This is a genomic window from Methanoregula sp. (genome assembly GCA_041645435.1).
In the GTDB taxonomy this organism is placed as follows: Archaea; Halobacteriota; Methanomicrobia; order Methanomicrobiales; family Methanospirillaceae; genus Methanoregula.
In genome coordinates this window covers 57,672-171,815 of record JBAZQB010000004.1, presented here as the reverse complement: position 1 = coordinate 171,815, position 114,144 = coordinate 57,672, and the positions used below count along the sequence as shown (strand labels likewise).

The following is a 114,144-nucleotide window of genomic DNA, read 5'->3' as shown; positions in this document are numbered from 1 at the left end:
ATCTGTGCCGGCGGTGCACCGATCATGGCAGATGCAATCGAGGAAGTAGCTGAGATGACCGGCATTGTCAATGCACTCGTGCTCAACATCGGGACGCTCAACAAGCTCCAGGTCGAATCAATGCTCGCGGCCGGCAGGAAGGCAAATGAGAGGAAGATCCCCATCATCCTCGATCCGGTCGGGGCAGGGGCAACCCGTTTCCGGACAGATACCGCCCGGCGCCTGCTCAGCGAACTGGAGATAACAATTCTCAAGGGAAATGCCGGGGAGATCGGCATACTTGCCGGCGCAGAAGGTAAGGTGCGGGGCGTGGATTCTGCAGGACTTGCCGGGGATCCTGTCGCGATTGCAAAGGATTTTGCCCAGTCTGCCGGCATCACCGTGGTTGTTAGCGGGGCCAGTGACATCGTAACCGATGGCAAACGTGTCCTGCTCGTAGAGAACGGTCACCCGATGATGGGCGGTATATCGGGTACCGGATGCATGGCGGCTTCGGTGACAGGAGCATTTGCTGCGGAATCCAAAGACCCCGTCTTAGCCGCAGCAGCAGCACTCGCCGCATTCGGCATTGCCGGGGAGCGGGCAGCAGCCGGGGCACGGGGGCCGTACTCGTTCAAGGTTGCCCTCTTCGATGAACTCTCAGGACTTAAACCCGCAGCACTCCAGTCTGAAGCAAAGATCAGATCCGTTTGAAAGTCTGTCTATGAACTATGAGCTGTACGTAATCACCGATGAGAATATCGGGCTGGGGCGGACCCATGCAGAGATTGCAGAGCGTGCAGTTGCCGGGGGAGCCGATGTCATCCAGCTCCGGGACAAATCCTGCAGCAGCAGCGAGCTCTTACGGACAGGGAGAACCCTTCGCGGGATTGCCCGCAGGACTTCAACACTCTTCATCGTAAACGATCGTCTTGACGTGGCAATCGCCTGCGGTGCGGATGGCGTGCATCTCGGGCAGGGGGATATGCGTACCGATGTTGCCCGGCAGATCGCCCCCCCCGGGTTCATCATCGGCGTGTCGGTCAGTACTGCTGGCGAGGCAATCAAGGCTGTGCTGCAGGGAGCTGATTACGTGGCGCTCAGTCCTACGTTTTCCACCGGATCCAAACAGGATGCCGGTCCCGGACACGGGCTTGGTATGTTGCGGGATATCCGGCGGCAGGTGTCAGTTCCCGTTATTGCCATCGGGGGGATAACCCGGGAAAATGTGGGGGAGGTCATAGTGGCAGGAGCAGACGGTGTTGCAGTAATCTCTGCTGTTGTCGGGGCTGCGGATATTACAGCGGCCGCCCGGGATCTTAAAACCCTGATCACCCGGAGTAAAGCAGGAAGACGAAAATGAGCGATCATCAACAGTTGCGTTTTGTCCTTCACGAGCATTTCGCGAGCCATCACCATTTCGATTTCCGGCTTGAGCGGGACGGGGTGCTGAAGAGCTGGGCTGTGCCCAAAGGGCTGCCGGAAAAACCCGGTGAACGACGACTGGCAATTCAGGTGGAAGATCATCCTCTGGATTACGTTGCTTTCCAGGGTACTATCCCGGAAGGGCAGTATGGTGCCGGCAAAGTAACAATAAAGGATACCGGGATGTATGAAACATTGATCTGGAACAATGAACGAATCGAAGTTCTCTTGCAGGGCAGGATCATTTCCGGCAAATATGTGCTGATCCGGTTCAAAAAAGCGGGTGACAATCAATGGCTGGTACTCAGGGCAAAAGACGCATAGGAGTTGGCATTGCAGTGCAGAGCAACCGCAACGTCCGGTTGAACTTACATAACGGGTTAATATGTCCGTACTTTTGCTGCAATAACGAAGATTTTCAGACATTTCTAAACTAATGAATGCTGCTTAAAATTCCCACCGATGCCCCCAACACGAGCAGCGTTGAAAGGATCCACCCTGCCATAATCACGCCCACACCTTTTGCCCCCCGCCAATGAAACAGCCAGGCAAGAAGCACACACCCGTAGAGCCCGATACCGGGTATCCAGATGAACGGGATAAGGGTAAATAACCCGTATCGCTGGAACAACGAGGATTTTTTGGCAATCGTCTGGACGGAGTCAAGGTGTTTACGGAGCCACGCGGATCGCTCGGCAAATGTGTCACAGATGGTGAACAGTCCGAAGATCGTCGAAATTCCAAAGGAGATCATGATCAGCATGATGGGAATGGGAGGAATCCCCAGCCCCACCCCGACAACTACTGCCATCGGCTGGAGAATGAGTACAGATCCCACCAGACCGAGCATGTGCCACAGGGAGATCTGGTAATGTAACCCGATGGCAACCGGAATAATGACGATGCCGATGAAGAGGTAAAGTGCAGTTTTTAACAGGTCCTGCATCCGGACATGCTGGACATTTTCATTCCATTCCACAGGTAACCGTTGCACTGAATTCTATTAATATTCCCGTAATCAGGGCCAATATCTCAAGGTTTGAATGGAGTGACAAAAAAATAATCTCCACCTGATCGAAAAGTACCGTGGGCATTAAAAAGCCGGGCAGGATAATAACATATAATATACCAGTCGAGCAAAGTTCAACCTTGTATCAGTATACCTGAGATGAAGTACCCATGAAAACAATATCCCCGCAAAAAACCCTGTGGCTTTCGGTTACCTTCCTCATCACCATAATAATCGTCCTGATATCGATCTTCTGTATAAAAAACGGCTATTTTGATATTTTTCCCTATTTCTATATCCTGCCAATCGTGCTTCTTGCATACCTGTATCCCCGCTATGCAGTGTATTTCACCATAGTTCTTGGCTGGGTATTCTTGGGCCTTATCTACCTGTATGGCCCGGTGGATATCCGTCTCTATGCGGCGAGCAGTGCATTTTTTTACATTTTCGTATCGGTAGGTGTTGTCATATCAGCCTTTTCCGGACAGCTTTTGCAGGAAAAGAAATACCGGGAAATCTTTGAAAATTCCCAGGCAGGGATGTTCACGTATGATATGGAACTCCAGAAGATCCGCGCGATAAACGTGCAGTCGGCAGAGATCCTTGGCTATACCCTTGAAGAGCTCAAAAACCAGCCCTTCTCTTCCCTTTGGTTCGATAGCGCGCAGGAAGCAAAATTCTCAAAAAAATTACTGCAGGATGAAAAAATCTCGAATATGGAGATCGCCCTGCGCAAAAAAGACAGGACGGTCATCTGGGTCCTGGCCACGGCATCCATGACCAAAGACGGACTGGTCATCTGCTCGGTAGTAGATATCACTGAAGGCAAGCGGATCAAAGATGAACTCATTGAGTCAGAACTTCGTTACCGGACGCTCTTTGACGGGGCGAGCGATGCGATCTTCCTCCATGATATCGACGGAAGGATATTTGAGACAAATACTATCGCTTCACGCCTCCTGGGGTATTCGGTAAAGGAGTTCATGAAGATGCGCCTGCAGGATATCGATACCCATCCCGAGAAACTCCTGACACCCGAAATTGTACAGAAGTTCCAGTCCCGGGGGCATATTCTGTTTGAGACCGTGCAGAAAAAAAAGGACGGGACGACAGTACCGGTTGAGGTCAGCAGCCGGATCACCGAGTACTTCGGCATGTCTGCTGTCATGAGTACGGTGCGGGATATCTCGGAACGAAGCGATAAATAATCCCATGACCGGGAAAACGTCTCTTTTTTTTTTTAGTCCCGGCAGAACTCTTTGTTCCCGATTACGTAACTAATGAAAAAAGAGGGGAGAATTGTATCCCCCCCTACATGCAAAGCCGCCGGAGGGAATTGTAGCCCAGAGTTCAATTCTTTTAGGAAAAATCGTGAAATAGTCTACTTTATTTAAATAGCAGACTGGAAAATCTCGCTATTGTCATTATAAGGTCTTTAAAAATATTTCCTTTACTTTCGAACAGGCACTATTTTGTCTGTTAAATTTCATAAAAAGGTTATTCGCCCTGGCTCGGGACTTTTTTTTGCATGTTTTTCCCAACACAAAATGGGGGCTATGTATTGCGCGATTCTTGTTTTCACTCCTTTCCTGTATATCCAATCATGTATGTTATCATCATCGGGATGATTATGGATTCTGATTGTTTTTCCTTTAAATTTTTGAATTAACTCGTCGTAGAGTATACCATTAAAATGAATAGAACTTTTTTCTCCGTATCTAATTTTTATCCGATCATCAGCAGTCCATTCATATCCAAACTCAACCTCATCACCTAGCGTTTTGAGTTGTTTCATCACAATACCTCACTCTATGAACTTCAAATTACGTTATTGACGATATAAACCTCTCTATACACTAGACTCTTTTTTTGTCTAATTGACACTATTTTGCCTGTTTTTCAATTATGGGGTCTAAGTAATTTTCAAAAGTATCATCCTCAACATGAAACATATCAAGTTCTGTCTGTCCTTTTTTCCGAGTATTGGGAATTTGAGAAAATAGGTTGTATGTGAGTTGGCCGAATCTCTGATCGGGATTGTGCAGCCATATTTCCTTCAACTTATCTATTATTACCTGAATCCGTTCCGAGTCGCGCATGAACATCCTTCATAGTTCTCTGTATTTGTGAACATCTTCTTCATAAAAGCATTAATTATCAATCAACTTCGAAGATTGGTTAATGATCGATTTTCAAGAAAACGTTAAAAAATCTCCTATATCGTTTTTTGTTTTATTATTGATCGGGATTGCTGTTTTCTTAGTAATTTGTTATGTCATGGCGTTGTTCATCAGTTTTAATCCAACAATAAGTGTCGTTTCATCATTTTTCAATAAAACAAATATCTCAACAACACAGGATTTTTTTATTAATACACAAGTTAATGTTTCTCAAGATCAAGTAAATACCACCGTAAACAACTCCTTTTTTAATAATTCCAGTTTTAATTTGATTTCTCCAATCATTGCATTATTAGGTTCATTTGGTGTATTTGCTTACTTGTTTTATTCAATAAAGGAGGGTACTCTATCAAAAACTGAGAATAAAAAATTGCTCTATGGGTTTCTAGGTGGTATGGGCATTATCATTTTACTCATAGCAATTGTTTTTACTTCCTTCTTTCAAGGAAAATTTCCATCTGAAAAATATTTCGAAATCATCGGCTTATTTGTTCTTTTTCTGTTTATGGCTGTAATTGCCTATTTTTTCATGCTCATATTTGATGCAATAGAAGAAAATTATGATAATCGTATGGCGATTGTTGACTTCTTGGAAATTAAAAATTCAAAAGAAGTAATTTGGCAACCGATTGATAATTTTGCTCGATGTATTGTGTATGTTCATAATTTTCTTTCTTACAATGTGTTTGTATTAATCTGTCTTATCCCGGTCGTTGGGATTCTAACAGGATTAAATTTACTCTCGATAATTTTTATCGAAATAATGATCTTTACACTTTTCAGTGGATTTTGTAGATTGGTTAGTTTATGTGATAACACTTCAAATATTACTCTTAATCATCGGCTTTATTCAAAACAATTTTCTTTTTCATCCAAACATCTATCAAATATTTTCTTTTTACCGAGTTTCGATGCTAATTATTTTAAAATATTGACAAAAAAAGGCTACATTACAATTTTGAAAAATGAGGTAATTACCATTCATGATAACGAGATAGTCGTTTTTAAAGGAAAAGAAAAATTATCTCCATTAAATATCTGGATTAAAAGAATTGTTCGTTTTGTTTTGTCATCGATTCTCGCGTTTTTTTTCTTTCTAATATTTTTTTTCGCAACGGTGGGGGTCGCGTTTTTGGTTCAACCCAAAGACTTACTACTAATTTTACAAACGACAATGCCTGCATTATTGTTAACAATTGAAGGAAACAGTACGATATTCGCATTTTGTTTTATTGGTTGGTTCTGTGAAGAAATTGACGAATGTCTGGATGTATTAGTTGATCGATTAATAATCGTACCTCGCGCACTCGAATTCTATTAATGTTCACATAAAAACCGTTTTAAGAAAATTTTCATTCAAAATATTAGATGACATATCTCTACATTGGTTTGATATTGGGATCAATCCATTAGTCAATATGGTACAATGAGTAATTTGAATGAATAATCGGGAAAATCATTTATCATCCATGTTTTAATGTCTATATAATCGGGAAAATGATGACTCAAGTATTGGAATTTCGAGATAGGGCGAATCTTGAACATATTCGAGAAAATTTGTTTAAAGATACTGAATATGGTCGAGCTGCAGTAATGATAGGTGCGGGATTCAGTCGAAATGCAGAAAAATTTTCCTCCCAAATTCCGAACTTCCCATTAGCCTCTGATTTGGGTGAAATTCTCTATTCAAAATTACATCCAGATTATGATATTTCTAAAAAGACCCCAGAAGATATCCTTCAGTTCGGGAATAACTTTGATGAATACGCAAGCGAGTATTCAGATAAGTTTGGAAAGGGTGAATTGTATAGTGTATTGATAAAGTCAATTCCTGATGAAAAATATTTACCCGGTGAAATTCATGAATTATTACTTTCTCTCCCATGGTCTGATATTTTTACAACAAATTACGATACGTTGTTAGAACGTACCTTACCCAAAATATACTATAAAAAATACGATATAATCAAGACAGTAACGCAGATCCCTTTAAAATCGAAGCCAAGAATTGTGAAATTACACGGAGACATTCCATGCAATTCGTTTGTTATCACGAAGGAGGATTATGATAATTATGAAAATGAATTTGCAGCATTTCAGAATCTTGTTCAACAATCAATCCTTGAAAATGTATTTTGTCTCATAGGTTTTGGAGGAAATGATAAAAACTTCATAAAATGGAAAGACTGGGTTAATAAAAATTTAAAGAGTCACTCCCCCCCGATTTATTTATGCGGTATTTTAGATTTAAATGAAACTGAACGAGCAGATTTTGAAAAGAAAAAAATAAAAATTGTAGATTTGGGCCCATTATTTCCGAGAGACAAATTTAGTGATGATAATAATCGTCGTAAAACAGCAATAGAATGGTTTTTAAAGTGTTTAACGATAGCCAAACCAAATAACAAATTAAATTGGCCCGAACAGACTTCTCACGAGGTATCACCAATAAAAAATCCTCTTGCACCCCCCTTATATCCGCTTCCCCCAAATCTTTCAAAATCTGCGAATCTTCTGTATCGCCATTTGACCCATAGTAGTAGCAGTACACTCAAGACGGATATCGAAAACAATCTAAAAATATGGACGATCGAAAGAGAAACTTACTCTGGATGGATAGTCGCTCCAAAAAAGAATAGAACTGATATCTGGGAAAATACATCTGTTTCGATCAAACCTATATTAGACAATATAAATTCGTTCAAATTTCCGACTAACATTCATCTTCTCTTCGAATTAGTTTGGAGATTTGAGATTTGCCTTTGTCCGTTATTTAGTAATGTTGCAGATTGCATCGAATCTGAAATAAAGAAAGTGAATCCGTTTTCAAATTTAATTACAATAAATGAATCAATTATCAATCAGGAAAAAGAAGAATATCAGAGTTATGACTGGAATGTAATAAGTTCGCAATGGGTCGATTTGGCATATTTTTTAACCCGACACTATCGTGAAAGTAACAATTTGGAAAAATTTCAAATTTGGATTGATTTGCTGGAAAAAATCAATGTCCTTAGCTCTATTTGGAAGAATAAATGGCATTATGAGAAATGCATGTTTTTCATGTTCCAACTTGATCAGGAAAATCTAAAAAAACAATTAACCTCCTGGTCAATTGATGATGATCATCCTGAATATCAAATGAAAAAGGCAGGTCTCTATTCTGAATTGGGTGAACTTGAAAATGCTAATACTCTCGCTGAACATGCGCTTAAAACAATTCGTCTCCATCTTCATTCGAATCGTGATGATTTTTACCTTCTTTCATTGGAAGGTTGGTGTTTATTTCTTCTCCAATCGATCAATAGGAATTACCACATTCAACAAAAGGGAAGTGGCGATTATAGAGGAAGATGGGAACAGCTTGCCAGATATAATTGCGATCCTTGGATTGAACTAGAAAAATTTAGAGCTAGTGTGAGTGTCCCGAAACCTCGAAAACAGCCTGCGTTTGAAAAAAAGCATGCTTTTGATCCAGGAATTATAACTACGACACATCACATGGGTTCGGAACCGGATATTGTAAAAATTTTACCGGCCTTTGCATTTTTAAAAATGATTGAAAATGTTGGACTGCCTATCATTTCTGGAAGAGTTTTTAGATTTAATGAAGAAATCACATATGCTGCAGAATGGATCGAGATATATGATCCTGTTTGGGCAATAACTGTAATTCTAAGGTCTGATAACGAGAAGGTAATTAATAACAAGTTCCAGCGTTTATCGATTTTACGAATAGATGAAAAACTATTTGATAGTTATTACACTCTTGCAATAACATCATTGAGACAGTCCTTAATATCCTATTATCAAAATGGACATAATCGGAATTTTGACAATACCTTCTCATTCAGACAAATAAAAATCCAAATGGAATTGTTATCTCGACTCAGCATTCGATTGTCCGATGATCGTTTGGGGGATTTATTGGATATTACAATAAAAATTTATGAGGCGCAAAAAAATACACCAAAATTTAACTTTTATGAAGGAATTGGTAATTTATTTAAAAGAATCACCTATCCCGTATCCCACAATAAATTATTAGAGAGAATGGACACTCTTCTGAACCTGCCAATTCCGACTGTAAACCAGTTTACGGTGCCTATTTTAGAGCATTTTCCTGAACCATTTGAATATATTTATTTTGAGAGTAATTTTAAAATTCCTGATGGATATGACCGGCGTTCGTGGGATTCTGCAATTTCGAACTTAATTCAAGTTTCCAGAATCGGTTCCCCCGATGCAAGAAGACGGTCTCTATTGAGACTCATACGATTATTCAAAATTAAAGGGTTAAATGATGCTGAAATTGAAGCCTTTAAAGAAGCATTATGGCAAAAAACTGATCCCAATTCACATTTGCCAATTAATATTGGCTATCTGAATTTTGTCCTTCTTGGACTACCTGAACTAAGCTCTGGAGATGTTAAGAACAAATACCGGAATTGGCTTATCTCTCAACCGATCCCCCAAGCAATTTCGGGAAAAATTGGTCAAGATGGAAAAATGCATTATACGATGAAAGGTGGTGGTGGGCAATTAACACATTTCATTTATGAGTGGCTTTATTCATCTAAACGTCTGCAAATTGGGAACGATGATGGAGATCAAAATGATATCGAATGGTCTGAATCTGAAATTCTAATATTATTTAATAATATCAGTAAAATTTGGGAAGAGCAAAAAAACTGGCTTTCAGATACTAAAGAAAGAAATGGTTACTTCTATCCTCATTTGCGTGAACAATTCAATGACCTCTTGTTGCTATTTGAACAAATTATTATATTCAAATTAGATCGTATCACCGATCAAAATGAAGTAGTGCGAATACTAAAAACATTAGATGATTTTTCTAAATATGATCTATGCATTAATTCATCAATACCTGGGACATTATTGGTTAGACCAGACGAATCCCTCAAAATAATTAACCGGCTTCGCATTGGATTGTTTTCATCAAATCCGGAACTCACTAAAAAATCAATCGATGGGATGTACAATTACGCATTATTGGCACATAATGGAAAAGTGCCGGTGATGGATGAAAAAATAATTTCAGATTTTGTTTATTCAATTGTTCTCAGAAAAGAGCCCGGTTTATCCCATGCGCTAGAGATTGCCAGTCAATTAATCAGGTATTGTCCTGATTTGTTTAATGAACAACATATTTACGATCTTCTTTTATCGATAGAAAATAGCCTCACACCGATTAAGACTGACGTAAAAGAAATTGAATTTCAGATACGAGAAGATGAAATTCAGATATCTGATATTGAGCTCGAAGCAATTCAAAATAATACATTAGAACTTGTATCTAGCCTTCAACAATACTACATAAAAAAGGGGAAGCCCATTCCTGAATCGTTAAAAAGATTTTCTATAAAATCCCATTAATTCACTAGGGGGTATACGAATTCGAACCGGATTCCTTATCTGGAACCGAAAATCCATTTTTTATTATAACTCTCTCCCGCATTTCCCGCAATAGTTGAACGTCGGAGAATTAATCTCCCCACAATGTTTGCAAAGTCTGGGTGCAAGTGGCCGTTCCTTTGGCAAAGGCTTGATGTCTACCCCTTGCATCTTAATCACGATCTCGTCAATATCCTTTGGGGATAAATGGGCATAAGTCTGAAACATGTCGGTCTTCAGATTCCCCCACATCATCAGTTTGATGACATCCTCTTTGATTCCCTTCTTAACGAGATGGGTGATCCGTGTGTGCCGAAAAATATGAAGGGTGATCTTTCTCTTAATGCCGGCATTTCTGCCAATGATCCGTATCTGGCGCAGCATATGATAGTGGGACAGAGGATTTCCCTCTGAATCCACAAATACAAAATTGTTCCCAGATGCTTTTCCGGGATAGACTCGTTTCCAGGCAACGAGGTGTTTTTTACTCGTAACAAGCCGGACATACCGCGTGATATCGGTTTTCACGTCAGTCCGAATAGCCAGGCCATATTGATCAATAGTGACTTGATTCCATGTCAGAGTGCCGATTTCCTTTGCCCGAAAACCCCCTTCATACAGCATACAGATGACCGCGCGATACAAGGGAGTCCCGGCGTTTTTTATCAATAATCGGATCTCCTTCATTGTCAGGAGCTCGTCGGGAGATTTCGTGACCCGCTTGACTGAAGGTTGCTTAATTCTCGTAAGTCCTTCAGGAGTAATTGAAGGATGGGCGATTTTTTTCTCAACCAGCCATCTGAAAAACCGTTTAATCAGGACAATGTGATCATGCAGAGTGTTTTGTTTGTATTTTCCCCCTCTCCGATTTTTTGCAACTCTGACCTGTGATATGGCATGAGTCAGATTTGCATATGTTGTCTCTCGAAAAGCCGGTAAAAATTTTCTCCAGAATACAAGGCCGTAAATCAGTTTGTTTCTCCTGCTTAACGAAATACCACGAAGAGAAAACAACTCATCGACAAATTCCCGGATTAATGCAGTATCTTCATCAGTCAGTTGATCACGCTCCATGGCTTTCCGGATCGACGCCTCGCCATACTCAAACTTGACATAATGAAAGTCTGACATGCTAGTCTAGAGCGCTGAAAAATTAATTAATCTTGCTAGTTGATTGTGTTTGATTCTAGTGGAATTTTACGTCGTGAATCTTCCCGGAAGTTAAAAGCCGCACCTTCTCAAAATCGCTTGTAATATCGTTAAATTTGAAAAATAGTCTCAATTTGCGATTATACCATTATCATCTAAATTATTAATATATTACAATCAATTACATCAATCTGAGTTCAAATTTAACTTATTTTTAGAAAAGAACGAAGAAATGAAGAGATTTTTGTTTTAAGCCGCCGGAGGGAATTGAACCCTCGACCTGCTGATTACGAATCAGCCGCTATGCCGCTAAGCCACGGCGGCGCAGTATCTCATAATGTCGACCGTTACGCTAATAAAAGATGTGTTTGATGGTATGGTTCAGGAATACCCGCTCAATGTCGTGACGCTCTGTGGCCCCTGTTGTTCTTTGGGAGCGATGGTGCCGAACTTTCCTTCGTAATCTGCCATGGTTTTGGTGAGTACGGCGAGCAGGTTCTTGGCATGGGTCGGGGTGATCGAGACGATCGCCTTTGCCCGGGCCTGGTTCACCTGGGGGAGCTGGTGAAGGAAGAGAAACGTGAATTCATCTTCCTTGTAGGCAATCTGGATCATATTGCTGTATACCGGATCGAGCGTCTGCGGGATATTGACTGAAATTTCCTGTCCTGTCATGCTTACCAGATATGCCCTCAGCGGCTATCAAACATTGGTTTCAAATGCAATTCCTGCCGGAACCTTCTCAAAAGGGATGTTATTTGGTGGACAAAAAGATTTCAAAAAGGTTAATCCACCCGGTTCCCTACGTTAACCAGAGGAATCATCCTGGCAGAGCAGAGGCAGCATGTAACGGTCTCGGAACTGGTGCGGGTGCACGCGTGTCCGGTCCGGTTTTATTACGAACGGAACGAGCCGGTCGCCGAATCAGACCGGTACGCGGTCTGCAAACAGCTCTCGTATCATCTGGGAACACCCCTCGATGCGGAGGCAATCTGGCAGGAGATCATCGCCGTTTCCCCGGCACTCGACCCGACCCTTAAGGAGTTCCTGGCACTCTGCATTACCGCCTGCAATAAAAGCGAATGGAAACCTGCGGTCCAGACCGATGTGAAGGTGGTTTCGGATAAGCATGGGATTGTCGGCATGATCGACCGCATTGCTGCTGACGGAACCTTCTCGATCGTCCGGGCTGCAGGAGCGATGCCGTTCGGGACCTATTCCGCAGACCGGCTCCGGATTGCCGGTATCGCGTTCTGTCTCGAAGAGATGACCGGATCAGAAGTGAAAGGCGGGTCTGTGGAATATATCCCGGACGGGGTGTCACGCTACCACGAGGTCCAGCCCCGGGACCGGCGGCAGGTGATTGCCGCCATGCACAAGATCAAATCTATCCGGAACGGTGAGATGCCCCAGCACCCGCTGAACGCACCCTGCAACCGGTGCAAATACAAGGAACGGTGCGAGAGCAGTGTCGGGAAGCGGTTGTCCGAGTTGCTCTAGGGACAAGAACCTTTTTGCCCTTTGGCTTCCTTCTCATCAACGTGGATATATATATTCTGAGACATGGCCGGGCGGAGAAACGTGCACCCTCTGTCCATGGTGACGAAGCCAGGGCGCTTACCGGTGAGGGCCGCACTGAAATTCTCGGTGTTGCGGAGTTTCTTGCATCCCGCGATGTCGTATTCGGCTGCATAGCAACAAGCCCGTATGCCCGGGCAATCGAAAGCGCACAGATCGTAGCTAAAGCACTCGGCAAGCGCGGGATTCTCACGCAGTGGGAGGAGCTGACACCGGGTTCCAGTATTGAAGCGCTGGAATCGCGCGTAACGGGCCGGCCCGAAGAGGAGTCGCTGCTTATCATCGGGCATGAACCCCTCTTAGGTTCGTTCACCGGTTATATGATCACGGGGGGAGGCGATGCCCGGATCGCTTTTGGCAAAGGCGGGCTTGCGAAGATCCGGAATGCACGGTTTGACCCGGTGAGTGGCGAACTGCAATGGCTGCTGACGGTGAGGCAGATAATGAGTATGAAGTAGGGGATTGTTCGAGGAAATATTACCCTTGTTCGATGATCTGAAGGATTTGTTGATGGGCGGGATTTCGAACAGTAAGATATCTGGAAGGTGGACATGGTCGAGAGTATGTTTTATTGACTCGAATCTTGACCTTCGCACATCGATCAGGGATTATAGATATCCTTCATTTTGCCACCCATCACTTCTGATATCACGTCACTAAAGAGCGGCGCGTGAGCTCATGTGCGGGTCTTGATTTTTTTGTAATATTTCCCGTAGTTAAAATCAGAACGTTTATCAGACAATTTCTCAATGATTGGAATATGCCAAGAAGCATACTTTTTATTTTATGTTTAATCTCTCTTGTTACGTCCGTGTCCGGTTATGGGCTCTATGTCGATTGCACAGATCGTGTGATCGCAGGGACACCTATAAAATGCTCTATCGATTCTGATTTGCCGGTAGGTACTATATTCTTTGTCGAATTGTATTCACCAACAGTCCAACAGATTGCCACACAACAAGTCACCATTATGGAGGATAAGACAACTCAGTACAAGATTTTCGATACAACCGGGCTTGCGAGCGGAAACTATTCAGTCAATGCTAGGTTGAGAATAGATGGAACCATTTTCCGGAACGATTCCCAATTTGGGAATACTGTAATCATAACAGGCGTTCAGATCCCACCGACCACAACGACCCAAACAATCACAATAACAAAATCGCCGTTATTATCAGCTACAATAACACCCACTGCAACACCAATAATCACAATTACCCGAACAGTCACACCAACGGCAACCCCCATTCAAACAGTGATAATTTCCACAATTCCCACAAAGTCTGTTGAGGAACTTCTCAATGAGCAAAACAAGAAAATAGATGAACAAAACCGGCTTATTGCCGAACAAAACAAAAAAATTGAATCGCAGAATGATTTACTTAATCAAATCCTTTCAAAAATCAAGAGTGTTTTTGGCTGGAACTGAATATAGTTTCTTTTCTTTTTCATTTATCTCGTAAATTTTAAACCCCACAAAGATAATATCACACTGTTCTGAAAAAAGTAGATTAAGGGATCAGACGTGAGTTTTCAGGTTTTTTAAAATATTTTCTTCTAATATTTGTGACAGAGGTAATCGGTTCCAATGTAATATCCGGGATTACATCTCTTACACTGACCGTTTAAACAAACGCTATCTCCAGTACAGTATGTTGTGGTACTTCCACAGGGTTGATGACATTTTGAATCATCGCCTAAAATTAATCCAGGATCGCATCTCTTACACTGACCATCTAAACAAACGCTATCCCCAGTACAGTAGGTTGTGGTACTTCCACAGGGTTGATGACATTTTGAATCATCGCCTAAAATTAATCCGGGATCGCATCCATTAGTCTGTGGAGAACGCCCTGAAAATATTGCAAAACCAATAATTATGATAACTACGAGAATTCCAATAATTATAAAGGTGAAATTATTATTTGAATTTCCTGATTTTTCAATTTCAGATTCAGATTGATTTACTTTTGTGAGATTCGGAGAATTTACCGTAGGATTTAATATTGGATGATAATTAGGTGTACCACATTTTTCACAAAATTTACTCGTGGGATCTTCGATTATTGCACCGCATTTTTCGCAGAACATGGCCATTATATGACACTATTTCCCTTTTGTTTAATAATATGTCCTTCTATATGAGAAAAAGAAAAAAATCACATTTTTTATCTCTATGTCGTTTTTCTATCAATCCCTTTTCTTCTGCATAGCATTGCTGCGTCTCAACAATTCTCAGTCGGTCTCTTTCCAGATTTCTAAAAATCTGAACGCTCCCACCATCCAGATTCGAACAAGGGGGACCCCCCTCCCCCACTCTTACGAAAGACAGGCACCCACCCCCAAATCTGATGGGGGGAGGGTCTCCCATTTTGATCAAAGGTGACCCTCCCCTCCAAAAAAAGAGGGGAGGTACCCGACCACCCCTCCACTTGAAAATATTTTGAGGGGACCCTCTCCACTTAGGCAAAGAAGGGACCCTACCCCCCTTTTTCTGCATAAACGCAACCATATCTTCGCGTGGAATCATGCCGGAGAGCATTTTTCCGGTTGATCAGCGAGAGAGGGGGGGTTCCCCATTTTGATCAAAGGTGACCCTCCCCTCCAAAAAAAGAGGAGAGGGTGCCTACCCCCCTTCCACTTGAAAATATTTTGAGGTGACCCTCCCCACTTAGGCAAAGAGGGGACCCTACCCCCCCTCCGGTTGCCCGGGCAGCCGGGTGTATTGCGTGAATCCGGTTACTCCCGCTCTTTCCCGCACACCGAACATTTCCCGCGGTGCACATTAATCGTGCCACCACAAGCCGGGCAGGTCCAGCGTTCCCGCTCGGTTTTCACGAACTCGCGGATGCCGTGCGTCTTTATCGCTTCAAGGTTTTCGATCATGCTCATGCCGTACTTCGTCCGGTAGCGCTTGTCGAGCTGACTGAGCCGCTTGCATGGATATTCACCACAGCGAGGGGAACAGAATTTGTCCCTTACTTTTTCACAGGCAAAGATGGTGCAGCGCTGGTTGCACTTCCGGTCAGGAGCATAACACCCGCTGCAATGGTTCTTCTCCCGGAGATACGCCATGCAGATCGCACAGTTCATACCGCATGGCGCAATCAGCGTTGTCCTGAAGGGATTTTTCACCGCCATGGAGGAGGATTTTGTCACGATCCTGCTAAAACCTGTCGGGTTGCGGTGTGAAGTAAGATAGCCCGTTCACTTTCACGGTTCACATGCCCCCGCCTTTTATGCTTTTTTTTGTAATGGTCTGGATCGCAAACGGAAGTGTTACTCATGACATCAAAGCGAATCGAGACCGGAACCCCCGAAGGCGATGCACTGGGATTTACCGAACACCTCTTCTCCGGCTGGCTGGAACTGCGGGAGGAGAACCGGCTCTGCCTCCACTATGTTATCTCGCGGGAGAAGAACGAGGGCAATACCCAAAGCCTCATACGGAGGTGGCTGAACGAGGGGTACGATGTCAGCGTAGTGATGCCCCGGCCCATCATGCAGCATATCCTCCGGAAATTCCGGTTCGTCCCATCCTCTGAGTGCTTCCCGGACCAGTACGAGGACAGTGTCGAGGTCTGGCACTGCAAGGGACAGCAGTATTCACCAGTATCCAGCCGTCAGGATGCAGTGGAGGCGTGATGGAGTATGGGGGGCCTGTTTGACTGATTCTCCTCTGATTTGATGGGGGTTAAGACCCCCATACCCCCAAAATACGATTACTCCGCCGCCCCCGAAGGGGCGCCCCCGCGGCGGATCAGTGGCTTAACAAGAATACAAAAAAAATGAATGCAAAAACCTCCTTGCCCCGCCGTGCCTCGGAGAGGCCCTGAGGCGGGGGAGACTCGTTGATTTCAATCATTTCAGTTGTAGTTCATGATTCAGAGGCGAGCCTATGCGATGCAAAGAATACGTGAAAATGAATTTCGACTGAGCCCCCAATTATTCTCAAAAAACCGTCACTGCCCCAGCAGCGTCTTCGACACGATATACTCGCCCCGGGCTTCACGGGTCGTCCCGACAACCAGCCATCGCTCATTGCCGTGCTGCTCCAGGACACCGCACGCTTCAATGATCTCTCCTGAAAGGGCCTGCCCGCTGTAGGTATGCGTGAACGAGAGCACCTGACTCACCGATTCATGCTCAATCTCATAGATGGCCGGGTTGTCAAACGAGAGGGAAGCATCGGTCACTTTCGCTTCGATTGTCTGCTTGCCGATCACCGTGCCTTTCCCGAGATGAGCGCTCTTCAGTTCATCGTATGACCGGGTGTACAGGATATCAAAGTACGTCCCTTCGATCTGGCCCCGGTTCCACTTGCGCTGTTCGTGGAGTACAAACTGGTCATACGGGATCTCCGGTTTGCGCTTGTCGTAGACCTTTTTCCACATCTCTGCCGAGAGTCCTTCGACTTTTCCGTCAAGGATTCCCTGCCGGACCAGCGCCTGTGCGGTAAACCAGTGACGCCCGTATACCACCATGTCGATATCGGAGGCCCCGTTTTCCAGCCCGCAGAGAAGCGAGCCCGTGCAACCGACGGTCCCGGCAGGAAGCCCGAAGAGTGCGACAAGTTTCTGCACCCGGGGATGCCGGCGGGCGATCTGCGGCAGTTCCTCATCCGGCTTCCACACCCGCTTTACATCGCTGTAGGGGATGCGCTGGAGGAGATCGGCATACTGCGGTTTGTGCCGGGCAATGAACGCATACGCGTCTTCAAAATCGTATTTTTTATACCGGGTGCCGGAAGCATGCAGGCGCTCGCCGTCAGCATCCGGGACATACCGGAGCACGCAGCCGATCTTTTCTGCATTGTCATACGTAGAGACCGCATAAATCCAGCCATCCTTGTCTTCAATAAAATCGCGTAACCGGATGGGCTTCATGCAGGCAGTCTCACAGGGTTACGAGGAACCGGGCGATCGTGTCAACCCCGGCACCTGCGCGGAGGATCGTGCGTTTAGGAAGGTCAACTACCGTGCTGGGGGTGCCGGGCAGTTTTCCGCCATCGATAAGCAGCTCATAGGGCACCGTACACTCCTCAGGAACCTGCGGATCTTTTGCACCGTGAAGGTTTGCGCTCGTTGCGGTGATGGGGGAATCGAACCGTTCGATCAGCTGCTGGGCGAGCGGGTGTGCCGGGATACGGATGCCAATCATTCCCGTCCCTCCTGTCAGGACATCAGGAACACAGTTCCGGGAAGCCAGCACTACCGTTACCGGGCCCGGCAGGAACGTCTGGATAAACGTCTCCATCCACGGTTCAACATGAGCCACCGTAGCGAGCATATCAAAATCTGAGACTGCGATCGATACCGGCATGCCATGCGGGCGGTGTTTTGCCTCGTAGAGACGATAAATCGCTTCATCAGAGAATGCATCGGCACCGAGCCCGTAGACTGTCTCTGTCGGATAGACCACAAGGCCGTCATGCATGAGGACAGAAACCGCTTTTTCGATAATATCCATTAAAACTCCCGTCCACGGACGCGGTTGATATCAAAAACCGCTTTGCTGCTGATGTGCATCACGGCAAAAACACCCGCCTGGATCGGGTCCGTAACCACGAGATCTGCGTGTTCCGGCACCGTGCCGACCATCTTGAGTGCGATGACCGGGATCCCTGCCTCACGGACCCGGTCCACTGCTTTTGAGATGTCGCCACCCATGATCGAACCGGCAAGCACGAGGATAGACGCACGGGGCAGGCGGGCAACCGCATCTACCGCGAGCGCAAGGGTCCGCTCCCCGACAAGCGGTATGGTATCTACGGATATCCGTTCGCCCCGGATATTATGCCGGTCAGCCTCGTTCACGGCACCCATTGCAACCTGAGCCACCTGTGCACCGCCTCCGATAATGATCACCCGCGAGCCGAAAATATGACCGAACGGCTTGTAGGCTTTCACATCCCTGACAGAAGTGATGGCATTGAGATCTTCCAGGAGCAGGTCGTGGTCATCGGCATCAGTGGAATCATATTCAAAATAGAGTTCAGCCATACCCGTGTAGGGTCCGGATTCGAACACTTCCTGGCTGATCATCACGATATTTGCGTCATGGGCGGCAACAACGGTTGCAATGTCGCGTAAGACCCCCCTGCGGTTCTCCGCGATGATCCTCATGGCCAGGCGTTCGGGTTCTGTCTCCATTTTTGACCTATGCGATAACCGGGAATCGAACCCGGGCTAGAAGCTTGGGAAGCTCCTGTCCTACCGCTAGACTATTATCGCGCACTTGGTATGCTCTCTAATATTGCGCGAATCGGGAAATAAATATATCCCGATAGGAACTGCCGAATCAGTTATTTTTAAGAAACGGGGGGCTGCATACGTATATGTAATATGTTTCCGCCAGCTTTTCCCGGCTGGCATGAGAGATAATACACCGATAAGGACCGTCATCAGGTCATGCGGTTTTACTCTCACGAAGGAAACAACTTCCATGGAGAATGATAATGAATACCAAAAAAATCGTGTTAACCCTCATCATAGCTGCTTGCTGTCTTCTTGTTGTGCAGCCGATCCTGGCTGAGAGCAGTGATGAACAGACTACCATCTACCAGACCTCATTCGCTTCCGATCCCGGCTGGAAAACCAACAACCCGTCCACCAATTACTGGGATCCAACCATGGGGATGTACCACTTCTCCATTGAACCCAGTACAGGGAGTTACTCCTATATCCCCGTCGTATTCGAATCGGGGTCCTTCACCCTGGAGTATGATGTCATACTGAACAGAATTGATGAGGGTGCGACCTTCCGAATGGGATTGTCCGGTGCGGAGATGGACCCGTCGAAGGGTCCCAATGTCATCGCGATGTTTACCAATGCCAAATACGGAAAGATCATGTGGCTTCACGTAGTGACGACCGGAAACAAGCTGGTGGAGATCAACAGTCAGCACGAGGCTGCGGAGATGGGGACGGATGCCTACAAAGGCCCCACGGCAAAATACGACGTCAACAAAACCTACCATGTGACAATCAACTATGAAGACAATACCGAAATCCTGACAATGAAAGTGAGAGAATTACAGTCCGGAAACGACATCTGGAGCTATTTTATTCAGGGTAACGAGAATTTAAGGGATCTGAACCGGATATACCTCGGGTCAAAAGGCGATTATGGCCAGATGAATATCTATGCACAGGGATATATCGATAATGTGCGTCTCAAAGTCCCTTCTGCGATGCCAGGGGTATCAGAGACTCCCGCGGATACCACCCCCACATCAACCCCTGCACCGGTCACACCAACCAAGAAACCCACGCCAAAGGTAACGGTCCCGACACCTTACCCGACACAAACGCCCCAGTCCCCGTCATCAGGAATTCTGCCGGTAGTTGCAGTTGGTATCTGCGGGGCACTCTGTTACTTTGGTGTGATGAAAAAGAACTGAGATAGAACTCATTGGGATAAGATAATCCTTTTTTCTGGTAATTGTTCATCCGTGCAACCCCTTACTTCAGGGTTTTTAAAAAAGGAATATTGAATGGCTGTTCATGTATGATTCCTGAAAAGGTGAGGACTCCTTTTAAGGATCTCCGGGATGACAGGTGGCCTGACTCGACCCCGTTTAGTCATTGGAGCACGGACCGTCGACGGGTAGCCCCGGGACGGGGTATGGGGATGTGCATGGGGCATTCATCGTTCGTACGGATGTGTGGCATTGCGAAGAGGACTTTTGCGGATACGTTATGGCAAATTTTCCGTGGGATTCCAGTACATGGCAGGCATTTCGAAATGTGCGGTATAATCCGTGTCCTGCAATGAACCGGCAGCGCTCCCACTTTCAGCAAGGTGAATATTCCCGCTTTCAACCGGGCCGGGTATATCACACCCGGCAGCACTGGCAGGGTGAATCACCAATACTGCTGAAAATGCGATGAGCGCGATTCCAAGAAAAATTTTGCCGGTGTCCATTTAGATCTCCTTCTTTTATTCTGCATGGGTCGGTGACACGCCGAATGAGTGTCGTGTATCACCTGATCATGATGTCTGGGGTTGAGCTTATATATTCCCCAAATTGTAACGGTTCAAGTATCTAACCTCCGGGTTATTGCTATGAACCGTAAGGAGAGATGCGGGGGAGAGAATTTAAACCGCCATACCCTTATCTTCCGGTTACCTAATGGTTATGAAAGAAAAGAGAGAGCACCTGGTGGAACGCTATGAACCCTGCGGACAAGTCCCCGACAATAATTGTTCATGAAGAGTCTGATTCTCTGGAGGAACTCTCCGATTACCTGGATGTCCTGTCGAGCAGTGCACGGCTCAGGATTGTAAAATTTTTAGAGAAAAAACCCCATGATGCCCGTGCAATTTCAAACGAGATCGAGACCAGTTACGAAAATACCAAAAAACATCTGGATAAGCTTCTGAGCATCGGGGTGATAAAAAAGGAGGCTGGTCTGGGCGCCCCGACATCCAAAGGCATTCATCCCGTCTGGGAGTATTCTGTTGTCCCGGGGGGGCTCGAAGCGATAATCCGGAATCTGGGGTTGTTCTCCAATACCCGGGTACAGATCGTAGGAGGAGAGATCTCCCGCAGGCTTGAGGTGGTGAAAGGCACCATCTCCAAAGAAGTGCTCGGCAACTGCCCCGCTGCCATCATCCTTGGCGGGCCCGATGATGGCAAGGTGTTCATATTAAAATCAGATACCATTGCAATTGGCAGGATCGATCCTGATAACAAGACTTCTTTCGATCCCGGAAAGGACATCGTCCTTGCGGATGATTATACCGCGGTTACCCGGGTATCAAAACCCCATGGACAATTTCATCGTAAGAAGGGTATATGGTATATCGAGGACTGCGGCAGTACCGGCGGAACCCAGCTGAACAATAAGAAACTCGAAAGCCATGCACTCGTCCCGGTCCGTGACGGGGACTTAGTTGAGCTTGCGAAAGGAATTTCCGGGGTAAAACTGGTCCTGATCATCCCTCCCGGTGCATGATCCCGACAGTAACGGTTTTTTTATAACAATGGAAAAAAGAAGAATAGTAGACTTGTCTGATAATCTGCAGGTAATCCGTTTAACAAGCTTATGACCCGTATTTTCCCCGCAACCCAGCTGATTGTCGTATTTTTTCTTGTCCTCTGTACAGCGTGTATCGCTACGGCAACGGCTGCCGGACATACCGTTGCACCGTCTGGTGCCGAATTTGTCAGCATACAGGAGGCAATTGACTGGGCTTCTTTTGGCGATACCATCACGGTTGAGAGCGGGACCTATGCGGAAAGTGTCCGTCTCGACAAGAAGATTTTCCTTGTTGGCATCGACAGCGGCAATGGTGCGCCGGTTATTGATCCTAGGGATAATGGCAATGCGGTGGAGATCCTCTCTGAGGGATGCACTGTCGAAGGGTTTGTCATCAGGAACAGTAACGCATTAAATGGTATCCGGATCTCTTCTGACCTGAATACGATCAGGAATAATGTCATAAAGAACAATGCGCAGGGGATAACACTGGTATCAGCCCGGAAAAACACCATCTCGAGAAATAGTATCATCAACAACCAGCTTACCGGCATTGTACTTGAGAGTTCGAACGATAACCTGATTGAAGATAATACGATCAGCGCAAATACCCATGGCATCAGTCTTGATGAACGTTCCCTCTCCAACCAGATCTCATTTAACACATTTATCAATACCCAGAATGTGCTATCAAAGAGTACTACGACGATCTGGAGCACAACAACTCCGGTGACGTATACCTATCTCGGAAAGAGAGAGGAGGGCCGGATGGGGAACTACTGGAGCAATTACCACGGCAGGGATGAGAATGGGGATGGGATTGGGGACTCCCCGTATGTAATAGCTGCCGGGGGAACCCTGAAAGGGATTCAGGAGTCGTCCCAGGATATCATCGATGCATTCCCCCTCATGGATCCAAAAGAGTATTACAAGGGGATCATGCCGGTTCCGGTCAATACCCATGCTCTGACCCCGTTACCGGTTAAGACGACACCTGTGGTCCCGGTTGCAACTGCCATTACCCCACCCCCGACACCGGTAACCGATCTTTTAAGGAGGATTCCTGGGGGAACCACTACACTGGCACTGGGGATTTTTTTCCTTGCCGTTCTTGCTGGCGCGATCTATCTCGTGTACAAAAAACAAAAAGCACACGTACCAAAAGATCCCCCCCATGAACCGGCAGCCCTCCCGGCAAAGGCAACCATAATCTCGCGCAGGTCCCGTTCTCCCATAACCACACCGGTCATGACAACATCCGTTCCAGAAGAGACCGGACCTGAAATGCATTACCCGGCTACTTCCGACCAGAAATACTACTTCCCCCGGGAACTGGAGAACAAATATACGGATATCACGTTTGTCGGCAGGGGGGGCATCGCGTGGGTTTTTTCCGCGGTCCGAAAGACGGACGGGCTGAAAGTGGCAGTCAAGATCCCGATCAGTTTCGACGAGATGACGGGAAGATCGTTCTTAAACGAGATCAAGGCATGGGAAACATTGCGCCATGCGAATATTGTTGAAGTATTCGGGGTAAATATCCTGCCCGTGCCCTACGTGGAGATGGAGTTCGTGCCCGGCTCATTAGAGGAACTCAAAAAGCCGCTGCCCGTCTGGAAAGCAGTGCATATCATCAGGGGAATCACTGAAGGCATGAGGTATGCCCACGAACACGGGTTTATCCACCGCGACATCAAGCCGCACAACATTCTCGTAGATGATGATTGTGTACCGAAGATCACGGACTGGGGAATGAGCAAGGTGCTTGCGGCAGATGTAAAAAAATCCAGCATTGCCGGATTCTCGCTCTCGTATGCCGCCCCGGAACAGGTCTCTCCTTCGGAGTTCGGCCGGACTGATGAACGGACCGATATCTACCAGTTGGGGGTGGTCTTTTACGAAATGGTCACCGGCTCCATCCCGTTTGGCGGCGAAAGTATTGTCGAAGTGGGAAATGCGATCCTGCGTGAGAAGCCAATCGCCCCTTCAGAGTACACTGCCGATGCCGCAGCGGTTGAAAAGATTATTCTCAAATGCCTGGAAAAACATCCCGCTGACCGGTACCAGTCAGCGGCAGACCTGCTCGATGCTCTTTCCCGTTATCTTGACGAGGATGAAGAGTGAATGCATGAATGGATTTTATCTGGTTATACTATGCATTTTTTAAGGTGATTGTATGAGTGAAGGCCAAAAATACTATGAACCTGCACAGTGTGCGTCGTGTGAGGGATTCGGATGCACAGTCTGCAATAAAACCGGTACCGTGCTGGTCACTGCCCCCAAGCGGCCATGTCAGCATTGCGAGGGTGCCGGATGTATTTATTGCGGGTTTACCGGCTGGGCAGAACCCAAGAGCAAGTACGATTGAATTAAAATCTTATATCAGGAAAACTTTTCATCTATCCTTCGGGGAATAACACATTCTTCAAACCGTTTTGCAAAGTAACGATCGGTCATACCCGCAATAAAGTCGCGCACGAGTTCGGCATCCGTTGCAGTCTCCAGGTACCGTGGACTGGTCCAGCCGGTTTTTATGAAATCGGTAACAATTTTTGTGTCCTTCCGCCCTGATTCCAGGTCATCCAGATAGGTTTGAAACAGGGTCGCATACATCCGTTCTATTTTCGGCCGTTCGGCAGTAAGTTTTTCATTATTGTAGATGTGTGTCCGGCTGAACTGGCGGAGCCCGATCAGGGCTTTTTCGACCTCGCGGCTGTATGCGATGTATCCGCTGTTTTCACTGTCGCTGTTCTCCAGCAGGTCATAGATCAGCGTATTGATGATCTCGCGGTTGGAACTCCCCAAAACGTCAGTACTTTCTTCCGGTAAGGGTACAGAAGCATTGATCAGTCCAATCTCCCGTGCATCCTGGATATCCCGCCCGATATAGGCAATCGTATCAGCAAACTTGACCACGCAGCCTTCAAGGGTCATGGATGCCCCGCTTCGGATCCCATCGGCATTGTCCTGCACTTTCTTGTCAAACGCTGCCCAGCTCACGCAGGGAACGGGGGTGATATGGAGATCATCTGCCTCGCCATTGTGGCAGAGAATGCCATCCAGCACCTGCATGCTCAGATCACAATCCTCGATACGATCAAGGAACTGCACGCTCTGCACGTTGTGGAAAAATTTCCCGATATTGTACTGCTCGCAGAGCGCTGAAAGACAGGTCTCGCCAAAGTGGCCGTACGGAATATGACCGATGTCATGCCCGAGCGCGATGGCCTCAATGAGATCTTCGTTGAGACGCAGGCAGCGCCCGATCGTCCGGGCAATTTTTGAGACGAGCTGGACATGTATGAGACGGTGGGTGATGTGATCGTTTTCAACCAGGTAAAAGACCTGTGTTTTGTCAATATATCTCGAATATGCCCTTGTATGGATGATGCGATCGCCATCACGGGAGTAGGGGGAGCGGATATCTTCAGCCGTCCGGTTGTGACGGCGGATTGCATCGGCGCTGGTAGCTGCAAGGGGGGAGAGAAGAGATTCATGTTTCCCTGCCATCGTCCGGATGGCAGAATCAAGCCCCTTGTCCAGGGACCGCACCATATCCCGTTTTTTCATCCTGCACGTCTATCTGTGCCGGGATGTAATAATCCTGACGTACGTGATGGTACAAATTGTCGATGGGTTGAAACCTGTGCAGGACTTGCTGTATCTGGGGAAATGGCGTGCATTGTTTGAGGGATGGGATGATAGGGTAATTTGGAGAAACGGACATGAACAATTAAGTTCACACCCAAACCATGAAAATCGTTTTTATGATTCTCCCCCGCCTCAGGGCCTCACCGAGGCACGGCGGGGCAATGAGGTTTTAGTATTTTTTGTCATTGAACCGCCGCGGGGCGCCCTTCGGGGCGGCGGAGTTTATCGTATCTGGGGGTATGGGGGTTTCAACCCCCATTATAATTCCTGAAGGGGATAATTTAATATGAAAATACCCCCGGCAATTTTCATCTTGTATGCTTGTGGCACACCAGCATCATGTCTGTTTTCATGGGAAATACTCCCTGAAGGGAAAAAAACAAATCCAGTTACCCACCATTAAGCAGAATTTCGATATCCTTTGTGGATACTCTTTTCACCGGATAATGAACGAAAGTGCAAAAAATAATGCCCGTTGTGTCCTGCTGCTGCGCAGGGCTGGATTGCGAACGGTACTCCGGGCGGGTCGCTGCCGGTCGAGGCCGCGTTGCTATTCGAGAGGATCTGTCATGCGGACCCTCTCCCCGAGTAGAGGCTTAAGGAGACGGAAGAGAAACGGACCCTGGGAGTACATCAGGTCAAACGTGTGCCGGCGACCTCCCGCGTCTATCAAGAGAGTGTCTTGTGTGGAGTTTCGGGTCTCGCAGGTGATATCCACTCCTGCAATACCGGATATCGGGAGGAGGATGGAACCTGGAGCATTGGCAGTGATGGCATCGATGGGCATGGACAGGTACCGCTGCCACGGCCCGACTGCCCAGTCCTTAGCCTGGAAATGGGCGATCTCGTCGGGTGTCTCTTCAATGTTGCAGGACTCCAGCGTCATCTCGTCATCGGCATCGGACATTGCCTCATCGTTGTCCGGGTTCCACGTGCAGAAGATGAGGCGTTGTGGGGTGACAAGCAGGGTATAGTGGATCACCGAGATGAGGCCCTGCTCCAGGAACGGAACGATGCCGATAATTTGCTCCGGGCCGTCAGGAATGGCGGCTCCCTGCAATACGGGAGGTTGCTGCGGGGCTGGCGCAGGGCTGGCAGCAGGAGAGTTTGTCGGGACCATCCCGGCAACCGGGCTGCCGCAGTGACCACAGAACCGGGTATCTGGTACCAGGGGTTCACCGCACTCAGTACAGAATTTCTGGCCGTATGTCATTACAGATCGGTGAGCGGGCGGGTTATAAAAAGATGCAGTTTTTTTCCTGCCGTGCCCGGGGGAATGCCTTGTTCTGTCACAGGAGTCATGGGTAATTTCCACATCTTTATTGTCTAAGGGTGACAACTGGTACGAGTACACCATCAGAATTTATTCAAGGGATATCATGGCAAAGAACAATACCCAATCAAAAAATGCGGACGAGGAGTGCAAAAGCGAGTGCTCCAGCTGCGCGACTGCATCCAGCTGCTCATCGACAAAGAAGACAATGGCCGGCCTCCCGCCAAAAGCTGCAATTGATGTCAAACACGTCATCATGGTGCTGAGCGGTAAAGGGGGCGTGGGAAAATCCACCGTTTCGGTTAATCTTGCATATGCCCTCTCAAACCATGGTAAGAAAGTGGGTCTTCTCGATCTCGATATGCATGGCCCCAATGTCCCCAAGATGCTGGGCATCGAAGATCACAAACTTGCGATGATGGACGATAAAATAGAGCCGGTTCGTGTCACCGGCATGTTATCTGTTCTTTCAATGGCGTTCCTGTTACCCGATACAAGCACCCCGATCATCTGGCGCGGGCCGATGAAGATGGCGGCAATCCAGCAGTTCCTGGGTGAAGTGAACTGGGGGCCGCTTGACTACCTGGTCGTCGATCTCCCGCCAGGCACCGGTGACGAAGCGCTCACGATCGCCCAGCTTGCACCGAACGTCCGGGGAGCAGTCATTGTGACAACCCCTCAGGATGTCGCCACGATGGATGCAAGAAAATCAGCGAAATTTATCGAGAAACTGGGGCTTCCGGTCATCGGGATTATCGAGAATATGAGCGGCATGCTCTGCCCCCACTGCGGTGAGGAGATCGATCTCTTCGGCAAGGGTGGCGGCAAAAAGATTGCCGAAGAACTCAGGGTGCCGTTCCTTGGGGCAATACCGATCGATATCGAGATGCGCAAGGCAGGCGATGAGGGGCGACCGTTTATCATCAGGCGTGGCAGCAGCGACAGCCCGACATGGACTGCCGTTGATAAAGTAATGGAATCGCTCATCGGCGTTGTCGAGGGATAAACGATGGACTACCTGCGGATTCTTACCGGGAAGGAAAAGCCACTTCCGATCTACACGGGGATCATCGCCTGCCTGGAGAACCCGCTGGCATTTCCCGACCTGATCGAACCGGTCTACCGGGAAGCGATGAACATGGACGATGATACACTCGACCGCTTCCGGTTCTCCTTAATACGGCTCCAGCTGTACTCAGATATTCACCGGAATGAGGACCTGGAAAAAGCCATGCACATCAAGTATGTTGCGCAGGTGCTCGAAAAAGTGGTCTATGGCACCCTGATCATGGAGCGCGAAGACCTCACCGCTGAGTGATTTTTTCCCCGACCACAACACTCTTATCGGGGTGCACATGCACTGGTGATACCTATATGTGCACACCCGCGAAACACTAGTTACACTACTAATCTGTAGCAACGGTTTTAGTTCCCAGTGCATAAGAATATCAATAATTTTACCTTGGGAGAATAGCAATGACATCACGCATGCAATCCCCGCACACGACCTGTCCGGGGTGCCAGGAAGAGGTTTTCCTTGACGAACTCGTAGGGGGCAAATGCCCGCTCTGCGGCTGCTCGTTAGAGGAATTCGATGAGGCATTCGGGGAGTATGAAGGCATCCTCGATCGCTCGGATCTCTCGTGGCTGATCTTCAACTACTTTGTCTTCAAAAAATTCGTTGACTTAGGAGTGCCACCCCACCAGATCATGGAGTTTGTCGCAGTCTACGAGCAGAACGCGGAGAAGCCCCCGGAAGACTGGAACAGGACCGCCTTTACCCTTGAGATTCCCATGAGCCGGTGGGACCGGATCCGGCCCAAATATTGTGCAAGCTGTAAAAAACTCTTCTTTAAAGGCGGGAAGAAACAGATCAAAGGCGACATGCGCAAGGCAGCAATCGCAGTTGAGTACGTCTGCGACAAGTGCTGAACGCACTTTTTCTTTTTTTATAAAATCAAATGGCAAGTAATTTATTGAATTGACTTTTACGCTTTGTATGAAATGTGGCGGGTATTGGCATTTCCTCATTCTCGTCCTATTGATATTATTCTTGACATGCCCCGCGTATGCCAACATGATAATAAAACCAACAGTGTCACGTTTTTTCTTTGAAAAAGACGGAATGCCCTATAATCAATCGGTAACATTCACTGTCACCTGCTATCATTTTCTCCCAACTGCGGTTCAGATTGATCAACCCTCAGGTCCGACAGATGGTAACACGCTCAGGGAGAAGACCCTGTCATTTTCCGGGACCTGTCTTTATTATGGATGTCCTGTCGAAGATCTGACGAATTATGTGAAATTTAATACGAATGCTTGCGATTTAGAAGGTCGGACAATGGGACAACCGTTTGTCTTCAGGAATTTTTCGAATATCCCGGCAATGTATTGTATTGATCCATTGTATCAGTACGATGTCCGCAAGAGGGACCTCTCCAATTACACCTATTACAAATTCACCCCGGAATATCAAGACTGTATGAAAAGAATTCAACCCTTAAAAGACCAGTGCCGTCAGTACACTTATGCCTATACATGCGGTCTGAATACATCTCGTGAATGCGGGGGGTATACGATCGTGGGAGATGAAGATGTCAATTATGATGATGCGGATGCATATATACAATGCATCGCTCCCTTTGATAAAGAAAAGGAGACTTGTGAGCACTATCTTTCACCGGTCGATCCCTCCTCAATGATGTTCACAAAATACAATTACACGCCTTCACGCTATTGTGAGTCCCGATTTACGATTCCCTCCTATATCGAGACTCCCGCTGAAACCCCAAACCTGACCCGGCAAAAACAATATCCATCGCTCACCCCCTACATCACCCAAACAGTGACTCCCTCACAATCCCACACTCCTGAAATTACTCCTTCATCAACCGTTCCCCTTTACACTCCGACAAGTCCCGTCGCCTCCCTCTACTGCAGCATCGTACAGTTCCTTGGCGGGAGGTGCGAGTGATGAGAAAATCCAGTTTATTTTTATTAATCAGCCTATGTGCAACGGCAGTTCTCCTTTCCCCGGCTCTTGGAAATCCGCTGGAACCTATGGCAATGACCAAAGTCTATATCGACCAGACTAATATACCCGTCAATGGAACAGTAACATTTTCAATGAATTGTTACGGGCGGTATACTCAGCTTCCTTGGACAAAGAATACAACTGAAAAGACGGATTCCTCAAATGACCTCGAAATGGTCTCAACATTTTCCGCTACATGTCCTGAATATGGCTGCGTCGTTTATCAGTATGTCCCATCCTCATTTTATGTAAATATCTCCTATTGTGATCTGGAAGGGATTTATGTAAAAAAACCCTTCAGTATCAAAAATTTTTCCCGGTCCCCATTGCCGAACTGTCAATACAAACCGCAATACGATGATGTTGATAGGAAATATTACTATCAGACATTACCGGGTTACGACTCCTGCAAGTTCCGGTATGAAGAATGTGATCAGTTCCTCATGAAACTGGATGAAAATAAATCACACACCGACCCGGCTTTTACACCTGAATATGATCGGTGTTGGGATGCAGTCTCTTCAAGAGGTAAAGCATGTCAGCAAGCTCACAGAATTAAACTTAACGAGACTGATCTGATACGAGATCCTAATGGGGACATTGTCTATCATTTTTGCGAACTCCGGTTCAGTATCCCATCAGATAATGTGACTCCTATAGAAGTAACGTCAGTTCCGACGACGATGAATGCCGTATCCCATAGTCCGGTTACCTCGCTCTACTGTAGCATCCTGAACTTCTTCGGAGCCAAGTGCTGACATGCTGTATGAGACCTACTTTTTACTGGCGCTCGTCACGACTTGGGTCATCGAAATCTCCATCCTTATAGCGCTCATCCGCTTCGTCTTCCGGGATAAGACCTTACCACTGGCAAGGATCACAGGTGTCGGGGCGCTCTGCACTGCCCTCACCCTCCCCTATCTCTGGTTTATCCTGCCACCGTACGTGGACGCGGCATATTACATACTGATCGGGGAGACGCTGGTCTTCCTCGTGGAAGCAGCCATCCTCAACCGGGTTCTGGGGCTGGAGCTGAAGCGTGCGTTGGTCTGTTCGTTCATCATGAACGCAGCCTCATTCCTGTTGGGGTTGTACCTTCTCTAAAACAGGAGGAATACCGGCATGTTTTTTAATGCTGGTACTGGAAATCCAGAATGCTACCCATTTGAACATCCACCCATGCGACTGCAGGTTGTGCAGAACGGTTCGCCCGGATGACATCATCATCAAACGTAACTTTCCAAGCAAGGGGGATAGTGCCGGGCCGGGGCGTAATTTCGGAATACTGCGGGTCCTTCCACCGGATTTCTGCTGATATGATACGGAGTCCGTTCACCGATTCCGGGTACGTTTCTTTTGCCTGTTTGAGAACTGCAAAGGTGGCTTCACGTTTCAGTACAAGCTGTTCAGACATTGTGGAAAAGGCAATGTCCGGAGCGTTCCAGTGCCGTTCGTAAGCCGTAATTTCACCGTTCACAGCATCGATACCGACGAAAAACCCTTCAATATCGCAGGGAATTGCGTTTACGATCCGGTTGTAGGTAAAGAGGTACTGGCCGGCAATGGGATCCGAGGGGGAACCTAAGGAGGAATACCGGCTTTCGCTCATGTTGATCGCAACCGGGCCGTTCTGGTTGGAGATATAGCGATCCGCATTTTTCTGTGCGGTCGATATATCGAGTACGGGTTCTGCCGGCCTCCCCAGATTCTGGATTGCCAGGGTAAACGATGATATCTGCCCTGTTTCGGCATCCAGAGAACCAGTCACGAGGGGAGTTGACTTTTTTACCAGCGCAAAATTCCAGGTCCTGCCAGAATCAGTGCTGGCAATATACCGCACCCTGACGGAGTCAGGCTGGATTGCGGGGAAGGCTTTTCTTGCGAGATCCTGTGCTTTCGCTGGGGGGATACGGGCATTTTCCTGACCGGGGGTGTAGGGATCACCACTCACCGCATCTTCAAAAACCATGACACCGGTTGCCTGCGATAAATCCGCAGGCTGGATCGCGAACTCGTAGAGCAGGTGACCGGCATACCGGTCCGTGAGATTTGCACTGATCAGCCGGTAGGTTTCGGCAGGATAGTCGAGCCGGAGGAATGATACCGCGTTGTCCAGAAGGAGCATATCCGGTGAGCGGAGAACGGAAATTCCCGCCCCCATAGCATAACCCGGTGTAACAGCAACGGTTACGTCCACTACAGGTGCCGGGGTTTGTCCCGTTATAACAGGCGTGGGAGTAACCGGGCTTTTTATTGGGGTCGGGGATGAAGGGCCCGAGAGCATTCCGCTGAGCAGGAGACAGGCGGCGATCAAAACGACAAACACTATGCCAACAGCCACCAGTTTTTTATAAATACGGCGTTGCTTCTTTGCATTCATCTGCTGCCGGTAACGTGCCGGAAGATACGTTGCATCGGGGTCATCGGGACGGGTGCTCACTGCGGGTGCCTCGTATGAAATACTGTTAGTATATATTCTGCAACAGGTAAAAAAAGACAACCGGTTGGCAAGCTCTGAATACCAGAAGAGATGGCCGCGTTTTTTGCAGTAACAATGAGCAGCTGTTCAGCCTGCAGGTTCCACCGGCGGATTCCTGAAAAATATAGCTATGACAATGAACGGGAGGAAATACAGGAGATCCAGGTACCGGGCCCCGGAAAATACCATGATGATCCCTATCCCTGCAACAGCCGGCGGAACTAAGCACTTATGGAAAAGAAACTGAGCATCACGGTCTGTAAGCCCGGGGTCTAACAGTTCCGGTCTCGATCTCGCGTAATACCATAAATATGCGAGAATCACCCCAAGCATCAGGTAATTAGCCTGGAAGAAAAAATCGGCAAAGGGAAAATTCTGGCTCAAACCGGTGAATGCAGAGGTGAACGGGAGCATGACGATGGCCATCAGTGCCAGCATGTGGACATGGAGAAAATGATAATCATAGGTCTTCATGCGGTGGAACATCTGGAAGAACAGCATCCAGAACATTGCGAGAAGGATAAATATTCCCACAAAATCGATGACAGTCAGGATCGATTTACCAAAAAAATTTCCAAATGTCAGCATATCGGTAATGGCACCTGGATCCGGCATCAGGATATTTCGTGCAAGCAGGGTCATCGTGAATGCAAAGATGCCATTGGTGATACGCTCAAGGTTGACCTTGCTGATCGGCTCATATATTGCCATAGTACTTTTATTCCTTAACGAATTGTGACTGGTACTGGCATTATCTCTTTCGTTTTGACGCAGAGATCTGTGAAACCTGGTTAAAATTATCCCTTCCGAAATTATGATGGGTATAGATCTAAATAAAATGAATTAAAAAAAATTTGCATTGCAGAAACCTTTTTTCACGTAATATATTGCCCCCGAGAGTATTCATGACAGTCGAGCCACAGGGACCCATGGATATGAGATATCCATAGTAGCGTCAGAGTTTTCTAAATGATTTCGACAGAGCAAAAGTTTTACACCGACGAAGCAACGAGCAAAAAAAATTAATACGTCCTGCCAACCAGCGTTGCCTTGCCCGGCTTGCCGCAGACAATGCAGGCGCCTTCCGTTGCGGAGACGTATTGCGACCGGACATTGGTTCCGAGAATACTTGCGCTGGTCTTCTCTTCAATAACATCGCCGCATCCCTTGTTCTGGCACCACGACACAACTGCCACTTTTCCCTCGTTGAGCGCTGCGTCCAGTGCATCCATTGAGGCAACGGTGCAGAGATGGGATTTCGTGTGCTCCTCGGCACGTGACCGGATGGCTTGGGTTATCTCACCCAGCACGCGGGTCACGCCTTCATTCACGGTAGCAAGCTCGATCTGGGTCTTCTCGCCGGTCCGTTTCACTGCCATGACCTTGCCGGCATCGAGATCTCTCGGCCCGAGCTCAAGCCGGAGCGGGACACCACGGAGCTCCCACCAGTAATATTTCGCACCGGGGCGCATGTCCCGGGTATCGATCTTTACCCGGAAACCGGCAGCGATCAGATCGTTTTTCAGTTTTTCTGCTGCTGCGAGCACGTCCTCATGGCGTTTTCCGATGGTGATCGGGACGATGACTGCCTGTACCGGTGCAGCAACGGGGGGGAGGATGAGCCCCTTGTCATCGCCATGCATGCTGATGAGGGCGGCTATGCTGCGCTCCGAGATGCCGTAGCAGGTCTGGCTGCCAAATTTCTGCTCGCCGTTCTTGTCTTCGAAGGTGATCGAGAATGTCTTTGAGAAGTGCTCGCCGAGATGATGGACGGTGCCGATCTGGAGGGTCTTGCCATTGGGCATGATCGCGTCGACTGCCATTGTGTAGTCCGCGCCGGGGAACTTGTCCCAGTCGGGGCGTTTTGAGATGATGATCGGGATGCAGAGGCCATCGTAGAACTCGCAGGTAAGCCCGAGCTCGTATTCTACCTGCGCTTCTGCCTCGTCCCACGTCGCATGCACGGTGTGCGACTCCATAAACGAGGTGATCTCGCGGAGACGGATCAGCGGGCGGGTCTGCTTGGTCTCGTACCGGAACGTGTTGACGATCTGGTAGTATTTCATCGGGAGATCGGCATGTGATCGGAGCCAGAGGGCATACATCGGGTAGATGGCAGTCTCGCTGGTCGGACGGAGCGCGAGCTTGACCTCGAGCGGTGTCGTGCCCCCGTGGGTAACCCAGTAGACCTCGTCTTCAAATCCCTTGATATGCTCGGCCTCTTTCATGAACTCCTGTTCCGGAATGAGCAGGGGAAAGAGGGTCTCTTCATGATCCCGGTCGAGCAGGTTGCGCAGCTGTGCGTACACATGCTTGCGGATCGCAAACCCGTACGGGTACCAGACATAGAGTCCCTTGACCGGGTAGCGGACATCCATAATTTCGGCCCGCCATAGAATATCGTTATACCATGCAGAAAAGTCCCCTTTTTGCGGCAGGGTGCCGGTGTCGTCGTCCATGATGCTGATCCTGTTTTAAGCTACTAATTGTATGATTACCGGCGTAATAAAAGCCTCGACACATGCGGCGACTACCACGAGCGGCAACACATACAGGAGAAAAATGCGGGCCAGTTTCTGTGCCTCGCCCGCGGTATCCCCCCCGCCATAGTATTCTGCTATGAGCGCCTGGGCGAGCAGGATCCCAAGAGCTCCTGAAATGATGAAGGCCGGGATCTCAAAGATACCATGCGGGAGGAGTGCTGCGGCAAGGAATATCCATGAATGATCCTCGTGGATGATCTGCATGATTGCGCCTATCACAATCCCGTTTAAGCTCATGATGAATATCGTGAGGATGCCAAAGGATACCCCTCCCAAAAAAAGCAGGATACAGGCCTCAAAGTTGTTGATAAAGAGCTTGAGGCAGATCTCAAACGAATTGTTTCCGATGAACTGGCCGGCAACTTCCTTTTCAAAGAGGTTCATGAGATTTTCGCCAACTTCAGGGTTCTGCAGGGTGCCTACCCATCCTACCGTGAGTGTGGCACAAAAAAGGAGAAAGGTGATGATGATCGCATTGGTGAGCGGCGAGTTAGACATACAGGACCATCCGTACCATGTCACGGATTCCCGGTGCAAAACCAACAACGATCATGGCAAGCAGTACGAGATGCCAGAAGGCCGGGTTCGCCTCCTTCCGGTAGAGCTGCATAATGTAAATTGCCGGGAACAGGACAACCAGTTTTAAGGGAAACATCACAAACGCGGTCCCGGTCAGGTTTATGAGACCGGAGCCGACTACGTGCTGTTCGATATACTGGACCGAGGGGTGCAGGTCAATGCCATAACTTGTCGCGCTTGCGTCAAGCAACTGGCCGAAGAGAAGGGTGATGTAGAGCGGATCGGTTACGTACTTCCACGATAACACGTAGCGCATAAACGCCCATACCAGCACCGTGGCGGTGAGTGCCATCAGGGGGATGATGGCAAGGACGAAGAGGTCAATATGGGTGTGATTGATTCCCCATGCCAGCAGCACGAGCGAGACTATAAACACTGCCATGATCCCGGCAAACACGTAAAACGTGAGGAAACTTTTTGTCAGTCCCTGGAGGGTGAGGTACCGTGAGAGGAACAGCATCGCTATCGTGAAAAAAAAGAGCACGAAATAGATCAGGGGAGTCACGAGAAGGAACTGGAAATCCCCCGTTAACATACCCGTGTCCTGAACGACCCGCAGGACACCCCCCAGCACGACATAGGGAAGAGTGGCAAGGATGAAAGATGCATTAATCTCAAAGCCTATATCGGAAAGCCAGGTTGATTGTGACATCCAGCGATAGAGCAGATAAATCCCGAGAACAAGAATAATGGCATAGGTGAGCGTATCAACAACATTATAGGGTTGTCCCATCCGGATGGGATCGATGTAGTATTTGTATATGAAATCACTAATCATCCATGATCTAGAATGAGCGCCGATGCAATAAAATTACTCAAACCCAAAGTTTTTGACAAGTCCAAGTGGATGCAGCTTCCCCGGGATGTCGTGATCGGCCATGATGTGCTCGGGCAGCTCCCCGCGGTCTGCGAGGATCTCAAACTGGGAAACTCCGCTTTTCTCATCTCGGGTAAAGGCACGATGAATCTGGCCGGCGGGCGGGTTAAGATGATCCTTGATAAGGATTACGACGTTACCCCCTTTCTTGCAGAAGAGATCAATATTGCGGTTATAAAAGAGGCAGAGATCGCTGCTGCGGATGCGGATTTCCTCATCGGAGTCGGGGGCGGGCGGGTGATCGATACCGCAAAGATCGTATCGTACAATCTCGATCGGCCGTTTATCAGCATCCCGACAGCCGCATCCCATGACGGTATCGCCTCTGCACGCGCATCGGTGCCTACGGTGGAGGGGCATGCCTCGCTGGAAGCGCAGCCCCCCATGGCAATCATTGCAGATACGGGTATCATCGCGTCCGCCCCGCACCGGCTTCTCGCGGCCGGGTGTGCGGATGTGATCTCGAATTATACAGCAATCCTTGACTGGGAGCTCGCCCACCGGGTGAAAGGCGAACCGATGAGCGAATATGCCGTCACGCTCTCGAAGATGACAGCCGAGATCCTTGTTAAGGATGCGCACCTTATCAAACCGCACCAGGAGCAGTCCGCATGGATTGTCATCAAAGCGCTCGTGTCGAGCGGGGTTGCGATGAGCATTGCCGGTTCATCGCGCCCGGCAAGCGGCGGGGAGCACAAGTTCTCCCATGCGCTCGACAAGCTTGCACCGGGCAAGGCGCTGCATGGCGAGAGCTGCGGGATTGGCACCATCATCTCGATGTACCTGCACGGCGGGGACTGGCGCGGTATCCGGGCATCGTTAAAGATGATCGGGGCCCCGACAACTCCGGCAGATCTCGGGATCGATGATGCCGTTGCCGTCGAAGCATTACTGATGGCAAAGACTATCCGTCCCGAGCGCTTTACAATATTCGATATGGGCCTCACACGGGAATCCGCGGAAAAACTCGTGCAGATGCTCTACAAGGAGTGAGTGGCATTGTCAGAAACAAAAACAAAGGTTACGCTGGTGGGAACGGTGCTCGCAAAACCGAATGTCGAGTTCATCTATGAGGGTGAAATTGCGGAGTGCGATACCTGCAAGGTGAAAAAAGCGTGCCACAACCTCCAGAAGGGACGGAAGTACCGTATCGTCACGGTCAGGTCCACGCACCATGATTGTCCGGTTCACCTGAACGGTGCTACAGCAGTCGAGGTGATGGAAGCGCCGATCACTGCGCTTATCAATGCCGATATGGCGATCGTCAACTCCAAGATAAAAACCGAGCTTTCCTGCAACAAGTCCGATTGCCGGAGTTATCCGCTCTGCCGGCCGGATGGTGTTACGGACGGCGAGAAGTATGTTGTCGTTGATGTGCTGGGAAATGCTCCCAACATCTGCGACAAGGGCCGTGCGCTGAAGCTGGTCGAGATAAGGCCGGCGTGATGGTTTTTAAAGAAAGTCAATGTTTCACTTTGTTTTTTATAAAAGTTCATAGGTTCAACGGCGATGAACCGCGTTTCTTTCATGCGGTCGCATCAACCGACCTCCCGCACAAGAGGCTGACTGTGTCGCCTCTTGAAGGGCGTTATCATAATCGCCCGCCACGTAGGCTATATCGTTCTATCCTAAATTTGCGGACAGTCTGTAACTTAATCCCGCCACGAAGCGTGCTGGAGTGATGTCGAGCCCGAATGGCTCACACCTCAAGGCTACTGTAGACTAATTCTGAATGGAACGTCTGATGCTCATAAAGGCCCCCAGGCTCATATAGAATAAGTCACAGTAAACCAGTAGAGAAGTTCAAGTAGTGTATCAAACAACGGCGAAATGTAGATGGAGTTTTCAAATACCATGCCTTCGAATAGTTCTAAATAGTGAATAATTATTATTTTGTTTTATATGAACCCTAATTCCACTTTGACTCCAAAGGCAACTTCTTTGTTTAGAGGAACTGCTTTATCCAAAAAAAGTCGTGGCTTAAATGATTTTGATGATATTCCACCTTGGAGATTTTTATCATTTGGATGGAAATGGGCTATTGATGTATTGTTAAAAGAAGCGAAGACTGGTGTTTGCACGTCAGATCGTTGTTATCCTATATTATATGTATTTCGTCAATACTTGGAAATTAAGTTGAAGGAATTGATTATTACTCTAGAATTAGAACTACATTCAAAGATTATCGATGAAGAAAAATTAAAAAAAAAATACGGTCACGATATTAAGAAGCTTTGGGATTATTGCGACAAATTGTTAATGGAATGGTTAAGCTCCATGGAACCAGAACCAGATAATTTTGAATGTAACCGTACAAATCTAGCTAATTTCAAACGTGTTAAATTTTATATTAACGAGATTTATCAAAAAGACCCTAAATCATTTGCCTACAGATATCCACAAATTGCTGAAAAATATACTGTTGATATGAATCATTTTTACGAAAATGCCATGTGGGTAACCAAGTATCTTGAAGGTGTTTCGGATTGGATAGAAACGATACAAGATTTGAGAAATGAAAGTTGTGCTGATTGTGATGATATATGTTAATGCGTGGGAAAAACAAGAATCAGACAATGTGTTTTAAAGTACTGTTATGGAAATTTGAACTTAAATCAAATTATTTTGTGTAAATAATTAACAATTAATTGTGTGTTATTTAAAAAAATCATAATGTGTTTTTTTCAGATGATAACACAAAAAGACAAAGTTTGTCGATGTTTACTTTAAATCTCTTTAAAAAACAATCATCCTTAAATAGAAATGGTCTTTTCCGATAAGATGACGAATGAACCTCATTCTACAATTGCGATGAACGCCGCCGCCCCCGACGGGGCGCCCCCGCGGCGGATCAATGACGGAAAATCTCTGAACCCCTCATTGCCCCGCTGTGCCTCGGAGAGGCCCTGAGGCGGGGAACCATCGTTAATCGGTTTATATAAACGGGTCTGATATCAACTTGAAGAGTCCATGCCGATTTAATAAAAAATGGTTTTGGGAAATTGGTTCAAATCAACTGAGCTTTGATTTGAAATTTTCAGGCAGACTTTGATTTTAAAATTTTAACCAGACCTTGCTTATAAAATTTCAATCACACTTTGATTTTAAATTTTCAACCAGACTTTGCTTAAAAGAAATAAATCAAAGCTTGCTTAAAAAATTTCAATCGACCCCCCAACCCCTGCTTGAAAACTGTTCAGAGATCAATCAAACTCTGCTTGAAAATTTCCAAACGCGATCCGTTTCATGCTCATTTAACCAGTAAAGAGTAAAAATCTCGCGCCCATCCGACGTGAACCCGCTCCGGCATCTCACCCAAACAGCTCATCAGGATACTCAGCCGGATCAACCAGACTATGCTTGAAAAATTTCAATCACGTACGCGATCGCGGTTGAAAATAATTTCCGGAACAATCGGATCTTGATTGAAAAAAAACAACCAGACTTTGATTTTATTTTTTCAACCAGACCCTGCTCAAAAAATTTCAACCGGACTTTGATTTCAAAATTTTAATCACACTTTGATTTTAAAATTTAAACCAGACTTTGATCTTTTTTATTTCATCAAACCCTGATTGAAAAATTAAAACCAGACTTCAATGAAAAAACCGGACCGCAACCTGCCAGAGCAATTCACGTACTCTCAGCATTCAGCCACACCCGCTCCGCCAGCCGCACCAGCCCCTCATACCCCTCCAAATCAGCACACCACCGTTTTGGGATCGCATCCATCCCCCAGTACGCTCCCGCCAGTGCACCACAACACGCACCAACCGTATCTGCATCCCCGCCAAGATTGATCGCAGACAGGATCGCCTGCTCCAGCGTCTTTGCATGCATGAAACAATGCAGGGCCGCATGCGAGCACAACACGCTATCTAAGGAAGGGTCCGGCTTATGCTCATCAAAAGAGCCAAGCATTGCATGCACTTCCGGGTCCGTGCAGAGCGATCGTGCATGCCGGAATGCCCGCGACCGGGACATCCCCCGCACCATGTCGCTGACCATCACATTAAGAAACGCGGAGCAGTGGCCGGCAACCGGGTCAAAGTGGGTGAGCCGCGAGCAGGCCATGCTCATCGCATATACTTCAGGAGCGGGATAGAAGATCCCGAGCGGGAACCCCCGCATCACGCTGCCGTTCGTCCGGCTGCCGCCACGTCGCTGGTGCACGAGCCATGCAGCATGGTGCGGCAGGGTCCCGGTTTTGACCAGATCAAAGAATAATGATGATGTGGGACCGTACCATTCCGGGCGTTTTTCGTACCCGGAAAATAACCGAGATATAAGGTCTTTTTGGTTGAATCCCCTGCATGCAGCGAGCGATTCTGCAACAGCCATGGCCTGTAAGGTGTCGTCGGTGATCGCACCCTTTTTTCGGAAATTACGCCCACCGGGACGCATATCTGTCACCCACGCTTCAGATTGCAGAGATCCCTCAAAAGGCGCACCCAACGCGTCCCCCATTGCGAGCGCAATTAACGATCCTACGTGCCGCATGTTTCCAGATATAAATGTCATCAAAAAGCTATATGTGTTGTCCACAAAAGAGTATCTTTCTGGAGAAGGTGATAGTGTGCAAAAAGAAGAGTTGCTACATTTACATATGCTTATGATTCACATCAAGAAGTATTACGAAGGCATCACCAACGAGGAGATCGGGACAGAACGTTATGCCTCGCTGGAAATCTCTCCTGTTCATATTCATAAAGACAAAAAAGCCCACAAAGACGCTCTCCTCACGCTCGGGGATGAGATTGTTTCCCATATCCACGGCAAACCGCTGCCTGTGGTGAACTATTCTTCAGAGACTGCATCGCAAAAAGTTGCGGCAGAACATTAATCGTTATGGATGAGGCGCTGGCATTCCGGGAGATGATCTCCCGTATCCTCACCCTACCGCCCGGTGATGAAGCGATTGTTGCGGTAAAGATTGACGTCTGCAAGAAGTACCGGCTCTCCGCGGTGCCGAAAAACTCTGCCATTCTTGCAGCTGCCGGACCGGAGGAGAAAAAGATCCTGCGGAAGATCCTGCTGGTCAAACCCACCCGCACCCTTTCGGGAGTTGCACCGGTTGCGGTGATGACCTCGCCAGCACCCTGTCCGCACGGCAAATGCCTCCCCTGCCCCGGGGGGCCGGAACATCCCTACCAGTCCCCCCAGAGTTATACCGGGGAAGAACCGGCTGCTCTCCGGGCCCGGGAGCATAACTATGATCCGTTCATGCAGGTGCATGCCCGGCTCGAACAGTTCGAGCTGCTCGGGCATCGCGTGGACAAGGTGGAACTGATCGTCATGGGCGGGACCATGACTGCCCGCCCCGCGGAATACCAGGAACAGTTTGTCGCCCGCTGCATCGAGTCGATGAATACGTATCCCGGGGGCACTCCGGCACCCGTCCCCCCCGATGTCGTGTCTGTTGAGAATGATAACGAGCGGTCTGCAATCCGCTGTGTTGCGATCACGTTCGAGACCCGTCCGGACTGGTGCAGGCGTGAGCACATCGACCGGATGCTGAGCCTGGGTGTCACGAAAGTGGAACTGGGTGTCCAGCATGTGGACGATGCGATCCTTACCTATAACCGGCGCGGCTGCACGGTAGCCGATACGGTAGAGGCCAATACGCTGCTCCGCGATGCCGGGCTCAAAGTCGGGTTCCACATGATGCCCAACCTGCCCGGCTCAACGCTCGAATCCGATAAACTGATGTTCGAGACGATCTTTTCCGATCCCCGGTTCAAGCCGGACTTTCTCAAGATTTACCCCACGCTCGTCACCCCGGGCTCCGAGATCGAGGAGCACTGGGAGCGGGGGATCTATTCGCCCTACAAGGAGAATGAGTTGATCGAGCTCATCGCATATGCAAAAACCCTCATCCCCGAATTCGTCCGGCTCCAGCGGATCCAGCGGGATATTCCCGCCAAGCTGATCGTTGCCGGCTCCCGGCATTCCAACTTCCGGCAGCTGGCCCAGAACCGGCTGAAAGCCACCGGCAGGAAATGCCGCTGTATCCGCTGCCGCGAGATCGGCCGGCTCCCTTCGATCGTTGAATCCGACATGCGGGTGAAAAAGTACGAGTGCTGCGGCGGGACCGAGCATTTCATCTCAGCAGTATCCGGAGATTCCCTGATCGGGTTTACCCGTCTCCGCTTCCCCTCGAAGGTTTACCGTCCCGAACTGGAGAATGCCGCCCTTATGCGGGAACTCCATGTCTACGGCAGCCTTGTACCGGTTGGCAGGGATGCAGATTCCGAGGAGTGGCAGCACCGGAATTACGGGCGGGCCCTGCTTGCCCTAGCAGAAGAGACTGCGATAACGGGTGGATACTCCCGGCTTGCGATTATGAGCGGTATGGGGGTGCGCCCCTATTACCGGCGGCAGGGCTATGAGCGTGCAGGGCCCTATATGGTTAAGGAGCTGCCATGAACCCGGCAACAACTGCATTTGTACGGCAGCGGTTTACTGAGTACTACCGGAAAACCGTGCTTGTTGCACCACCGGCACTCGAGCAGCGCGAATGGGGATTTGTACTCTTCAATCCCGGTGCATCCGAGATGCGCATGCGACGGCACGTGGGATTTTCCGGCCGGGATGAACTGTTCGAATATCTCAAAAATGTTGTGCCACAGCACACCTATTACTCGACTGCCTATTACGAGACACCGGATGCCGGCACCATGGCGGACAAAGGCTGGTGCGGGGCAGACCTGATCTTCGATCTCGATGCGGATCATATCGTGCGGGGGGCGTATGACCTGATGCTTGCCCGGGTAAAAGAGGAGACCGAAAAACTCCTCGCCATCCTTCTCGATGAATTCGGCATGGATCCCAGGACCATCGAGCTGGTCTTTTCCGGAGGCCGGGGATACCATGTCCATGTCCGGGATCTCGCGTTCCGTAACTGGGGTAGCGCAGAGCGCCGGGAACTGATCGATTATGTCTGTGGAATCGGGATCGACCCGGCGGTAATGCTGACGGGAAAGAATACACAAGTGCCGGGCTGGCCGAACCGGTACCGGGCTGCACTTACGGAGTACCTCCAGTGGATCGGATCCCTGCCCGAGCCGGAAGCGATGGCACATCTCACCGGCATGGAAGGGATCGGGAAAGAGTCCGCGATCACGTTTTTAAAAAAGCGGGAGGAGATCCTTGCCGAGATCGCACGTCATCCCTCGGCCAGTATCTTAAAAACAAACCGTGTCCTGTCCGTTGTCGTCGCCCAGCAGGAAGGCGAGTTCAAAAAACGAGTGCTCGCCCGTGCAGCCCTTGCTGATGAACCGGTTACTACGGACACAAAACGGCTGATCCGCCTGCCCACATCCCTGCATGGCGGGAGTGGTATGCGGGTGCAGCCGCTCGAGCTCCGCGAGCTGCATACATTCGACCCGCTTACTGACGCTGTGGTCTTCGGGACCCGGGATATTAAGGTGGACTGCCGGTTTGCGCTTAAGATGCCGATGCTCGGAAGTGCTTATGAGCTCCAAAAAGGCATCATTACAGTACCGGAAGCAGTCGCCGTATTCCTCTGCTGTCGCGGCATGGCAGAGATTGCCTGAGGTACCTTAATGACGCTTGATGATCTGCGCAGTATCCTGCTTTCAGAGCGGGAGACGGGAAGGCTGACAGCAACCGCCCCGGATATTTTTGAGCGCGGGCATGAAGAGCTCTCATCGCTCATGGCTAAGGTATACAAGCTTGACGATCCCCTGTCAGATGAAGCCCGTTCCTTAATCGAAGAAACCCTGGCGATAAAAGAGACGCTTCATGATCTCTTTGCGATTCGTTCCCGCAAGATCCTTGCCCTGACGATCATGCATGCCGAGGGCAATTATTATGATCGCGAGGAAGTGAAACGCACCATTCCTGCCGAGCGGGAGATGTTTGACCAGATCACCGCAGCGATCGAACAGTGCCAGGGCACTCTTTTGTATAATGTTCCCCCGGTCCCCGTGACTGCGGAAGATGATGTCGATGAAAGCGGTGAGCCGGAACCCGTATCTGAAGATACGGGTGCTCCCGCAGTTCTCGTTGCGGCCCAGCACAAGGCACACCTGCCCCATACACACCCCTGTGTATTAGTCCGCGCACTCGAAAATATGGAATCGTTCATGGGAGTGGATGGGAGGATTTATACTCTTTCAAAAGGAGATATAGTGACGCTTCCCGAGCGGAATGCTGCGGTCTTAAGTGAACGCAACATAGTCTTAAATATCAATCTTAGCAAATAATATTGGTATTCTATATCCAACTTATCGGTGAAAATTTTATGAAAATGCCAGCGAAATTCAACACCTATTGCCCTTTCTGCCGGAATCACCAGATTCATGAGGTTGAGAAGGTAAAGAAAGGCAAAACAACCGGCCTCCACTGGATCGACCGCCAGAAAGCACGCAGGGGTAAAGTAGGCAACATGGGTAAATTCTCCAAGGTGCCCGGCGGCGACAAGCCGACGAAGAAGATCAACGTCCGGTACCGCTGTGTCACCTGTGGAAAGGCACACCTGCGCAAGGGTTACCGTGTCGCAAAGTTTGAGCTGACGGAGTGAGCAATAATGGTACGCGTGATTCGGGAGAACCGGAGTAAATTTTACAAGGTAAAGTGTCCTGACTGTGAGAACGAGCAGACCGTCTTTGAAAAGTCAAGCACGGTAGTCAAGTGTGTTGTCTGCGGGCACGACCTTGCAACCCCATCGGGGGGCAAGGCGAGCATCAAGGCTGAGATCGTCTCAGAGCTCAAGTGATACTACCCATGCAGGACAGAGAGTGGCCCCAGGAAGCAGAACTTGTCGTTTGCACAGTAGTAAACGTAAAGGACTTTGTAGCGTTTGTATCGCTGGATGAGTATGGTGGCCGCCCGGGGCTCATCCCCATCTCTGAAATTGCAACAGGCTGGATCAAGTATATCCGTGACCACATCCGTGAGGGCCAGAAGATCGTCTGCAAGGTCCTCAATGTTGACCGGAGCCGTGGTCACATTGACCTCTCCTTAAAAGACGTCAACGAACACCAGCGGCGCGAGAAGATCCGCGAGTGGAAGAACGAGTCCAAAGCGCAGAAATGGCTTGGGTTTGCCGCGGAACAGTCCGGTGAAGATGCCAAAACAATCGAAGATGAGATCTTCGGTAAATACGGGTCATTCTATCCGGTCTTTGAAGATCTCGTAATTGACCCTGAGACAACCGTAAAGAAACTCGGATTTTCAAAGAAGGTTTCCGAGGCTCTCCTGCATGTGGCTAAGGAGAATGTCAAGGTGCCCCGGGTAGAAGTCACCGGGCACCTGCAACTTACCTGTTCGGTCTCTGACGGTATCTCGGTGATCAAGAAGGCATTAAAAAGTGCAGAGCCTAAAATTGCCGGTGTTGATATCGAACTTCTTTATCTCGGCGCACCGCTTTACCGGATCAAGGTAACTGCTCCGGACTATAAAAAAGCGGAAAAAGCGATCGAGAAAGCAGCTAATGCTGCGATTGTCGTCGTCGAGAAAGCAGGCGGCGAAGGCAAACTCATCAAGAAACCGAAATCCGGGAAGAGTCAATGAGTGGTCGAATCCGGCGTTGCCCAGCGGATCAAATCTATACCCTTTCTTTAACCTGTCCAGCCTGCGGCAAGCCAACGGTTGTGGCGCATCCTGCCCGTTATTCACCTGAAGACAAGTACGGCAAGTACCGTAGGCTGGCAAAACATGATTGAGGACATCACGGTCAGTTATCTTGAGAGTTTCAAGGACAAGCACCCGGTCGAACCAATCCTTATCGAAGGCCTGCCCGGCATAGGTCAGGTTGGCAAGCTGGTGGCCGAGTACATGATCCACATGCTCAAGGCCGAGAAGATCGGTGAGATTCACTCGATCTATTTTCCCCCGCAGGTGCTTCTTGACGAAAATGGCCTTGCCCGGCTGGCGAGAAACGAGCTTTTCCTGTATGCATCTGAAGGCCATGACATTATCTTTCTCGTAGGCGATCACCAGAGCACGTCAAACGAAGGGCACTATATCCTTGCCGACCAGTACTGCGATATTGCTGAAACGCTCAAGGTAAAACGCATCTACACGCTCGGGGGTTTTGGGGTCGGGCATCTCGTGAACGAGCCCCGGGTCCTGGGTGCTGTCAACCGTGCGGAACTCCGCCCGGAACTTGAAGAAGCCGGTGTCACGTTCAACCGGGATGAACCCGGAGGCGGGATTATCGGGGCTGCCGGCCTTATGCTCGGGCTCTCTGCCCAGCGGGGTATCGATGCAGTCTGCCTGATGGGCGAGACGAGCGGGTATCTCGTTGACCCGATGAGTGCGGCAAACGTGCTGGGCGTGCTCTCGAAACTGATCGATGTCCCTGTCGACCCCACAAAACTCAATGACCGGGCTACCGAGATGGAGAAGGTCATCGAGGGTCTTGTTGAAGGCGAGAAGATGCAGAAAGATGAAGAGCTAAGTTATATCGGGTGAGGGATGCGATCCCACGTTCTTACTAATCTTATTTGATTCTATTTTTGTGAAAACAAATATATGATCGATTAATTTTATATCATCTATTTTTTATTATAAGCATATGAAATCCAGTGAGGGTTCATGTGAACGAATTTTCAATGAGTTAGTGAAAATCGATGGTATCGCCGGTTCGCATAAAATTGAAGCCTCTGAAAAATGGGATTACTTTCATGCAGGTCTTTGTACAATTCATTACAATCCTAAAATGAATGTGTTAGATGAAAATTTTATAAGAATCAGCCTTCTCCATGAAGAAGGACATATTAGATTACAATATCGAACACTTCTTTTTTTAACTCTTCTCTTTATTGTGATTTTATCAATTTTTTTTACCAACTTAGATCAACACTTGAAACTCATAGGTTCTATTATTCTGACACTCTTTTCAGGTTGGTTGTTCGTTTTGATGGACGAATATGAAAGTGATAAATTTGCATCAATAGTGCTTCGAGATAAATATAATATTTCAAAACCCTCAAAAATTTTAGAGAAAACCTTGGAGCAAATGCCACATTCATGGTTATCTGCATTAACTCATCCATCTGTAAAAAAAAGAGTGAAAAATATTGTAGAGAAAGTAGATAGAAATAATTAAAAAAAATCCCTTTTCTCTCTCAGTACTCCCAGTTATCTCGCATTACTTTTGTAAGAATGCAATGATCTCCTGGATATCCGGCACGGAATGCAGCGGGTAAACCTTAACGAAAATTACCTTCTGTTTTTCATCAACGATCACGTTCGCCCGCTCGGAAAAGCCGTTCTCGTCCCGGAAGAGCCCGTACTTCTGGGCAATGGCACCATGCGGCCAGAAATCGCAGAGCAGCGGGGTATTCTGTATTGCTAAGCTCTTTGCCCACGCCTTTTTGCAGGGCACGGAATCGACACTGATGCCGACCGGCACGCAGTTTCTGGCGAGGAGGACGTCCCGGTTCTCCTCCAGCGATTTCATCTGTGCAGCGCAGAATTCCGTCCACGCGAGCGGGTGGAACGAGAGAAGTACGCGTTTACCTGCCTGTTCATAGAGATCGAATGTCTTGTCGTTCTGGTCTTTTAACGAGAAATTCCGTGCAGCATCCCCTACCTGAGCCATACCGGCTTGTGTCATGAGATCACCATATTGGGTGTTCTGGTTGCCGGAGGGGATGAGGTTTTGCATCATTGCCGTTCCCTGCCTGAGCGGGGTGGCGTACCCGGATTCCTGAAAAATCATGCCCGACCCCCCTTGATTCAAACATGGGAAAAACCGCAAGAAAAAAAGGTTTTATGAAAACCCCGGCGAGCTAACTTAATTGAATCAGATTATTATAAGGAACACCGGGAGCGTAACGTATCCAGTCGCCTAAAACCGGCTTTCAACCCATGCAACTACCCTTCGAGCCATTGCAAGAGCCTGGAGGTATTCTTCTTCTTCGATTGGTTCATAATGGCCGGGATACCGCGTTGTCACCGCATAGTAGGAAAGTGCGACAGCCGCTTTCACATCATCCGGGATGACAACCTTACGCTTTTCCAGCGTCTCGACGAGAATGGAAAGGGAATGCGTTGGTGAAGGGACGAGATTATTGAGAACCATCAGCGCCTTGAGCGATTTCTCGCCGGCCTGCTGGCAGTCAAAACAGAGGTCTTCATACAGGACATCAGGGCCGGTCTTGCCTGTCGCTGCCCGGCTCAGGTTGCTCTTTGCCCGGCCAAGCCATTGTTCAGCAAGCGACCGGTTTTTCATAGATCACTTTCCCCTGCCGGGCAATATCATGGTAAATGAGGAAGGGATTATCCCTGAGTTCTTCATACACCTCGGGGGTCTCTACGATAACATCTACTGCTGCGCCGACCCCGTACAGATCGCGATAGAGCTGCATCGCGAGATCGCGCCGCCGGGTAACCCCGTGTTTGATCACACAGATATCAAAGTCGCTCTTTTTTTTGTTATCCCGCCGGGCCCGGGAACCAAAAAGGATGATGCGATCGGGATCGGCAGTACGCGTGATGATCTCAACAATTCTCTGGAGCGGGGTCTTCTTCTTTTGCCGCGAAGTTGCCGGAATAACGTATCCCTCCCGGTTTTTGTGTCGGAATAGTTGAATGATGTTTCTCACTTGCTGGTCTTATGTCTGTCTATTGGGGGGAGCAGGTATTGCTTCAGTCTCTCGTAAATCCTCATCGCTTCAAAAGAAAATTTAACCGGTCATCCGGTTTTATCGTGGTTTCGATAGCCAATAAGGATTCTGAAAGCCGGCATCCTTATAACTGACAAGTACGGCCAGTCCTACTGGAAGATCACCGGCGACGCCCCAAAACCGACACCGATGGCGACGGGGCCAGCGATTACATCGAGACAGTTCTATATGGTACTGATCCGTGGACCGCTCCAGCGGAACTCGCACCGGAACTGATCGCTAAACAAACGATCAATCTCCATACCGACAACATCCACCTGAAGACCTATTGCAAGATGGGCGGGACCTTCGGCGAGACCGGCATCAAAGACGGCACGGCAAACTGGCTGGTCGGTGACAATGTCGCGTCATCCTTCCCATATTTCACCGGCTGGATGGCGTCGGGATATTTCGCAGTCGGCGATGTCCGGGATATTGCAGAGACTATTTACCAAGGCGATGGCACCGGCACTGCACTGAACGCGGTTGCGTTTGCACCGGCTGTCGGGGATGCGACCAAGACCGGCAACACGCTCCGGAAACTGGCGACGAAGTATCCGGGGAAGATTGGCGAGGTTTCAAAAACCCTACTTCGCGTACTGCCAGACTCTTCGCCAAGTGTTCTGAAAAGTGCGATTGTGGGCAATGGGTTTGCTGGACGTGAAGCGGAAATTATCGCTGAATTGAGGGCGATGGGGAAGTCCGATTCCGAGATTTCGGCGATTGCGACATCCGGAAAAGATTTGGAAATTGTCTTACGTGCAGAAAAAATTCTAAAATATAATGGAAATGTTTGGATCGATGAAGCTCATCATTTCTCCGCAAGCAAAGATACTGCAGTGCTCGGGAAATGGATTGAAAATAATGAAAATTCGTTTGAAAAAGTTGGCGATGCAATGGGAGCAAATACCTACCTCACTAAAGAGGGCATGCCCATAGATATGCGGTGGGCAACAGACCAGGAATTCCTTGATCTTGCCAGAAATAACGGAAAAATAAAATTATGTTCGAATCCTACGGTTGAACAGGGACCATCAGCGTACAAAGATGAGCTTGATTATCTGATCAGTAAGGGATGGACATACGATGTGGATCCGCATATCGAAATTCATCAGGGAAAAGAATATACAATCTGGTATATGGAGAAAGTATTGTGATTAATAAAAACCCATCCTTATTGAGCATTATACCATGATCTCAAATGACCAGCCGGGTTTACTGGAACAGATCAAATCTGCAGTCCAACCATTGACAGAGACCGGGGAGTTTGATCTCGACTCAATAACGGTTAATGAATGGGAGAGCTGGATAATTATCAAACTCGCTTCTCCTTCATTCACTATCTTTTTTAGTAAAAATGCTCTTCATACGGGTATCGGAGGATGGTTCATTAACAATTCAGGCAAAATTTTTTCTATGTCGGAAGATACAGTTCCAATCTTGGATTTGCAAGGGGCGGGATTGGAAGGAGAACGTCTCGAAAAATTCCCCCTTCCTGAACCCGGAACCTTTGATTCCTCAACAAAATATCAAGCAGGGTGGGATGCGATCATGAGTAAAACAGATTTTTTTGGTAAACTGTATCATTTATGCATCGGGATCAGGGATAATCTTCCGGAAATCCGTCGGGCAATTACGCGGGAGAACATTCGCACGGGTTAAAGAATATGTTACAAAAATCAATAACTCCATTCAAGACTGAATTTATTAACAATCTCAAAGAACTTATCTCTGGAAAAACCGTGATCATCAATGGGACAAATTGAAAAAATCCTGACTGCTGCGGATTCGCTGATAACGAAAAATCCCCGGATACCTATACGGTATTATGCCCAACGTGGGATGATGGTTTTCTGTTGTGCATCATTCGGCAGGGAAATCGGGACTTTTACAATCCTGTTTACCATGAAGGACGGGCCGTGGTTCTATTATTCCATATCTCCGAATTTCCCCCTGTCTGACAAAACAGGAATATCGCATTCATTTATCCGTGATCGCGAGGAACTCATCCGGAAAAACAAATTTGTAATCTTTTCAGGCCGGAACATTATTGAGTATTTGCAACTTGGTGAGTCGTTAAAGAAAAGTCAGAACGGGACTCTTGAAGATCTGACTGCCTTGTGTCTCCTGTTGAAGGATAATAAAAAAATAATCGATGCGTTCTCCCCAGAAAAAATTGAAGAAACGTATAACGTCCTCCTTGCCATGGCAGGCAATGATGAAGATGAGATCAGCAGTTTAATCAGGGATATCATATATCGTTAGCATTTTCTCTCAACTATTTTCTTATTTCCTCCGGTAATTGGGGGAAATTCGCCGCCCCCACTTTGCAATTTGTACCCACGCGACCCCCCCCGCAAAAATTCACCCAGCAAAAAGACGCCCGTATCCGCATTCTGTCAGCGTTTGAGGGGGTGCCATGAGTTCCCGGACGAGGCGCGGAAACCCCCGGATCCTGATCTTCACGTCGGAAAATTGTAGTGGATGCAGCGGCCAGGCACCCGGTAACGCAGGTTCTCTGTCGGAGAATGCGAGGCCATGAGTTCACGATAGACCTGATAAGGATACCCAAAAAAAACCGGACATAACCACACTACGACCGTATCAACTTCCGGAATAAACTATACTATACTGGGACAAAGACTACACCGCCTGACCTCCCACCCACATGTGACCAACCCTAGCAGAATTTCCGACGTGAAAACCGGCTTCCAAAATGCTTCAACGGGTCTCATAGATATGGCTGAACATAGATCCAGGGGAGATCCTCCACCCATATGCGAATAATCACGTAATTTTACGCAGCTGTTTTTTATGGCATTTCCATGGAAAAATCAAACTTGTTTTTTGGATAATCGGCCCTCCAAAATGCATTATTCGCAGTTTCCATCAGCGTTCCCGATGAGGGTTCATCCCTAAATTTTATCACTTTTTCGGAACGCATAATGGATAATTTTATCTATTTTAATCCATTATACTGATTAAGATGTGCAAATTATGACCGTACGGGACATCATTCTTGTCCAGCAGCGGGACCTGAAACGAACCCTTGGTGAACCCTATATTGAGAGGGCTGCGGCGATAACCGGGTCAGACACCACCCTCATCAAGGTGATCATCGGTCCCCGCCGGGCGGGAAAATCATTCTTTTCCATGCACCATCTCTCCCACAGCCGGAATTTCGGGTACGTAAACTTCGATGACGAGAGGATGGCCGGGCTGACGGACTATGACGAGATCCTTGCAGCAGTCGACTCCGTGTACGGGAATCCGAAAGCGCTGCTCCTTGACGAGATCCAGAATCTCCCGAAATGGGAGCTCTTCGTCAACCGGCTGGCCCGGCAGGGCTATGATCTCATTATCACCGGAAGCAACTCGCACCTGCTCAGCTCCGAACTTGCCACGCATCTCACCGGGCGTTATCTCCAGACAACCATCCTGCCATTTTCCTTTCGCGAGTACCTCAGCCTCTCCCCGCATGAACTTACCACGCAGGAGAAAGTATCGGCCTTGTACCAGTACACACAGGGTGGCGGCTTTCCCGAACCGCTGGTAAAAAAATTCCCTCCACGCGATTACCTTGTCACCCTGTTCGATTCCATCGTGTACAAGGATATCGTCAGGCGGTTCCGCATCCGCTCGGTGCAGGGTATCGAAAATCTTGCGATGTATCTCCTGTCCAATGTCGCATCCGAATATTCCTATACCTCACTCGCCCGGGTCACCCGGAGCAAAAGCCCGATGACCGTCCGGAAATATCTCGGTTATCTTGAGGAAGCCTTCCTCTTCTTTTCTCTTCCCCGGTTCTCCTTCAAGGTTCGGGAACAGGTTGCGGCAAACAAGAAGATCTACTGCACGGACACCGGGTTTGTTGCAGCAAAGGCATTCCGGATCTCTGAGAACCGCGGGAAGATGTACGAGAACCTCGTTGCCATCGAGCTGTGGAGACTGCAGCAGCAGAACGAAGTGTCGGTCTGGTACTGGAAGAATGCCCAGCAGGAGGAAGTGGATTTTGTCGTGCAGCAACAGGACCGGATCACGGCGCTCATCCAGGTCTGTGCCGGACTGCATGACGAGCGGATACGATCCCGCGAGATACGTGCGCTCCTTAAAGCATCACGTGAGCTGCGATGCAATAATCTCCTCATTCTTTCAGAACAGGAGGAGAAGACCGAAGAGGCCGAATGGTTCGGGATGACGGGGACGATCCGGTACATGCCGCTCTGGAAATGGCTGGAGAGACCAACTATCGGGGATGTCGGATAGGTAACCGGTGATTTCCCCACACAAATATTTCACAATCCAATCCATTGGAACCGTCTCCCTGCCGTTAATCAGCCGGAAATGTGGGTTCGTATCCAGCGGTCCGGGCCGGCTCCGGTCGAGCCAGATGTACCCGTGTGACCCCCCCATATTCCCGTAACCATGCCCGATCCCCCCCTTACACCCTGTATAACCTGGCCCCCTACCACTTCACCCCAAAGCCCGCAAACTCCCCGCTTGCTTCCCCCATAGTCACCGCAAGTGTATCCACGCGGATAACTGCATCCCCCTCTGCCTTCACCATCAGGACAAACGCATCCAGTGCTGCACGTTCACCTTCTGCTACCATGAACACCGAGCCGTCCGGCATATTCTTCACATACCCGTTCACACCCGCTGCCCGTGCACAGCCCGTGACAAAATACCGGTATCCCACACCCTGCACCTCCCCGCGTGCAACTGCTGTGATCCGTATCATTGTCCAGATAATGGCAATGACGGGACGTAATTATTACCCTTCAGCTGCGGGCTTGTTTTCTTGTATCGTCCCCCAGTAAATGTCCTGATCGCGTAGCTTTCCGATACGCTCATATCGACTGGTACAAAATAACCCTGTAAGACAATGACCGATGAATTTTCAGATATCCCGGTATTCATGGAGCATATGGCAGAGTCGATCAAAAAGACCGCCGCAATGCTGGACAATACAGAGACCTCCGCATTTTTTCTCCACCTGTTAAAGGCAAAGAGGATCTATGTGGCCGGAGCCGGCCGCTCAGGACTCATCGCCCGGGCGTTTGCCATGCGGCTGCTTCATCTTGGCTATGAGGTGTACGTAGTTGGCGAGACCGTCACTCCGGCACTCGTGCCGGGAGATACGATGGTTGTCTTTTCCGGTTCCGGTGAAACGGTATCCATGGCAACATTTTGTGCAACAGTAAAAGAGCTCGGGGGGACCATCTGTCTCATCACCGCATCGCCCGAATCAAAGATCAGCAGGATCGCAGACTGCGTTGTCAACCTCGGCGATCTCACCGGGTATTACCACAGCGATCAGTCCTCGTATGAAATCCGGCAGATGACCGGACAATACCGGTCGATTGCATCGGCATTTGCTCCCTTGGGGACGCTCTTTGAGACACTCGCCCTGATCTTTTCCGATGCGGTTATCTCTGCCCTGATGGAAGCTAAAAAAGAGGATATCGGGGAGCTGAAAAGACGGCTTACCAATATGGAGTAAGAGGGGATGATAGCACACTCAACAGGTATGCCTGTCATCAGTCCATTTTTTTTGCATTGTAGAAAATGCATTGTAGAAAACCTTTTTTCACGTAATATATTGCCCCCCTCTTGCGCCACCTGTTCCCGTTGGGGGACGGGCGCAGTGCGATAGCCCAAGCAAGGTTCAGGTAATACATTGTCATCGCAATGGGGGGGTGCCCAGGTGGCTGGGGCGAAGCCCCCGAGAGCGTGAGAGTTTTCTAAATGATTTCAACAGAGCCCATTTTTTACCACAATCAGTTCCTGCGACCGTATGTTCATGAATATTATATTCCAAAACAAGCAACAATAACCATACCAATGCCTGTCAATGCCGACCTCCATATCCATTCCCCGTTTTCGATAGCCGTCTCGCGCTTCATGCAGCCGGAGCAGCTGCTCGCGGGGTGCGTAACCAAGGGCATCCACGTGCTCGGCACCGGCGATGCACTCCAGCCGGCATGGCAGAAGGGCTGGGAACCGTACCTGGAGAACGAGGCCGGGATCGTGATCGTCCCCCAGAGCGAGATCGAGGACCAGAAACGTGTCCACCACCTGATCCTGGCAGAAGACCTCGCCCAGTTCAGCCAGCTCCGCGATCTGCTGGCCGGGAAATGCAAGAGTTTCGAGACGAGCGGCCGGCCCCATGTCTACCTGAGCGGGGAGGAGATTGCCGCACTTGCCCACGAGGTCGGCGCCTTGGTTGGCCCTGCCCACGCTTTCACCCCGTGGACTGCGTTGTTCGCTTATTTCGACAGCGTCCCGGCCTGCTACGGGAACGAGAAGATCGACTTCCTCGAACTCGGTCTCTCTGCGGACAGCTCCTATGGTGCGGCGATCGGGGACCTGTACGATGTCCCGTTCCTCACCAACTCCGATGCCCACAGCCCCTACCCGGACAAGCTTGGACGGGAATTCAACCGGATCCGGCTCGGCAACCGGACCGCAAAAGACGTGCTGGCGAGCATCAGGAGTGGCGCAATCGAGATGAACGCCGGGTTCTTCCCGGAGGAAGGAAAATACAATCGCACGGCGTGTACCCGGTGCTTTACCCAGTATTTACCGGAGCAGGCCATCGGATATTCATGGCGCTGCCCGGCCGATGGCGGGATCATAAAAAAAGGCGTATCCGACCGGGCAAAGGAACTGGCGCATGGCGGCGAGGCCCGGCCCCGCCCGCCCTACATCCATGTCCTCCCACTCGCCCAGATCATCCAGACAATGGAAGGATCATCGTCGCCTAACACGAAGAAGTGCAAGGCCATCTATGCCTCGTTCATAGCCACGTTCGAAAACGAGATCGCGGTGCTTCTCGATGCCCCGGTTGCAGAGATCCGCACCATCCACCCGAAGGTTGCCGATGCGGTATCAGCCCTCCGCAGCGGGACCGTAACCCTGCACCCGGGCGGTGGCGGGAAGTACGGCACGTTCTCGCTCGGGAAATAACGGTTTTTTAAACAATCCATTATCCACGAATCACCCGCGAAGATGCAAGTAACAAAAACCGCTTACGGGGCACGTTACAATATCGGCACCCCTGTCATTATGAGAAAAGGAGTATATCGCTCCTTCTCTGTAAGAAATTCCTGTTATTTTGGCGTCCCATCATCCCGATTCCCTATCCATCCATCGTAACTATTAATGAAGGAAAAAGCCAACATAATCCCTAATGCTCAAAGTACATCGGGATATTTGTGGATACTGCGGATGCTGTGTATCAGTCTGCCCCGAAGGCGCACTTGAACTGATCGATGCCTACCTTTCCGTAGAGAATAACTGCACGAGTTGTGGAATCTGTGCCAAAGTCTGCCCCCTGGGTGCCCTGGAGGTTGTGAATGAAAAATAAGTACGACATCCTCATCATTGGCGGCGGTCCGGCAGGCGCTCTTGCCGGAAAGACTGCGGCGGAGAAAGGGTTGTCTGCCTGTATCGTTGAAAAACGGCCGGCAATCGGTGCCCCGGTACGCTGTGCCGAAGGCATAGGCCGGGAAGCCCTTCTTGAGTTTATGGACGCGGATCCACGCTGGATCTCTGCCGAGATGCATGGTGCCGGTATCGTTGCTCCCGATGGATTTTTAATGAAACTCGAGTCTGAGATGGCCGGCGGCAAGGTCGGCTATGTCCTTGACCGTAAGTTCTTTGACCGTGAGCTGGTCTGGAAGGCGGCAGAGGCAGGCGCGGATGTAGCAGTAAAGTCCCGTGCAGCCGCCCCGATCATGGAAAACGGGGTACTCAAAGGGGCAAAGATCGAGTACTGCGGGAAAGTCACAAATGTGAGAGCCGATGTCGTGATCGCAGCCGATGGCGTGGAATCAAAGTTCTCGAAGTGGTGCGGTATCGATACCACGGTCCCGATGAGGGAGATCATGAGTTCGGTCCAGTATGTGATGGCCGATGTCGACATCGATGAGCACTCCACGATCTTTTACCTTGGCAACGATGTCGCACCGGAAGGCTATCTCTGGATCTTCCCGAAAGGCCACCGTACGGCAAATGTCGGCATCGGGATCTCCGGCAAGAAGAGCGGCGAAGGACACCGGGCAAAGGATTACCTCGATAAGTTCGTAAAAAAGACCTTCCCGAACGGAAAGACCATCGAATATATCCCCGGTGGCGTATCCGTCTGCCGCCCGCTCGCCTGCACGGTAGCCGATAATTTCCTTATCGCCGGTGATGCAGCCCGGGTTGTCGATCCCCTGACCGGTGGCGGCATCTACAATGCCATGTATACCGGCAAGCTTGCCGCAGAAGTTGCCGCAGATTGCATCAGCAAAGGCGACACCTCGAAAAAAGCGCTCATGGTCTACGACAGGACCTGGCGTGCATCGAAGATGGGAAAAGCGATCGAGCGCAATTACAATATCAAGGAATACTTAATCAAGCAACCGGATGAAAAACTCAACGAGATCATCCACTCGGTCGCGAAAATGAACTTAAAGGAGTTCTCCACCATCAGCCTGATAAAAGAAATTATTAAAGTAAACCCGAAACTGATGCTCGAGCTGGGCGCGCTCGCAGCATCACTCCGTTGATTTTTTCAGTTGTTTGTTGAGCAGGCGCAGGCAGTCGTCCTCTGCTTCTTTTTTGGTAAAAACGGTAAAGATATCGCCGGGCTGGATCTTGACGTTGCCGCTTGGGATGATCAAGACCCCTCCGGCCCTGCGGATCGCAATAAAGACAAAGTCCTTGACCTTGAGTTCGCGGATCTCGTGATCCACGATGGGGGCACCCTGCTCCGCAACGATCTCAAATATGGTGCCGCCCGGAATCGAGGCGAGCTGCTGGAGCTGGGGGTTCTGGGTCCAGTAATACAGGCGTGAGGCAACGAGCTCATCCGGGTTCTCGCTGATCCGGACGCCAACTTCTTTGAAAAAGTCCGAATGCGAGGGCTGGTTGACAATCGCAACCACATTCGGCACCCTGAATTTTTTTGCCAGCCAGCAGGTCATCAGGTTGACCGAATCATCACTCGTGGTGGCGATCAGGGCATCTGCCCGGTCAATTCCTGCTTCTTCCAAAATGGTCTTATCGGTTGCGTTTCCCGTGACTGCAAGTACATCGTAATGCTCGAGGATCTCACTGCAGCGGGCTTCATCCTGATCGATCACGACAACGTTATGGGCGTGCTCGATCGCCTGCTTTGCAAGGTTTCTCCCGATTCCTCCGAGCCCTACGATGATGATGTACATGATTACCGGTTACCATCATCGCCATTGAAATATTTTGCGCAACAACCCATTCCTGTGATCTGCGGGGTGGATGAGGCGGGTAAGGGTTCGGTACTGGGCCCCATGGTGGTTGCAGCGGTAGGAATAACCTCTGAAGAGGTTCTTGCTGACCTGGGAATGAAAGATTCAAAACTGCTGTCTGCAAAAGAGCGCGAGCGCCTGTATACGATAATTAAAAAAAAATGCCGGGTTGCGATCGTTAAGCTTGACGCGCAGGATATTGATTTGGTGCGGCAGGACATGACCCTCAATGCGGCTGTTGCCCGGGCGCATGCCCAGGTGATTGCCAGACTCTCCCCTGCCTGCGCTTATGTGGATGCCTGCGACGTGAACACATTCCGGTACGCTGAAATGGTGAAAAACCACCTGGACAATCCCTGCGAGATCGTATCAGAGCACCATGCAGACGAAAAGTTTCCGGTAGTGTCTGCGGCGAGCATCATCGCAAAAGTGACCCGTGACCGGGCAATAACCACGCTTGCAAAAAAATATGGCGAGATCGGGAGCGGATATCCTTCGGATCCGGTCACTATCCGGTGGCTGAATGCCTATATCGATGAGCACCGCGTCCCACCTCCCATCGCCCGGAAAAGCTGGAAGACGGTGAGCGCGATCCTTGCAAAAAAGACCCAGAGATCTCTGGGAGATTTTTAACGGATTGTCCTGACAGGGCCGGATTTGCCCCGGCTGAATACTTTATCTTCCCTGCAATGCCATAGTACTGGAATGGACTGGCTCCTTATTCTCATTCTTCTGGTTGCCGTTTATGCAGCGATAGCCTTTGTCATCCACCGGAATAAACTCTGGGAGGAGCACATCGTCTTTTACGGTCCGATCATGGCCATCCGGACGAACCGTGTCGGTTTTTTCGACAAATTTGCCGCATTTCGGACGTTTTTCAGGATCTATGGGTCCGCCGGGGTTATTGCCGTCATCATCGTCTCCGTATTTATCACAGTCATGCTCTTTATCTCGGTGCGCTACACGCTGATGATCCAGCCGGAGCCTACCGGCATCTACAAACCGCAGAACATCCTGCTGTTACCGGGCATCAATGAGTATGTACCGTCCACATTTGCGGTCTGGCTTGCATTTATTATCACCATCGCAGTCCACGAATTCGGGCATGCGATCCTTTGCCGGGTCGAGAATATTAAAGTGAGGAGCATGGGGGCACTTATTGCAGTCATCCCCATCGGTTTTTTTGTCGAGCCTGATGAAGAAGAACTGGAAAAGTGCAAGGGTATGCCTAAAATCCGGATGTTCGGGGCCGGTATCACCAATAATCTTGTTGTCGGCTTTTCCTGTTTTGTGCTGCTCATCCTCTGCATGGGTCTTGTAACGCCCCTCGCCACCCCTGCCATCCACGGGATCTACAAGGACTATCCTGCAGAAAAGGCGGGGATACCCCCCGGTTCCCTGGTGACAGCCATCAATGGAGTACCTGTCGCGAGCCGGGCCGATATCTCAAATCTCTTAAACACGACAAAGCCCGGAGAAACAATCACCCTCACCGTTGAGAAGGACAGTATTGTCAAAGATTACCCCCTCACCCTTGCCGCATGGCCTCCGGAGTATGCCGGCCCTGCAAGTGGATTTATGGGCGTCCAGTACTATGACGGTGAAACGGTCAAGTCGACGGTCGAAGGAATGCTCTCTCCCATCGGGTTCTTCCAGTTCCTCGTTATTCCTTTTGCAAACGACACCAGTATCCAGTTCCTCCGCATACTGGCATTCGAGACCCCGGACACCACCTACTATAAGGTACCTTTCGAAGGATTCTGGGGAGTCATTCACCTGCTCTTCTGGTGCGGCTGGATCAATATCAATGTCGGGATATTCAATGCAATTCCGATGGTGCCGCTGGATGGGGGCTATATCTTCAAAGAAGGCGTTGACCGGCTTCTCGACAGGCGCGGACTCCTGAAATATTCCGGGTATATTACCGGTGCAGTATCCTATGTCATGCTGGTCGTTCTCGTATCGCTGATTGCGCTGCCGTATATTCTTCATATGTAAGCGGCAGGAAACATGCAGGATTTCCCGTAAGACAGAATCGCTCGAACACCTCGTATCAGTCCTTGCCGGATAAGAGATTTTGGCTCTGTGGATAACCTCTTTTCCCGGTGTTCGCAAATTTTACGGATGTAATGAGGGAGTCCCCACTCCCCCGAATATTTCGGGGTATTTCATCAACCTTCTGAGGTTCATCACAATAGTGGAGATGCCCTGGCGGCAGACGAGGGAACTCGCTGTGATGGAACCGCCAGGAGCAGCAGCTTGTTTCTCTTTTTGGGGTCAATAAAGCCGGGTTTTTTTTAGATCGCTGTGGATCAGGAAAACTGCATCCGAATCGCTGCGGGGGCATCCCATCAGGGGCGGCGACGTTTATCGTATTTGGGGTTAAGAGCGTATCAGCCCTTATTTTTACGCCAGTTTATAGTATTCATTTTGGACAGATGATAGAAAAAAGAGTGTGAATGTGATACCGTTATGCCGCCGGCGGAATGACAGGTGCTTCTGCATCAGCATCGACGGCAAGTTTGCGTTTACTGGTATCTTTCAATTCATCGACAGAGACTTTCGGGACTGCATCCTTGATCTCTTTTAAGATTGCGTTTACCTCTTCGCGCTGTGGCATATCGCCAAGGATAGTCTCGTCCATCACCGGGCGTCCTGCGACAACTTCTGCCGTCTCATCAGTTGCGCCGAGGAATTTTGCTCCCTGGCGGATCAACTGCGAGAGCTCGAACGGGAAGATGATCTTGGTCGCCTGGCCGTCTGCCATGTTCTTGAGCGCGTTTAACGTGAGCACCGTCATGGCCCGGTTGTCGAGCGGTGCGGCACCCACGGAAAGGATACGAAGTCCCTGTGCCTCTCCCTGCGCCTGGAGAATGCGTGAGAGTCGTTCTCCTTCTGCACGCAGCACCTTGCTCTGACGTTCCCCCTCTGCTTCAAGGATCATGGACTGCCGGAGACCTTCTGCCTTGAGGATCGCAGAACGTTTATCACCATCGGCCCTCAGGATTGCTGCACGCCGGGCACGTTCTGCAGCCGTCTGCTCGGTCATTGCGTTTTTGACCGCCGCAACCGGATCGACTTCCTTTATCTCCACCCGTTCGACCTTGACACCCCACTGGTCGGTCTCGCGGTCGAGAATGTCGCGGAGTTTCGTGTTGATCACGTCACGATTGTAGAGCACTTCATCGAGCTCCATATCGCCGATGATGCCCCTTAAACTGGTCTGGGCGAGCACAACGGTTGCCATCCGGTAATTGGCGACCTCGAAGTACGCCTTCTCCGGGTCGATCACCCGTACATAGACAATCGCGTCTACGTTGGTGGGCGAATTATCCTTGGTGATCACTTCCTGCGACGGCACTTCCATGACTTGCGTGCGGAGGTCGAGTTTGATCACATCGCTGACAAACGGTACTATCCAGCGGAAACCGGGATTCATCCGCCCGACATACTGGCCGAGACGGACTTGGAGTCCCTGTTCATAGGGCTGGACAATAACCACACCTTTTGCAAAAATGATGACTATGACGAGAATTAAGAATATGACTACGAGTGTTCCTATAAAATCCATGTTATACTACCTCTTCAACTACGATATGTACTCCTTGAGAATCTACCACTTTTACCCGTTTTCCGGCCGGGATTGTTGAGCCGGTTGAGCGTGCACTCCATTCCGTACTGCCAATCACGACTTTGCCGGAGATGCTGGTGGCATCCACGGATTTCTGCACCTGACCCTCCATGCCGATCAACGAGTCCCGGCTGATGGTCGTCGGGCTTTCATCCGGAGTAATTTTCCCGTACATCCAGACCGTGAAACCGGCAGCGCAAAGGGCAGTAACAATACCGATGATGCCCCCCGCCCAGGGATTGGATATATCCACACCCATGATTTGCAATATTCCCAAAAAGATCAGTACTGTAGCAGGTACAGTCGCAAAAAAACCCGGGCTGTGCACTTCAACGAGAAGCAGCAAGGCCCCGGCAATTATAAGCAGCCATCCAAAGGATAACCCCGGATCAGGAAGTACCATGATCAGTGATCGGAGTGTGCAGATAAAATGGTATGGGGTAGTATAAACGGAGAATGGATATAAAACAGGGAATGGGGATGGAATTTACTCCTAGGCGCAGGTATGCAAGCAAAAAGGCCGGATTATCTTTACATAAAAAACCCGAATTGGTCTCGCACAAAAAACTGCAATCAATTTCCGGCAAAAAAATTTCAATCACCCCCTTACCCCCCGCTCATTTTTTTTCAATCGACCCTTGACTTCACAGCCCGGACCTTCACGCCGGAGAAAATAATTTGCTGTCAGATAACTATCCAACAGTTGGATAATTATCCAACTGTTGGCAGGTTTACTAACACCCACGTACCCTGCTCGAAATTTTCCAGGCAGGGTCTGACCAAAAAATGGCTATGAAAACAGGTACTCAGTAGCGATCCCGGATTCTGCCCGGTTTCAAGCAATCTATGATCTCGATCTGTTCTGATGGCAGATTAACAAAAAAGAATAAGATATCTGTATCCTTGATCCGGTCACTTCCGCAGCAGGGCAATCTTCGAGCCAACCGGAACTCCGCCGGCCTCGTGTGCAACGGGCCCGCACTTTGCTGCCATTAAGTAAGCAACCGGGGGCAGGTTCTCCATTTCCGATAGAGACTCGAAGTTGGCCATGCCTTTTGCAATGATTATGGTACAGCGCTTGATCGCGTTTCGCAAATCATCGGGAATGTTCTCCATGCAGATGCCGATCTCCGCTCCCCCGCCGGTTGTCGTGAGACAGTCAACGATGAAATCAAGATGTAAGTCCCACGCATCCTGTAAGGTGGCATCGTTGAGGGCAGGTGCATCCTTGACCGCGAGCGTCACATGAGCGCCGTGGGTTTTTAAGTACTTGATGAGCAGCCGGTCGAGTACAATCTCGCCACAGTTATCGCTTAAGTACACCACGCGGGTGCAGAGAGGAAAAATTGCGTCTGTGTCATCAATTGTCAGGCCTTTTTCAAACTCGCGCCCGAAAAAAACTGAAAAATCTTCGGCAACGGTATGCCCCTTTACACCATAATCAAAGGTGTTGCCGATAACCGCGGCAAGCACATGGTCCCGGAATGTCACCAGGTTACCCTGCACTTTTTTACAGACTTCTATTGCCTGATTGTTACCCTGTCTTTTGAGCCTGGCAAACGGATCGGAAGTGCCCAGGATTTCATATGCCCTCCGATGGATCCGGCTTGCGATCTGCGGATGACTTAACGGTGCATTGCGGATATCTTCTAAAAGAGCAGAGCATTCGGCAACCGCCTCAGCAGTCTTTGCTTCCGTGGCATTGCACAATGTGCACTCCAGCCGCACGCGGGATATGAGACAATCGGTACAGGTGCCGGTAATTTTCATGACAACGCCTGAAAAACAACAATAAATGGGGCCACTGAGATTTGAACTCAGGTCAGAAGACCCCCAGTCTCCTAGGATGGCCAGGCTACCCTATGGCCCCGTTCTCATAGTGTAGGATGAGATTCCTTATGTAGCTTGTTGTAGGGTAAATGAGGAAGTCAGGTTTTTTTATATATTGCCTCTCTTGAACTCCTCGACTCTTGTGATAAGGTTTTCAAGTTCCGTATCCGTTATCCGGATCTTTCCATCCACGGTGTTTACCTCGCTCAATAATTGCCGGATGCGCACGTTCATGAGATACATGATAAACTGCTGGATTACAATAACAACCCCAAACAACACCAGCAAGTATCCTTCGTAGGTCATTGTCGCTCCCTGTTCAGGATCACCGGAATACCGACCGGGCGAGCCGGTCAACAAAGCCCTCTGCCTTTTTTTCTCCGAAGGAATCTTCGTACTCAACGCCCGAGATCTCTGCAGCAATTCTCCTGAATGCTCTTGAAGCATCTGTCCGGGGATATTTTACGACACAGGGCTTTTTGTAGGCAGCGGCTCTCCTGACATTTGCATCTTCGGGAACAACATCGATCACGCGGACACCCAGGACATCCTCTACGCTGTGCGAACGGAGCTCGGTATGTTCGAGCCCGGCCCGGTTCAGGATCGCACCGTAGACGCGACCCCCCATCACCTCGCAGAGAATTTTGGTCTTTAAGGCATCGGCCATTGAAGCAAGTTCCGGGTTGACGACGAGAATGACTTCATCGGCAACCGAGAGTGGCACCACACCTTCTTTCGATATCCCGCTCGGGGCATCGATCAGGAGATATTCGCATTTGTCAACCAGCCGGTGCATCACGTCACGGAGTTTATCAGGATCGGCCTGCTGGAATCCCTGGAGTGAGATCCCGCTGGGCACAATTTTCACTCCCCCGGGGCCTTCATAAATTGCATCGTCAATATCTGCTTTTCCGGCAAGCACTTCATGCAGGGTGACCGGCACATCCTCCATGCCGAGGATCAGTGCCAGGTTTGCCATGCCGATATCGGCATCGAGAATATAGGTCTCACGGCCCAGAAGTGCGAGCGATATACCGAGATTTACCGTGAGAGTGGTCTTGCCCACGCCGCCTTTTCCCGAAGTAATGGTATATGCACGGATCATCGGATTTCTTCTTTCCACCATATGGAAAAAATCGTATTTATATATTGTTGATTTCGATGAAAACAGCGAAAAACGGACTGATTGGAGAAAGATTCACAGAATTCTCTGATATAAAAAGAATAACTTCAGGGAAATGCTGATTACTTACCGGCAACTGCTGTATCGATGCATAATAAAAAGCAATATGTATATATGCTTCTATCAGGTATTATCAATTAGATAGGGTAGTGCAACAGGAGCCGGTTCATGTTGAAACAGAAGATCTCTGCATTTATTGATAAGATTCAGGCGATTGAGGGGGTTTCAGCATGTGCCCTTGTTTCTCGTGATGGGATCATAGCAGGAAAATTTTTTGACCAGAATATGAATGAACCGTGGTTTGGTGCGTTGTCTGCAACCATACTCGCATCTGCCGAATCTGTCGGGAGTCTGATTAAGATGAAAGCCATGGAGTCGGTGACAATACGGGCACAGGACACCTCAGTTATCGTCATGGGTGCCGGGGAAAATTTTATTATCACCGCAATAGTCAGAGATAAAACTGATGCTGACAGAGTGCATACAGAGATGCATACGATCGCTAAAAAGATCGGGGAGGTTATGTAAATGTTTACGATACTTGTAGTCGACGACAGCCCATTTATTGTCGATGTCTTCGTCACCATGCTGGAGCGCGGGGGATACCGCACGGTTGCTGCATACGGGGGTGAGGAGTGCCTGGAGATATTAAAGACAGTTACCCCCGATCTCATCCTGCTCGATATCATGATGGAACCGATGGACGGGTGGGAGACCCTTGAAAAGGTCAAGGAAAATCCCTCGACCAAAGAGATCCCGGTCCTCATGCTCACGGCAAAACAGCTGACTCCCGTAGAAGCCCAGGAATATGGGATTTACATAGAAGATTATGTCTTAAAACCCATCACTCATCGCGAACTCTACGATGCCATCGAACATGTACTCAACCGCAGGCAGTCCATAAAATCGGATATGGACATGGCAAAAGAATCCGGTTTCGATGCGGAGATAATCACCGAATATGCCCGGCTGAGCAAGAGCATCGATGTGAACAGGCGCCTGATGAAAATCCTTGAAACCACCTACAACTTCAATGATTCAAAAGTCCGTGTCAGCGATGAGATATCCCGTGCAATCAAAAGCATGGAAATGAACATAAAATTCCAGGAGAACCGGCTCCAGCAGATAAAAGGCGAACTCTCGGGAACATCGGCAAACAAATAACAGATTCTCCGATTTATTACATCAACCTATGAATACTATAAAAGAGCATATTGCTCTGCATCCGGATCACTGGCATCACCTGCAATGACTATCGACCCGCTGTTTAATGAGTGCGTATGAGGGACTATTATCGTGGATGATTCAATTCTCATTGTAGATGACAGCCCCTATATTGTAGATGGCCTGGTTGCCCTTTTAAAAAGGAAAGGTTTCAAACCGATTGCAGCCCATGGCGGGGACGAAGCTATATCCATTCTCTCAACCAATAAACCCGATCTCATCCTGCTCGACATCATGATGGAACCGATGGACGGGTGGGAAACGTTAGGGAAGATCAAGGCCAATCCGGAAACCAGCGGTCTTCCGGTCCTCATGTTCTCGGCAAAAAAGATCAGCCCCGAAGAAGCACAGGAACACAGCCTTAATATTGAGGATTTTGTCTCAAAACCGGTCAATCCTGCTCAGCTTCTCGATTCGATAAAACGGATCTTTGAACGCCGCCGCAGCGTCAAACAGGATTCTACGGAGGCAAAGGAAGCCGGAATGAATGTCGAAATGGTTGATGAGTATTCCGCGCTCCGGAAGAGTATAGAAGTTGACCGAAATCTTCTTGAAGTATTGAAAAATGCAAGCGGCATGAATATTCCCGGGCATGCTGTCCCTGAAGATGATCTGCAGTCGATCAACAAACTGGATGAGAAAATCAAGGCAGACGAACGCCGCTTAAAAGAGATCAGCGAGACGTTTGCAAAAGGGGACTGAAGTCTTCCAATGAATCGAAGGGAACGTGGGTAATATTTATATAGTTTTCTCACATTGTTATAATGCTGTACATCTTATTCCAAAGTGGGTTCGTAGCTCAGTTCGGTAGAGCGCCTGGCTTTTAACCAGGTGGTCGGGGGTTCAAATCCCTCCGGGCCCGTTGCCACGAGCAATCGTGGGTTTTTTGCGGTGATGCATCTGAGAGGAAATATGTTTATCCGGGAGGGGGTTTTTCATTGAGCACCAAACTGAATGTGTTGAGGCACGCGATGGTGCCAGACCATCAAATCATGAGTGAAGAAGAGGTATCTGAGCTCTTCACCAAATTCAACATCACTACCGACCATTTACCAAAAATTTTCCATGACGATCCAGCAGTCAAGACGATCGGCGCAGAAGCCGATGATGTGATACGAATTATCCGTGAGAGCCATACCGCAGGTAGAGCTGAATCGTACCGTCTCGTGGTAAAGAGACCCAAGAAATAATTCCGGGGGGGATTAAGTCTGATTGACAGAAGTATTTTATCGAGGGCATATTTTTCACGGGAGCATGTTGCGCGCCACCAGCTTGACTCCTATAATTATTTCCTAAAGCACAATCTCCAGAAAGTGGTAAACGAACAGCGGATCATTGAGACGGATATCGAGAACCGTGGCAAGAACAATGAGGCCGTCTGGGTGGAACTGGGCGAGATTACGGTTAAAAAGCCGCTCGTCCGGGAAGCGGATGGTTCGCAGAGTGAACTGTACCCCTGCGAAGCCCGGCTGCGCAACCTGACATACGCCGCCCCCATCCAGCTGGGTTTAACCCTCGTGCATGGAGAGGACCGGCAGGAAGCGATCGTCACTACGATCGGTCAGCTTCCCGTCATGATCGGCTCGACATCCTGCAACCTCTATGGTATGGACGATGCCCAGCGCGTCGCCCATGGCGAGGATGCATTCGATCCCGGCGGATATTTCATTGTTAACGGTACCGAACGCGTGCTCATGACCTTGGAAGACCTTGCGTCCAACAAGATCATGACCGAGTTCACCGAGCGATACAGCGAGCGCATTTATGTGGCAAAGGTGTTCTCGCAGTTCAGGGGATACCGTGCCCTCGTGGTTGTTGAACGCAACAAGAAGAACCTGCTTGAAGTCTCGTTCCCTTCAGTTGCCGGCCACCTGAAATTCGTCGACCTGATGCGTGCACTGGGCATGATCAACGACCAGGAAGTGGTCAATGCGGTCTCGACCGATGAAGACATCCTGACGTTCATGATGCAGAACCTCGAAGAGAGCGAGTGCGACTCGGTTGACGGCGGAGTCATGTACGTAGGTAAGAAACTGGCACCCAACCAGACCCGGGATTACCAGCGCAAGCGGGCTGAGTTCGTGCTGGACAACTATCTCCTGCCCCACCTCAACTACTCCATGCCAGCCACCTTAAAGGAAGGCGACGAGGGATACCAGGAAGCAGTCCTCTCGGTCCGGCTTGCAAAGGCCCACTTCCTCGGAAGGATGGCAGAGGCTTGTTTTGACCTCGTGCTGAACAAGCGCAGGATCGATGACAAGGACCACTACTCGAACAAGCGGCTGAAACTTGCCGGAGACTTAATGGAAGATCTCTTCCGTATCTCCTTAAACCGGCTGACCCGGGACATCAAGTACCAGCTCGAACGCGCCAGCATGCGGCACCGCGATCTCTCGATTGGGACGGCCGTGCGTGCCGATGTGCTGACCGAACGCCTGCTCCACCCGCTTGCTACCGGTAACTGGGTAGGCGGAAGGACCGGGGTTTCACAACTCCTCGACCGCATCGATCACATGGCCGTGCTCTCGCACCTGCGCCGTGTGATCTCCCCGCTCTCGCGTTCACAGCCTCACTTCGAGGCACGAGACCTGCACCCGACCCAGTGGGGCCGGATCTGCCCGAGCGAAACTCCTGAAGGGCCGAATTGTGGGCTTGTCAAGAACTTCGCCCAGATGGTTGAGATCAGCAAAGGTGTGGACAACGAAGAAGAGATCATGCAGATCCTCCACAACCTTGGCGTGGAACAGATCAAGGGTGAGTCACGATGAAGAAATCACGCGTATTTGTAGACGGTGCACTTGTCGGACTCGTGGATGACCCCAAAGCACTGGTCACCGGTATCCGGGCCATGCGCCGCCAGGGCGCGATCGCTTCTGAGGTCAATGTCTCGCATAAGGAATATAACGGCGATGTCGTCATTCTTACCGACCGGGGCCGCGCCCGCCGCCCGCTCATTGTCTTAAAGAACGGTGAACCGCTCATCAGCGATGCCGATCTCCAGAAACTGGCCAAAAAAGAGATCGATATGTCCTGGTTCGTCCAGCGCGGCATGATAGAGTTTCTCGATGCCGAGGAGGAAGAGGATCTCCTCATCGCGATGAACTTTGATAAGATCACGCCCGCTCACACCCACCTTGAGATCGACCCCTCCCTGATCCTGGGTATCGGTGCTGCGCATGTCCCGTTCCCGGAGCACAATGCCAGTCCGCGTGTCACCATGGGCGCAGGAATGGTCAAGCAGGCACTCGGTTTCGGTTGCGCCAATATGAAGCTCCGCCCCGACACCCGCGGGCACCTGCTCCACTACGTGCAAAAACCGCTCACCCACACGCAGACCTCAGAACTGATCGGCTCGGATGACCGCCCTGCCGGACAGAACTTTGTCGTTGCAATCCTCTCCTACGAAGGCTACAATATTGAAGATGCACTCATCTTCAACAAAGCCTCTATCGAGCGGGGTCTCGGACGCTCCCACTTCTTCCGTACGTATGAGGGAGAAGAGCGCAGGTATCCCGGCGGACAGATCGACCGCATTGAAGTCCCTGAAGAAGAAGTCGCCGGTGCCCATGGTGCCGAATCCTACAAGAATCTCGATGAAGATGGCGTTATCAACCCCGAGACCGTTGTGGCTGAAAAGGATGTCCTGATCGGCAAGACTTCCCCGCCCCGGTTCCTTGAAGAACCAACCGGTGAATTGATCGCCGTCGAAAAGCGCCGCGACACATCCGTTACCATGCGCAGCAACGAGCACGGCATTGTCGACACCGTGATCATCACCGAGGGCGAGAACAGCTCCCGGCTGGTCAAGGTGCGCACGAGAGATCTCCGTGTACCGGAAGTCGGTGACAAGTTCGCATCCCGGCACGGACAGAAAGGAGTTATCGGTCTGATCACGCCACAGGAAGATATGCCGTTCACCGAGAGCGGTCTCTGCCCTGACCTTGTGATCAACCCCCACGCCATCCCCAGTCGTATGACCGTCGGTCACATGCTTGAGATGATTGGCGGGAAAGTCGGGTCGCTGGAAGGACGACGTATCAACGGCACCGCATTCGGTGGCGAGAGCGAGGCAAATATCCGTGCATCCTTAAAGGCGCTCGGGTTCTCTCACAATGGCCGCGAGGTCATGTATGACGGTATCACCGGCAAGATGTTCAAGGCCGATGTCTACATCGGTGTGATCTACTACCAGAAACTCTACCACATGGTATCGTCCAAGATGCACGCCCGTTCCCGTGGACCGGTGCAGGTGCTCACCCGCCAGCCGACAGAAGGCCGTGCCCGTGAAGGCGGTCTCCGGTTCGGTGAGATGGAACGAGATGTCATGATCGGACACGGTGCTGCAATGGCACTGAAAGAGCGTCTGCTCGATGAGTCGGACAAGGTCATGGAATATGTCTGCGCACACTGCGGTATGGTTGCGATGCTTGACCGCAAGCGCAACATGACCCGGTGTCTTGCCTGCGGCAACGAGACCGATATCTACTCGGTCGAGATGAGTTACGCGTTCAAGCTCCTGCTTGACGAGATGAAGAGTATGGGAATTGCACCCAGGTTGAAATTACAGGACGTGGTGTAAGATGCCATCCCCAAAACGAATCGGACAGATTGAGTTCGGTCTGTTATCCCCCAAAGAGATCCGCGAGATGAGCGTGCGGAAGATCATCTGGGCAGACACCTATGATGACGACGGGTTCCCCTACCCCCAGGGACTGATGGACTTAAACTTAGGGGTCATTGATCCCGGTCTCCGGTGCAAGACCTGCGACCAGAAGGCCAGCGAATGTCCCGGGCATTTCGGGCACATTGAGCTTGCAAAACCGGTCATCCATGTCGGATATACCCGGTTGATAAGAAAACTCCTGCGTGTGACCTGCCGCTCCTGCGGTCGCGTGCTGTTAAGCCCTGAAGAGATCGAGAAGGTAGTCGGGACGGAAGAAGACCAGACCGGCGACCTGCTCTCAGAAAAGGATGTGAAAAAGGAGCGCATCTGCCCCCACTGCGGTGACCAGCAGCTCAAGATCAACTTCGAGAAACCGACAACATTTTCTGAAGTGGTCATTGAGGAAGGAAAGAAGGTTGAGCACAAGCTCACTCCTGCTGACATACGATCCCGCATGGAAAAGATCCCCAACGAGGACTTAATCCCGCTGGGTATCAACCCTGATGTGGCCCGTCCTGAATGGACGATCTTAACCGTGCTGCCGGTTCCACCGGTCACGATGCGCCCGTCAATTATCCTGGAGAACGGACAGCGTTCGGAAGATGACCTGACCCACAAGCTGGTGGATATCATCCGTATCAACCAGCGGTTCAAGGAGAACCAGGATGCGGGCGCCCCCCAGCTGATCATTGAGGATCTCTGGGAACTGCTCCAGTATCACGTTACCACGTACATGGACAATGAAGTGGCAGGCTGCCCGCCGGCACGCCACCGCAGCGGTCGCCCGTTAAAGACGCTGTCACAGCGTCTCAAGGGTAAAGACGGCCGTTTCCGTGGATCCCTCTCCGGTAAGCGTGTGAACTTCTCATCCCGTACGGTTATCTCTCCGGACCCGAACCTGTCAGTACGGCAGGTCGGGGTTCCCCGGGCAGTAGCAAACGAGATGACGATTCCCGTGCGCGTAACCATCCACAATATCGAGGAACTCAAGCAGGTTGCCCGGACCGGGCCTGTCCGCCCGAATGTCAATGCCCCCTGTGGTGCCAACTATGTCATCCGCCCGGACGCCCGGCGTCTCCGGCTCGCTGAAGGCAACCTCGATACGGTCGCCGACATGATCGAACCGGGCTGGACCGTTGAACGGCAGCTCAGGGATGGCGATGTTGTGCTCTTCAACCGTCAGCCCTCACTGCACCGTATGAGTATCATGGCGCACCGGGTCAAGGTCATGGAAGGCAAGACATTCCGGCTCAACCCGGCCGTCTGTCCTCCGTATAACGCTGACTTTGATGGTGATGAAATGAACATGCACGTGCCCCAGACAGAAGAAGCGCGTGCGGAAGCCACCATCCTCATCTCTGTGCAGGAAAACATCTTATCACCGCGTTTCGGCGGCCCCATCATCGGTGGAATCCACGACCACGTCTCGGGTATCTTCATGCTCACGCATGACACCCGCTGGTTCACCAAAGAAGAAGCTCTCTACCTGCTCCGGTATTCCCATATTGAACGCATGCCGGCACCGGGCAAAGTAGAGAACAAGATAGAATACTGGAGTAACAAACAGGTATTTTCCACTATTCTTCCCGACAGCCTCAACATGGTTTTCCAGGCAAGTTCCTGCCAGAACTGTGAGATCTGTAAAAAGGAACTCTGCGAACGGGATGCATATGTCCGGATCTTTGACGGAATCCTTGAGTCAGGTACCATCGACAAGAAGGCAGTCGGTGCATTCGACGGCCAGATCGTCAACCGTATCATCCGCCAGCAGGGGATGAGCCGGGCAACCGATTTCATCGATGACATGACCAAGCTCTCCATCCGTTCGATCATGTTCGATGGTTTCTCGTTCGGTATCGATGATGAAGACCTGTCCAAGACCGAGTACGGCCAGATCGAAGAGATTCTCAAGAACGCAGCACTCGATGTTGACCGCCGTATCAAGATCTACGAAGACGGCCAGCTCGAACCTATGCCCGGGCGTACTGTTGAAGAAACGCTCGAGATGCAGATCATGCAGGTGCTCGGAAAAGCCCGTGACCTGACGGGTCAGATTGCAGGCCAGCACCTTGGTCTGGGTAACAGCGCAGTGCTGATGGCCGTCTCCGGTGCCCGTGGTTCGATGCTCAACCTGACCCAGATGGCGGGTTGTATCGGCCAGCAGTCCGTTCGTGGTGAGCGTATTATCCGTGGTTATGATGACCGCACGCTCCCGCACTTCAGGAAAGGAGAGCAGGGTTCGGATGCACACGGGTTCATCCAGCACAGCTACAAGGGCGGGTTAAACCCGACCGAGTTCTTCTTCCACGCAATCGGTGGCCGTGAAGGTCTCGTCGACACGGCCGTTCGTACATCCCAGAGCGGGTACCTCCAGCGCAGGTTGATCAATGCACTGCAGGACCTCAAGGTAGCATATGACGGCAGCGTGCGGACAACCGGTGGCAGGATCATCCAGTTCGAGTATGGCGAAGACGGCACTGACCCGACCAAGAGCGCCTTTGGCGACCCGGTCGATGTCAAGGGTATTGTCGAGAGTATCTTAAAGGAGGAAGTCTGATGGCGCTTGCAGAGAAATTCGAGAAAAAAGTTGAGGCCGCTGACCTCCCGGTCAAGACAAAAGACCAGATCCGCAAGTTCCTTGAAGATAAGGAGATCACCGATACCCAGTTCAAGCAGATCCTTGAACGGGTCATCAAGGAGTATCTCTCCACACGTATCGAGCCCTGTGAGGCAGTAGGTGTGATTGCCGCCCAGTCCATCGGCGAGCCCGGTACACAGATGACGATGCGTACATTCCACTACGCAGGTGTCGCTGAGATCAACGTTACCTTAGGTCTGCCGCGTCTCATCGAGATCATGGATGCCCGAAAAGAGCCCAGCACCCCGACCATGACGGTCTATCTCGAGGAAGATTACCGTAACGACCGTGACCGTGCCCGTGAAGTCAGCTGGCAGATCGAGGCAGCACCCCTTCATGAGTTCGGGGATATCACGACCGACATGGAGAACATGCACGTGATCGTGCACCTGAACACCAAGGTCTGCGACAAGCGCAAAATCTCACCGGGTGAGATTATGGAAGTCGGCCCCAAGAAGATCCGTGACCGCCGGCACTACCGTGACTTCGACCACGAGATCGATGAGGATAAAGCCACGATCATCTTCTCCCCAAAAGACAAGGAGAGTTACCAGAATCTCTTCCAGCTCGCAGAACACGTCAGGAACGTGATTGTGCAGGGCATTGATGATATTATGCGGGTCGTCGTCAGAAAGGAGGGAGGGGAGTATATACTTTATACTGAAGGCTCCAACCTTAAAGACGTATTTGATGTAGCTGGTGTGGACACCACGCGTACCCGTACCAATAACATCAGTGAATGTGCTAACGTGCTCGGCATCGAAGCAGCCAGAGAAGCAGTCATCCATGAAGCGGTATCCACGCTCAATGAGCAGGGTATCTTAGTTGATGTCCGTCATCTGATGCTTGTTGCAGATATGATGTGCATGGAAGGCGAAGTCAAACAGATCGGGCGCCATGGAATTGCTGGCGAGAAAGAGAGCGTTCTCTCGCGTGCAGCATTCGAAGTGACGGTCAATCACCTGCTTGATGCAGCCGTTGCAAATGAAGTAGACGAACTGAGCGGCGTTACCGAAAATGTCATTGTCGGTCAGCCAATCCAGCTCGGTACCGGCGATGTAAAACTTATCGCAGTCAGACAACACGACAATTAAACTTTAACACGAGGAATTGTATATGGATTTTAATGCTTCACTCAGAAGAGCTATCAAAACCGGAAATGTAATTCTTGGCCAGAACAACACCGAAAAATGCGTAAAAGAGGGCAAAGCCCAGATGATCGTCATTGCAGGCAACTGCCCGGCAGCCTTCAAGTCAAAAATTACCGCTACAGAAAATCTCTTCATCCATACCTATGAAGGGTCCAGCATGGCGCTCGGAAAAGCCTGCGGAAAACCATTCATGGTCAGCACGCTAGCGATCATCAGCCCGGGCGAATCAGATATCCTGTCCCTTAAGAGGGCATGATATGGTCGAAGTAAAACTTACTGAAGACTGTATGCGTCTGATCTCTCAGTTCGAGAGTCTGACTGGCGCGGGAAGCCGCGACTGCGTGATGGATGAGCGCAATGCCCGCCTCATCTTTGTCATCAACCCCGGCGATATGGGGCTTGCGATCGGCAAGAAGGGAGCCTCGATCAAGAAGGCTTCCGAAGTGATGGGCAAGAAGATCGAAGTCGTTGAGTACAACAGCAATGTCGAACAGTTCATCAAGAACTGTTTCCTGCCTGCCCAGGTCACCTCCCTGCTCTTTGACGGGGAGCCCGGCGAGCAGACGGTTCAGGTCGAAGTCAGGGACGAGGACCGGGGCATTGCGATTGGAAAGGACGGAAAGAACATCTTCAAGGCAAAAAAGCTCGCACAGCGCCAGCACGATATCGCTGATGTGCAGATCCTCCAGAAAGAGATGGATGAACAGCCATCAGCAGCTGACGAACAGTCTCACCTATAATTCTTTTTTTGATTTTACCTGTCGTTGTGGTGATTCTACAGGTAGGTGTACGTTTAAGAAAAAGAACGGGCTTGGAGGGATTTGAACCCCCGACATCCGGGTTAGAAGCCCGGCGCTATGTCCAAGCTAAGCCACAAGCCCTCTTGGTGCCTGATAACTACGTTCTACAGGATAATTAATGTGTTTCATGCGGCGCATTGTTTCGCACGGACAAAACGAGATTCTTCGCTCTCAATTATTTTTAATGAGATTGTTGTTCCCCTTTTTAATCAGGTTTCATGAACGGTGAATAAGTGAGTCAGACAATCGCTGGGCACAGGTGGTTGTTAGAAAAGTAATTTAATAAAATTTATCAGATGATGATACCCAAGTATTTTTATTCGTTTGAACGATCGGGAAGTCTGACATGAAAAAAAACTTTCTTGTGATTTGTGCGTTGTTGCTCCTGCTGCTGCTTCCATCTGTAGTCTCCGCGGTCGGAAATATTACCGTAAATTCCGCCCCAACCGGGGCAACAATTCTTCTGAACGGGACCAATACCGGCAGTACTACTCCGGCGACCATTGAAAATATCCCTGCCGGATCGCACACGATATTGTTGCAAAAAACCGGATATCAGGATAATTCGCAGACGGTTACTGTCACTGATAACGCAACTAGTACCGTTTCCCAGACTTTGACGGCAGTTATTACAGCACCCACCATCACCAGCATCTCTCCTGCCAGCGGGTACAACTCCTCTACAGTCAGCATTACCAGTATTACCGGAACAGGATTCTCAACCAGCTCTGCACCGGGTGTTGTTCTGATGAAAAGCGGGCAGACTAATATCACTGCAACGGGTGTTACCTATACATCGGCAACGAGCATCGCATGCACCTTCGATATCACCAGCAAACAGGCAGGATACTGGAATGTTATCGTGACCAATCCTGACGGACAATCTGCCACCCTTACGAATGGTTTTGAGGTTAAGGACTCTGTTGCTGCGGTAACCTTATCCAGCATCACCCCAAGCAGTGCACAGACCAATTCTACCGTTTCCATCTCGTCTCTATCAGGAACCGGCTTTGTTGTCACTCCCCAGATAATCCTGCGACGATCCCTGTACAATGACTTGTATGGATCGGTTACCTCTGCCACAACGACAAATATTGTTGGAACATTTAACCTTACAAACCGGGTACCCGGCACGTACCAGGTCTGTGTGATCAACTCCGGTACGGATGCCGTCTGCGGCCTGAGCTTCACAGTCACTGCGATAGCATCAACCGCCAACGGCAGCATCAATGTCAAATCCACCCCCTCCATCTCCAAGGTGTACCTGGATAGTGTCTTTAAGGATTATACCCCGATAACACTCTACAACGTCACTCCCGGTACCCACACCGTGATGGTACGAAGCGCCGGCTACAAGGACTATTCAGAGAATGTCATAGTAACTCCCGGAAATATCTCTTATGTAACCGCATCGCTTGTTCTGACTCCAGAAGAGACCACGGTCACGACAACGGCTCCCAAAACAACCGTGACAACGGTGAAAACAACGGTCAAGTCCACGGCAAAAGCCCCCACGCCATGGCCAAGCGCCACGACAACACCGGCTTCGCCTGTCAGCACCCTCGCGATTCTTGGTGCGGTTGGCGTAGGTCTTATCGTACTCAGGAAATGGTAAACTCTTTTTTTTAATTAAAAATGTGGAATGGTATAGTTATCCCGCATGATAGCAGGATGACTTGAGCACTTCGACTTCGGTAGGCCGGCAGAGCCCTTCGTGGAATACTTCTTTGATCACCGATGAAGCGCAGAACTTGACCTGCACACGGGCAGACATGCGCTCCCGCTCCTCGAAATACATCCCGTGGTTGAACTCGACGATCCGTTTCATTGAGATCGCAGTCGAGAGCACATAGACGCAGATCCCGGCATCGCCCGGGCCTAAGTCTGCGAGGTCGATCGAGGTCATGAACATATGGGTTTCCGGGCCGGGCTCGACATCGGCTATGGTCACGATATTATGAGCGCTCTGCAGCTCGATGGTGCGGGGCCTTCCGCCTTTGAGTTCCCTGATAATTTCCGGCGAAATTCCGGTTAATGCAGCACATCTCATCGCAGTCACCCGTACATGATAAGATCTTTTTTCGGCGATTGTTCTGCGGACTGCTGTACTTCTTCAGAGATTTTTTGCATACTCTGCTCGATCTCCACTGCCTGGTCGATGAGTGGCTGCATATCGAGGCTGAGATTGTACATCTTATTGAGCACCTCAATGGTCGCAGCCGCTGCCCGGGGATCAGGCGCATTCACAGTCTCTCCCAAAAGACCGTACCCGGGAATACCACGGGCTTTACATTCCGTCAGCAGGCTGGATGCTACGCCCGATATACTCCCGATCGGCAGTAACAGGGTGTGTTCCTCGATCCGCTTGAGTGCGTCCTGGGTTGTGGCAACCCCAAATACCCGTTTCTCCGGTTCGTTCGTTATGATACCGGCGATCGTGAGCACCTCTTTAGGGTTAAACTGTTCGAGCCAGTCGATAATGTCGCGTGAGGTCTCGTAGCAGATCATGGGATGGATCGGGATGTCCGCGACAATGGCTGCGATATCATTTTTTATATAAATCCTGACCGGGTCGTTGATCACCCCTCTGTTCATCATCGCCAGCGGAGGAAAAAATTTCGAAGTCATCGTGCCAATCTGCTCAAACTCCAGCTGATCGACCATATACTGCAGTGCGATGGTACCGACAAGCCCGCTCCCCGGAAAGCCAATCAGCACCGAAGTACTGCCAGGGGGAAGCGGTTTTGATATGACATTGATGTCTTTTTTCGGGATCATCTCAATCAGGTCATTACGAATAGTATCGAGACGTGAAACGATCTCAGTTTGAGACTCATGGGCGTCTTTCGTCATTAGATTAACATACACGCACTACCTAAAAAATAGTATGCAGGAGTATCCAATCAAACGCGGGTTGACAAAAGATCTCGAGACCCGGATCGTTACTGAATTCAAGACCTGTTTCGGCCTGGAGCCGGAAAAGACTGCCAAAGGACACCGGATAACATTCGGGGCGCTCAAGCGACTCGATGTGACCGCGGGAGCCGGTGGAAAATCGGTCATTATCGATACCGAATCGGACATGAGTGTGAGCGATGAAGTGATCATCGACACGAACAAGCGCTTCAGGAAATATCTCGATGCCGTCACCGGGTTCTCCACCAAGGAACGTGTGAAACGGGCAAAGGGTTCTGAATAGGGTTAAAAATACCCATGGTTACCTGTGACGCGTGCGGTAAGGATGTACCTGAAGGAAATAACTTCTGTACATCCTGCGGCGGGGTCATTGTTTCACCTCCCGGTTTTTCAGGTACCGCCGTTCCGGCGGGACAGGAACTTAAGCCCAAAGAGCTTGTTTCCTGGAAACGGAAGATCCCGCTCATCACAAATCCCTATCTTGTTCTGCAGTGCCTTTTCATTCCGCTCGGCATTGGGATGGTGATGGGAAGTTTCCTCTCCCTTGTCGCCGGAGGGGAGTGGGACCTGCTCGTCCTGATGCTCATCATCGGTGCCGGGCTTTCCGTGCTGTTCCTCATCATCATGCTCGTGCTCCAGATCGTTACGGGCGGCGGTCTTGAAACGGAGTTTTTCATCAGCAATGAAGGTGTTGCCCACAGCGCAGGAAGGACCACCCGGACCCTGAACCGGGTATCAACCGGAGGTTCTGCCGTACTGGGCTCCATGTCGGGAAGCGGTGCAGGACTCCTTGCGATGTCACAGGAGAACAATATGCTCGCATGGAATGAGGTGCGGTACGTATCGGTATACCGCAGGGTGCGGAGTATTGTATTTCGCTCAAAATACCTCATCAGCCCGGTAGTTCTCTATTGTACCGAAGAAAATTTCCCGGGGGTTCTTGCAATGGTAAAGAAATATGCCCCCTCTGCTGCCACCGCTCATATCTGATTTTCTTGTTGTTCCCGGCACTTTGCTTATACGGCCGGGATTTTTCCGGGAAAAATGAAATACTCTTTATGTACCACGTTCAACCACTCTGTACTGATCAGTATGCCGTTCTGTCCTGAATGTGGAAAAGCCGTAGCCCCGAACGCAAAATTCTGCCGGAACTGTGGGGCGTCCCAGCTGGAAGATACCACGACTACCCCTGTGCCTGCACCGGCACAGGTAACCAGACCGGTACCTGAACCCATGCCTGCTCCTGCACCCGTCATTATCCCCCGGGAGCCCCCGCAGCCATCCCCGGTCCCTCTTCCGCCGGAAAGGGTGGAACCACCGGTTGCGCCGTTGCTCTGCAGTTCGTGCGGCAGCCCGCTCTCCCCGTCAGAGAAGTTCTGCGGCATCTGCGGGACACGCGCAGGGCAGGCAGTTCCCCCTGCTCCACAAGTTCCTCCTGCTCCCCTGGCACCGGCAGCCCCGGCAATGGGACAAACACCAGATGTCCGGACCTGCACTGCCTGTGGCAACGTGATCAAACCCGGTGACAAGTACTGCAGCAAATGTCTCGTGATTGTACGGGACAGCCCGCCTCAGGCAGCAGCCAGGGCAGCCACTCCCGCCCCCGCAGGTTTCCCGGTCCCGTCACCGGCACCGGTCATGGAGCCACCCTTCGGAGCCCGGAGCTGCAATACCTGCGGGAACATCATCAAACCCGGCGACAAGTACTGCAGCAAATGCCTTGCCATTGTGCGGGATAATCCGCCACCGGCAGCAGCACCGGTACGCCCCCCGGTTCAACCTGCTGCACCAGCAGCTCCCGGTTCCTATGTCTGTGCATCGTGCGGCAGTCCTATTGCCGGCACAGAGAAATTCTGCGGTATATGCGGTGCCCCGGTTGTAGCAGCCCGCGTTCCTGCACCGGCACAATCACAACCTGTCCAGAAAACCTGCAGCGTGTGCGGAGCTCCCATCAGTGACTCAATAAAATTCTGCGGGGGGTGTGGAGCGCCTGTTGGCGCATCCTTTCGCGCCGCCACGGTAGCACAACCGGCCCCCGATGCCGGTGCAGCCCCCGCAATGCCGCCGTCGGGAGAACAGATTATTGGCGTGATCGGCAATGCCCGGAAGATGAAGATGCTGGGGGCGAGCTGGGATACCTATGCGCTGGTGATCACGGATCGCCGCATGATCATTGCCCAGCTCACGGCAGACATGCTCAATGCCGCTTACAAGGAAGCAGCGGAAAAAGCCAGGACAGAAGGCAAGGGATTTTTAGGGCAGATGGCACACCAGATGGCCGTTGCTTTCCAGTACTGTCAGAAGTATGAGACCATGCCTCCCGATAGCGCACTTGCTGAGACAAAAGGGAACCGGGCGATAGATAATATGCGGATCTCTGCGATCGAAATGAACGACAAAGCAACCCGAAAAGGCTCGATGGACTATCACGAGTTCATCATGACCGTCCAGTCAGCCGACGGGAAATTTGAGTTTTATATCGGCGAGGATGATCGTTTCATCACGATTCTGAAGACCGCCTACCAAAACCGGGTGCACATGCCGGTTGGGTACTTCAGCACCGGTGCGGTTCGGATCAAACTGTTCTGATCCTCCCGGTCATCCTTTTAAAAAAATCTTTTTAAATGTGGTTTAAAATCAATTTCACAACTAATTGTTTTTTGTATCTCAATTAATTGGAGTAATTTTTCAGAATACATTTTTTTATTAATTTTTATTGCTTCAATATTACATGATGACAAAACACAATGTTCAAAATCTCTTTTTAAAAATTCATTTATATAAGTCGATATTTTGTAAATTTCATCTATTTTTTTCTGTTTTTCTAATGGTATATCAACTAATATACCTTGAACACGACAAAAATCATATGAATTTTGAAGCAATTTAATAGGAGCGTAAACTGTGATCGCCGCATTTTCAGTAGTATTATTTAAATTTTCTAACCAGTTTTTAATTATGGGTTCAAGTTCTAAGAGCATTTGAACGTTCGCTTGTATCTCATATTCTAATCCTTTAATCCCATAATTAAAATGGTCAATTGATGTTAATTTTCTGTCAAGATACAAAATAATTAAAGCAATAATTAAAGCACTGATAGTAGAAACAAAAGTAGATAATAAATTCATGAATTCAAATTAAGTGTTCCTTTACAATTATCTTTCTAAGGAATTGTTGAAAAATGAAAAAGATCAGGGTTTTGTTCCCCTATACATCAGTGACAACCCGGCAGCGAATGCAAGGACCGCAGTCACCGGATCGAGAGGTGATTTGGGTGTTGTGGTTACCGGTACGGGTGTGACGGGAAGCGATGTGACCGGCGCGGTAATAACGGGGGTTTCGGTTGTGGGCACCGGTGTCGGGGTATTTGAGTATTGTGCCGAAGATCTCGGTATCAGGGTTACCAGCTCGATCTCATCCGAATCGACCGCGAGTGTTAACCCGTAGAGGGCATACTCATCCGCAATAGCAATGCGCGTACCGTCAGCGCTCACGGCGAGCGCCCGGGGATGGATGATGGAGTCCATCTTCTTTTGTGTCAGGAGTTTTCCGCCGTGGTCCAGTACATACAGGTTCCGGTCTATTCCTGCCGCAACAATCACATGAGCATCCTGCGAAACCGCAACTGCATTGACCCATGCTCCTGCAGGATATGTCCAGTGGACCTTGCCGTACCGGTCCATGGCCCGGACGTTTTTGTCCTGGCTGCCAATCACAATAACGGAACAGTCATAGGAACAGGCCGTGCTGATGATCGCATCCTGGGTGATGTCGTACATCCAGTTGAGGTTGCCGGTGTTCGTGTGCGAAGAGACTCGTTTTCCTCCTGAAGTAATGATGGTGGAGCCATCGCTGGAGAAGAGAATATCAGTATCAATACTGCCATTTTTTATATCCGACCAGACAGGATCAAGGGCCGGTGTCAGGTACTTCAGACCCGTATCGGTTGTAGCAACCACCAGCGTGCCTTGTGGCGAGATAGCGAGCTGTTTTACCAGCGAGGTCTGGTTCCGCGCGAAATTATACCCGTCATTATACCATGAATTGATATTTCCCCGTTCATCAGCAGCGACAATGAACGTGCCGTTTGCAGAGATCGCCACCGCCCGAACCGGGCCTTCCATAGTCCGGGACCAATTCTCCACCCCGTCTTTATCGAGCATTACCACTGTCTTTCCCAAACCATAGACCACATAGTTGCCATCTGCACTCATCGTCGCGATACTCCCCGGATGTCCCCCCCAGTGCAGCTTCCCGTCCCAGCTCCGGACGTACATCTGGCTGCCCCCGGCAAAGACCCGCGAACCGTTTGAGGAGAACATCACGCCGCTGTAAGATGCCCCCTCACCAGGTATGCGTTCTTTCCATGTGGTGCCGATACTTGCCGCAGTGATCGCAGTGGCCGGGACTGAGATACAGATGATGAGAAGTGCCGTGATCGCAAGAAAAATCCGGGTTCCTGATGACATGATATTTCCTACAGGATGGTAATTGGTGTGAGGATATCTGGCTTGTGGAGGGAATAAAAGTGTGAGACAGACTATTGTTTTTTCAGGGTTTTTCTGCGGTCCCCTCTTCTGATAACGAGATCTGGATAACCTCATCAAACTCCCGGGTCAGTTTGTTGTGATACACCGCCTGAACCTCAATGGGATCCGTGCATGCAGGGTCTGCACGGATCTGGAGGATTACATCTTTCTCTTCACCATGAGGGACCATGAAGGGCTTTGGAATCCGGGAACTTTCACACCCTTTGACGCTCAGGGTGATATTATAAGCAAATGATTTCCCGGTATTTCTGACCAGCAGGTCAATGACATACCAGCCATTGGGATTTTTTTGTATACTCCTGCAAATAATCTCGATCCATGGATTGAGAGAGCCCAATTCTTCCTGCGCCTCCAAAAGCCCGGGGTTGATCTCCATTGCCCGGGTATAACACTCGTAAGCTTCATACTCCTTCCCCAGCTTCTCAAGAATCACTGCTTTGCGCATCAGAACCCGGACGTTTTTATTGTCAAGAGCAAGCGCCTGGTTATAGCACAAGAGGGATTCTGATTCTTTCCCGACTTTTTCCAGCGCCATACCTTTTGCATACAGGGTGTCTTTGTCCCGAGGGTTGATATCCAGTGCATGATCAAAGAGATGGATGGCTTCAGCATCCCTGCCAAGATGATCAAGAATGACTCCCTTGCGATAGAGGGCCTTCTCATGATCCGGGTTTAAGGAAATGGCCTGGCTGTACGAGGCCAGCGCTTCTTCGAATTTTTCCATCGTTTCAAGGATTGTTCCCCGGTTATACCAGGAAGACAGGTTACGGGCATCTTCTGCTACCGCATGCTCGTAGGCCTGAAAGGCCTCTTCGCTCCTTTCGAGGTTCTGGAGGACGACTCCCTTATTGTACCATGCCTGGGCATTCTTCGGGTTTTTTTCAAGGCATCGGGTGAATGCCTCACACGCTTCAGGATATTCATTATGGTCCATGAGGACAATGCCCATCGCGTAATAGACCTCTGGATCCTCCATCCCAAGGGAAAGCACACGGCGGTAGGAGGCAATAGCTTCAGCGGTATTCCCGCGAGCCTGCAGGATACTTCCCCGGTTGTACCAACACAGGGCATTGGTTGGATCCAAGTCGAGGATCCTGTCGTAAGTCTTGACTGCCTGTTCACCCGACCCCATTTTCCGGTACAGATCAGCCAGACTTGTGAGCACCGGAATATTTTCCGGATCGATCTGTTCTATGGTATTAAACGCAACAAGTGCATCATTGAATTTCCCCTGTCGTACCAGCATATTTCCCTTCTCGCACCAGGCATCCGGGTTGGTCGGATTGAGGGTTATCGCTCTCTCAAATGGCCATATCGCCCCTTCACGCATTCCCCATTCAATAAGAGTTATCCTGATTTCCTCAATTAACTCAGGATTTTCCGGGAAATCTTTTACTGTATGTTCAAATACATCGATAGCTACCAGATACCGTCCCAGTTTTCTAAATAACCTCCCCTTCCTGATCAGGCCCTCGATACAACGCGGGTTGATGGATAGCACCTGGTTGAGCGGGACCAGTGCATCATCATATCTCCCGGTTTTTTCAAGGATTGCACTTTTGTTCAGCAGGGTAAGGATGTTATGGGGAATTACCGGAAGGTCAGGAGTGATCGCGAATGCATTTTCATATGCTGCGGCTGCTTCCCCCTCTTTTCCCAAGGCCAGGAGAGCGAGACCTTTGTTGTACCAGGCAAGGGAATTTTTGGGATCTGCGCTGATTGCCCGGTCAAAAACAACGAGTGCGTCCTCATAATCCCCCGCTGCCCCAAGTGCAATTCCCCGGTTGATGGCGGCATTACTATTGCCGGGATCCCGGGTCAGTGCCATCCCGAATGCGGCGATTGCCTCACGGTATCGTCCCAGGTTTCCCAGGGCCAGACCCCGGTAGACCAGCAGTTCCGCATGATCGGGTTCGATCTCCAGTCCCTTGTTGAAACTCTCGAGAGCTTTATCGCAGTCTCCGACCGACCACTGGTTCTGTCCACGCCGTATCCAGAAAATTCCCCTCCGGGGATCATTCTCTGCAGCGCCGGTTGATTCCCCCGGTGCCTGAGGGGGGGCATACTTGTCGGGATGCGTGGCCTGCGGCTCGCTTTTTTGTTCATCGCGATGCAGAAATTTATTAAAGAAGCTCAAGAGGGGTATAGCTCCCGGGTTTTTGGTATATGGGTGATTGTTTCAGGGCAATAAATAATCTTCAGTTATTGTATCGTTCCCGGTACCCGCACGTTAAGTACCTGTGTTTTAAGAACCTGCCTGGAATGTTTACTCCTGGGTGCACTGTTTTGTCCAGGCACTGCCACCTTTGATTCCACCAGAGGGCCCCTTCTGAACAAAATAAGAAAAAAGAGACTCTGTTGAAATCCTCATTTCCTTCATTCATTGGGTCCTCTGTGGCAGTTAGGATTGTAACCCCCTCTCTCCCCCAGAGGGGGAAGCAGCCCAAGGGGAGCACTCCTTGACCCCCCTTTATCGGAGTTCTTCTTCAACCGTCTGAGGGAATATCGCAATTGGGGGATACCCGAGCGGCGGGGGCGGAGGCACTTTGTGCTGGAGCCCCCAAGAGCAACCGCTTGTATCAAAGAGAGTTTCAACAGAGCCAAAAAAGAGAGATTATTCAATAATAATCGCCGGCTTGAACGGCAGGGCGGTTGCTGCTTTTACGTGCACGCCGTCTTCGGCATCGGTGATATGCACGGGTACCCCAAATTCGTGTTCGAGGAACACCTGTGCTGCTTCAAAGACCGCACGCTCGTTGATCGGGTCCTGTGCCAGCGGGGCAACAACCTGCGGGGGGAGCCGGTGGATGAGCGTGGTGCACTGTTTTGCGGCATCGGTCGCCTCTTTGCCCCGCTTCTTCATGGCATCGTTCTTCATGATCTCCTTGATCACGGTGTTCCTGTCCGAGGATTGTGCAATTGTCCGGAAGATATCATGCTTCCACTCCGGTGCAAGGGCGATCGTGACCGCCTTTGGGGTAAACTGGATCAGCTTCATGATCGATTCGATGTCCTCTACCGTGCGGGAGAGCAGTTCCTCCGAAAGTTCGACCCGGGGGCTGACGAGTTTCTGGTCTGCAACCGGCCACGGGGCAAACGAGACGAGTCCTTCTCCGGCCAGTTCCTTCCACAGGTGCTCCCCCGTAAACGGGATGAACGGCGAAAGGAGCCGCACCCAGACGGAGCAGAGCGTGTGGAGTTCCCGGCTGCCATCGCAGTTCTCGGGCAGCCTCCGGCGGTACCACTTCAGGTCGGTCTCGATGCCAAACCAGGCTTCCTGGAGGGCCTGCCGGGTCTGGAAGTTATTGAGCGCCTCGGTGGTCCGCTCGATATGCACCTGGAGCCGACTGACGAGCCACTTGTCGATATCGTGCGGTTCTCCGCCGGCATCCTTCATCTCCATGATGGTTGCATAGAACCGCTCGATCTGCTTCCTGGTCGAGATGACGAGTTCGTTTCTCCAGTCAAAGTCCTGCCACGGCTCGGCGCTGCCCATTAAGAACATGCGCACGGTGTCCGCCCCGAACTCCTGCACAGCATCCTCGAGCAGGAAGACGTTGCCTTTCGAAGAGGACATCTTGGCGCCGTTTAAGAGACCCATGCCAAAGACAACCATGCCTTTCGGGAACTTGTCCTTCTGGCCTTCAAAGACCGTGACGTGATGGAAGATCTGGAAGGTGAGGTGGTTCGAGATAAGATCCTTTGCCGAGAACCGGAAGTCGTACGGGTACCAGTAGAGGAACTCTTTTCGCATGGCATCGAGTTTCTTTATCTCTGGCAGGTCTTCGGATTTCTTGCCGAGGAAGATGTAGTCGAATACTTCGGGGGTGAGCAGTTTGGAATCGATCTCGCGAATCCTGTGGGCGATCGTGTAGTACGCCATGTAGACGGTGGAGTCCGAGAGGGGTTCGATTAACTGGGTGGTGTCCCACGGGAAACGGGTGCCGAGCCCCACGCGGCGGGTGCAGGCCCAGTCCTTGAGCCAGCCAACCGTGCGGTCAAACTCGACCCGGACCTCGGGGGGCACGAGCGCCATGTCCTTTAAGTGATCGGAGACCTGCTGTTTCCACTCCGGGTCGCTGTACTTTAAGAACCACTGGTCGTGCAGGATCTTGACCTTCACGCGGTTACCGCACCGGCAGATGACCGGCCGCTGGTCGAACTCGTACATGACAACCGAATCGTACTTCTCGGTCATGAGGAGAGCGACATCGTCACGGGCCACGCGGACCGGTTTTCCGCCGTATTTTTCAAATAGTTTCCCTTTTGAGAATTCCGCAGAGTAGATCTCCTGCGTGAGGGCGTCCATCCGGTTGTCCATCTGGTTCCTTATGCCGGCCTTCTCGACGGCATCCTTGGCCGGGATCTCCCCGTAACCCTCAACCTTTATCAGCGGTATGGGTTTGAGGGTCGTATATTTACCGGCCTGCTGGAGGTCGCGGAGGGCGATGTAGTCGAACGGTGCATGGGCGGGCACGCTCATGACGAGACCGCTTGCCATGTCCGGGTCAACAAAATCCGCAGGGAGGATCGGTACTTCGCCGCAGAGCGGGTGGGAAACGTTCTTGTCGACCAGATCTTTTCCGGCGATCTCTTCCCTGATCTCAACCGTGTGGTCCTGGAGGGCGAGTTTCTCTGCTGCCTCTTTAGAGACGATCCAGGCCTTGCCGTCAACGAGCACCCTGACATAGGTGACTGTCGGGTTCGCCCAGAGGTTGGTAACGCCGTGGATGGTCTCAGGGCGGAGGGTTGCGGTTGGGATGAACGCGTCGCCGAACCGGAACATGACCAGCGTGAATTTTATGACTTCGGCCTTGTCCCCTTCGAGCAGGTCGTGGTCGCCCACGGGATTGTCGTCAACCGTGCAGAAGCGGACCGGGTGGACCCCCTTGAGCACGTGACCGGCCCCGTAGAGGTGCTTCCACTGCCATTCGATGAACTTGCTGTAGCTCGGGTCTACCGTGATGAACCGGCGCCGCCAGTCGATCGAGAGGCCGCACGCGGTCATCACCCGCTGGTACTCTGACGCAAAGTGCTTGACGATGACCAGCGGATCGGTGAACTCATCGAGCACGTTCTGCGGTACCCGGTAGAGATCGCGGTAGAGGTGGATCGTTTTTGGGTCCTTGTTTGCGATCCGTTTCGAGATGCCGACTACCGGGGCTCCCGTGACATGGAATCCCATCGGGAAGAGTACCTGCCGGCCTTTCATTCGCCAGAACCGTGCGATGACATCCGGCACGATGTACGTCCGCCCGTGGCCTACGTGCATGGCGCCGCTCGGGTACGGGAATGCGACGTTTATGTAGAACTTTTCCAGATTCGACGGGTTGGACTCAAATGCGTGTATCCACCGCTCGTGCGCTTCTTCTTCAAATCTGCCCAGATCAAATTCGCTCACATCATCACCTTTTTTTAAAAAAAAGAATTATACCGGCCGCAGCTTGATGATCTCGCTATTCTGGTAGCGCCGGATCATCTCCTGGGCAATGCTTGAGTTCTTGGCAAGGTGGATCTCACCCTGTTCATTCACGGTTGCGGTGAAGAGGTATTCCTTTCCGGCAAACACGTCAACAATCTTGCCGCTCTGTTCAGGAGCAATGATCGTCAGCTGCTTCTTGTCGGTCTGGATCTTCACGCCGCCGCCAAGGTTCATCTCCTCTTCAGCTCTCTGCGGCTGGCCCTGCATCTGCTGCCGGTCGAACTCGGAGCGGGGCTTGATGTCGATACCGATGCCGATCTTGTTGACGATTGCCGAGATGTTCTTGCCGCCCTTTCCGATTGCTGCCGGGACGTCCTTGTCGTCGATATATACCACTGCCTTGGTATCGCTGATCATCTGGACGTCGATAAAGCCCTCAGTGTAGCGCCCGATCTCGCGCTGGACATCCTTTTCCGTGAGTCTCCAGCCGGGGTGTTCGTCATTCTCTTTCTTCACCGGTTCCGGTGCTACCGGTACGGGGGTACGGGTGAGCTGCGGTGCCGGCATGACCGGCTGGCCGATATGCTGCACCTGCAGGGTTTTTACCGGCATTGCCATGATTGCTGCGGGGGCTGGTACACCTGCCATGACCGGCATGACGATGGTCTCGCCATCGTACCGGAAGACATCGAGCACGAGCTGGCCGGTTTCGTTGTCGGTCACGGTGGTCACCGGGCGCATGTGCACGTCGCCTGCCATCCCGTTGGGCACCTTGATGGTGAAATCGACATCGTAGACCCTGGAAATGACTCCCTGTTTGACAAAGATGATCGTGTTGACCACCTGCGAGAGCACCGAGAAGTCAACCCGGTTGGAGAAACGCTGGATGGCATCCCGCACGCCGTTTGCGTGGATGACGCCGACCATGCCTAAGCCCGCGAGCCGCATGTCGCCAAAGACATTGAAGTCCTCGTTCTTCCGCAGTTCGTCGAAGATCACGAAGTCCGGCCGGACGAGCAGGAGCACGTCAGCGGTGTTGGCCATGCTGCCGTCAAGCGCGGTATACTGGGTGATCTGGTCCGGTACCTGGAGTTCGCGGGGCGCCTCCATGGTCTTGACCACGTAGCCGGAGTCTGACAGGAATGTCGCAACGCTCTGGGCGAGCGTGGTCTTTCCCGAGCCGGGTGAACCGGCGATGATGAGCCCGCGTTTTTCACTGGTGATCCTTTTCGTGATCACATCGGATTTGGAGTAATCCTTTAAGGTCACGTCCACGATCGGGCGGACTGCGGTGATCTCCATGCCGTCTGAGAACGGGCGGCGGGCGATCGCGATCCGCATGGAACCGATCTGCACCACGGTGATGCCCCGCTTCTCGACTTCGATGAAGCCGTCGGGGTCACGCTTGGCCCGCTCGAGGATCTCCTGTGCCATGGCACGGAGTTCGTACTCGGAGGTCGGCTGGTCACGGATCTTCACGAGTTTCATGTCGCTGATCGTGCCCTTCTTTGCGGTAGGGGCGATCCGTTCTTTCAAGTACACGGCGATCGTGTGTTCGTCAAAGAACTGGTCGATGCCGAGCGGCCCGTAGTCGCCGACCTGCGGCTTTAGGTAAATGACATCGAGCCCTTTTGCCCGTGCCACTTCTGCCTGCACGAAATCGCTGGTTATGAACCGGGCCTTGTTTTCGCACGCGATACCCCGTATCATCGAATCGATCTCGCCGCCACTGGCAAGCTTGACCTGTTCGAGTGTCGGGCGGATACCGGAGAACTGGAGTTCTATGGTTTTTTCTTCGGCCATTTTGCACAGTTGCTGCAGTTCGTTCAGGCCCGAGAAACCTATTTCGCGTCCGTTATTTGCCTGGGCTTCGAGTTCTGCAATCACTGCTTCCGGGACGATTATTGTTGCACCCTTGTATTCACCGGCTTTTATCATTGAGGTTATGCGCCCGTCGATGAGGACGCTGGTATCTGGAACTAAAATCATATAATATCCTCGTATGGTCTTCTATGGTATGGTGTTCGTATGCTATGCTATTCTGTTGGATTTGTACGGGAATCCCTCTGCGAGCGCTCGCATGTTTCCCGCCACCTGCACGGACGCCTTGCAAGCCGCCGGTGCAGGTTATTCTGGATCAACGACCAAAAGATCGTTGATACGATAGATATATTACTGACAGGTTTATAAGGGGTTCGAAGGGTGAGGGCGGGGATATGGGGATTATATAATGAAAGTTCGATTAATCATGTCATTTACTAATTAAAGTATGACTTCTACTTTCCACGTACGAATGTAAATGGCCTCAAAATATAAAAAAAGTCAGATTAGAAAAAAATTTGGATACCCACAAAAAAGGAAAAAATCAATCCCTTCCGCCACACAACAGCTCAGCAATTAGTGCTCCAGCTACTACTGCAAGACCTAACCCGATAAGTAGTGCAAGTCCTTCTGAACCTTTGTAGTTCTGTTGGTTTTTTCCAAGTAATTGAGCCAACTCGTTTTGTTCGAAAGGAGTAATTACACCCATCTGGGCCTTATTGGTAAGATATTGAATGCGTGCATTTCTACTGTCCATTTTCGCACCCCCTTTTTACAACATCGATCATTTGCTTAGATAGTTCTTCTATAATTTCTTTTAAACTCTCATCCTTCAATAGATCACTTTGGAATAAATCACGGAGTTTTGACAATGTTTCCATTAACTCTTGTATCTGTAATTCACTACCTCTGAGCTCATAATGGTTCTTGAACAAGCCCATGCTGCCTAGTTCAATAAGAATTGCTTCTGCGATTGGACTAAAATCATCCATAGAAAAAGGGTAATAAACTTCTTGAACCATGGACCCGAATTTAACGCTAATCTCTTTGATTATGATACATCTGTTTTCAAATTTTTTTGTCTTTTTAATCATCCCGATTTCAATAGACACCGCTTGAGATGGCGTTTTTCCGGTAGGGCTATCGTCATCGGGAGTTGCAATCACAATAACCGCCTCACATGAATCCATCGAACTTTTAACTAAACTTCCAACATTTCTTGAAAGTTTTGGTTGTTTTTCTGCAATAACCGGGATACACCCAAGCGCGTCTATGATTCTGATTGCATAATCAGTAGGCCCGAAATTTCTTTCGCAATGACTAATAAAAATTCTTGGTTTCATAAGAATTACAATCCATTTTTTCTACGAAAACAAACTGAGATAGTGTTATTTTTAATTTAAACCTCAATATATTTGACGATTTGAATTTCTAATTGTTTTTGAATTTTTTTTATTCTCTATTTTTAAGAACCCATGGATACAGTCACTCGCCCCTGCTAATAGTTCTAATTTCATTTGTACCCCTTGTAAGTGAAGTTGCCCTCCACCCTTGCACCCACAACTTCCTGTGGAGCCACGACCGAACGGCCCGCCCGGCACTAAAACCCGGAGGGGGGTGGATACCCCTCCCTCAGCGTGAGGGATGGGACCCTCTCCAAACCACAAGGGCGGGACCCCCACCCCTCCTTCGTACGAAAGACAGGGGCCCACCCCCCCTCCGGTTGCATGCACGCGGGCTCGGATTCGCATGGAGTTATGACGGAAAGGGTATCCTGTGGCTGGTTGTTTCGAAAGGGGGGTGGGAGCCCCTCATGTGCCCGCATCACCCCCCATCGCCGGCCTGCCCGGGACACTGGATGCTTGAGAAGAACTATATATTATTGCACAGGGAATACCAATTATTAAGAGAACAAAGAAGGAAACCTGCATGACTACTTCAGAAACGGTGCACCGGATGATCGACGATCTCCCCGCAGACCTACGGCAGGAAGCGATCCACTATATTGAAGAACTCGCCCGCAGGAAGAAAAAACCTGCGGCAAAGAAGTTCAGCCTGGCATGGGCCGGGGGGCTCTCCCATCTTAAATCCAGCACAACCTCTGTGGAGCTCCAGCATAAGGCTCATGAGTGGCGGGACTAACGTGTACCTTCTGGCTACCAATATTTTTCTCGAACTGCTGCTCGATCAGGAAGAAGCCGCTTCTGTTCAGGTACTGCTCAATACCCAGGCCCCCGGAGATCTTCGCATCAGCGATCTCGCATTCCATTCGATCGGAATCATCCTCTACCAGAAAAAGGCAGCACATCTCTTCTCAGTATTCGTACGTGATCTCTTTGGCGAGGGAGGAATCACTATCCTCTCCCTGACCACTGAGGATATCGAGCGGGTTGAACAGGTCGCATCTGCATTCGGGCTCGATTTCGATGATGCTTACCAGTATATTGTCGCGGAAAAATTTGATCTGGTACTCGTCAGCTTCGATACAGATTTCGACCGCACCGATAAAAAACGGGTCACTCCAGTCGGAATTCAATAACTATCGGGAATTTACGTGTGGGGGTGCCCCCTCAGTGTGCCAGCGCCCTCTCCGCAATTCTCACCCACAACCCGCCCCTCCCCTGTGCCCGGTGGGTGACCCTCCCCACTTAGCTAAATGGGGAACCCTCCCCTCCAAAAAAAGAGGAGAGGGTGCCTACCACCCCTCTTCCTAAAAATATTTTGAACCCACCCTCCCCTTTTAGGCAAAATGGGGACCCTACCCCCCTCTTTTTGCATGAACGCCGGTACGGTTTCGCGTGGAGTCACGGCGGAGAGCGGTTTTTCGTCCAAACAGCCGGAGGGGGAAGGGTCCCCTTGGGTGCTGATGGGTAACCCTCCCCTCCAAAAAAAGAGGGGAGGTACCGGACCACCCCTCTTCTTAAAAATAGTTTGAGGTGACCCTCCCCTCTTAGCTAAATGGGGGACCCCCTGGTCAAAAAAAAGAGGGGAGGGTCCCCCATTTGCATAAAAAGGACATTATGCTTTCTTCTGGTGATAAAGGAGGGACGGACTTGTAAAAAATAATGATAGAGTTACACCGCGACGGTCTCGACTCGTACGCGGCTTATGATAAATTCGTTATCAACCGGGATCTCTTCCCCGTCTTCCCGCAGGCAGGAGATAGGGAGTTCAATTGCCTCCTTGGTGTTCGCAATTGTCTCTTCGAGGGTCTCCCCCTGCGAGAAGCAGCCTGAAAGTGCCGGCACTTCTGCCCGGAACCCGCCTTCATCAGCCTTGTGGATCAGAATCGTGTATTCCCAGATCTCGCTATGCATATTCCCGCAGCAGTTCTTTCACGGTAGCAGCGAGAGGGCCGAGATCGTGCCGGCTTGTTTCCCACACGATAGTGGTACTGATCTGGAAATAACCGTGGACCATCTTGTCCCGCATCCCGGCGAACTCTTTCCACGGGACATCCGGGTGATGATCGAGAATCTCCTGCGGAATTTTCTTGATAGCTTCTCCAATCACCACAAAATTGAGGATGATTGCTTCCCGGGTTTTCCGATCGCTGGCCAGCTGCTCGTACGTTATCCCCCCGGTATAGGACTGGATTGCCGAGATCGCATCATCAATATCCGAAAGATAGAGTTTTACTTCTCGTTTAGACATAGATGACCTCGGAAAGAACATCCTGGCGTATCACCGCTTTCAGCGTATCCGGCGTTACCAGGTCTACTCGTTTTCCCAGCCGATCGGAAAGAAAATGTTCAAGGCGCATGAACGTAACAAAACCGACCGGCTTTGAAAATTCCACCAGAAGATCGACATCGCTCTGCTCGGTCTGCTCGTTCCGGGCAACTGATCCGAACACACCGATCGTTTTTACAGAATATTCTGCTGCGACTTCCTGTTTGAGGTTTTTTAATGATGAGAGGATATCCTGCCGGCTGGATGTCATTGATGCTCCTATGTTAGAGTAAGCGATGATGTATTAATAAATATTTTAGACTGTGTTCGTTTTCCTTCAGTAATAATCATCTCTTGAAAATATCCCTCTACGGGTTGGCGGAAAAATAGTATCCTCTTCGTTCACGGGTAATTCACGATTGGTTTATGGGTCACTCCCTCTCCTCAGTCGGTACCGTTCCTCCCGCCCACTCCGCCACAGCCCCCCGGCCGACGTCCCCCCACGATCCCGCGAACCCCGGCATCATGCCGGTATCAACGATATTCTTATGCACCCCTTCATCCAATCTCACTATACTCCCCGGACCTCTCATGTCACACCACCGCCATCCATTCTCAAAACGCCCTCCCGGAGCTATTCCTGTAAATGGCGAACCCTCTAACCAGCCGGTCCTGATCACCGTTATTGATTACGATGCCACCCATTTCCAGGAAAAAACGGTCGACAAGATCAGCGATTGTTTCCTGTTCCGGGACACCGAAACGGTGACATGGATCAATGTCGACGGCCTGGGAAACCCAAAACTTATCGAAGACCTCGGGAAATGCTTCACCATCCACCCGCTCATCCTTGAAGATATCTTCAATACCGGGCAGCGTCCGAAGATGGAGGAGATGGACCAGTATATTTACCTGAACTTAAAGATGCTCACTTATCTCGACACCACGAAAGTCATCAAGATTGAGCACATCAGTATGGTCATCGGGCACAACTTCCTCATCTCGTTCCAGGAAGATATCGGGGATGTTTTTGATCCCGTGCGTGAAAGAATCCGCAAAGATGGCAGGATAAGGAAATTCGGCCCGGATTACCTTGCCTACGCGCTTATCGATGGCATTGTAGACAATTATTTTGGGGTTATGGAGAAACTCGAGGAACAGGTCGAGGACCTCGAGGAGGAACTGGTTGCCAGCCCGACACAGGACTCCATCCATAAGATCAACCGGCTCAAAAAGGATATGATATTTCTCAGGAAATCAGTCTGGCCGCTCCGCGAGATGATCAATAACCTTGAGCGGTCCGAATCAACGCTCATTCAGGAACCGACCAGGATCTACCTGCGCGATGTTTATGACCACACGATCCAGGTGATCGATACGCTGGAGACCTTCCGTGACATGGTATCCGGGATGATCGACATCTACCTTTCAGGCCTGAGTTATAAAATGAACGAGATCATGAAGGTGCTCACGCTGATTGCGACCATCTTCATCCCGCTCACCTTCGTTGTCGGTTTATACGGCATGAATTTTAAGAATATGCCCGAAATTGAGTGGGAATTCGGCTATTATTCGGTACTGATTGTGATGGCAATCATGGTACTGGGAATGCTCACCTACTTCAGGAAAAAGAAGTGGATCTGAAGCCTTAAGCTGAAATCATAAGCAGTCAGCAGGCCCGGCTGGGAAAGCCGTTTTTTTTTAAGGAAGCCGGTGACACGGACCGCAAGCAGGGGCGAACGTGTAAAAAGTAAGGATAGAGTTACACCGCAACGGTCTCAACCCGCATGCTCCCGGCCCGGGTCGTGCGAGCGGGATAGCCGGGCAAATATCTACGTATCGTTTGTTTTACCGAACAATTGCTCGGCCGGACACCCGATCTCCCTCTGCTTGCAATACCTGCAGGCCAGTTTTCCTCTGACAAGAGCATTGCCGAAGAAACCTAAGGTGAACAGGGCTATGATGAGAATGAGAACCGTCCAGGTAAACTCCTGTATCAGGAGCAGTATGCCTGCAAGAACGGGGACAATAAACACCAGAAAATCCGGGACAATATCTTTCCAGGTGATCTTCATCCGGTTGAATTTCTCCGGGTTGCCCCTTTGAAAAAACCGGGAGCTCAACCGGCCTTTCCCAAAAGCACAGGTCTTGCCGTAATAATAACAGTCCACGCAATGTCCGTGTAACAGCCGGAATTCAAGGAGGAGAATGAAAAGTACATAACCGATGACCCAGACGAGACTGAACCTGTACAGGATAATCGCACCAATAACATAGATCAGGAGTGACAAAAGATTTGATCCGATGACAATTATGGCTGGATAATTTTCACAGCATCCGGGTTCCTGCATACAGGAATAGACCTGTTAAAAATATAATAAAATTCCGCATTCTGTCATAAAATTTTGTCATCCGGGTGCAATCCCCCGGCACCCGGAATGTTTTACATCCACTATCTCACAAAGATCATGTGATGAAACAACCGCTTCCCCTCTTTGCCCTTCTTGCCCTCGTCGTGATCGGGGCATGTATTGCCGGATGCACATCAAATGCTCCCGCAACCTGCCCGGCAGCTATAGAGGAGACAAAATCTGTCCCCTCAACCCCCGCCGGCATGGGGACAAATATATCCCCACACTTCCTCTACGTCCAGGAATCCTCATCGGGATCGTTTGGACCTGCCGGAAACGGGACATATACCCTCACGCTTGACAGTGTCGTGCCTTACACGATTTATCTCTCCGACCGGGCTGACCGGACTGCCGGGTTCACGCACATGGATTACTACATTACCGGGTTTGACTGGTCGGTCGCGCCCGATGCAGCCATCTCCCGGCCGGGTGCAAAAGAGTCGGAAGATACCCTGATCGTGAATCTCTCGGCACCCCGGTATAATTCTTCGGTACGCCAGCTGATTTACACCGCAACGGCTCTTAACAATTATCAGGGTGACACACTGGCCGGATTCGTGACAAAAGCAGACCCGGCGCTACCGCGGGATCTTGGAAAGGTGAGGGTCTTTATTGATTCATCTTCGGGCGTAACGTGTCCGGAGGAATTTGTCCGGTGTCCCAGTGGGGAATGCGTAAAAACCCTCGGCTTATGCCCAACGGTATAGAATCATCCCACAGGTACGAAACGATAATATAAGGACAGGCAAAGCGTCCTTCCCCCCAAAAATCCTCTCCTTTTGCAGGGATCTCCGGTTACCTCCACAGCAGAAAATCCCTGCAGCTGCCGGAACCCGGTTTGCATAAAAGAAATCAGATCCGATCGACCCGGCCACCAGGTTTTTCTGCAGGTTCCGGTCGGGAATGCATAATCCGGAAAGAGCAGTAAAACAGGTTATTTCTTTTTGTGAAACACCAGCTCAATGCTGTCGAAGAGGGCCATCTCTTCAGTTTTCATCGGGACAAACCATGCAAAAATGACCGGCTGGTCAATGATCAGGGTCTGGTTCAGTCTCAGTTGTTCAACCACCCTGCCCTGGGACCTGACATTGATACCGATATCGTAGTCAGCCGGCCGGGCATTCCGGGGCATGAGGGTTGCATTAATCAGGATAATATTCCATGTCGGGGATATGGGCACACCGGCGCACCGGGAACCGCCCAGCATGTAGGGATCGATAACCTGATCGACAGAGGGAGTTATCCCGTCGACTACGACATTCGGTTTAGCATTCGCTTCCAGGAATGCCAATACCTGGCCCTCGGAGAGCAGGGTAAGCCGGGGAACCGGCTGCAGGATCCCGTACCCCGCTTCATTTGCGACCTGCGGGAACGACGCCTTCATACCACAGTCAGGAAGGTCAGACTTGAAATAATTCCTGACAAAAGCAAGAACAAGGATCTGGGGGTCTGTCGCTTTTTCTTCGACAGACGGTTCCTGTATCCACGTTGTTGTCGCGACTGGAAGGGTTGGACGTTCGCCGGGAGTAGGGGATGCAGCACCCGCGGGGGTTAAGACCAGACTCGCAGGGGGAGCGGTTGTGGCTAGGGGGGCAACCGGGGTTTCTGTCAGGGTTGTCGGCAGAGTGGCAACAATGGTACTATCCGGGGATCGGGAGGACATGCACCCGGCACAGAATACCAGACCACATACCAGTATTATACATACCGGAACGATGCCGTTTGCGTTCATTGATGTGAATATACTGTTGAGCAGATGTTAAAGGTACTCTCTCATTCTTCCCCGTCAGGAAGCCCGTGACAGATTCCTGCTGCCGGTACATTCCGGGTATCCCTCATATCCCCCATGATCATACGGAAGTTCCACGCCATAAGCAACCAATAACGTCCCTGCCATTCACTTTCACCTCCCGCAAACCCCCCTCCTCATCTACCTGTGCCGGCCATCTGGATACCGGTGAACTATGCGAAAGATGCAGCTGGATGAAGTCATCCTGCGGTGGAAGAAGACCACGCGGGCGCTGAAGATCTATGAACAGGAATACGGGAAAATGCTCACGGATTGCTTAGAGAAGCGGACCGATGCTGAATTGGTTCACTTCAAAGACCCGGTCGAAGCCGCTGCATTTTTCTGCCTGATCGAAGCGCTGAAAACAAAAAACCTGAAATAAGGTTCCGGCAATTCCCTGCGGGTCAGGGAATGATGAGTAAAAACGTATTATCACAAAGATTTTTTACCGGGGGGTTTTACCTTATGAGCACAATTAAGATCCATAAGAGGGTGAGATTATGAAAAACATTGCAATCCTTGCCATTACCATTTGTGTACTGCTTGTTGCCGGTTGTACAACAACCCCATCAACTACAACTCCATCCGTGGCAGCCACACCCGTCCCGACGTTTCCCGGGAAGATATTGACAGACAAGGTGTTACCCATGGATGGAATGTTAACCCTGGGAACGGGTAACAATACAATGGAAGTATCTATTTACGGCATTGAAATCGATCCGGCCGAAGGAGCAAACAACCAGACCATTACCATCTATATACTTGCAAAAAATAATGGAACTGCACCCCGACAGTTCGTCTGGTTCAGTAAACTTACCAACATGTACGGGAATTCCTTTGGGGGAATAGGAATATCCCACCAGGGAAGCGGAGCCCGGAGCGGCAAGATTGTACCGGGTATTGCAGAAGCGGCCCGGGATTACATTGTCATTCGCTCGGATGAGTCGTTTGCCACCTTATCCAAAGGTGCAGTACTGGACGTGTACTTCATGGAAAAGACATCCGACGAAATCAGCATGGTACCGGATTATCATGTTGCCTGGTTTATCGAACCGGGAGTGATCAAATAACATTTTTCACACCCGTTCGTTGACCGTTCAACTCGTTTTACCTCTCAACCGTGCCATAAGAGTTATCCGGGTTATTAAAAAAAGAAAGAAATAACAAAATCCCCCCACAAACCCTGAGCTGATAACATGCGACTTGCCTATATTGGTCTATCCATTGCACTGGCCCTTTTTATCATCGCACAGGCAGTCAATAGACCGGTAATTTTCTATGCCCTGGTTCTCCCGCTCATCGTTTTACTCTATGGGGTACTGGCAAAAGAGACCCTCCCGGAAGTAAAGAAGGATGATGAAGAGGAATCCGTTGACGGGAACGATGACTGAACGGGTACCCTGCCGGCAACAGGGTCCCGGATAAAAAAAGCATTAAAAAAGCGGTAAAGAACCCGCTGAAATTTCACTTCTTCTCCGCAGGTTCCTCATCCCACGGGCGCAGCAGTTTTCCAGAACGAATCACGATGTCGGGTGCTTTTATGCCCATCCCCCACGAGGGTTCATCAAGTGCCGGGTCAGCCACTGCATCGAGCGTAAAAACCGTAGAATCCGGATATTCATCCGGGCGCAAAGGCGGCATAACAACCGGCAGTGCCACAAAGCCAATCTCATCCCGGGTCATTTTTTCTTCGGGGACTGCAAATGCATCGGGTTCCGGTTCGATATCCAGTGCGGTTGCCGGAAAAACCGGCATTTCGTACGGCCGCAGGGGGGGCATCGTGATCTCCCAGGTATCGTCCACCAGAAACACTCCACTCTTGAGAAAAAGGTGGTTTGCTGGATGATTAATAGTTCTGCATACACTTACCATCAATATCTAAAAAAAGGCCGGTTCACTTACGGCAGTTTTGTACCGGGATTCGCTACTTCGATCTCATCATTCAGATCGACGATATGTAAAAGTCCTGGGATCTCATATCGTCAGGGACCTGCACCATATCTTCCTTTATTCGTGCGGATGCACCCCGGTATGGCATATTCCAGGCGTTTCTACAGTCATCATAGATCCGCTTGCCGGAGAGTGTAGAGATCCGTGAGATCAGATATTCCACTCCATCGCATGCCTGCGGAACTCCAGGTTTTTACTCGATGAATTCAAAGGATATGAATAAAATGCAGAAATTTTTTCATTTTCCAGGAAATGCCCGGAACAACATCGGATCCAACCCATAGTGCCTCAAGGGGATTGTCAGAGTTATAATTTCTGCAAAAACGGGAAAATTACCCATTATTTTTAATAAAAGCACCGCTAAACGAATGTCTGAAACTATTAATTTCCTTTAAAATGGTGATTTGAATGGATTTTGGAGAGATGCTTGGTGACTCTTTTGCATATGCAAAGGATGCAATTGTTGGAAAGTGGATGCAGTGGTTATTACTCGTTATTGCAACGATTCTTCTCTGCCTCCCGCTGCTCGGATATACGTTGAAAGTCTTCCGCGGTGAGAAGCCCGCACCGGAAGTCACTGAATGGGGTACGCTCTTCATTGACGGTATCAAGTACCTGATCGTCTCCCTGATCTGGGCAATTCCCGCACTTATCATCCTGTTCGTAACCGTTGGAGCGGGAATATTTGCCATGGTCAGCCAGAACCCGGCTGAGGTACTTGCCGGGCTTGGCGGGATGATCTTTGGCCTGATTATCTTTGCCATTGTTGCCATCATTACCGGTCTCCTGGCAACCATCGGTATCATCCGGTTTGCCCGTTCCGGCAGCATGGGAGAAGCATTCAATTTCGGAGAGATCCTTGCAACGATTGGCAAGATCGGCTGGGGCGCATATATCATTGCCATGATCGTCGTGATGGTTGTCGTGATTGTCATTGAGATCATCCTCTCGGTCATCGGAATGATCCCGGTGCTTGGAATTATCATAAAGATCGTTTTCATGGCTCCTCTCATGCTCTTTGAAGCACGCTACCTTTGCCAGGTCTATGACAGCGCCAGTGCTTAAATTCCATTAATTCTTTTTTTTTAGCATACCCTGTAATCCCGAAGGCAAGGAGATGCTGGAGCCCCCAAAAGCGATTGCCTGCCTCTTTGTTGGATCTCTCTCATGAAAATTATCCCTTTCATGAAGTAGGATGGGGGTTGAGACCCCCATACCCCCGTATGCGATAAACTCCGCCGCCCCCGACGGGGCACTCCCACGGCGGATTAATGACTGAAAAATAGGCTCTGTTGAAATCCTCTTTTTCCCTTTGCTTGCCTATTCTCAGCGGCTGATATGAGGATGACCCCCTCTCTCCCCCAGAGGGGGGGGCAGCCCAAGGAGAGTATCCCCTTGACCCCATTTTTAAAAAATTCTCATCAACCTTCTGCGGGTTATCGCAATTTTGGGGGATACCCGAGCGGCGGGGGCGAAAGCACGATGTGCTGGAGCCCCCAAGAGCGACTCCTTCTTTCCCTCAAGGATTTCAACAGAGCCGAAAAATACTAAAAACCTCCTTGCTCCGCCGTGCCTCGCAGAGGCCCTGAGGCAGGGGAGAATCATAACTACGATTTTCAGGGATTGGGGGTTGAACTTAATGGTTCATGCCCGTTTCAACAAAGTCCAATTATAAAAAAAAGCGGGTCTCTGGATGAAAGGATGAACGTTTTAAAAAGAGAGTGATTATTTCTTGCCGTACACCGTTTCCGGGTCAAAAACTTTCGTCCCGACAACCGTTCCGTCCAGTGTCCGGTAAAAACAGGAGGCATACCCGGTATGGCAGGCTGCACCGGTCTGCACCACTTCATAGATCAGGCAGTCCTCATCGCAGTCCGTTAAGACCCGCTCCACTTTCTGGAAGTGCCCGCTCTCTTCGCCTTTTTTCCAGAGTTTTTTCCGGCTCCGGCTGTAATAATGGGCATAGCCGGTCTCCTGCGTGAGCCGTACTGCCTCGTCGTTGGCATACGCCATCATCAGTACTTCCCGGTTCTTCTTGTCCTGTACAATGACCGGGATCAATCCATCAACAAATTTCAGGTTCAGCATGGATATCAAGCTCCAACAAATACTCTCATGATTGCCAACAGGAAATCACCAAAGACGATCGCCGTAATGAGCCCGGCGGTTATCGGGATGATGAAGGGGACTGCATAGGAGATCCAGACCGTACCGGCTTTTTTATAGATTGCCAGTTCAGCGGTGAACTCTTCGGGATGTTCCCGGAGGTCCTTCGTGTAGACCCGGCCTTCGGCGGCATACATTCTCCTTAAGGAATCAAAAAAGCCGATGAATTTCCGGCTGACCGTCCCTTTCGTCTCCGTAAAATCCTCCATCACAAAACCCCATTCCTGCTGGATATTCTCACCCTTTACGGGGAACCCAAAGAACATGTACATGAGCGGGGCACGGTTCCCCCGTATAATATTGACCGCGAAGATCCCAAGCGGTGCAACGAGGTTAAGCAGCAGGGCATTGATCAGCACCGAAAACGCCAGAAATCCCAGGGGGGAATTTCCCAGCAGCGGCGTGAACGGGAAGGTCGGGACGCAGAATGCGATGAATATGAGCGCCCATGCATCCGCTCCCCCGAAGAGATGCATCCTGCCAAAGGTATAGAACACCCCGCAGAAGACTGCCGGGAGCAGGACAAAAAGAGCGGGAGCCCCCCAGCTACCGTTAAAGAGCAGCTGTACGGACGTGATTGCAAGGATGATGACGATAAGGATAAAGTACCAGCGGGCAAGCGCTTCTTCAACATTTGCCTCGTGAACCTTGCGTTTTGGTTTGATCTTTCCAACCGGTTTCTGTTTCCAGGTCACGTAGGAGATATATGCAAAAATCCCGGCAAACATCGCGTACCAGGGGACAAGGGTCAGGGTGAATGGTGCGGGTAATACCAGCCATGCCAGTGCGGGCAGGGCAAGAGTGACTGCCAGGTATTCGAACCTGAACTTTTCACCGGGCTCATGACTATCGAGATAATTGGCGTAAAAGAAACTCACGATCAGGGTTAAGTATCCTGCAATGAGACTGAAATTTCCCGTTTTTATATACAGGAGCCAGACCGAGGCGGGAATTCCGACGATCAGCATGGGATACCAGGTCTTAAACGGCACCCGCCGGTCCTTGAGATCGAGATACGAGGCATAGATCAGGGTGGCAAGAACCGCAACCGCCGAGATAACCATCGGGTACAAGAGTTCCATAAATCCTGTACATGCTTTTTTTTCAGAGCACTTATGTATGGCGCTGGGAGAAAGGGGGTAATTTTACGCAACTATATAATATCCGGATTGCGAATATCTGCCATACGAAGGCAGCGACAGATCCGGAACTCCCGGTTATCGTCAGTGCACATTCACTGGCATGGTTTTTTTTATGAAAATCCAGGACATGATTGATTCAATCCTTACAAAATCTCAGCCATTAGGAACATTCCCGCTCCCTGAACTGATCCGCTTTGCAGAAAAGGGGAGTATTAATGGTATCGCGCTATCAACAGAGAACGAGAAACTGCAATATTTTGCCATCCTTGCCGGGGAACCCGAAGGCGCGATTTTTATCGATGACAAAGGAACGCTCTACGGGGACAATGCCGTGATGCTGATTACCGATGTTGAAGCGTTTACGCTGTATGACGTTAATCCGGAACTGGTCGAAGCGGTGGTTGCCGGATGCCGCATCTTTGAAAAGGCTCACCTGAAAAAGGGGAGCCGTAATGAACTACCGGAGTTCGGCAAAAAAAGTGCCGGGCTGGGTGTGTTCACCCTTGCTATCCACCGGAATAATGAACCCCAGAACGGGGTCCGGGTATCCATACGAAAAGAAGGCAAAATTGTCGGAAGTGACATCACCACCCATGATGGCAGCGTTGGCTTTAAGCTGATGCATGGAACGTACGATGTTATCGTGCAGGACCGGTCCCAGCAGCTCACCACCTTCCAGGTTCAATTTGAAGAGTCCAGCCCGCAGAAGATCCTGCAGTTGTAAATAATCCTTATTTCTTCTTTTTTTTACTGCCATTGATGGAAAATACTGAGCAGAATAAAAAACGAAACCATAGATTGACGACTAACATATTAGTCCTTATATCTGACGCGAAGACTTCCAGGCGCTCAGAAAGGAGGGTTGTGGAAGGTTCATTCGGCATCCGGGTACCGGGATGCCAGATCAAATGCCGGTCAAAAAGCCATGACGATTGTGTTTTTACCATTACCCACAAACCAGAGTAAATTTTTAAACCCCTGAAATGAATAACCTATAATAATCTCCCCCATATTTTCACGATCATGGCGAAAATTCCCCGGATTCTTATTGTAGAGGATGATGAGATCATAGCCAATCTTATCACCATGATGCTTGAAAAGAAAGGGTACACAACTGCCGGAAAGACAGGTTGTGGCGAAGAAGCCATCCGGAAAGCTGCGGAACTCGAACCGGATCTCATTCTCATGGATATCAACCTCAAAGGGCAGATGGACGGAGTGACCGCAGCCCGGTATATATTCCAGCTCTTTCACTTCCCGATCATCTTTCTTACCGCACTGTGCGATGACAATCTTCTTGAACGGGCCAAGTATGCACAGCCGTACGGGTATCTCTTAAAACCATTTACGGATCGCGAACTCACCTCAAACGTCCAGCTTGCCCTCTATAATCACAGCTTAAAAGAGAAAAGCCGGGACAATTATCCCATCGGTCTCCCAACAAAGATCATGGAGCTTCTCGATATTATCATTATGACCGATACAAAGGGAAGAATCATCTTTTTCAATCCCTATGCCGGGCGCTTTTTGGATCTTCCCGACGACAAGATCCTCATGACCCACTGGCGGGATGTGATGATGTTCATCAACGATCAGACGGATGAGCAGCTCGACGATCCCATACCGGAAGTGGTCAAGCAGATGCTGGTGGTTATGCATGATTTTAATGCTGCAGTTGTCACCCGGTCCGGTAAACGCCGGAAGGCAAGTATCAATGCCCGGCCGGTCAAGGACGACAATAATGATCTGCTGGGTGTCCTGATCCATATCAGGGAAAAGACACCTGGCGAGATAAAAATGGCAGCAAAAAGAGCGTGATTCTTTTTTTGATGCCTGAATATTGTGGATTTTTGGGCGGGTAGTTCCTTGCAGGAACTAAAAAGCGGAGAAAATAATTACCGTGCTTTGATTAAAAAAAGATATGATAAAATATAAAATTCATCCCCCTGGTTTCTTTTTAAACAGGGCTTTGGTGAACCGGTCAATGAACCCTTCTTTCCTTATAGTAACTGATTCTTCTTTGTAGGCTATACCAGCCAGATCAGATGCTATGCGTTTGATTGCCAGGGAAGCAGGTGAGGTGGGGAACTTGATTACAATCGGGACCTTAGCTGAAGAAGCCCGGCGCATATTGGGATCTTCGGGAATAACACCGAGCACTTTGACGCCAAGAACTTTTTCCATCTTTTTGGTGATGATATCAACCTTATCCTGATCGACCCGGTTGATGATCGAACCAATTACGTGTCCGCCAACAACTTCGGTCAGGATTTTGGTTTTGAGTGCATCGACAATAGCGGAGAGTTCAGGGGTAACGACAAGGATCACTTCATCGGCAACTGCAAGGGGAACAATCCCATCCCTGCTGATACCGGCAGGGGCATCAATCAACAGGAAATCGCAGTGCTTTACAATCTCACCCATGACATCGCGTATCTTGTCCGGGTCAGCCTGCTGGAATCCCTGGAGTGAGATCCCGCACGGGATTACCCGGAGTCCGGCAGGGCCTTCGTATATCGCATCGTTGACCGTGCATTTACCCGCAAGAACTTCATGCAGGGTGAACGGGACATCCTGCAGGCCAAGGAGAAGACCAACATTTGCCATTCCGATATCGGCATCCATGAGGTAGGTTTCTTTACCGAGCTGGGCAAGCATAGTACCGAGATTGACAGAAACGGTTGTCTTTCCCGTACCTCCTTTTCCCGAAGCGATCGTGTAAACCTTTACCATCGAACACCTTATGGTGATAGATAGTTCTGTTTCGTTTATATAAGATTTCCCGGGATTTCCCCTTTTTATTATATCCCCCGGTCTAAGACATTTTTTGTCGCTGCAATGATCGAATATCCGATTTCATGACGGAGAGGAGTCTTTGCCGGATAATCCTGAACAGGTCTGTTTTTTCTGGAAGAATAATACGGTGATGATCGCAACAATGGCATTAACGATGAGCACTATTGGAAAAAAAACCTGAACCGGTCAGGGAAAGGTGCATGATATCCCTATTTCTCTGGTTGTCATCGCTCCATCAGGTGCTCGAGATGCAGCTGTTTGATCATGGTCTTGCAGTCATTGCGGATTTTTTCCGTCACATCGTCGATGTCGAGCATGTTAAAGGTATCAATATCCTTTTCAAAACTGCTGGTTTCGGGAGGGGTGTCTTTAAGTTCAGCGGGATTTTTTGGTTCCTGCAGGGGGTCCGGGAGCGGGGGGGTCGCTGCTGAAGGAGCGGTTATAACGGCTTTAATTATCCGGCATTCCTCGTTGAATTCGAGAGCCAGCTGAACCTGTGTCTCATCCAGGCTCGAAAGGGCAGCATCTGCTTCCTGATGGCTCATCTTCTGCAGTTCATCCCACGCCTCATCGCCGGATGTATCCAGGATCCGGGCAAGGATGCAGGTACCGGATCTGAAAACCAGAGTTCCGTTCACCAGCCCGGATGAGAAGTCGCAGATCCCGGAAAACTTCGTACCTACAAATTCGTCGATGATGGAACTGATCGGTTCACTTTTTTTGATTGTTAAGAAAGTTCCCCTCGGGAGTCGCATTATGCTCTTATGTAATTTCTTTCGGGTAAATAGTTTCTACTTGCTCATTACCGTAGCAGGTCATGAACTTATTCTTGCTAAGAAGAGAAAACGTATTTCTGCATAGTAAAAGCGGGGATACCGAATCCCAGGGAAAAGAGGCTCAGCCCGGGCTTATCATGGTTAAACGAAAAACATCCGGACCGGGTCACAGATGATCCCGGTTGGCAAAAAAACGCATAAGATCTTGTCTATTCAACGTATTTTTGTCGGAATCGGGTTATCCTGCCATCCACAGAGTAGATATACTCATAGGCAAAATTATCTTCCAGCCTGATATATGCAACCCGATCGGATAGCCAATCAGCCAAGGGGATGTCTGGATTGAGCAAGGATACTGACGAAGCCCTCGAAGATACCAACACCCTTTTAAAGCTGATTGGCGGGATCAAGAAAAAGGAGGTGCGTCCCAGACAAAACGGTACGGGGCTCCCTTCCGGATCTCCTGCAGCGGAGAAGGAATCAGCAGAAGCGGGTGACTTTTCAGAACTGTTAAAAAAACTGCAGATGGCAAAAAAAGAGACACCTGCTGGAACAGTCCCTCTTCCTGACCAACCTGTTCCGGATCAGTCCGGTGAGAAGCCAATTTTCAATATTGAAGACCTGTTCGAGGATCTTCCACCCCAAAAAAAGGACGCAACATCTCCGGTTCCTGAAACGGAAAGGAATATAGAACCCATTGAGATTATTGAAGAGGAGATGGAGGGTCCTCTGATAAAAGCAGCGGCTGCAGCCCCGCCTGCTGTGACAGAAGAGCCCATAGTTGAGATTATTGATGAGGATCCGAGGAGAACCCTCCGGAAAAGACCTGCCGGAACGGTGACCCCCGCTGCCGATCAGACCGCCGAAACGGAAACAGACTATGACGAAAAGATCATCTCCGTTGACCAGATAACGGATCTCTCGGGTCTTATCCTTCCCAAAGGCACCACGTTCAGGGTTGAAGATCTCAGTCTGCACGGGGGCATCAATGCATTCGACAAGACCGGAACCGGTACCCTGCCGCAGGAGTTTGCCGAGATCTGGAAACGGGAGTTCTCAAAAGTCAGTTTTAAAGATCTCGATATAGACGGGGAGATTGGGATTGGCGAGGAAAAACTCAAAGCTGAATCCAAAAAGTTCAGTATCTCCTCCTTATTCAAAGCGATCATATCCGAGCAGGAGGCGTATGATCCCAAAAAACACGGGTCCCTCGTCGACCTCTCATTCCAGCCAGAACCCGGTATTGAAGAGATGGATATGTATCCGGTCAACGAACCCTATGCTTATATCCGGATCACGTACGATCACTCAACCCATGAGTACACCTACCATGTGCTCGAACCGATCCTGACCGGTGCAGAAAAGGCGTTATTGGTTGAACTGAAAGAGCGTCTTTTCGATACGCTCGATATCAATACCAAAGACATCTCCAAAGACGAAGCACGACGCAGACTCCGGGTCTCGGCAGATGATATTATCAGGGACTTTGGTATCAAACTTGCACCTGAACAGCGCGAGAAGATCCACTATAACATGTACAAGGATTTCCTCGGCGATGGCCTGATCGATCCCATCATGCACGACAAATATATCGAGGATATTTCGTGCGATGGTGTCAATGTCCCCCTGTTTGCGTTCCATGCCAGCTATGAGTCGATGAAGACAACGCTTTCCTATTCCAACGCCGATGAACTCGATTCTTTCGTTACCAAGCTTGCCCAGCGGGCTGGCAAGTACATATCGATTGCAGAACCGATCCTTGATGCGACCATGCAGGATGGTTCCCGTATCCAGATGACCCTGGGGCAGGAAGTGACCGCCCATGGTTCAACGTTCACCATCCGTAAGTTCAAGGATGAACCCATCACTCCCACAGATCTCATCGAATGGCGCACCTTCTCGCCACTCGCGATCGCGTATATCTGGCTGTGCGTCGAGAACGGCAAATCTGCAATCTTTGCCGGGGGAACTGCATCAGGAAAGACTACGGCCCTTAACGCCATTTCCCTGTTCATTCCCCCCATGTCAAAGATTGTCTCCCTGGAAGACACCCGTGAAGTAAAACTCCCCCACCCGAACTGGATCCCCAGTGTTACCCGCGATTCGTTTGATACAGCAGGCCGGGGGGAGATCAACATGTATGAACTGCTGCGGGCTGCGATGCGACAGCGTCCTGAATATATCATTGTCGGGGAAGTTCGTGGCAAGGAAAGCCAGACACTTTTCCAGGCGATGAGCACGGGGCATGTCACGTATTCCACCATACACGCGGACTCTGTTGCCAGTGTCGTGCACCGTATCGAAAACCCTCCCATGGATGTCCCGCGAAACATGCTCTCAGCCCTTGACTTCATCTGTATCCAGGTACAGGCGCGGGTTGGAGGAAAACGAATCCGGCGGAACAAGCAGATTGTTGAGATTCTCGATATCGATCCGAGAACCAACGAGATGATAACAAACGAGGTATTCAAGTGGCGTTCGGCAACCGATGAGCACACCTACTCCGGTAAATCCTATCTCCTCGAAGAGATCATGGAGGCTAAAGGCTGGAGTGAGACAAGGATGCGCGATGAGCTCAAGCGCCGCCAGGAAGTGCTCGAATGGATGAGAATCAAAAAGATACGCCACTACAAGGATGTTGCAAAGATCCTCATCTCCTATCACCGGGATCCTGAAGAGATTATCGAGAGAGTGAGGAAGGATCTCTATGAATAGTTTTGAGAGGTTCTGCTTCAACCTGCTCGGCAGCCGGATGAAGCGCAAACGGGAGGAGTACGCACAGCTGAGAAACGATCTCATATCAGCCCGGTTCAAGACTTCGTTTGAGGCATATCTTTCCACGGCCGTTGTCAGCTCAGTTATCGTCGGGATCTGCGCTGCCGGAGTGATCGGCCTCTTTACCTGGCTGTTAAAACTTCCCAACCTGATCAAATACAAGGGGTTAATGGCCGGCCCGCTGGCTGTGCTGTCCCCCCACATCCTTGTTCTCGGAACGATTTTCGTTACGATCTTCTCCCTGCTGATGTTCGGGGGATTTACGTACATTGCGTTCATCATTTATCCCGGCATTGAGGCAGGAAACCGGCGAAGGAATATTGATGCCACTCTGCCCTATGCAATCAATTATGTCACTTCAATGTCCACTGCCGGGATCACACCTGCCGAGGTATTCCGGCTGCTGGGTGACAGCCCTATCTATGGGCAGAGTTCTGTTGAGGCGCGGTATGTTGCCCGGGAGATCGATATTTTCGGGCGGGATCTCATCGATGCGCTCCGGCTGGTCTCATCTACAACACCCAGTAAACGGATGAAGGAGTTCTTGCAGGGAGCAATGGCCAGCATCTCAAGCGGGGGAAACCTGACGGATTATTTTCGCACTAAGGCCGACCAGTATGCGCTCGAGAACCGGCAGACGCAGAAACTGTTTTTGGATACACTCGGGCTGATCGCAGAATCGTATGTTACGGCAATGGTCGCCGGCACGCTCTTTTTGATCATCCTGCAATCGATCATGTCGGTACTTTCCGGGGATAACAGGCCGATGTTCCTGTATGCTGTCGTCTATATTATGATCCCTCTGGGGAGTGTCGCGTTTGTGGTTATGATCAGTACCATGACACCGGAGACCTGAAATGGGGATCAAGGATCGGATCGACAATATCATTCACCGGGGCGCCGGCATCCCGCCGTCCGTCACACCCCCTGACGCGAGTGCGGATACGGGTATCAGGAACCGGTTTAAAAATCTCTTTAACCGTGGCACGGATGCCCCTCCCCTGGTAAAATCCGCTGATCTGGGTTCTGTTGAGGCGGAGTTCCAGGAAATCACTAAGAAACTGGAGCATGAACGCCAGACACGGGAGGGATTCGGAAGATTCCTCAGACATCCGCTTCGAGTACTCACCGAGAATCCGGTCAACATCCTGATCGTCTGTATACCCCTGGGTTTGATCGTCTTCATTGGCGGATTCTGGTTCAGTGTGAAGACCTACGGGATTAAGGTACTCTTCAATTCCACAGTTATCGATGATTTTGCCGTTTTTGCCGTGCTCATCGCTATTGTTCCCCTTGCCCTTCTCGATCTTAAGGAACAATGGCGGGTCTCAAGCCTGGAAAATGCTCTCCCGAACTTTTTTCGGGATCTTGCCGGTATGAACGATTCCGGTATGACGCTGCCCAATGCGGTGCACCTCGTAGCTGCAGCAGAGTATGGCACCCTGACACCCCATATCCGTAAACTTGACAATGAGATGTCCTGGGGCATTGGTTTTGTCGAGGCACTGTACCGGTTCGGTAAAAACCTGGGAACCCCCCTTGCAGACCGGAGTGTTGACCTGATCGCAAAGGCAAGCAAGGCCGGAGGTGACGTAAGTGAAGTACTGCGTGCAGCGGCAAAGGATACCTATGAAGTGGTCAACCTCCAGCAGGAACGCAGTAACAACATGCTGATCTACGTTGTTATCGTGCTCGTTTCGTTTGCAGTGTTCCTGTTTGTGATTGCGATCCTGGTCACCTCGTTCCTTTCGACGATGGCAACCGCCGGGGCAACCGCTGTTTCTTCCGGGGCAAAGGGATTCGGGGGGTTTATTGATATCTTCGTCTACAAGCGACTCTTCTCGCACGCTGCCATGCTCCAGGGATTCTTCTCGGGGCTGGTAGCCGGCCAGATGGGGGAGGCACGGTTTATATCCGGTCTGAAATACTCTGCGATCATGCTGCTGGTAGCATGGGTTACCTTCCGGTTCTTCATCTGAACTTTTTTTCCGGATCCGCCGGTGACCGGATTACCGGCTGCACCACAATCCCGGGAATAAAACGGGATATAAAAACGGTCCGCTCGGGACAATAGCAGTAAGAAAATGCACTGAGTATATAAAAAAAGAAAAAATCAGGAAATATTTTCCGTGCTGTACCCTTTTAATGAGAGCAGCTCTTTGACCCGGTCACGGTGGTTTCCCTGAAGTTCGATGGAGTTTCCTTTGACCGTTCCACCGCAGGCCAGTTTTCCTTTCATGTATTTTGAAAGATCTTCAAGATCGATATCAGTTGGATCAAGTCCTTCGATAACGGTCACTTCTTTTCCATAGCGCCGTTTGTTCACCTTGACATTGATCCTTTGCTGTTCCTTTGCTACCTCCTCGCAGATGCATAGCTCCTTAGGTAGTCCACACGTCGGGCAAATCCCACCAATCATTACACCTAAATTTACGTTTATGGTTATTTATTACTTGGCATTGCCGAAAGAATGCGCAGCCTTAAAATCAGTATTTTTTTAAGAAAACTGAGCAATTTCAACCAGTTACGATCTCCCATCGCCCGGAAAAGCATGGATTTTTATGACCTGCGTATGCAAAGTACACGTAAGGAAATGTCGTTGTTTGTGATGGGATCTGCGTCCCATGTGGGAAAGAGCGTAACCGTTGCTGCGATCTGCCGCTGCCTGGTACGGCGGGGGTTTACCGTAGCCCCATTCAAATCCCAGAACATGAGTCTCAACTCGTATGTTACTCCGGACGGGGGTGAGATTGGTATGGCACAGGCTATGCAGGCAATTGCAGCCCGGCAATCCCCCCATACGGATATGAACCCGGTGCTTCTCAAACCAAAAGGCGACTGCGTATCGCAGGTGGTGCTCAACGGGCGCCCGTACAAGGATGTTGCGATCACGGAGTACTATAAGGAGACTCCCCGGTTACTCAAAAAAGCGCTTGAATCCTACCATCGGCTGAAATCCACGTATGGGGAGGTGGTGATCGAAGGGGCGGGTGGTGCGGCGGAGCTCAATCTCTATGATCGGGATATCGCAAATACCCTGCTTGCAAAAAAACTTCGCGTCCCTATTATCCTTGTGGCAGATATCGAACGGGGCGGCGTGTTTGCTCAGGTCTGCGGCACACTTATGCTCCTGCCCGAAGAACTCAAACCGCTGGTAAAAGGTATCATTATCAACAAGTTCCGGGGAGACCCTGCCATATTTGCGCCGGGAATACAAAAGATCGAAGAGTTGACCGGAGTACCGGTGCTCGGCGTTGTCCCGTACTTCAGCCTGCCCCTGCCCAGCGAGGATTCACTCTCGATCGGCGATAAAAAAGCCGGGACGAATGGGATACGGATAGCCGTAATCCGGCTCCCCCGGATCTCAAATTTCACTGATTTTGAGCTGCTCGAACAGCATGCAGCGGTTGATTACGTAGCGCCGGGCACCCCGCTTGACGGGTATGATTGTATCATTATTCCGGGTACCAAGAATACGATCGAAGACCTTGCAGTACTTTTCCAGACCGGTACAGATCGTGAGATCAGGAATGCCCGGAAGCGGAAGGTGCCCGTGATCGGGATCTGCGGAGGGTACCAGATGCTGGGCCGGCAGATCATCGATGCAGGGTTTGAATCAGCTGCAGGAACCTATGAAGGGCTTGGGTTGCTGGACGGGATCACCCACTTCTCGTCCTATGACAAGACCACGACGCAGGTGAAACGTACAGCATGTTCAGTACCCCCGATCCTTTCAGCAATGGGTGATATCACCGGCTACGAGATCCATATGGGAGTCACCGAGCCCGGTGGCGATGCGGAAGCATTGCACGGGGATGGCCGGGTGAGTGGGGACGGCCTGGTCTTTGGCACCTACCTGCACGGGCTTTTCCAGAACCCGTCTGCGGCAAATGCACTTCTTGCATATCTTGCCAAAAAGAAGAAAATACCCTTTGAACCGATTCCACCCTGTAGTGAGGATCCCTATGAAGTGCTGGCCGACCTGTTCGAAAAGCATGTCGATATGGATGCGGTTCAGGCAATGCTGACTATGTAACCGGCAAAAAAAGGATCAGCTGATGAGATTGGTGATGCTGTGAAAACCGCCGCCTTGCCGGTCTGCACATTTCACGGCTTCAGCCCTGGTAAAATCAACTTTTTCAGTTATCCTGCATTTTGTACAATAGGCAAGTGCCGGGGATTTGATGAACCGTTCCTGAACCTTAAATTCCCGGGAATGGATGCAGAAACCGCAATTTTCTATGGGTTCTTTCTTTTCAGCAAGGCACTGCACCTTTCCTTTTTGTACGGGAAGAATCCGGTATTCCTCATCGGTCATGGTATGATAGCTCTGTTACTACGCATTGTGTCTGCTGGGAATTTAAGATAATAGATAGGGGGTATGTTCAGGCCTTGTAGAAACTTGCATGAATCTATCGGGTTCACAGTCGATGCAACAAAATTCATGATATTGTGAGGGGCCCTCACCTCAGGACCTCTCCGACTCAGGGCGGGGCAAGGAGGTTTCAATATTTTTTGTCACTGATCCGCCGCGGGGGCGCCCCTTCGGGGGCGGCGGAGTTCATCATATACGAGGGTATGGGGGTTTCAACCCCCATCATTATATTGAAGAAAAGAATTTTTAAAAGAAATCCAATTTTCCATTGTTCGCTTAATCTCTTATCTCTGTTGGAATGCCCATGCGGCGGAAGCGGAAGCATGATGGACATAGAGCCTCCATGACGATTCGCAATTTTTTCCATTGTCATCAGGAGCATTCGTCCAGTTGAA

At 50.0% G+C, this 114,144-nt stretch carries 122 protein-coding genes and 5 tRNA genes (1 of these 127 cut by a window edge); 73 read left to right on the top strand and 54 right to left on the bottom strand.

The features are described from left to right. The 3 genes in view from thiM to WC593_09775 are tightly spaced (at most 10 nt apart) and all read left to right on the top strand, a layout consistent with a single transcriptional unit that may run on beyond the window. On the top strand, positions 1-693 hold the 3' portion of the coding sequence (thiM, locus tag WC593_09785; GenBank protein MFA4825431.1) for a hydroxyethylthiazole kinase. It extends 108 nt beyond the left edge of the window; only the last 693 of its 801 coding nucleotides appear in the window; the start codon falls outside the window, past its left edge; its stop codon occupies positions 691-693. Between the two features lie 10 nt (positions 694-703). Then, the gene (gene thiE, locus WC593_09780; protein ID MFA4825430.1) at positions 704-1,342 is read left to right on the top strand and encodes a thiamine phosphate synthase; all 639 of its coding nucleotides are present in this window, start codon (positions 704-706) and stop codon (positions 1,340-1,342) included. Then, the gene (locus WC593_09775; GenBank protein ID MFA4825429.1) at positions 1,339-1,728 is read left to right on the top strand and encodes a DNA polymerase ligase N-terminal domain-containing protein; all 390 of its coding nucleotides are present in this window, start codon (positions 1,339-1,341) and stop codon (positions 1,726-1,728) included. Before thiE ends, WC593_09775 begins: the two co-directional genes overlap by 4 nt. 109 nt (positions 1,729-1,837) lie before the next feature. Here WC593_09775 and WC593_09770 read toward each other — a convergent pair whose 3' ends face one another. Continuing rightward, a complete protein-coding gene (locus WC593_09770; protein MFA4825428.1) occupies positions 1,838-2,383 on the bottom strand; it encodes a small multi-drug export protein in 546 nt (181 codons plus the stop codon). Between the two features lie 200 nt (positions 2,384-2,583). On the opposite strand from WC593_09770, the gene WC593_09765 reads away from it, so the two are divergent. Continuing rightward, positions 2,584-3,621: a PAS domain S-box protein gene (locus WC593_09765; GenBank protein MFA4825427.1), complete on the top strand. Its 1,038-nt coding sequence runs from the start codon at positions 2,584-2,586 to the stop codon at positions 3,619-3,621. 278 nt (positions 3,622-3,899) lie between these two features. Here WC593_09765 and WC593_09760 read toward each other — a convergent pair whose 3' ends face one another. Then, the gene (locus WC593_09760) at positions 3,900-4,208 is read right to left on the bottom strand and encodes a hypothetical protein (protein MFA4825426.1); all 309 of its coding nucleotides are present in this window, start codon (positions 4,206-4,208) and stop codon (positions 3,900-3,902) included. A 386-nt stretch (positions 4,209-4,594) separates the two neighbouring features. Here WC593_09760 and WC593_09755 point away from each other — a divergent pair, with 386 nt between their 5' ends. Further along, positions 4,595-5,914, top strand: a complete 1,320-nt coding sequence (locus WC593_09755) for a hypothetical protein (GenBank protein ID MFA4825425.1) — start codon at positions 4,595-4,597, stop codon at positions 5,912-5,914. Between the two features lie 176 nt (positions 5,915-6,090). Then, complete coding sequence (locus tag WC593_09750; GenBank protein MFA4825424.1) at positions 6,091-9,990, top strand: SIR2 family protein; 3,900 nt, start codon at positions 6,091-6,093, stop codon at positions 9,988-9,990. A 63-nt stretch (positions 9,991-10,053) separates the two neighbouring features. Here the strand turns inward: WC593_09750 and WC593_09745 are convergent, their stop codons facing one another. The 3 genes from WC593_09745 to WC593_09735 all read right to left on the bottom strand — a co-directional run bounded on the left by WC593_09745 (position 10,054) and on the right by WC593_09735 (position 11,832). After that, positions 10,054-11,139, bottom strand: coding sequence for a site-specific integrase (locus WC593_09745; GenBank protein ID MFA4825423.1), 1,086 nt, complete (start codon positions 11,137-11,139; stop codon positions 10,054-10,056). Positions 11,140-11,409: 270 nt separating this feature from the next. Next, positions 11,410-11,481 (bottom strand) — tRNA-Thr (locus WC593_09740). A 57-nt stretch (positions 11,482-11,538) separates the two neighbouring features. Beyond that, entirely contained in the window at positions 11,539-11,832 is a 294-nt protein-coding gene (locus WC593_09735) for a DUF3467 domain-containing protein (GenBank protein ID MFA4825422.1), read from the bottom strand. Positions 11,833-12,027: 195 nt separating this feature from the next. Between WC593_09735 and WC593_09730 the strand changes: the two genes are divergently transcribed. The 3 genes from WC593_09730 (at position 12,028) to WC593_09720 (ending at position 14,164) form a co-directional block, all read left to right on the top strand. Continuing rightward, positions 12,028-12,657 (top strand): Dna2/Cas4 domain-containing protein, encoded by a 630-nt coding sequence (locus WC593_09730; GenBank protein MFA4825421.1) that lies wholly within the window; start codon positions 12,028-12,030, stop codon positions 12,655-12,657. Positions 12,658-12,698: 41 nt separating this feature from the next. Next, on the top strand, positions 12,699-13,193 hold the full coding sequence (gene sixA / locus WC593_09725; GenBank protein ID MFA4825420.1) for a phosphohistidine phosphatase SixA: 495 nt from the start codon (positions 12,699-12,701) through the stop codon (positions 13,191-13,193). Positions 13,194-13,495: 302 nt separating this feature from the next. After that, on the top strand, positions 13,496-14,164 hold the full coding sequence (locus WC593_09720; protein ID MFA4825419.1) for a hypothetical protein: 669 nt from the start codon (positions 13,496-13,498) through the stop codon (positions 14,162-14,164). A 128-nt stretch (positions 14,165-14,292) separates the two neighbouring features. Here the strand turns inward: WC593_09720 and WC593_09715 are convergent, their stop codons facing one another. Together WC593_09715 and WC593_09710 are read right to left on the bottom strand one after the other, a co-directional pair. Further along, the gene (locus WC593_09715; GenBank protein MFA4825418.1) at positions 14,293-14,826 is read right to left on the bottom strand and encodes a hypothetical protein; all 534 of its coding nucleotides are present in this window, start codon (positions 14,824-14,826) and stop codon (positions 14,293-14,295) included. Positions 14,827-15,474: 648 nt separating this feature from the next. Then, entirely contained in the window at positions 15,475-15,894 is a 420-nt protein-coding gene (locus tag WC593_09710) for a DUF3795 domain-containing protein (GenBank protein ID MFA4825417.1), read from the bottom strand. A 126-nt stretch (positions 15,895-16,020) separates the two neighbouring features. Here WC593_09710 and WC593_09705 point away from each other — a divergent pair, with 126 nt between their 5' ends. After that, on the top strand, positions 16,021-16,380 hold the full coding sequence (locus tag WC593_09705; protein ID MFA4825416.1) for a hypothetical protein: 360 nt from the start codon (positions 16,021-16,023) through the stop codon (positions 16,378-16,380). A 317-nt stretch (positions 16,381-16,697) separates the two neighbouring features. Here the strand turns inward: WC593_09705 and WC593_09700 are convergent, their stop codons facing one another. The 4 genes from WC593_09700 to WC593_09685 form a co-directional block, all read right to left on the bottom strand. Beyond that, a complete protein-coding gene (locus WC593_09700; protein ID MFA4825415.1) occupies positions 16,698-17,621 on the bottom strand; it encodes a DNA polymerase subunit beta in 924 nt (307 codons plus the stop codon). 10 nt (positions 17,622-17,631) lie between these two features. After that, positions 17,632-18,204, bottom strand: coding sequence for an L-threonylcarbamoyladenylate synthase (locus tag WC593_09695; GenBank protein MFA4825414.1), 573 nt, complete (start codon positions 18,202-18,204; stop codon positions 17,632-17,634). Continuing rightward, positions 18,204-18,887, bottom strand: coding sequence for a DUF5612 domain-containing protein (locus tag WC593_09690; protein ID MFA4825413.1), 684 nt, complete (start codon positions 18,885-18,887; stop codon positions 18,204-18,206). The genes WC593_09695 and WC593_09690 overlap by 1 nt, the downstream gene beginning before the upstream one ends. Before the next feature lie 10 nt (positions 18,888-18,897). After that, positions 18,898-18,968 (bottom strand) — tRNA-Gly (locus tag WC593_09685). A 224-nt stretch (positions 18,969-19,192) separates the two neighbouring features. On the opposite strand from WC593_09685, the gene WC593_09680 reads away from it, so the two are divergent. Further along, positions 19,193-20,137, top strand: a complete 945-nt coding sequence (locus WC593_09680) for a hypothetical protein (protein ID MFA4825412.1) — start codon at positions 19,193-19,195, stop codon at positions 20,135-20,137. 296 nt (positions 20,138-20,433) lie between these two features. Here WC593_09680 and WC593_09675 read toward each other — a convergent pair whose 3' ends face one another. Beyond that, on the bottom strand, positions 20,434-20,661 hold the full coding sequence (locus tag WC593_09675) for a hypothetical protein (protein MFA4825411.1): 228 nt from the start codon (positions 20,659-20,661) through the stop codon (positions 20,434-20,436). Between the two features lie 248 nt (positions 20,662-20,909). Here WC593_09675 and WC593_09670 point away from each other — a divergent pair, with 248 nt between their 5' ends. The 3 genes from WC593_09670 (at position 20,910) to WC593_09660 (ending at position 24,087) form a co-directional block, all read left to right on the top strand. Beyond that, positions 20,910-21,695: an FHA domain-containing protein gene (locus tag WC593_09670; GenBank protein ID MFA4825410.1), complete on the top strand. Its 786-nt coding sequence runs from the start codon at positions 20,910-20,912 to the stop codon at positions 21,693-21,695. 90 nt (positions 21,696-21,785) lie between these two features. After that, positions 21,786-23,843, top strand: a complete 2,058-nt coding sequence (locus tag WC593_09665; protein ID MFA4825409.1) for a protein kinase — start codon at positions 21,786-21,788, stop codon at positions 23,841-23,843. A gap of 52 nt (positions 23,844-23,895) precedes the next feature. Further along, positions 23,896-24,087 (top strand): hypothetical protein, encoded by a 192-nt coding sequence (locus WC593_09660; protein ID MFA4825408.1) that lies wholly within the window; start codon positions 23,896-23,898, stop codon positions 24,085-24,087. A gap of 14 nt (positions 24,088-24,101) precedes the next feature. Here the strand turns inward: WC593_09660 and WC593_09655 are convergent, their stop codons facing one another. Together WC593_09655 and WC593_09650 are read right to left on the bottom strand one after the other, a co-directional pair. Further along, a complete protein-coding gene (locus WC593_09655; GenBank protein ID MFA4825407.1) occupies positions 24,102-25,289 on the bottom strand; it encodes an HD domain-containing protein in 1,188 nt (395 codons plus the stop codon). 631 nt (positions 25,290-25,920) lie between these two features. Then, a complete protein-coding gene (locus WC593_09650; protein MFA4825406.1) occupies positions 25,921-26,583 on the bottom strand; it encodes a zinc ribbon domain-containing protein in 663 nt (220 codons plus the stop codon). Positions 26,584-26,749: 166 nt separating this feature from the next. Between WC593_09650 and WC593_09645 the strand changes: the two genes are divergently transcribed. From WC593_09645 to WC593_09620, 6 genes are all read left to right on the top strand, one after another. Then, the gene (locus WC593_09645) at positions 26,750-27,649 is read left to right on the top strand and encodes an Mrp/NBP35 family ATP-binding protein (GenBank protein MFA4825405.1); all 900 of its coding nucleotides are present in this window, start codon (positions 26,750-26,752) and stop codon (positions 27,647-27,649) included. A 3-nt stretch (positions 27,650-27,652) separates the two neighbouring features. Then, positions 27,653-27,961 (top strand): hypothetical protein, encoded by a 309-nt coding sequence (locus WC593_09640; GenBank protein MFA4825404.1) that lies wholly within the window; start codon positions 27,653-27,655, stop codon positions 27,959-27,961. A 158-nt stretch (positions 27,962-28,119) separates the two neighbouring features. Continuing rightward, positions 28,120-28,575, top strand: a complete 456-nt coding sequence (locus tag WC593_09635) for a hypothetical protein (GenBank protein ID MFA4825403.1) — start codon at positions 28,120-28,122, stop codon at positions 28,573-28,575. A 412-nt stretch (positions 28,576-28,987) separates the two neighbouring features. After that, positions 28,988-29,620, top strand: a complete 633-nt coding sequence (locus WC593_09630; protein MFA4825402.1) for a hypothetical protein — start codon at positions 28,988-28,990, stop codon at positions 29,618-29,620. Beyond that, positions 29,620-30,438 (top strand): hypothetical protein, encoded by an 819-nt coding sequence (locus WC593_09625; GenBank protein ID MFA4825401.1) that lies wholly within the window; start codon positions 29,620-29,622, stop codon positions 30,436-30,438. The genes WC593_09630 and WC593_09625 overlap by 1 nt, the downstream gene beginning before the upstream one ends. A gap of 1 nt (position 30,439) precedes the next feature. Beyond that, a complete protein-coding gene (locus WC593_09620; GenBank protein MFA4825400.1) occupies positions 30,440-30,784 on the top strand; it encodes a hypothetical protein in 345 nt (114 codons plus the stop codon). A gap of 25 nt (positions 30,785-30,809) precedes the next feature. Here the strand turns inward: WC593_09620 and WC593_09615 are convergent, their stop codons facing one another. The 5 genes from WC593_09615 to WC593_09595 form a co-directional block, all read right to left on the bottom strand. Further along, positions 30,810-32,120 carry a YcdB/YcdC domain-containing protein gene (locus tag WC593_09615; protein ID MFA4825399.1) on the bottom strand — a complete coding sequence of 437 codons (1,311 nt, stop codon included), beginning with the start codon at positions 32,118-32,120 and terminating at the stop codon, positions 30,810-30,812. Between the two features lie 126 nt (positions 32,121-32,246). Continuing rightward, positions 32,247-32,870: a TMEM175 family protein gene (locus WC593_09610; protein ID MFA4825398.1), complete on the bottom strand. Its 624-nt coding sequence runs from the start codon at positions 32,868-32,870 to the stop codon at positions 32,247-32,249. Positions 32,871-33,181: 311 nt separating this feature from the next. Then, positions 33,182-34,618, bottom strand: a complete 1,437-nt coding sequence (gene proS / locus WC593_09605) for a proline--tRNA ligase (GenBank protein MFA4825397.1) — start codon at positions 34,616-34,618, stop codon at positions 33,182-33,184. Between the two features lie 15 nt (positions 34,619-34,633). Further along, on the bottom strand, positions 34,634-35,200 hold the full coding sequence (locus tag WC593_09600) for a stage II sporulation protein M (protein ID MFA4825396.1): 567 nt from the start codon (positions 35,198-35,200) through the stop codon (positions 34,634-34,636). Then, entirely contained in the window at positions 35,193-36,059 is an 867-nt protein-coding gene (locus WC593_09595; protein ID MFA4825395.1) for a DUF63 family protein, read from the bottom strand. The genes WC593_09600 and WC593_09595 overlap by 8 nt, the downstream gene beginning before the upstream one ends. 12 nt (positions 36,060-36,071) lie before the next feature. On the opposite strand from WC593_09595, the gene WC593_09590 reads away from it, so the two are divergent. The 3 genes from WC593_09590 (at position 36,072) to WC593_09580 (ending at position 38,708) form a co-directional block, all read left to right on the top strand. Further along, positions 36,072-37,151, top strand: coding sequence for an NAD(P)-dependent glycerol-1-phosphate dehydrogenase (locus WC593_09590; GenBank protein ID MFA4825394.1), 1,080 nt, complete (start codon positions 36,072-36,074; stop codon positions 37,149-37,151). Between the two features lie 6 nt (positions 37,152-37,157). Continuing rightward, positions 37,158-37,604: a UPF0179 family protein gene (locus WC593_09585; protein ID MFA4825393.1), complete on the top strand. Its 447-nt coding sequence runs from the start codon at positions 37,158-37,160 to the stop codon at positions 37,602-37,604. Between the two features lie 474 nt (positions 37,605-38,078). Then, on the top strand, positions 38,079-38,708 hold the full coding sequence (locus tag WC593_09580) for a hypothetical protein (protein MFA4825392.1): 630 nt from the start codon (positions 38,079-38,081) through the stop codon (positions 38,706-38,708). A 1,083-nt stretch (positions 38,709-39,791) separates the two neighbouring features. Here the strand turns inward: WC593_09580 and WC593_09575 are convergent. Continuing rightward, positions 39,792-40,679 carry an ADP-ribosylglycohydrolase family protein gene (locus WC593_09575; protein MFA4825391.1) on the bottom strand — a complete coding sequence of 296 codons (888 nt, stop codon included), beginning with the start codon at positions 40,677-40,679 and terminating at the stop codon, positions 39,792-39,794. Positions 40,680-40,734: 55 nt separating this feature from the next. Here WC593_09575 and WC593_09570 point away from each other — a divergent pair, with 55 nt between their 5' ends. The 10 genes from WC593_09570 to WC593_09525 all read left to right on the top strand — a co-directional run bounded on the left by WC593_09570 (position 40,735) and on the right by WC593_09525 (position 47,235). Continuing rightward, on the top strand, positions 40,735-41,001 hold the full coding sequence (locus WC593_09570) for a UPF0058 family protein (GenBank protein MFA4825390.1): 267 nt from the start codon (positions 40,735-40,737) through the stop codon (positions 40,999-41,001). Positions 41,002-41,006: 5 nt separating this feature from the next. Continuing rightward, on the top strand, positions 41,007-42,584 hold the full coding sequence (locus tag WC593_09565; GenBank protein ID MFA4825389.1) for a tRNA uridine(34) 5-carboxymethylaminomethyl modification radical SAM/GNAT enzyme Elp3: 1,578 nt from the start codon (positions 41,007-41,009) through the stop codon (positions 42,582-42,584). Further along, complete coding sequence (gene priS, locus WC593_09560) at positions 42,581-43,714, top strand: DNA primase catalytic subunit PriS (protein ID MFA4825388.1); 1,134 nt, start codon at positions 42,581-42,583, stop codon at positions 43,712-43,714. Before WC593_09565 ends, priS begins: the two co-directional genes overlap by 4 nt. 9 nt (positions 43,715-43,723) lie before the next feature. Continuing rightward, positions 43,724-44,386, top strand: coding sequence for a hypothetical protein (locus WC593_09555; GenBank protein ID MFA4825387.1), 663 nt, complete (start codon positions 43,724-43,726; stop codon positions 44,384-44,386). Between the two features lie 38 nt (positions 44,387-44,424). Continuing rightward, positions 44,425-44,703 (top strand): 50S ribosomal protein L44e, encoded by a 279-nt coding sequence (locus WC593_09550; protein MFA4825386.1) that lies wholly within the window; start codon positions 44,425-44,427, stop codon positions 44,701-44,703. A 6-nt stretch (positions 44,704-44,709) separates the two neighbouring features. Further along, positions 44,710-44,898 carry a 30S ribosomal protein S27e gene (locus WC593_09545; protein ID MFA4825385.1) on the top strand — a complete coding sequence of 63 codons (189 nt, stop codon included), beginning with the start codon at positions 44,710-44,712 and terminating at the stop codon, positions 44,896-44,898. Positions 44,899-44,906: 8 nt separating this feature from the next. Further along, positions 44,907-45,695, top strand: coding sequence for a translation initiation factor IF-2 subunit alpha (locus WC593_09540; GenBank protein MFA4825384.1), 789 nt, complete (start codon positions 44,907-44,909; stop codon positions 45,693-45,695). Then, positions 45,692-45,847 carry an RNA-protein complex protein Nop10 gene (locus WC593_09535; protein ID MFA4825383.1) on the top strand — a complete coding sequence of 52 codons (156 nt, stop codon included), beginning with the start codon at positions 45,692-45,694 and terminating at the stop codon, positions 45,845-45,847. Before WC593_09540 ends, WC593_09535 begins: the two co-directional genes overlap by 4 nt. Beyond that, a complete protein-coding gene (locus tag WC593_09530) occupies positions 45,840-46,598 on the top strand; it encodes a proteasome assembly chaperone family protein (protein MFA4825382.1) in 759 nt (252 codons plus the stop codon). The genes WC593_09535 and WC593_09530 overlap by 8 nt, the downstream gene beginning before the upstream one ends. A 103-nt stretch (positions 46,599-46,701) precedes the next feature. After that, a complete protein-coding gene (locus WC593_09525; GenBank protein ID MFA4825381.1) occupies positions 46,702-47,235 on the top strand; it encodes a hypothetical protein in 534 nt (177 codons plus the stop codon). 42 nt (positions 47,236-47,277) lie between these two features. On the opposite strand, the gene WC593_09520 is transcribed toward WC593_09525, so the two are convergent. The 3 genes from WC593_09520 to WC593_09510 form a co-directional block, all read right to left on the bottom strand. Then, positions 47,278-47,850: a redoxin domain-containing protein gene (locus tag WC593_09520; protein MFA4825380.1), complete on the bottom strand. Its 573-nt coding sequence runs from the start codon at positions 47,848-47,850 to the stop codon at positions 47,278-47,280. 129 nt (positions 47,851-47,979) lie between these two features. Further along, positions 47,980-48,363, bottom strand: a complete 384-nt coding sequence (locus WC593_09515; protein MFA4825379.1) for a HEPN domain-containing protein — start codon at positions 48,361-48,363, stop codon at positions 47,980-47,982. Then, positions 48,341-48,736 (bottom strand): nucleotidyltransferase domain-containing protein, encoded by a 396-nt coding sequence (locus tag WC593_09510; GenBank protein MFA4825378.1) that lies wholly within the window; start codon positions 48,734-48,736, stop codon positions 48,341-48,343. Before WC593_09510 ends, WC593_09515 begins: the two co-directional genes overlap by 23 nt. A gap of 356 nt (positions 48,737-49,092) precedes the next feature. On the opposite strand from WC593_09510, the gene WC593_09505 reads away from it, so the two are divergent. The 4 genes from WC593_09505 (at position 49,093) to WC593_09490 (ending at position 53,062) form a co-directional block, all read left to right on the top strand. Further along, on the top strand, positions 49,093-49,953 hold the full coding sequence (locus WC593_09505) for a hypothetical protein (GenBank protein ID MFA4825377.1): 861 nt from the start codon (positions 49,093-49,095) through the stop codon (positions 49,951-49,953). Positions 49,954-49,987: 34 nt separating this feature from the next. Continuing rightward, on the top strand, positions 49,988-50,458 hold the full coding sequence (locus tag WC593_09500) for a hypothetical protein (GenBank protein ID MFA4825376.1): 471 nt from the start codon (positions 49,988-49,990) through the stop codon (positions 50,456-50,458). Between the two features lie 90 nt (positions 50,459-50,548). Next, on the top strand, positions 50,549-51,061 hold the full coding sequence (locus tag WC593_09495) for a hypothetical protein (protein MFA4825375.1): 513 nt from the start codon (positions 50,549-50,551) through the stop codon (positions 51,059-51,061). A 732-nt stretch (positions 51,062-51,793) separates the two neighbouring features. Continuing rightward, on the top strand, positions 51,794-53,062 hold the full coding sequence (locus WC593_09490) for an ATP-binding protein (protein ID MFA4825374.1): 1,269 nt from the start codon (positions 51,794-51,796) through the stop codon (positions 53,060-53,062). A gap of 199 nt (positions 53,063-53,261) precedes the next feature. On the opposite strand, the gene WC593_09485 is transcribed toward WC593_09490, so the two are convergent. Beyond that, positions 53,262-53,537, bottom strand: a complete 276-nt coding sequence (locus WC593_09485; GenBank protein ID MFA4825373.1) for an acylphosphatase — start codon at positions 53,535-53,537, stop codon at positions 53,262-53,264. Between the two features lie 144 nt (positions 53,538-53,681). On the opposite strand from WC593_09485, the gene hxlB reads away from it, so the two are divergent. From hxlB to WC593_09465, 4 genes are all read left to right on the top strand, one after another. Next, on the top strand, positions 53,682-54,299 hold the full coding sequence (gene hxlB / locus WC593_09480) for a 6-phospho-3-hexuloisomerase (GenBank protein MFA4825372.1): 618 nt from the start codon (positions 53,682-53,684) through the stop codon (positions 54,297-54,299). Positions 54,300-54,640: 341 nt separating this feature from the next. Further along, positions 54,641-55,765: a PHP-associated domain-containing protein gene (locus WC593_09475; GenBank protein ID MFA4825371.1), complete on the top strand. Its 1,125-nt coding sequence runs from the start codon at positions 54,641-54,643 to the stop codon at positions 55,763-55,765. Positions 55,766-55,988: 223 nt separating this feature from the next. Further along, on the top strand, positions 55,989-56,165 hold the full coding sequence (locus tag WC593_09470; GenBank protein MFA4825370.1) for a 4Fe-4S binding protein: 177 nt from the start codon (positions 55,989-55,991) through the stop codon (positions 56,163-56,165). After that, entirely contained in the window at positions 56,155-57,351 is a 1,197-nt protein-coding gene (locus WC593_09465; GenBank protein MFA4825369.1) for an NAD(P)/FAD-dependent oxidoreductase, read from the top strand. Before WC593_09470 ends, WC593_09465 begins: the two co-directional genes overlap by 11 nt. Here WC593_09465 and WC593_09460 read toward each other — a convergent pair. Next, positions 57,340-58,008 carry a TrkA family potassium uptake protein gene (locus tag WC593_09460; GenBank protein MFA4825368.1) on the bottom strand — a complete coding sequence of 223 codons (669 nt, stop codon included), beginning with the start codon at positions 58,006-58,008 and terminating at the stop codon, positions 57,340-57,342. The two genes, WC593_09465 and WC593_09460, sit on opposite strands and share 12 nt — an antisense overlap. Before the next feature lie 54 nt (positions 58,009-58,062). On the opposite strand from WC593_09460, the gene rnhB reads away from it, so the two are divergent. Together rnhB and WC593_09450 are read left to right on the top strand one after the other, a co-directional pair. Further along, the gene (rnhB, locus tag WC593_09455) at positions 58,063-58,701 is read left to right on the top strand and encodes a ribonuclease HII (GenBank protein MFA4825367.1); all 639 of its coding nucleotides are present in this window, start codon (positions 58,063-58,065) and stop codon (positions 58,699-58,701) included. A 72-nt stretch (positions 58,702-58,773) separates the two neighbouring features. After that, positions 58,774-60,066 (top strand): site-2 protease family protein, encoded by a 1,293-nt coding sequence (locus tag WC593_09450; GenBank protein MFA4825366.1) that lies wholly within the window; start codon positions 58,774-58,776, stop codon positions 60,064-60,066. Positions 60,067-60,538: 472 nt separating this feature from the next. Here WC593_09450 and WC593_09445 read toward each other — a convergent pair whose 3' ends face one another. The 6 genes from WC593_09445 to minD (WC593_09420) form a co-directional block, all read right to left on the bottom strand. Then, the gene (locus tag WC593_09445) at positions 60,539-61,639 is read right to left on the bottom strand and encodes a stomatin-like protein (protein MFA4825365.1); all 1,101 of its coding nucleotides are present in this window, start codon (positions 61,637-61,639) and stop codon (positions 60,539-60,541) included. 1 nt (position 61,640) lies between these two features. Continuing rightward, complete coding sequence (locus tag WC593_09440) at positions 61,641-62,102, bottom strand: NfeD family protein (protein ID MFA4825364.1); 462 nt, start codon at positions 62,100-62,102, stop codon at positions 61,641-61,643. A 509-nt stretch (positions 62,103-62,611) separates the two neighbouring features. Next, complete coding sequence (locus tag WC593_09435; protein MFA4825363.1) at positions 62,612-63,469, bottom strand: ARMT1-like domain-containing protein; 858 nt, start codon at positions 63,467-63,469, stop codon at positions 62,612-62,614. A gap of 26 nt (positions 63,470-63,495) precedes the next feature. After that, positions 63,496-63,569, bottom strand: a tRNA-Pro gene (locus WC593_09430). 68 nt (positions 63,570-63,637) lie between these two features. After that, positions 63,638-63,835 carry a hypothetical protein gene (locus WC593_09425; GenBank protein MFA4825362.1) on the bottom strand — a complete coding sequence of 66 codons (198 nt, stop codon included), beginning with the start codon at positions 63,833-63,835 and terminating at the stop codon, positions 63,638-63,640. A gap of 19 nt (positions 63,836-63,854) precedes the next feature. Then, entirely contained in the window at positions 63,855-64,634 is a 780-nt protein-coding gene (gene minD / locus WC593_09420) for a cell division ATPase MinD (GenBank protein MFA4825361.1), read from the bottom strand. A gap of 246 nt (positions 64,635-64,880) precedes the next feature. Here minD (WC593_09420) and WC593_09415 point away from each other — a divergent pair, with 246 nt between their 5' ends. The 11 genes from WC593_09415 (at position 64,881) to WC593_09365 (ending at position 75,128) form a co-directional block, all read left to right on the top strand. Then, positions 64,881-65,240, top strand: coding sequence for a roadblock/LC7 domain-containing protein (locus tag WC593_09415; protein MFA4825360.1), 360 nt, complete (start codon positions 64,881-64,883; stop codon positions 65,238-65,240). Then, complete coding sequence (locus WC593_09410) at positions 65,241-65,876, top strand: response regulator (GenBank protein ID MFA4825359.1); 636 nt, start codon at positions 65,241-65,243, stop codon at positions 65,874-65,876. It begins immediately after the preceding gene. 132 nt (positions 65,877-66,008) lie between these two features. Continuing rightward, positions 66,009-66,638: a response regulator gene (locus tag WC593_09405; protein ID MFA4825358.1), complete on the top strand. Its 630-nt coding sequence runs from the start codon at positions 66,009-66,011 to the stop codon at positions 66,636-66,638. Between the two features lie 86 nt (positions 66,639-66,724). After that, positions 66,725-66,798, top strand: a tRNA-Lys gene (locus WC593_09400). A gap of 76 nt (positions 66,799-66,874) precedes the next feature. Next, positions 66,875-67,126 carry a DNA-directed RNA polymerase subunit H gene (locus WC593_09395; GenBank protein ID MFA4825357.1) on the top strand — a complete coding sequence of 84 codons (252 nt, stop codon included), beginning with the start codon at positions 66,875-66,877 and terminating at the stop codon, positions 67,124-67,126. An 18-nt stretch (positions 67,127-67,144) separates the two neighbouring features. Next, positions 67,145-68,704, top strand: a complete 1,560-nt coding sequence (locus WC593_09390; protein ID MFA4825356.1) for a DNA-directed RNA polymerase subunit B'' — start codon at positions 67,145-67,147, stop codon at positions 68,702-68,704. Continuing rightward, positions 68,701-70,515 carry a DNA-directed RNA polymerase subunit B gene (rpoB, locus tag WC593_09385; protein ID MFA4825355.1) on the top strand — a complete coding sequence of 605 codons (1,815 nt, stop codon included), beginning with the start codon at positions 68,701-68,703 and terminating at the stop codon, positions 70,513-70,515. The genes WC593_09390 and rpoB overlap by 4 nt, the downstream gene beginning before the upstream one ends. A 1-nt stretch (position 70,516) precedes the next feature. Continuing rightward, positions 70,517-73,156 carry a DNA-directed RNA polymerase subunit A' gene (locus WC593_09380; protein ID MFA4825354.1) on the top strand — a complete coding sequence of 880 codons (2,640 nt, stop codon included), beginning with the start codon at positions 70,517-70,519 and terminating at the stop codon, positions 73,154-73,156. Next, the gene (gene rpoA2, locus WC593_09375; GenBank protein MFA4825353.1) at positions 73,156-74,331 is read left to right on the top strand and encodes a DNA-directed RNA polymerase subunit A''; all 1,176 of its coding nucleotides are present in this window, start codon (positions 73,156-73,158) and stop codon (positions 74,329-74,331) included. The genes WC593_09380 and rpoA2 overlap by 1 nt, the downstream gene beginning before the upstream one ends. Positions 74,332-74,353: 22 nt before the next feature. Continuing rightward, complete coding sequence (locus WC593_09370) at positions 74,354-74,644, top strand: 50S ribosomal protein L30e (protein ID MFA4825352.1); 291 nt, start codon at positions 74,354-74,356, stop codon at positions 74,642-74,644. A gap of 1 nt (position 74,645) precedes the next feature. Next, positions 74,646-75,128, top strand: coding sequence for a NusA-like transcription termination signal-binding factor (locus WC593_09365; protein ID MFA4825351.1), 483 nt, complete (start codon positions 74,646-74,648; stop codon positions 75,126-75,128). Positions 75,129-75,194: 66 nt separating this feature from the next. Here WC593_09365 and WC593_09360 read toward each other — a convergent pair. Then, positions 75,195-75,269: transfer RNA gene (locus tag WC593_09360), tRNA-Arg, on the bottom strand. A 265-nt stretch (positions 75,270-75,534) separates the two neighbouring features. Between WC593_09360 and WC593_09355 the strand changes: the two genes are divergently transcribed. Next, positions 75,535-76,803: a PEGA domain-containing protein gene (locus WC593_09355; protein MFA4825350.1), complete on the top strand. Its 1,269-nt coding sequence runs from the start codon at positions 75,535-75,537 to the stop codon at positions 76,801-76,803. 36 nt (positions 76,804-76,839) lie between these two features. Here the strand turns inward: WC593_09355 and WC593_09350 are convergent, their stop codons facing one another. Both WC593_09350 and WC593_09345 read right to left on the bottom strand, forming a co-directional pair. Continuing rightward, complete coding sequence (locus tag WC593_09350; protein ID MFA4825349.1) at positions 76,840-77,238, bottom strand: DUF473 domain-containing protein; 399 nt, start codon at positions 77,236-77,238, stop codon at positions 76,840-76,842. A gap of 5 nt (positions 77,239-77,243) precedes the next feature. Further along, the gene (locus WC593_09345) at positions 77,244-77,966 is read right to left on the bottom strand and encodes a proteasome assembly chaperone family protein (protein ID MFA4825348.1); all 723 of its coding nucleotides are present in this window, start codon (positions 77,964-77,966) and stop codon (positions 77,244-77,246) included. 109 nt (positions 77,967-78,075) lie between these two features. Between WC593_09345 and WC593_09340 the strand changes: the two genes are divergently transcribed. From WC593_09340 to WC593_09330, 3 genes are read left to right on the top strand one after another with little or no spacing between them, the layout of a single operon-like run. Then, entirely contained in the window at positions 78,076-78,387 is a 312-nt protein-coding gene (locus WC593_09340) for a DUF5611 family protein (GenBank protein ID MFA4825347.1), read from the top strand. Between the two features lie 14 nt (positions 78,388-78,401). Next, positions 78,402-79,094, top strand: a complete 693-nt coding sequence (locus WC593_09335) for a zinc ribbon domain-containing protein (GenBank protein MFA4825346.1) — start codon at positions 78,402-78,404, stop codon at positions 79,092-79,094. Positions 79,095-79,148: 54 nt separating this feature from the next. Beyond that, positions 79,149-80,693 carry a zinc-ribbon domain-containing protein gene (locus WC593_09330; protein ID MFA4825345.1) on the top strand — a complete coding sequence of 515 codons (1,545 nt, stop codon included), beginning with the start codon at positions 79,149-79,151 and terminating at the stop codon, positions 80,691-80,693. A gap of 17 nt (positions 80,694-80,710) precedes the next feature. Here the strand turns inward: WC593_09330 and WC593_09325 are convergent, their stop codons facing one another. The 5 genes from WC593_09325 to WC593_09305 all read right to left on the bottom strand — a co-directional run bounded on the left by WC593_09325 (position 80,711) and on the right by WC593_09305 (position 90,065). After that, entirely contained in the window at positions 80,711-81,232 is a 522-nt protein-coding gene (locus WC593_09325; protein ID MFA4825344.1) for a hypothetical protein, read from the bottom strand. Positions 81,233-81,295: 63 nt separating this feature from the next. After that, positions 81,296-82,573 carry a WD40 repeat domain-containing protein gene (locus WC593_09320; GenBank protein MFA4825343.1) on the bottom strand — a complete coding sequence of 426 codons (1,278 nt, stop codon included), beginning with the start codon at positions 82,571-82,573 and terminating at the stop codon, positions 81,296-81,298. 82 nt (positions 82,574-82,655) lie between these two features. Continuing rightward, a complete protein-coding gene (locus WC593_09315) occupies positions 82,656-84,791 on the bottom strand; it encodes a tetratricopeptide repeat protein (GenBank protein ID MFA4825342.1) in 2,136 nt (711 codons plus the stop codon). Positions 84,792-85,268: 477 nt separating this feature from the next. Beyond that, positions 85,269-88,055 (bottom strand): leucine--tRNA ligase, encoded by a 2,787-nt coding sequence (gene leuS, locus WC593_09310; GenBank protein ID MFA4825341.1) that lies wholly within the window; start codon positions 88,053-88,055, stop codon positions 85,269-85,271. Positions 88,056-88,082: 27 nt separating this feature from the next. Further along, the gene (locus WC593_09305; GenBank protein ID MFA4825340.1) at positions 88,083-90,065 is read right to left on the bottom strand and encodes a PINc/VapC family ATPase; all 1,983 of its coding nucleotides are present in this window, start codon (positions 90,063-90,065) and stop codon (positions 88,083-88,085) included. A 39-nt stretch (positions 90,066-90,104) separates the two neighbouring features. Between WC593_09305 and WC593_09300 the strand changes: the two genes are divergently transcribed. Then, positions 90,105-90,266, top strand: a complete 162-nt coding sequence (locus tag WC593_09300; GenBank protein ID MFA4825339.1) for a hypothetical protein — start codon at positions 90,105-90,107, stop codon at positions 90,264-90,266. Between the two features lie 175 nt (positions 90,267-90,441). On the opposite strand, the gene WC593_09295 is transcribed toward WC593_09300, so the two are convergent. Both WC593_09295 and WC593_09290 read right to left on the bottom strand, forming a co-directional pair. After that, entirely contained in the window at positions 90,442-90,654 is a 213-nt protein-coding gene (locus tag WC593_09295; GenBank protein MFA4825338.1) for a hypothetical protein, read from the bottom strand. After that, a complete protein-coding gene (locus tag WC593_09290; GenBank protein ID MFA4825337.1) occupies positions 90,644-91,240 on the bottom strand; it encodes a TIR domain-containing protein in 597 nt (198 codons plus the stop codon). The genes WC593_09295 and WC593_09290 overlap by 11 nt, the downstream gene beginning before the upstream one ends. Before the next feature lie 586 nt (positions 91,241-91,826). Here WC593_09290 and WC593_09285 point away from each other — a divergent pair. Continuing rightward, positions 91,827-92,039, top strand: a complete 213-nt coding sequence (locus WC593_09285) for a DUF2281 domain-containing protein (GenBank protein ID MFA4825336.1) — start codon at positions 91,827-91,829, stop codon at positions 92,037-92,039. Continuing rightward, the gene (locus WC593_09280; GenBank protein ID MFA4825335.1) at positions 92,023-92,436 is read left to right on the top strand and encodes a PIN domain-containing protein; all 414 of its coding nucleotides are present in this window, start codon (positions 92,023-92,025) and stop codon (positions 92,434-92,436) included. Before WC593_09285 ends, WC593_09280 begins: the two co-directional genes overlap by 17 nt. A 535-nt stretch (positions 92,437-92,971) precedes the next feature. On the opposite strand, the gene WC593_09275 is transcribed toward WC593_09280, so the two are convergent. Genes WC593_09275 through WC593_09265 form a run of 3 tightly spaced genes read right to left on the bottom strand, consistent with a single transcriptional unit; the run spans position 92,972 to position 93,840 of the window. After that, a complete protein-coding gene (locus WC593_09275) occupies positions 92,972-93,214 on the bottom strand; it encodes a type II toxin-antitoxin system HicB family antitoxin (GenBank protein ID MFA4825334.1) in 243 nt (80 codons plus the stop codon). Next, complete coding sequence (locus WC593_09270; protein MFA4825333.1) at positions 93,207-93,551, bottom strand: DUF86 domain-containing protein; 345 nt, start codon at positions 93,549-93,551, stop codon at positions 93,207-93,209. The genes WC593_09275 and WC593_09270 overlap by 8 nt, the downstream gene beginning before the upstream one ends. Then, positions 93,544-93,840: a nucleotidyltransferase family protein gene (locus tag WC593_09265; protein MFA4825332.1), complete on the bottom strand. Its 297-nt coding sequence runs from the start codon at positions 93,838-93,840 to the stop codon at positions 93,544-93,546. The genes WC593_09270 and WC593_09265 overlap by 8 nt, the downstream gene beginning before the upstream one ends. A gap of 320 nt (positions 93,841-94,160) precedes the next feature. On the opposite strand from WC593_09265, the gene corA reads away from it, so the two are divergent. Further along, complete coding sequence (gene corA / locus WC593_09260) at positions 94,161-95,213, top strand: magnesium/cobalt transporter CorA (GenBank protein MFA4825331.1); 1,053 nt, start codon at positions 94,161-94,163, stop codon at positions 95,211-95,213. Between the two features lie 188 nt (positions 95,214-95,401). On the opposite strand, the gene WC593_09255 is transcribed toward corA, so the two are convergent. After that, on the bottom strand, positions 95,402-95,920 hold the full coding sequence (locus WC593_09255) for a hypothetical protein (protein MFA4825330.1): 519 nt from the start codon (positions 95,918-95,920) through the stop codon (positions 95,402-95,404). Positions 95,921-96,042: 122 nt separating this feature from the next. Here WC593_09255 and WC593_09250 point away from each other — a divergent pair, with 122 nt between their 5' ends. Then, complete coding sequence (locus WC593_09250; protein ID MFA4825329.1) at positions 96,043-96,687, top strand: hypothetical protein; 645 nt, start codon at positions 96,043-96,045, stop codon at positions 96,685-96,687. 227 nt (positions 96,688-96,914) lie between these two features. Here the strand turns inward: WC593_09250 and WC593_09245 are convergent, their stop codons facing one another. Continuing rightward, positions 96,915-97,712, bottom strand: a complete 798-nt coding sequence (locus WC593_09245) for a hypothetical protein (protein ID MFA4825328.1) — start codon at positions 97,710-97,712, stop codon at positions 96,915-96,917. A gap of 232 nt (positions 97,713-97,944) precedes the next feature. On the opposite strand from WC593_09245, the gene WC593_09240 reads away from it, so the two are divergent. The 3 genes from WC593_09240 to WC593_09230 all read left to right on the top strand — a co-directional run bounded on the left by WC593_09240 (position 97,945) and on the right by WC593_09230 (position 99,160). Further along, positions 97,945-98,151, top strand: a complete 207-nt coding sequence (locus WC593_09240) for a hypothetical protein (protein ID MFA4825327.1) — start codon at positions 97,945-97,947, stop codon at positions 98,149-98,151. Between the two features lie 118 nt (positions 98,152-98,269). Further along, on the top strand, positions 98,270-98,839 hold the full coding sequence (locus WC593_09235) for a hypothetical protein (GenBank protein MFA4825326.1): 570 nt from the start codon (positions 98,270-98,272) through the stop codon (positions 98,837-98,839). A gap of 126 nt (positions 98,840-98,965) precedes the next feature. Then, complete coding sequence (locus WC593_09230; protein ID MFA4825325.1) at positions 98,966-99,160, top strand: hypothetical protein; 195 nt, start codon at positions 98,966-98,968, stop codon at positions 99,158-99,160. A gap of 73 nt (positions 99,161-99,233) precedes the next feature. On the opposite strand, the gene WC593_09225 is transcribed toward WC593_09230, so the two are convergent. Next, the gene (locus WC593_09225) at positions 99,234-99,572 is read right to left on the bottom strand and encodes a hypothetical protein (protein ID MFA4825324.1); all 339 of its coding nucleotides are present in this window, start codon (positions 99,570-99,572) and stop codon (positions 99,234-99,236) included. A gap of 555 nt (positions 99,573-100,127) precedes the next feature. Between WC593_09225 and WC593_09220 the strand changes: the two genes are divergently transcribed. Continuing rightward, positions 100,128-100,784, top strand: a complete 657-nt coding sequence (locus WC593_09220) for a DUF4013 domain-containing protein (GenBank protein MFA4825323.1) — start codon at positions 100,128-100,130, stop codon at positions 100,782-100,784. Positions 100,785-101,444: 660 nt separating this feature from the next. Here WC593_09220 and hisI read toward each other — a convergent pair. Further along, the gene (gene hisI / locus WC593_09215) at positions 101,445-101,804 is read right to left on the bottom strand and encodes a phosphoribosyl-AMP cyclohydrolase (protein ID MFA4825322.1); all 360 of its coding nucleotides are present in this window, start codon (positions 101,802-101,804) and stop codon (positions 101,445-101,447) included. 8 nt (positions 101,805-101,812) lie between these two features. Beyond that, a complete protein-coding gene (locus WC593_09210; protein MFA4825321.1) occupies positions 101,813-102,967 on the bottom strand; it encodes an A24 family peptidase C-terminal domain-containing protein in 1,155 nt (384 codons plus the stop codon). A gap of 172 nt (positions 102,968-103,139) precedes the next feature. Between WC593_09210 and WC593_09205 the strand changes: the two genes are divergently transcribed. Beyond that, the gene (locus tag WC593_09205) at positions 103,140-103,751 is read left to right on the top strand and encodes a hypothetical protein (protein MFA4825320.1); all 612 of its coding nucleotides are present in this window, start codon (positions 103,140-103,142) and stop codon (positions 103,749-103,751) included. A 299-nt stretch (positions 103,752-104,050) separates the two neighbouring features. Further along, a complete protein-coding gene (locus tag WC593_09200) occupies positions 104,051-104,845 on the top strand; it encodes a response regulator (GenBank protein ID MFA4825319.1) in 795 nt (264 codons plus the stop codon). Positions 104,846-104,965: 120 nt separating this feature from the next. Here the strand turns inward: WC593_09200 and minD (WC593_09195) are convergent, their stop codons facing one another. Together minD (WC593_09195) and WC593_09190 are read right to left on the bottom strand one after the other, a co-directional pair. After that, positions 104,966-105,760, bottom strand: coding sequence for a cell division ATPase MinD (minD, locus tag WC593_09195; protein ID MFA4825318.1), 795 nt, complete (start codon positions 105,758-105,760; stop codon positions 104,966-104,968). A 287-nt stretch (positions 105,761-106,047) separates the two neighbouring features. Beyond that, entirely contained in the window at positions 106,048-106,578 is a 531-nt protein-coding gene (locus WC593_09190; protein ID MFA4825317.1) for a hypothetical protein, read from the bottom strand. A 546-nt stretch (positions 106,579-107,124) separates the two neighbouring features. Between WC593_09190 and WC593_09185 the strand changes: the two genes are divergently transcribed. The 3 genes from WC593_09185 to WC593_09175 are packed head-to-tail and all read left to right on the top strand — an operon-like array spanning position 107,125 to position 111,353. Next, the gene (locus WC593_09185) at positions 107,125-109,314 is read left to right on the top strand and encodes a type II/IV secretion system ATPase subunit (protein MFA4825316.1); all 2,190 of its coding nucleotides are present in this window, start codon (positions 107,125-107,127) and stop codon (positions 109,312-109,314) included. Then, the gene (locus tag WC593_09180) at positions 109,307-110,230 is read left to right on the top strand and encodes a type II secretion system F family protein (GenBank protein MFA4825315.1); all 924 of its coding nucleotides are present in this window, start codon (positions 109,307-109,309) and stop codon (positions 110,228-110,230) included. Before WC593_09185 ends, WC593_09180 begins: the two co-directional genes overlap by 8 nt. A gap of 1 nt (position 110,231) precedes the next feature. Continuing rightward, positions 110,232-111,353: a type II secretion system F family protein gene (locus tag WC593_09175; GenBank protein ID MFA4825314.1), complete on the top strand. Its 1,122-nt coding sequence runs from the start codon at positions 110,232-110,234 to the stop codon at positions 111,351-111,353. A 134-nt stretch (positions 111,354-111,487) separates the two neighbouring features. Here WC593_09175 and yciH read toward each other — a convergent pair whose 3' ends face one another. Continuing rightward, a complete protein-coding gene (yciH, locus tag WC593_09170) occupies positions 111,488-111,793 on the bottom strand; it encodes a stress response translation initiation inhibitor YciH (GenBank protein ID MFA4825313.1) in 306 nt (101 codons plus the stop codon). Between the two features lie 174 nt (positions 111,794-111,967). Between yciH and WC593_09165 the strand changes: the two genes are divergently transcribed. Beyond that, a complete protein-coding gene (locus tag WC593_09165; GenBank protein ID MFA4825312.1) occupies positions 111,968-113,410 on the top strand; it encodes a cobyric acid synthase in 1,443 nt (480 codons plus the stop codon). Positions 113,411-113,425: 15 nt separating this feature from the next. On the opposite strand, the gene WC593_09160 is transcribed toward WC593_09165, so the two are convergent. Together WC593_09160 and WC593_09155 are read right to left on the bottom strand one after the other, a co-directional pair. Beyond that, entirely contained in the window at positions 113,426-113,692 is a 267-nt protein-coding gene (locus WC593_09160) for a hypothetical protein (GenBank protein ID MFA4825311.1), read from the bottom strand. Between the two features lie 187 nt (positions 113,693-113,879). Further along, the gene (locus tag WC593_09155; GenBank protein MFA4825310.1) at positions 113,880-114,083 is read right to left on the bottom strand and encodes a hypothetical protein; all 204 of its coding nucleotides are present in this window, start codon (positions 114,081-114,083) and stop codon (positions 113,880-113,882) included. Between the last annotated feature and the right edge of the window lie 61 nt (positions 114,084-114,144).

Excerpts from the sequence above, each read along its gene's own strand:
- thiE (MFA4825430.1), top strand. The coding sequence starts at position 704 with ATGAACTATGAGCTGTACGTAATCACCGATGAGAATATCGGGCTGGGG.
- WC593_09775 (MFA4825429.1), top strand. The coding sequence starts at position 1,339 with ATGAGCGATCATCAACAGTTGCGTTTTGTCCTTCACGAGCATTTCGCG.
- WC593_09765 (MFA4825427.1), top strand. The coding sequence starts at position 2,584 with ATGAAAACAATATCCCCGCAAAAAACCCTGTGGCTTTCGGTTACCTTC.
- WC593_09760 (MFA4825426.1), bottom strand. The coding sequence starts at position 4,208 with ATGAAACAACTCAAAACGCTAGGTGATGAGGTTGAGTTTGGATATGAA.
- WC593_09755 (MFA4825425.1), top strand. The coding sequence starts at position 4,595 with ATGATCGATTTTCAAGAAAACGTTAAAAAATCTCCTATATCGTTTTTT.
- WC593_09750 (MFA4825424.1), top strand. The coding sequence starts at position 6,091 with ATGATGACTCAAGTATTGGAATTTCGAGATAGGGCGAATCTTGAACAT.
- WC593_09745 (MFA4825423.1), bottom strand. The coding sequence starts at position 11,139 with ATGTCAGACTTTCATTATGTCAAGTTTGAGTATGGCGAGGCGTCGATC.
- WC593_09735 (MFA4825422.1), bottom strand. The coding sequence starts at position 11,832 with ATGACAGGACAGGAAATTTCAGTCAATATCCCGCAGACGCTCGATCCG.
- WC593_09720 (MFA4825419.1), top strand. The coding sequence starts at position 13,496 with ATGCCAAGAAGCATACTTTTTATTTTATGTTTAATCTCTCTTGTTACG.
- WC593_09715 (MFA4825418.1), bottom strand. The coding sequence starts at position 14,826 with ATGTTCTGCGAAAAATGCGGTGCAATAATCGAAGATCCCACGAGTAAA.
- WC593_09705 (MFA4825416.1), top strand. The coding sequence starts at position 16,021 with ATGACATCAAAGCGAATCGAGACCGGAACCCCCGAAGGCGATGCACTG.
- WC593_09700 (MFA4825415.1), bottom strand. The coding sequence starts at position 17,621 with ATGAAGCCCATCCGGTTACGCGATTTTATTGAAGACAAGGATGGCTGG.
- WC593_09695 (MFA4825414.1), bottom strand. The coding sequence starts at position 18,204 with ATGGATATTATCGAAAAAGCGGTTTCTGTCCTCATGCATGACGGCCTT.
- WC593_09690 (MFA4825413.1), bottom strand. The coding sequence starts at position 18,887 with ATGGAGACAGAACCCGAACGCCTGGCCATGAGGATCATCGCGGAGAAC.
- WC593_09680 (MFA4825412.1), top strand. The coding sequence starts at position 19,193 with ATGAATACCAAAAAAATCGTGTTAACCCTCATCATAGCTGCTTGCTGT.
- WC593_09675 (MFA4825411.1), bottom strand. The coding sequence starts at position 20,661 with ATGGACACCGGCAAAATTTTTCTTGGAATCGCGCTCATCGCATTTTCA.
- WC593_09670 (MFA4825410.1), top strand. The coding sequence starts at position 20,910 with ATGAACCCTGCGGACAAGTCCCCGACAATAATTGTTCATGAAGAGTCT.
- WC593_09665 (MFA4825409.1), top strand. The coding sequence starts at position 21,786 with ATGACCCGTATTTTCCCCGCAACCCAGCTGATTGTCGTATTTTTTCTT.
- WC593_09660 (MFA4825408.1), top strand. The coding sequence starts at position 23,896 with ATGAGTGAAGGCCAAAAATACTATGAACCTGCACAGTGTGCGTCGTGT.
- WC593_09655 (MFA4825407.1), bottom strand. The coding sequence starts at position 25,289 with ATGAAAAAACGGGATATGGTGCGGTCCCTGGACAAGGGGCTTGATTCT.
- WC593_09650 (MFA4825406.1), bottom strand. The coding sequence starts at position 26,583 with ATGACATACGGCCAGAAATTCTGTACTGAGTGCGGTGAACCCCTGGTA.
- WC593_09645 (MFA4825405.1), top strand. The coding sequence starts at position 26,750 with ATGGCAAAGAACAATACCCAATCAAAAAATGCGGACGAGGAGTGCAAA.
- WC593_09640 (MFA4825404.1), top strand. The coding sequence starts at position 27,653 with ATGGACTACCTGCGGATTCTTACCGGGAAGGAAAAGCCACTTCCGATC.
- WC593_09635 (MFA4825403.1), top strand. The coding sequence starts at position 28,120 with ATGACATCACGCATGCAATCCCCGCACACGACCTGTCCGGGGTGCCAG.
- WC593_09630 (MFA4825402.1), top strand. The coding sequence starts at position 28,988 with ATGGGACAACCGTTTGTCTTCAGGAATTTTTCGAATATCCCGGCAATG.
- WC593_09625 (MFA4825401.1), top strand. The coding sequence starts at position 29,620 with ATGAGAAAATCCAGTTTATTTTTATTAATCAGCCTATGTGCAACGGCA.
- WC593_09620 (MFA4825400.1), top strand. The coding sequence starts at position 30,440 with ATGCTGTATGAGACCTACTTTTTACTGGCGCTCGTCACGACTTGGGTC.
- WC593_09610 (MFA4825398.1), bottom strand. The coding sequence starts at position 32,870 with ATGGCAATATATGAGCCGATCAGCAAGGTCAACCTTGAGCGTATCACC.
- proS (MFA4825397.1), bottom strand. The coding sequence starts at position 34,618 with ATGGACGACGACACCGGCACCCTGCCGCAAAAAGGGGACTTTTCTGCA.
- WC593_09600 (MFA4825396.1), bottom strand. The coding sequence starts at position 35,200 with ATGTCTAACTCGCCGCTCACCAATGCGATCATCATCACCTTTCTCCTT.
- WC593_09595 (MFA4825395.1), bottom strand. The coding sequence starts at position 36,059 with ATGATTAGTGATTTCATATACAAATACTACATCGATCCCATCCGGATG.
- WC593_09590 (MFA4825394.1), top strand. The coding sequence starts at position 36,072 with ATGAGCGCCGATGCAATAAAATTACTCAAACCCAAAGTTTTTGACAAG.
- WC593_09575 (MFA4825391.1), bottom strand. The coding sequence starts at position 40,679 with ATGACATTTATATCTGGAAACATGCGGCACGTAGGATCGTTAATTGCG.
- WC593_09565 (MFA4825389.1), top strand. The coding sequence starts at position 41,007 with ATGGATGAGGCGCTGGCATTCCGGGAGATGATCTCCCGTATCCTCACC.
- priS (MFA4825388.1), top strand. The coding sequence starts at position 42,581 with ATGAACCCGGCAACAACTGCATTTGTACGGCAGCGGTTTACTGAGTAC.
- WC593_09555 (MFA4825387.1), top strand. The coding sequence starts at position 43,724 with ATGACGCTTGATGATCTGCGCAGTATCCTGCTTTCAGAGCGGGAGACG.
- WC593_09550 (MFA4825386.1), top strand. The coding sequence starts at position 44,425 with ATGAAAATGCCAGCGAAATTCAACACCTATTGCCCTTTCTGCCGGAAT.
- WC593_09545 (MFA4825385.1), top strand. The coding sequence starts at position 44,710 with ATGGTACGCGTGATTCGGGAGAACCGGAGTAAATTTTACAAGGTAAAG.
- WC593_09540 (MFA4825384.1), top strand. The coding sequence starts at position 44,907 with ATGCAGGACAGAGAGTGGCCCCAGGAAGCAGAACTTGTCGTTTGCACA.
- WC593_09535 (MFA4825383.1), top strand. The coding sequence starts at position 45,692 with ATGAGTGGTCGAATCCGGCGTTGCCCAGCGGATCAAATCTATACCCTT.
- WC593_09530 (MFA4825382.1), top strand. The coding sequence starts at position 45,840 with ATGATTGAGGACATCACGGTCAGTTATCTTGAGAGTTTCAAGGACAAG.
- WC593_09525 (MFA4825381.1), top strand. The coding sequence starts at position 46,702 with ATGAAATCCAGTGAGGGTTCATGTGAACGAATTTTCAATGAGTTAGTG.
- WC593_09520 (MFA4825380.1), bottom strand. The coding sequence starts at position 47,850 with ATGATTTTTCAGGAATCCGGGTACGCCACCCCGCTCAGGCAGGGAACG.
- WC593_09515 (MFA4825379.1), bottom strand. The coding sequence starts at position 48,363 with ATGAAAAACCGGTCGCTTGCTGAACAATGGCTTGGCCGGGCAAAGAGC.
- WC593_09505 (MFA4825377.1), top strand. The coding sequence starts at position 49,093 with ATGGGCGGGACCTTCGGCGAGACCGGCATCAAAGACGGCACGGCAAAC.
- WC593_09500 (MFA4825376.1), top strand. The coding sequence starts at position 49,988 with ATGATCTCAAATGACCAGCCGGGTTTACTGGAACAGATCAAATCTGCA.
- WC593_09495 (MFA4825375.1), top strand. The coding sequence starts at position 50,549 with ATGGGACAAATTGAAAAAATCCTGACTGCTGCGGATTCGCTGATAACG.
- WC593_09490 (MFA4825374.1), top strand. The coding sequence starts at position 51,794 with ATGACCGTACGGGACATCATTCTTGTCCAGCAGCGGGACCTGAAACGA.
- WC593_09485 (MFA4825373.1), bottom strand. The coding sequence starts at position 53,537 with ATGATACGGATCACAGCAGTTGCACGCGGGGAGGTGCAGGGTGTGGGA.
- hxlB (MFA4825372.1), top strand. The coding sequence starts at position 53,682 with ATGACCGATGAATTTTCAGATATCCCGGTATTCATGGAGCATATGGCA.
- WC593_09475 (MFA4825371.1), top strand. The coding sequence starts at position 54,641 with ATGCCTGTCAATGCCGACCTCCATATCCATTCCCCGTTTTCGATAGCC.
- WC593_09470 (MFA4825370.1), top strand. The coding sequence starts at position 55,989 with ATGCTCAAAGTACATCGGGATATTTGTGGATACTGCGGATGCTGTGTA.
- WC593_09465 (MFA4825369.1), top strand. The coding sequence starts at position 56,155 with ATGAAAAATAAGTACGACATCCTCATCATTGGCGGCGGTCCGGCAGGC.
- WC593_09460 (MFA4825368.1), bottom strand. The coding sequence starts at position 58,008 with ATGTACATCATCATCGTAGGGCTCGGAGGAATCGGGAGAAACCTTGCA.
- WC593_09450 (MFA4825366.1), top strand. The coding sequence starts at position 58,774 with ATGGACTGGCTCCTTATTCTCATTCTTCTGGTTGCCGTTTATGCAGCG.
- WC593_09445 (MFA4825365.1), bottom strand. The coding sequence starts at position 61,639 with ATGGATTTTATAGGAACACTCGTAGTCATATTCTTAATTCTCGTCATA.
- WC593_09440 (MFA4825364.1), bottom strand. The coding sequence starts at position 62,102 with ATGGTACTTCCTGATCCGGGGTTATCCTTTGGATGGCTGCTTATAATT.
- WC593_09435 (MFA4825363.1), bottom strand. The coding sequence starts at position 63,469 with ATGAAAATTACCGGCACCTGTACCGATTGTCTCATATCCCGCGTGCGG.
- WC593_09425 (MFA4825362.1), bottom strand. The coding sequence starts at position 63,835 with ATGACCTACGAAGGATACTTGCTGGTGTTGTTTGGGGTTGTTATTGTA.
- minD (MFA4825361.1), bottom strand. The coding sequence starts at position 64,634 with ATGATCCGTGCATATACCATTACTTCGGGAAAAGGCGGCGTGGGCAAG.
- WC593_09415 (MFA4825360.1), top strand. The coding sequence starts at position 64,881 with ATGTTGAAACAGAAGATCTCTGCATTTATTGATAAGATTCAGGCGATT.
- WC593_09410 (MFA4825359.1), top strand. The coding sequence starts at position 65,241 with ATGTTTACGATACTTGTAGTCGACGACAGCCCATTTATTGTCGATGTC.
- rpoB (MFA4825355.1), top strand. The coding sequence starts at position 68,701 with ATGAAGAAATCACGCGTATTTGTAGACGGTGCACTTGTCGGACTCGTG.
- WC593_09380 (MFA4825354.1), top strand. The coding sequence starts at position 70,517 with ATGCCATCCCCAAAACGAATCGGACAGATTGAGTTCGGTCTGTTATCC.
- rpoA2 (MFA4825353.1), top strand. The coding sequence starts at position 73,156 with ATGGCGCTTGCAGAGAAATTCGAGAAAAAAGTTGAGGCCGCTGACCTC.
- WC593_09370 (MFA4825352.1), top strand. The coding sequence starts at position 74,354 with ATGGATTTTAATGCTTCACTCAGAAGAGCTATCAAAACCGGAAATGTA.
- WC593_09365 (MFA4825351.1), top strand. The coding sequence starts at position 74,646 with ATGGTCGAAGTAAAACTTACTGAAGACTGTATGCGTCTGATCTCTCAG.
- WC593_09355 (MFA4825350.1), top strand. The coding sequence starts at position 75,535 with ATGAAAAAAAACTTTCTTGTGATTTGTGCGTTGTTGCTCCTGCTGCTG.
- WC593_09350 (MFA4825349.1), bottom strand. The coding sequence starts at position 77,238 with ATGAGATGTGCTGCATTAACCGGAATTTCGCCGGAAATTATCAGGGAA.
- WC593_09345 (MFA4825348.1), bottom strand. The coding sequence starts at position 77,966 with ATGATCCCGAAAAAAGACATCAATGTCATATCAAAACCGCTTCCCCCT.
- WC593_09340 (MFA4825347.1), top strand. The coding sequence starts at position 78,076 with ATGCAGGAGTATCCAATCAAACGCGGGTTGACAAAAGATCTCGAGACC.
- WC593_09335 (MFA4825346.1), top strand. The coding sequence starts at position 78,402 with ATGGTTACCTGTGACGCGTGCGGTAAGGATGTACCTGAAGGAAATAAC.
- WC593_09330 (MFA4825345.1), top strand. The coding sequence starts at position 79,149 with ATGAAATACTCTTTATGTACCACGTTCAACCACTCTGTACTGATCAGT.
- WC593_09325 (MFA4825344.1), bottom strand. The coding sequence starts at position 81,232 with ATGAATTTATTATCTACTTTTGTTTCTACTATCAGTGCTTTAATTATT.
- WC593_09320 (MFA4825343.1), bottom strand. The coding sequence starts at position 82,573 with ATGTCATCAGGAACCCGGATTTTTCTTGCGATCACGGCACTTCTCATC.
- WC593_09305 (MFA4825340.1), bottom strand. The coding sequence starts at position 90,065 with ATGATTTTAGTTCCAGATACCAGCGTCCTCATCGACGGGCGCATAACC.
- WC593_09300 (MFA4825339.1), top strand. The coding sequence starts at position 90,105 with ATGCTATGCTATTCTGTTGGATTTGTACGGGAATCCCTCTGCGAGCGC.
- WC593_09295 (MFA4825338.1), bottom strand. The coding sequence starts at position 90,654 with ATGGACAGTAGAAATGCACGCATTCAATATCTTACCAATAAGGCCCAG.
- WC593_09290 (MFA4825337.1), bottom strand. The coding sequence starts at position 91,240 with ATGAAACCAAGAATTTTTATTAGTCATTGCGAAAGAAATTTCGGGCCT.
- WC593_09285 (MFA4825336.1), top strand. The coding sequence starts at position 91,827 with ATGACTACTTCAGAAACGGTGCACCGGATGATCGACGATCTCCCCGCA.
- WC593_09280 (MFA4825335.1), top strand. The coding sequence starts at position 92,023 with ATGAGTGGCGGGACTAACGTGTACCTTCTGGCTACCAATATTTTTCTC.
- WC593_09275 (MFA4825334.1), bottom strand. The coding sequence starts at position 93,214 with ATGCATAGCGAGATCTGGGAATACACGATTCTGATCCACAAGGCTGAT.
- WC593_09270 (MFA4825333.1), bottom strand. The coding sequence starts at position 93,551 with ATGTCTAAACGAGAAGTAAAACTCTATCTTTCGGATATTGATGATGCG.
- WC593_09265 (MFA4825332.1), bottom strand. The coding sequence starts at position 93,840 with ATGACATCCAGCCGGCAGGATATCCTCTCATCATTAAAAAACCTCAAA.
- corA (MFA4825331.1), top strand. The coding sequence starts at position 94,161 with ATGTCACACCACCGCCATCCATTCTCAAAACGCCCTCCCGGAGCTATT.
- WC593_09255 (MFA4825330.1), bottom strand. The coding sequence starts at position 95,920 with ATGCAGGAACCCGGATGCTGTGAAAATTATCCAGCCATAATTGTCATC.
- WC593_09250 (MFA4825329.1), top strand. The coding sequence starts at position 96,043 with ATGAAACAACCGCTTCCCCTCTTTGCCCTTCTTGCCCTCGTCGTGATC.
- WC593_09245 (MFA4825328.1), bottom strand. The coding sequence starts at position 97,712 with ATGAACGCAAACGGCATCGTTCCGGTATGTATAATACTGGTATGTGGT.
- WC593_09240 (MFA4825327.1), top strand. The coding sequence starts at position 97,945 with ATGCGAAAGATGCAGCTGGATGAAGTCATCCTGCGGTGGAAGAAGACC.
- WC593_09235 (MFA4825326.1), top strand. The coding sequence starts at position 98,270 with ATGAAAAACATTGCAATCCTTGCCATTACCATTTGTGTACTGCTTGTT.
- WC593_09230 (MFA4825325.1), top strand. The coding sequence starts at position 98,966 with ATGCGACTTGCCTATATTGGTCTATCCATTGCACTGGCCCTTTTTATC.
- WC593_09220 (MFA4825323.1), top strand. The coding sequence starts at position 100,128 with ATGGATTTTGGAGAGATGCTTGGTGACTCTTTTGCATATGCAAAGGAT.
- WC593_09210 (MFA4825321.1), bottom strand. The coding sequence starts at position 102,967 with ATGGAACTCTTGTACCCGATGGTTATCTCGGCGGTTGCGGTTCTTGCC.
- WC593_09205 (MFA4825320.1), top strand. The coding sequence starts at position 103,140 with ATGAAAATCCAGGACATGATTGATTCAATCCTTACAAAATCTCAGCCA.
- WC593_09200 (MFA4825319.1), top strand. The coding sequence starts at position 104,051 with ATGGCGAAAATTCCCCGGATTCTTATTGTAGAGGATGATGAGATCATA.
- minD (MFA4825318.1), bottom strand. The coding sequence starts at position 105,760 with ATGGTAAAGGTTTACACGATCGCTTCGGGAAAAGGAGGTACGGGAAAG.
- WC593_09190 (MFA4825317.1), bottom strand. The coding sequence starts at position 106,578 with ATGCGACTCCCGAGGGGAACTTTCTTAACAATCAAAAAAAGTGAACCG.
- WC593_09185 (MFA4825316.1), top strand. The coding sequence starts at position 107,125 with ATGGCAAAAAAAGAGACACCTGCTGGAACAGTCCCTCTTCCTGACCAA.
- WC593_09180 (MFA4825315.1), top strand. The coding sequence starts at position 109,307 with ATGAATAGTTTTGAGAGGTTCTGCTTCAACCTGCTCGGCAGCCGGATG.
- WC593_09175 (MFA4825314.1), top strand. The coding sequence starts at position 110,232 with ATGGGGATCAAGGATCGGATCGACAATATCATTCACCGGGGCGCCGGC.
- yciH (MFA4825313.1), bottom strand. The coding sequence starts at position 111,793 with ATGATTGGTGGGATTTGCCCGACGTGTGGACTACCTAAGGAGCTATGC.
- WC593_09165 (MFA4825312.1), top strand. The coding sequence starts at position 111,968 with ATGTCGTTGTTTGTGATGGGATCTGCGTCCCATGTGGGAAAGAGCGTA.
- WC593_09160 (MFA4825311.1), bottom strand. The coding sequence starts at position 113,692 with ATGACCGATGAGGAATACCGGATTCTTCCCGTACAAAAAGGAAAGGTG.
- WC593_09155 (MFA4825310.1), bottom strand. The coding sequence starts at position 114,083 with ATGTCCATCATGCTTCCGCTTCCGCCGCATGGGCATTCCAACAGAGAT.